109 protein-coding genes, 1 tRNA gene and 1 pseudogene (1 of these 111 only partly in view) are annotated in these 113,661 nt (G+C 65.9%); 53 read left to right on the top strand and 58 right to left on the bottom strand.

Going from position 1 to position 113,661, the window contains the following annotated elements; all coding sequences use genetic code 11:
* The 3 genes from BMX16_RS07400 to BMX16_RS07390 all read right to left on the bottom strand — a co-directional run.
* Nucleotides 1–141 carry the start of a hypothetical protein gene (locus BMX16_RS07400; protein WP_089901043.1) on the bottom strand. The gene continues 381 nt to the left of window position 1, outside the view, so 141 of the gene's 522 nt are visible here — the first part of the coding sequence; it begins with the start codon at nt 139–141; its stop codon lies off the left edge, out of view.
* Nucleotides 142–296: 155 nt separating this feature from the next.
* Nucleotides 297–1,334 carry a UDP-glucose 4-epimerase GalE gene (galE, locus tag BMX16_RS07395; RefSeq protein ID WP_089901040.1) on the bottom strand — a complete coding sequence of 346 codons (1,038 nt, stop codon included), beginning with the start codon at nt 1,332–1,334 and terminating at the stop codon, nt 297–299.
* 49 nt (nt 1,335–1,383) lie between these two features.
* On the bottom strand, nt 1,384–1,776 hold the full coding sequence (locus tag BMX16_RS07390; protein WP_089901037.1) for a rhodanese-like domain-containing protein: 393 nt from the start codon (nt 1,774–1,776) through the stop codon (nt 1,384–1,386).
* A 207-nt stretch (nt 1,777–1,983) separates the two neighbouring features.
* Between BMX16_RS07390 and BMX16_RS07385 the strand changes: the two genes are divergently transcribed.
* The 4 genes from BMX16_RS07385 to BMX16_RS07370 all read left to right on the top strand — a co-directional run bounded on the left by BMX16_RS07385 (nt 1,984) and on the right by BMX16_RS07370 (nt 7,962).
* On the top strand, nt 1,984–3,606 hold the full coding sequence (locus BMX16_RS07385) for an alpha-glucosidase (RefSeq protein WP_089901223.1): 1,623 nt from the start codon (nt 1,984–1,986) through the stop codon (nt 3,604–3,606).
* An 85-nt stretch (nt 3,607–3,691) separates the two neighbouring features.
* Nucleotides 3,692–4,546, top strand: coding sequence for a helix-turn-helix transcriptional regulator (locus BMX16_RS07380; RefSeq protein WP_177174601.1), 855 nt, complete (start codon nt 3,692–3,694; stop codon nt 4,544–4,546).
* A gap of 60 nt (nt 4,547–4,606) precedes the next feature.
* A complete protein-coding gene (deoC, locus tag BMX16_RS07375) occupies nt 4,607–5,590 on the top strand; it encodes a deoxyribose-phosphate aldolase (RefSeq protein WP_089901035.1) in 984 nt (327 codons plus the stop codon).
* 65 nt (nt 5,591–5,655) lie between these two features.
* Nucleotides 5,656–7,962 carry an aldehyde dehydrogenase family protein gene (locus BMX16_RS07370; protein ID WP_089901032.1) on the top strand — a complete coding sequence of 769 codons (2,307 nt, stop codon included), beginning with the start codon at nt 5,656–5,658 and terminating at the stop codon, nt 7,960–7,962.
* A gap of 69 nt (nt 7,963–8,031) precedes the next feature.
* Here BMX16_RS07370 and BMX16_RS07365 read toward each other — a convergent pair whose 3' ends face one another.
* Together BMX16_RS07365 and BMX16_RS07360 are read right to left on the bottom strand one after the other, a co-directional pair.
* On the bottom strand, nt 8,032–8,709 hold the full coding sequence (locus BMX16_RS07365; protein ID WP_089901029.1) for a DUF1523 family protein: 678 nt from the start codon (nt 8,707–8,709) through the stop codon (nt 8,032–8,034).
* Between the two features lie 47 nt (nt 8,710–8,756).
* Complete coding sequence (locus BMX16_RS07360) at nt 8,757–9,584, bottom strand: L,D-transpeptidase (protein WP_245731410.1); 828 nt, start codon at nt 9,582–9,584, stop codon at nt 8,757–8,759.
* Between the two features lie 240 nt (nt 9,585–9,824).
* Between BMX16_RS07360 and BMX16_RS07355 the strand changes: the two genes are divergently transcribed.
* The gene (locus BMX16_RS07355; RefSeq protein ID WP_089901026.1) at nt 9,825–10,295 is read left to right on the top strand and encodes a hypothetical protein; all 471 of its coding nucleotides are present in this window, start codon (nt 9,825–9,827) and stop codon (nt 10,293–10,295) included.
* Nucleotides 10,292–11,257: a P1 family peptidase gene (locus BMX16_RS07350; RefSeq protein ID WP_089901023.1), complete on the top strand. Its 966-nt coding sequence runs from the start codon at nt 10,292–10,294 to the stop codon at nt 11,255–11,257. Before BMX16_RS07355 ends, BMX16_RS07350 begins: the two co-directional genes overlap by 4 nt.
* Nucleotides 11,258–11,370: 113 nt before the next feature.
* Here the strand turns inward: BMX16_RS07350 and BMX16_RS07345 are convergent, their stop codons facing one another.
* Nucleotides 11,371–12,150: an alpha/beta hydrolase gene (locus tag BMX16_RS07345; RefSeq protein ID WP_089901020.1), complete on the bottom strand. Its 780-nt coding sequence runs from the start codon at nt 12,148–12,150 to the stop codon at nt 11,371–11,373.
* 68 nt (nt 12,151–12,218) lie between these two features.
* Here BMX16_RS07345 and BMX16_RS07340 point away from each other — a divergent pair, with 68 nt between their 5' ends.
* Both BMX16_RS07340 and BMX16_RS07335 read left to right on the top strand, forming a co-directional pair.
* Complete coding sequence (locus BMX16_RS07340) at nt 12,219–13,697, top strand: NAD-dependent succinate-semialdehyde dehydrogenase (protein WP_089901017.1); 1,479 nt, start codon at nt 12,219–12,221, stop codon at nt 13,695–13,697.
* A 134-nt stretch (nt 13,698–13,831) separates the two neighbouring features.
* A complete protein-coding gene (locus BMX16_RS07335; protein WP_089901014.1) occupies nt 13,832–14,941 on the top strand; it encodes a sensor histidine kinase in 1,110 nt (369 codons plus the stop codon).
* On the opposite strand, the gene BMX16_RS07330 is transcribed toward BMX16_RS07335, so the two are convergent.
* A complete protein-coding gene (locus BMX16_RS07330) occupies nt 14,938–15,534 on the bottom strand; it encodes a DUF1285 domain-containing protein (protein WP_089901011.1) in 597 nt (198 codons plus the stop codon). The genes BMX16_RS07335 and BMX16_RS07330 overlap by 4 nt on opposite strands.
* A gap of 60 nt (nt 15,535–15,594) precedes the next feature.
* Between BMX16_RS07330 and BMX16_RS07325 the strand changes: the two genes are divergently transcribed.
* From BMX16_RS07325 to BMX16_RS07310, 4 genes are all read left to right on the top strand, one after another.
* Complete coding sequence (locus tag BMX16_RS07325; protein WP_089901008.1) at nt 15,595–16,599, top strand: AAA family ATPase; 1,005 nt, start codon at nt 15,595–15,597, stop codon at nt 16,597–16,599.
* Nucleotides 16,596–17,468, top strand: a complete 873-nt coding sequence (locus BMX16_RS07320) for a DUF58 domain-containing protein (protein ID WP_089901006.1) — start codon at nt 16,596–16,598, stop codon at nt 17,466–17,468. Before BMX16_RS07325 ends, BMX16_RS07320 begins: the two co-directional genes overlap by 4 nt.
* A 130-nt stretch (nt 17,469–17,598) precedes the next feature.
* Nucleotides 17,599–20,379 (top strand): DUF4159 domain-containing protein, encoded by a 2,781-nt coding sequence (locus BMX16_RS07315; RefSeq protein ID WP_089901003.1) that lies wholly within the window; start codon nt 17,599–17,601, stop codon nt 20,377–20,379.
* Between the two features lie 112 nt (nt 20,380–20,491).
* Complete coding sequence (locus BMX16_RS07310; RefSeq protein WP_089901000.1) at nt 20,492–22,573, top strand: hypothetical protein; 2,082 nt, start codon at nt 20,492–20,494, stop codon at nt 22,571–22,573.
* Here BMX16_RS07310 and BMX16_RS07305 read toward each other — a convergent pair.
* On the bottom strand, nt 22,570–23,259 hold the full coding sequence (locus tag BMX16_RS07305; RefSeq protein WP_342707813.1) for a DUF599 domain-containing protein: 690 nt from the start codon (nt 23,257–23,259) through the stop codon (nt 22,570–22,572). The two genes, BMX16_RS07310 and BMX16_RS07305, sit on opposite strands and share 4 nt — an antisense overlap.
* A 93-nt stretch (nt 23,260–23,352) precedes the next feature.
* On the opposite strand from BMX16_RS07305, the pseudogene BMX16_RS07300 reads away from it, so the two are divergent.
* From BMX16_RS07300 to BMX16_RS07280, 5 genes and pseudogenes are all read left to right on the top strand, one after another.
* Nucleotides 23,353–24,777 (top strand): annotated as a pseudogene (locus BMX16_RS07300) (FAD-linked oxidase C-terminal domain-containing protein); the annotation flags it as partial.
* Nucleotides 24,778–24,878: 101 nt separating this feature from the next.
* Nucleotides 24,879–25,949, top strand: coding sequence for an FAD-binding protein (locus tag BMX16_RS07295; RefSeq protein WP_089900991.1), 1,071 nt, complete (start codon nt 24,879–24,881; stop codon nt 25,947–25,949).
* Nucleotides 25,949–27,364 (top strand): glycolate oxidase subunit GlcF, encoded by a 1,416-nt coding sequence (gene glcF / locus BMX16_RS07290; RefSeq protein ID WP_089900988.1) that lies wholly within the window; start codon nt 25,949–25,951, stop codon nt 27,362–27,364. The genes BMX16_RS07295 and glcF overlap by 1 nt, the downstream gene beginning before the upstream one ends.
* A gap of 42 nt (nt 27,365–27,406) precedes the next feature.
* The gene (locus tag BMX16_RS07285; RefSeq protein ID WP_089900985.1) at nt 27,407–28,201 is read left to right on the top strand and encodes a trypsin-like serine peptidase; all 795 of its coding nucleotides are present in this window, start codon (nt 27,407–27,409) and stop codon (nt 28,199–28,201) included.
* Between the two features lie 139 nt (nt 28,202–28,340).
* Nucleotides 28,341–28,808, top strand: coding sequence for an Hsp20 family protein (locus tag BMX16_RS07280; RefSeq protein ID WP_089900982.1), 468 nt, complete (start codon nt 28,341–28,343; stop codon nt 28,806–28,808).
* Nucleotides 28,809–28,874: 66 nt separating this feature from the next.
* Here the strand turns inward: BMX16_RS07280 and BMX16_RS07275 are convergent, their stop codons facing one another.
* The 4 genes from BMX16_RS07275 to BMX16_RS07260 all read right to left on the bottom strand — a co-directional run bounded on the left by BMX16_RS07275 (nt 28,875) and on the right by BMX16_RS07260 (nt 33,068).
* Entirely contained in the window at nt 28,875–29,357 is a 483-nt protein-coding gene (locus tag BMX16_RS07275) for a pyridoxamine 5'-phosphate oxidase family protein (protein ID WP_089900979.1), read from the bottom strand.
* Nucleotides 29,358–29,421: 64 nt separating this feature from the next.
* A complete protein-coding gene (gene polA, locus BMX16_RS07270; protein ID WP_089900976.1) occupies nt 29,422–32,226 on the bottom strand; it encodes a DNA polymerase I in 2,805 nt (934 codons plus the stop codon).
* A 42-nt stretch (nt 32,227–32,268) separates the two neighbouring features.
* A complete protein-coding gene (locus BMX16_RS07265) occupies nt 32,269–32,889 on the bottom strand; it encodes a TIGR02117 family protein (RefSeq protein WP_177174600.1) in 621 nt (206 codons plus the stop codon).
* Nucleotides 32,886–33,068, bottom strand: a complete 183-nt coding sequence (locus BMX16_RS07260) for a zinc-finger domain-containing protein (RefSeq protein WP_089901212.1) — start codon at nt 33,066–33,068, stop codon at nt 32,886–32,888. The genes BMX16_RS07265 and BMX16_RS07260 overlap by 4 nt, the downstream gene beginning before the upstream one ends.
* Nucleotides 33,069–33,173: 105 nt before the next feature.
* Between BMX16_RS07260 and BMX16_RS07255 the strand changes: the two genes are divergently transcribed.
* Complete coding sequence (locus tag BMX16_RS07255; protein WP_089900969.1) at nt 33,174–34,106, top strand: ABC transporter ATP-binding protein; 933 nt, start codon at nt 33,174–33,176, stop codon at nt 34,104–34,106.
* A gap of 62 nt (nt 34,107–34,168) precedes the next feature.
* On the opposite strand, the gene BMX16_RS07250 is transcribed toward BMX16_RS07255, so the two are convergent.
* Complete coding sequence (locus tag BMX16_RS07250; RefSeq protein ID WP_089900966.1) at nt 34,169–34,531, bottom strand: HIT domain-containing protein; 363 nt, start codon at nt 34,529–34,531, stop codon at nt 34,169–34,171.
* A gap of 12 nt (nt 34,532–34,543) precedes the next feature.
* The gene (locus BMX16_RS07245; RefSeq protein ID WP_089900961.1) at nt 34,544–36,121 is read right to left on the bottom strand and encodes a DUF5928 domain-containing protein; all 1,578 of its coding nucleotides are present in this window, start codon (nt 36,119–36,121) and stop codon (nt 34,544–34,546) included.
* Between the two features lie 154 nt (nt 36,122–36,275).
* Between BMX16_RS07245 and BMX16_RS07240 the strand changes: the two genes are divergently transcribed.
* Nucleotides 36,276–37,094, top strand: a complete 819-nt coding sequence (locus tag BMX16_RS07240; RefSeq protein WP_089900958.1) for a sulfotransferase family protein — start codon at nt 36,276–36,278, stop codon at nt 37,092–37,094.
* Nucleotides 37,091–37,786, top strand: coding sequence for a hypothetical protein (locus tag BMX16_RS07235; protein WP_089900955.1), 696 nt, complete (start codon nt 37,091–37,093; stop codon nt 37,784–37,786). Before BMX16_RS07240 ends, BMX16_RS07235 begins: the two co-directional genes overlap by 4 nt.
* Here the strand turns inward: BMX16_RS07235 and nth are convergent.
* Nucleotides 37,783–38,427, bottom strand: coding sequence for an endonuclease III (nth, locus tag BMX16_RS07230; RefSeq protein ID WP_089900953.1), 645 nt, complete (start codon nt 38,425–38,427; stop codon nt 37,783–37,785). The two genes, BMX16_RS07235 and nth, sit on opposite strands and share 4 nt — an antisense overlap.
* A gap of 78 nt (nt 38,428–38,505) precedes the next feature.
* Between nth and BMX16_RS07225 the strand changes: the two genes are divergently transcribed.
* Together BMX16_RS07225 and BMX16_RS07220 are read left to right on the top strand one after the other, a co-directional pair.
* The gene (locus BMX16_RS07225; RefSeq protein WP_089900950.1) at nt 38,506–39,360 is read left to right on the top strand and encodes a methylated-DNA--[protein]-cysteine S-methyltransferase; all 855 of its coding nucleotides are present in this window, start codon (nt 38,506–38,508) and stop codon (nt 39,358–39,360) included.
* A 128-nt stretch (nt 39,361–39,488) separates the two neighbouring features.
* Nucleotides 39,489–40,145 (top strand): YiaD family glycine zipper/OmpA-like lipoprotein, encoded by a 657-nt coding sequence (locus BMX16_RS07220; protein WP_089900946.1) that lies wholly within the window; start codon nt 39,489–39,491, stop codon nt 40,143–40,145.
* A gap of 160 nt (nt 40,146–40,305) precedes the next feature.
* Here BMX16_RS07220 and BMX16_RS07215 read toward each other — a convergent pair whose 3' ends face one another.
* The 5 genes from BMX16_RS07215 to BMX16_RS07195 all read right to left on the bottom strand — a co-directional run bounded on the left by BMX16_RS07215 (nt 40,306) and on the right by BMX16_RS07195 (nt 43,023).
* Nucleotides 40,306–40,863 (bottom strand): F0F1 ATP synthase subunit B, encoded by a 558-nt coding sequence (locus tag BMX16_RS07215; protein ID WP_089900943.1) that lies wholly within the window; start codon nt 40,861–40,863, stop codon nt 40,306–40,308.
* Nucleotides 40,864–40,866: 3 nt separating this feature from the next.
* Nucleotides 40,867–41,391 carry a F0F1 ATP synthase subunit B' gene (locus BMX16_RS07210; RefSeq protein ID WP_089900940.1) on the bottom strand — a complete coding sequence of 175 codons (525 nt, stop codon included), beginning with the start codon at nt 41,389–41,391 and terminating at the stop codon, nt 40,867–40,869.
* 88 nt (nt 41,392–41,479) lie between these two features.
* On the bottom strand, nt 41,480–41,716 hold the full coding sequence (locus tag BMX16_RS07205) for a F0F1 ATP synthase subunit C (protein ID WP_089900938.1): 237 nt from the start codon (nt 41,714–41,716) through the stop codon (nt 41,480–41,482).
* A gap of 55 nt (nt 41,717–41,771) precedes the next feature.
* The gene (locus BMX16_RS07200) at nt 41,772–42,650 is read right to left on the bottom strand and encodes a F0F1 ATP synthase subunit A (RefSeq protein WP_245731407.1); all 879 of its coding nucleotides are present in this window, start codon (nt 42,648–42,650) and stop codon (nt 41,772–41,774) included.
* A gap of 13 nt (nt 42,651–42,663) precedes the next feature.
* Entirely contained in the window at nt 42,664–43,023 is a 360-nt protein-coding gene (locus BMX16_RS07195) for an AtpZ/AtpI family protein (protein ID WP_089900935.1), read from the bottom strand.
* A 209-nt stretch (nt 43,024–43,232) separates the two neighbouring features.
* On the opposite strand from BMX16_RS07195, the gene BMX16_RS07190 reads away from it, so the two are divergent.
* Nucleotides 43,233–43,574, top strand: a complete 342-nt coding sequence (locus BMX16_RS07190; RefSeq protein WP_089900932.1) for an ArsR/SmtB family transcription factor — start codon at nt 43,233–43,235, stop codon at nt 43,572–43,574.
* A gap of 184 nt (nt 43,575–43,758) precedes the next feature.
* Here BMX16_RS07190 and BMX16_RS07185 read toward each other — a convergent pair whose 3' ends face one another.
* From BMX16_RS07185 to BMX16_RS07155, 7 genes are all read right to left on the bottom strand, one after another.
* Complete coding sequence (locus tag BMX16_RS07185) at nt 43,759–44,631, bottom strand: DMT family transporter (protein WP_089900929.1); 873 nt, start codon at nt 44,629–44,631, stop codon at nt 43,759–43,761.
* A gap of 65 nt (nt 44,632–44,696) precedes the next feature.
* Entirely contained in the window at nt 44,697–44,987 is a 291-nt protein-coding gene (locus BMX16_RS07180; protein ID WP_089900926.1) for an HU family DNA-binding protein, read from the bottom strand.
* A gap of 133 nt (nt 44,988–45,120) precedes the next feature.
* A complete protein-coding gene (locus BMX16_RS07175; RefSeq protein WP_089900923.1) occupies nt 45,121–46,584 on the bottom strand; it encodes an AMP nucleosidase in 1,464 nt (487 codons plus the stop codon).
* Nucleotides 46,581–48,380, bottom strand: coding sequence for an adenine deaminase (gene ade / locus BMX16_RS07170; RefSeq protein ID WP_089900920.1), 1,800 nt, complete (start codon nt 48,378–48,380; stop codon nt 46,581–46,583). The genes BMX16_RS07175 and ade overlap by 4 nt, the downstream gene beginning before the upstream one ends.
* 43 nt (nt 48,381–48,423) lie before the next feature.
* On the bottom strand, nt 48,424–48,912 hold the full coding sequence (tspO, locus tag BMX16_RS07165; protein ID WP_218139849.1) for a tryptophan-rich sensory protein TspO: 489 nt from the start codon (nt 48,910–48,912) through the stop codon (nt 48,424–48,426).
* A 36-nt stretch (nt 48,913–48,948) separates the two neighbouring features.
* Nucleotides 48,949–50,013 (bottom strand): 15-cis-phytoene synthase, encoded by a 1,065-nt coding sequence (gene crtB / locus BMX16_RS07160; protein WP_089900918.1) that lies wholly within the window; start codon nt 50,011–50,013, stop codon nt 48,949–48,951.
* Nucleotides 50,010–51,563, bottom strand: coding sequence for a phytoene desaturase (locus BMX16_RS07155; RefSeq protein WP_089900915.1), 1,554 nt, complete (start codon nt 51,561–51,563; stop codon nt 50,010–50,012). Before BMX16_RS07155 ends, crtB begins: the two co-directional genes overlap by 4 nt.
* Nucleotides 51,564–51,690: 127 nt before the next feature.
* Here BMX16_RS07155 and crtA point away from each other — a divergent pair, with 127 nt between their 5' ends.
* From crtA to bchO, 4 genes are read left to right on the top strand one after another with little or no spacing between them, the layout of a single operon-like run.
* Nucleotides 51,691–52,398, top strand: a complete 708-nt coding sequence (gene crtA / locus BMX16_RS07150) for a spheroidene monooxygenase (protein ID WP_089900913.1) — start codon at nt 51,691–51,693, stop codon at nt 52,396–52,398.
* Nucleotides 52,395–53,396, top strand: a complete 1,002-nt coding sequence (gene bchI, locus BMX16_RS07145; RefSeq protein WP_089900910.1) for a magnesium chelatase ATPase subunit I — start codon at nt 52,395–52,397, stop codon at nt 53,394–53,396. Before crtA ends, bchI begins: the two co-directional genes overlap by 4 nt.
* Nucleotides 53,389–55,035 (top strand): magnesium chelatase subunit D, encoded by a 1,647-nt coding sequence (locus tag BMX16_RS07140; RefSeq protein WP_089900907.1) that lies wholly within the window; start codon nt 53,389–53,391, stop codon nt 55,033–55,035. The genes bchI and BMX16_RS07140 overlap by 8 nt, the downstream gene beginning before the upstream one ends.
* Nucleotides 55,035–55,886, top strand: a complete 852-nt coding sequence (bchO, locus tag BMX16_RS07135; protein WP_089900904.1) for an alpha/beta fold hydrolase BchO — start codon at nt 55,035–55,037, stop codon at nt 55,884–55,886. The genes BMX16_RS07140 and bchO overlap by 1 nt, the downstream gene beginning before the upstream one ends.
* A gap of 55 nt (nt 55,887–55,941) precedes the next feature.
* Here bchO and BMX16_RS07130 read toward each other — a convergent pair whose 3' ends face one another.
* The 15 genes from BMX16_RS07130 to bchF all read right to left on the bottom strand — a co-directional run bounded on the left by BMX16_RS07130 (nt 55,942) and on the right by bchF (nt 72,156).
* Entirely contained in the window at nt 55,942–56,463 is a 522-nt protein-coding gene (locus BMX16_RS07130) for a c-type cytochrome (protein ID WP_089900901.1), read from the bottom strand.
* Nucleotides 56,464–56,565: 102 nt separating this feature from the next.
* The gene (gene hemA / locus BMX16_RS07125; protein ID WP_089900898.1) at nt 56,566–57,780 is read right to left on the bottom strand and encodes a 5-aminolevulinate synthase; all 1,215 of its coding nucleotides are present in this window, start codon (nt 57,778–57,780) and stop codon (nt 56,566–56,568) included.
* Nucleotides 57,770–58,576, bottom strand: coding sequence for a putative photosynthetic complex assembly protein PuhE (puhE, locus tag BMX16_RS07120; protein ID WP_089900895.1), 807 nt, complete (start codon nt 58,574–58,576; stop codon nt 57,770–57,772). The genes hemA and puhE overlap by 11 nt, the downstream gene beginning before the upstream one ends.
* A gap of 64 nt (nt 58,577–58,640) precedes the next feature.
* On the bottom strand, nt 58,641–59,759 hold the full coding sequence (acsF, locus tag BMX16_RS07115) for a magnesium-protoporphyrin IX monomethyl ester (oxidative) cyclase (RefSeq protein WP_089900892.1): 1,119 nt from the start codon (nt 59,757–59,759) through the stop codon (nt 58,641–58,643).
* Nucleotides 59,756–60,052 carry a hypothetical protein gene (locus BMX16_RS07110; RefSeq protein WP_089900890.1) on the bottom strand — a complete coding sequence of 99 codons (297 nt, stop codon included), beginning with the start codon at nt 60,050–60,052 and terminating at the stop codon, nt 59,756–59,758. The genes acsF and BMX16_RS07110 overlap by 4 nt, the downstream gene beginning before the upstream one ends.
* 62 nt (nt 60,053–60,114) lie before the next feature.
* Nucleotides 60,115–60,576 (bottom strand): photosynthetic complex assembly protein PuhC, encoded by a 462-nt coding sequence (gene puhC, locus BMX16_RS07105; protein ID WP_089900887.1) that lies wholly within the window; start codon nt 60,574–60,576, stop codon nt 60,115–60,117.
* A gap of 5 nt (nt 60,577–60,581) precedes the next feature.
* The gene (gene puhB, locus BMX16_RS07100; RefSeq protein WP_089900884.1) at nt 60,582–61,217 is read right to left on the bottom strand and encodes a photosynthetic complex putative assembly protein PuhB; all 636 of its coding nucleotides are present in this window, start codon (nt 61,215–61,217) and stop codon (nt 60,582–60,584) included.
* 57 nt (nt 61,218–61,274) lie between these two features.
* Nucleotides 61,275–62,057 (bottom strand): photosynthetic reaction center subunit H, encoded by a 783-nt coding sequence (gene puhA / locus BMX16_RS07095; RefSeq protein ID WP_089900881.1) that lies wholly within the window; start codon nt 62,055–62,057, stop codon nt 61,275–61,277.
* A gap of 13 nt (nt 62,058–62,070) precedes the next feature.
* The gene (locus BMX16_RS07090; RefSeq protein WP_089900878.1) at nt 62,071–63,501 is read right to left on the bottom strand and encodes a PucC family protein; all 1,431 of its coding nucleotides are present in this window, start codon (nt 63,499–63,501) and stop codon (nt 62,071–62,073) included.
* Complete coding sequence (gene bchM, locus BMX16_RS07085; protein WP_089900875.1) at nt 63,498–64,190, bottom strand: magnesium protoporphyrin IX methyltransferase; 693 nt, start codon at nt 64,188–64,190, stop codon at nt 63,498–63,500. The genes BMX16_RS07090 and bchM overlap by 4 nt, the downstream gene beginning before the upstream one ends.
* A complete protein-coding gene (bchL, locus tag BMX16_RS07080) occupies nt 64,190–65,086 on the bottom strand; it encodes a ferredoxin:protochlorophyllide reductase (ATP-dependent) iron-sulfur ATP-binding protein (RefSeq protein WP_089900870.1) in 897 nt (298 codons plus the stop codon). The genes bchM and bchL overlap by 1 nt, the downstream gene beginning before the upstream one ends.
* Nucleotides 65,087–65,216: 130 nt before the next feature.
* On the bottom strand, nt 65,217–68,756 hold the full coding sequence (locus BMX16_RS07075) for a magnesium chelatase subunit H (protein ID WP_089900865.1): 3,540 nt from the start codon (nt 68,754–68,756) through the stop codon (nt 65,217–65,219).
* Nucleotides 68,746–70,317, bottom strand: coding sequence for a ferredoxin:protochlorophyllide reductase (ATP-dependent) subunit B (gene bchB, locus BMX16_RS07070; RefSeq protein ID WP_089900862.1), 1,572 nt, complete (start codon nt 70,315–70,317; stop codon nt 68,746–68,748). Before bchB ends, BMX16_RS07075 begins: the two co-directional genes overlap by 11 nt.
* Before the next feature lie 61 nt (nt 70,318–70,378).
* Nucleotides 70,379–71,659 carry a ferredoxin:protochlorophyllide reductase (ATP-dependent) subunit N gene (locus BMX16_RS07065; protein ID WP_089900859.1) on the bottom strand — a complete coding sequence of 427 codons (1,281 nt, stop codon included), beginning with the start codon at nt 71,657–71,659 and terminating at the stop codon, nt 70,379–70,381.
* Nucleotides 71,656–72,156 carry a 2-vinyl bacteriochlorophyllide hydratase gene (gene bchF / locus BMX16_RS07060; RefSeq protein ID WP_245731405.1) on the bottom strand — a complete coding sequence of 167 codons (501 nt, stop codon included), beginning with the start codon at nt 72,154–72,156 and terminating at the stop codon, nt 71,656–71,658. Before bchF ends, BMX16_RS07065 begins: the two co-directional genes overlap by 4 nt.
* Nucleotides 72,157–72,424: 268 nt before the next feature.
* On the opposite strand from bchF, the gene BMX16_RS07055 reads away from it, so the two are divergent.
* The 16 genes from BMX16_RS07055 to BMX16_RS06980 all read left to right on the top strand — a co-directional run bounded on the left by BMX16_RS07055 (nt 72,425) and on the right by BMX16_RS06980 (nt 85,228).
* On the top strand, nt 72,425–73,165 hold the full coding sequence (locus BMX16_RS07055) for a cobalamin B12-binding domain-containing protein (protein ID WP_089900856.1): 741 nt from the start codon (nt 72,425–72,427) through the stop codon (nt 73,163–73,165).
* A 49-nt stretch (nt 73,166–73,214) separates the two neighbouring features.
* The gene (gene ppsR, locus BMX16_RS07050; RefSeq protein ID WP_089900853.1) at nt 73,215–74,627 is read left to right on the top strand and encodes a transcriptional regulator PpsR; all 1,413 of its coding nucleotides are present in this window, start codon (nt 73,215–73,217) and stop codon (nt 74,625–74,627) included.
* A 110-nt stretch (nt 74,628–74,737) separates the two neighbouring features.
* On the top strand, nt 74,738–75,568 hold the full coding sequence (locus BMX16_RS07045; protein WP_245731404.1) for an urease accessory protein UreD: 831 nt from the start codon (nt 74,738–74,740) through the stop codon (nt 75,566–75,568).
* A gap of 1 nt (nt 75,569) precedes the next feature.
* Nucleotides 75,570–75,872 (top strand): urease subunit gamma, encoded by a 303-nt coding sequence (locus BMX16_RS07040; RefSeq protein WP_089900850.1) that lies wholly within the window; start codon nt 75,570–75,572, stop codon nt 75,870–75,872.
* Nucleotides 75,873–75,914: 42 nt separating this feature from the next.
* A complete protein-coding gene (locus tag BMX16_RS07035; protein ID WP_089900847.1) occupies nt 75,915–76,220 on the top strand; it encodes an urease subunit beta in 306 nt (101 codons plus the stop codon).
* A gap of 1 nt (nt 76,221) precedes the next feature.
* Nucleotides 76,222–76,539 carry a hypothetical protein gene (locus tag BMX16_RS07030; protein WP_089900844.1) on the top strand — a complete coding sequence of 106 codons (318 nt, stop codon included), beginning with the start codon at nt 76,222–76,224 and terminating at the stop codon, nt 76,537–76,539.
* 4 nt (nt 76,540–76,543) lie between these two features.
* A complete protein-coding gene (gene ureC, locus BMX16_RS07025) occupies nt 76,544–78,253 on the top strand; it encodes an urease subunit alpha (protein WP_089900841.1) in 1,710 nt (569 codons plus the stop codon).
* Nucleotides 78,254–78,382: 129 nt separating this feature from the next.
* Nucleotides 78,383–78,607 carry a hypothetical protein gene (locus BMX16_RS07020; RefSeq protein ID WP_089900838.1) on the top strand — a complete coding sequence of 75 codons (225 nt, stop codon included), beginning with the start codon at nt 78,383–78,385 and terminating at the stop codon, nt 78,605–78,607.
* 28 nt (nt 78,608–78,635) lie between these two features.
* Nucleotides 78,636–79,112, top strand: coding sequence for an urease accessory protein UreE (locus BMX16_RS07015; protein WP_089900835.1), 477 nt, complete (start codon nt 78,636–78,638; stop codon nt 79,110–79,112).
* Complete coding sequence (locus tag BMX16_RS07010; protein ID WP_089900832.1) at nt 79,102–79,764, top strand: urease accessory protein UreF; 663 nt, start codon at nt 79,102–79,104, stop codon at nt 79,762–79,764. The genes BMX16_RS07015 and BMX16_RS07010 overlap by 11 nt, the downstream gene beginning before the upstream one ends.
* Nucleotides 79,761–80,381, top strand: a complete 621-nt coding sequence (gene ureG / locus BMX16_RS07005) for an urease accessory protein UreG (protein WP_089900829.1) — start codon at nt 79,761–79,763, stop codon at nt 80,379–80,381. The genes BMX16_RS07010 and ureG overlap by 4 nt, the downstream gene beginning before the upstream one ends.
* Nucleotides 80,382–80,449: 68 nt before the next feature.
* Nucleotides 80,450–81,226, top strand: coding sequence for a transglutaminase-like domain-containing protein (locus BMX16_RS07000; protein WP_218139848.1), 777 nt, complete (start codon nt 80,450–80,452; stop codon nt 81,224–81,226).
* 61 nt (nt 81,227–81,287) lie between these two features.
* Nucleotides 81,288–82,715, top strand: a complete 1,428-nt coding sequence (locus BMX16_RS06995; protein ID WP_089900826.1) for a circularly permuted type 2 ATP-grasp protein — start codon at nt 81,288–81,290, stop codon at nt 82,713–82,715.
* Nucleotides 82,716–82,717: 2 nt separating this feature from the next.
* Nucleotides 82,718–83,659, top strand: a complete 942-nt coding sequence (locus BMX16_RS06990) for an alpha-E domain-containing protein (protein WP_089900823.1) — start codon at nt 82,718–82,720, stop codon at nt 83,657–83,659.
* A 9-nt stretch (nt 83,660–83,668) separates the two neighbouring features.
* Nucleotides 83,669–84,466 carry a transglutaminase family protein gene (locus BMX16_RS06985; protein WP_089900818.1) on the top strand — a complete coding sequence of 266 codons (798 nt, stop codon included), beginning with the start codon at nt 83,669–83,671 and terminating at the stop codon, nt 84,464–84,466.
* Between the two features lie 30 nt (nt 84,467–84,496).
* A complete protein-coding gene (locus BMX16_RS06980; RefSeq protein ID WP_089900815.1) occupies nt 84,497–85,228 on the top strand; it encodes a proteasome-type protease in 732 nt (243 codons plus the stop codon).
* 16 nt (nt 85,229–85,244) lie between these two features.
* Here the strand turns inward: BMX16_RS06980 and BMX16_RS06975 are convergent, their stop codons facing one another.
* Nucleotides 85,245–85,766 carry a PAS domain-containing protein gene (locus tag BMX16_RS06975; protein WP_177174599.1) on the bottom strand — a complete coding sequence of 174 codons (522 nt, stop codon included), beginning with the start codon at nt 85,764–85,766 and terminating at the stop codon, nt 85,245–85,247.
* Nucleotides 85,767–85,845: 79 nt separating this feature from the next.
* Between BMX16_RS06975 and BMX16_RS06970 the strand changes: the two genes are divergently transcribed.
* Together BMX16_RS06970 and BMX16_RS06965 are read left to right on the top strand one after the other, a co-directional pair.
* Complete coding sequence (locus BMX16_RS06970; RefSeq protein WP_177174598.1) at nt 85,846–89,328, top strand: chemotaxis protein CheB; 3,483 nt, start codon at nt 85,846–85,848, stop codon at nt 89,326–89,328.
* Nucleotides 89,282–89,656, top strand: a complete 375-nt coding sequence (locus BMX16_RS06965) for a response regulator transcription factor (protein WP_089900805.1) — start codon at nt 89,282–89,284, stop codon at nt 89,654–89,656. Before BMX16_RS06970 ends, BMX16_RS06965 begins: the two co-directional genes overlap by 47 nt.
* A 5-nt stretch (nt 89,657–89,661) precedes the next feature.
* On the opposite strand, the gene BMX16_RS06960 is transcribed toward BMX16_RS06965, so the two are convergent.
* The 13 genes from BMX16_RS06960 to BMX16_RS06900 all read right to left on the bottom strand — a co-directional run bounded on the left by BMX16_RS06960 (nt 89,662) and on the right by BMX16_RS06900 (nt 105,562).
* On the bottom strand, nt 89,662–90,783 hold the full coding sequence (locus tag BMX16_RS06960; protein ID WP_089900802.1) for a Gfo/Idh/MocA family protein: 1,122 nt from the start codon (nt 90,781–90,783) through the stop codon (nt 89,662–89,664).
* A gap of 108 nt (nt 90,784–90,891) precedes the next feature.
* Nucleotides 90,892–91,944: a sugar phosphate isomerase/epimerase family protein gene (locus tag BMX16_RS06955; RefSeq protein WP_089900799.1), complete on the bottom strand. Its 1,053-nt coding sequence runs from the start codon at nt 91,942–91,944 to the stop codon at nt 90,892–90,894.
* 14 nt (nt 91,945–91,958) lie between these two features.
* The gene (xylA, locus tag BMX16_RS06950; RefSeq protein ID WP_089900795.1) at nt 91,959–93,254 is read right to left on the bottom strand and encodes a xylose isomerase; all 1,296 of its coding nucleotides are present in this window, start codon (nt 93,252–93,254) and stop codon (nt 91,959–91,961) included.
* The gene (locus BMX16_RS06945) at nt 93,251–94,276 is read right to left on the bottom strand and encodes a LacI family DNA-binding transcriptional regulator (protein ID WP_089900791.1); all 1,026 of its coding nucleotides are present in this window, start codon (nt 94,274–94,276) and stop codon (nt 93,251–93,253) included. Before BMX16_RS06945 ends, xylA begins: the two co-directional genes overlap by 4 nt.
* A gap of 44 nt (nt 94,277–94,320) precedes the next feature.
* On the bottom strand, nt 94,321–95,913 hold the full coding sequence (locus tag BMX16_RS06940; RefSeq protein WP_089900788.1) for a glycoside hydrolase family 43 protein: 1,593 nt from the start codon (nt 95,911–95,913) through the stop codon (nt 94,321–94,323).
* 3 nt (nt 95,914–95,916) lie between these two features.
* Nucleotides 95,917–96,960 carry an L-glyceraldehyde 3-phosphate reductase gene (mgrA, locus tag BMX16_RS06935; RefSeq protein WP_089900784.1) on the bottom strand — a complete coding sequence of 348 codons (1,044 nt, stop codon included), beginning with the start codon at nt 96,958–96,960 and terminating at the stop codon, nt 95,917–95,919.
* Nucleotides 96,957–98,099 carry a Gfo/Idh/MocA family protein gene (locus BMX16_RS06930; RefSeq protein ID WP_089900781.1) on the bottom strand — a complete coding sequence of 381 codons (1,143 nt, stop codon included), beginning with the start codon at nt 98,097–98,099 and terminating at the stop codon, nt 96,957–96,959. Before BMX16_RS06930 ends, mgrA begins: the two co-directional genes overlap by 4 nt.
* A 13-nt stretch (nt 98,100–98,112) precedes the next feature.
* On the bottom strand, nt 98,113–98,856 hold the full coding sequence (locus BMX16_RS06925; protein ID WP_089900777.1) for a sugar phosphate isomerase/epimerase family protein: 744 nt from the start codon (nt 98,854–98,856) through the stop codon (nt 98,113–98,115).
* A complete protein-coding gene (locus tag BMX16_RS06920; RefSeq protein ID WP_245731403.1) occupies nt 98,853–101,255 on the bottom strand; it encodes a beta-mannosidase in 2,403 nt (800 codons plus the stop codon). The genes BMX16_RS06925 and BMX16_RS06920 overlap by 4 nt, the downstream gene beginning before the upstream one ends.
* Nucleotides 101,252–102,334: an ABC transporter ATP-binding protein gene (locus BMX16_RS06915; protein WP_089901192.1), complete on the bottom strand. Its 1,083-nt coding sequence runs from the start codon at nt 102,332–102,334 to the stop codon at nt 101,252–101,254. Before BMX16_RS06915 ends, BMX16_RS06920 begins: the two co-directional genes overlap by 4 nt.
* Before the next feature lie 10 nt (nt 102,335–102,344).
* Nucleotides 102,345–103,289, bottom strand: coding sequence for a carbohydrate ABC transporter permease (locus BMX16_RS06910; RefSeq protein WP_089900774.1), 945 nt, complete (start codon nt 103,287–103,289; stop codon nt 102,345–102,347).
* Nucleotides 103,282–104,211, bottom strand: coding sequence for a carbohydrate ABC transporter permease (locus BMX16_RS06905; RefSeq protein ID WP_089900771.1), 930 nt, complete (start codon nt 104,209–104,211; stop codon nt 103,282–103,284). The genes BMX16_RS06910 and BMX16_RS06905 overlap by 8 nt, the downstream gene beginning before the upstream one ends.
* Nucleotides 104,212–104,332: 121 nt before the next feature.
* Nucleotides 104,333–105,562, bottom strand: a complete 1,230-nt coding sequence (locus BMX16_RS06900) for an ABC transporter substrate-binding protein (protein WP_218139847.1) — start codon at nt 105,560–105,562, stop codon at nt 104,333–104,335.
* 165 nt (nt 105,563–105,727) lie between these two features.
* Here BMX16_RS06900 and BMX16_RS06895 point away from each other — a divergent pair, with 165 nt between their 5' ends.
* The 4 genes from BMX16_RS06895 to BMX16_RS06880 all read left to right on the top strand — a co-directional run bounded on the left by BMX16_RS06895 (nt 105,728) and on the right by BMX16_RS06880 (nt 110,333).
* On the top strand, nt 105,728–106,744 hold the full coding sequence (locus BMX16_RS06895) for a LacI family transcriptional regulator (protein WP_089900768.1): 1,017 nt from the start codon (nt 105,728–105,730) through the stop codon (nt 106,742–106,744).
* Nucleotides 106,745–106,759: 15 nt separating this feature from the next.
* A complete protein-coding gene (locus tag BMX16_RS06890; RefSeq protein ID WP_342707814.1) occupies nt 106,760–107,266 on the top strand; it encodes a MaoC family dehydratase in 507 nt (168 codons plus the stop codon).
* On the top strand, nt 107,263–108,102 hold the full coding sequence (locus tag BMX16_RS06885; RefSeq protein WP_218139846.1) for an HpcH/HpaI aldolase/citrate lyase family protein: 840 nt from the start codon (nt 107,263–107,265) through the stop codon (nt 108,100–108,102). Before BMX16_RS06890 ends, BMX16_RS06885 begins: the two co-directional genes overlap by 4 nt.
* 89 nt (nt 108,103–108,191) lie before the next feature.
* Nucleotides 108,192–110,333 (top strand): putative bifunctional diguanylate cyclase/phosphodiesterase, encoded by a 2,142-nt coding sequence (locus BMX16_RS06880; RefSeq protein ID WP_089900762.1) that lies wholly within the window; start codon nt 108,192–108,194, stop codon nt 110,331–110,333.
* On the opposite strand, the gene BMX16_RS06875 is transcribed toward BMX16_RS06880, so the two are convergent.
* The gene (locus tag BMX16_RS06875; protein WP_089900759.1) at nt 110,285–111,307 is read right to left on the bottom strand and encodes a LacI family DNA-binding transcriptional regulator; all 1,023 of its coding nucleotides are present in this window, start codon (nt 111,305–111,307) and stop codon (nt 110,285–110,287) included. The genes BMX16_RS06880 and BMX16_RS06875 overlap by 49 nt on opposite strands.
* Nucleotides 111,308–111,423: 116 nt before the next feature.
* Here BMX16_RS06875 and BMX16_RS06870 point away from each other — a divergent pair.
* Nucleotides 111,424–111,500: transfer RNA gene (locus BMX16_RS06870), tRNA-Arg, on the top strand.
* 6 nt (nt 111,501–111,506) lie between these two features.
* Here BMX16_RS06870 and BMX16_RS06865 read toward each other — a convergent pair.
* Nucleotides 111,507–112,064: a TniQ family protein gene (locus tag BMX16_RS06865; protein ID WP_177174597.1), complete on the bottom strand. Its 558-nt coding sequence runs from the start codon at nt 112,062–112,064 to the stop codon at nt 111,507–111,509.
* Between the two features lie 313 nt (nt 112,065–112,377).
* Between BMX16_RS06865 and BMX16_RS06860 the strand changes: the two genes are divergently transcribed.
* The 3 genes from BMX16_RS06860 to BMX16_RS06850 form a co-directional block, all read left to right on the top strand.
* The gene (locus BMX16_RS06860) at nt 112,378–112,743 is read left to right on the top strand and encodes a hypothetical protein (RefSeq protein ID WP_089900754.1); all 366 of its coding nucleotides are present in this window, start codon (nt 112,378–112,380) and stop codon (nt 112,741–112,743) included.
* A gap of 147 nt (nt 112,744–112,890) precedes the next feature.
* On the top strand, nt 112,891–113,169 hold the full coding sequence (gene tnpB, locus BMX16_RS06855; protein WP_089900751.1) for an IS66 family insertion sequence element accessory protein TnpB: 279 nt from the start codon (nt 112,891–112,893) through the stop codon (nt 113,167–113,169).
* A 63-nt stretch (nt 113,170–113,232) separates the two neighbouring features.
* The coding region (locus BMX16_RS06850) for an IS66 family transposase (RefSeq protein WP_218139845.1) at nt 113,233–113,661 on the top strand (429 nt) is incomplete at its 3' end.

The raw sequence follows: 113,661 nt of genomic DNA, 5'->3' as shown, positions 1-113,661 counted from the left end.
CGTGTCCTTGGTCTCAGTGGCAACAGTCTTGGCCTGTGCCGTCACGTCATCGACGATGTGCTTTGCACGATTCTCGGCGTCATGGGCGGCATTTTCGACGTTGCGCTTGGCAGCATCCATGTTCTGATCGGAATAGGTCATCATCAATCCTCGAATGTGGCGGGGATCGGGGTCAGCGACCCGTCATCCACCGCACGTGTCTGATTGATGACAGAACATCGCAGGCCGGGTTTAGTTCCGCGCCAGTTCACAGCACCGTGTGGTTGTCAACACGGGACACACCCCGCATCACGCTGTTATGACGATGTGTCGCCATCCCCGGTGCGGGGTCCATAGCCGTCGGGATTGCCCGACTGCCACGCCCAGGTGCTGGCCGCCATGTCGTCCAGCGTATGGGTCGCCCGCCATCCCAGTTCGACCTGTGCGCGCCGCGAATCGGCCTGCATCGCGGCGATGTCGCCCGCCCGGCGCGGAGCCACGACGACAGGGATCGGCTGGTGCGAGGCGGCCCGGAACGCGGCCACCATCTGCTGCACGCTATAGGGTTGGCCCGTCCCGATGTTGAATGCCCGCGCGCCCGTATGGGTCGCGGCATAATCCAGCGCCGCCACATGCGCCCGCGCCAGATCGACCACGTGGATATAGTCGCGCTGCCCGGTGCCGTCGGGGGTGTCGTAATCGTCGCCAAAGACGTTCAGATGCGCCCGCTTGCCCACCGCCACCTGCGCGATGAACGGCATCAGGTTGTTGGGCACGTCCGCCGGGTCCTCGCCGAGCGTCGCACTCGCATGGGCGCCCACGGGGTTGAAGTAGCGCAGCAGCACGGCGGTGCCGCCACTGGCCTGCGCCCAGTCGGTCAGGATGTGTTCGGCCACCATCTTGGTGCGGCCATAGACGGACGTGGGGTTGAGGAGATGCGCCTCGTCATAGGGCAAATACACGGGCTCGCCATAGACGGTGGCCGAGGAGGAGAAGATGATCCGCCCGCACCCGGCCCGGTCCATCGCCCGCAACAGCGCGATCGTGCCGTTCACGTTCACGTCGTAATATCCCAGCGGATTGGTCATGCTGTCGCCCACGGCCTTGAGACCCGCGAAATGCACCACCGCCTCCGGCGCGAAATCCGCCATCACGGTGTTCAGCGTGTCGTCGTGGCGCACGTCGCCCTGCACCGCTGTCACCGTGCCGTTCGTCAACTTGCGCACACGGTCCAGCACCACGGGGCTGGAGTTGTCATAGGTGTCCAGCACGCAGACCTCGTGCGCCTGCCCCAGCAGTTCCACCAGCGTATGGCTGCCGATGTAGCCCGCCCCACCCGTCACCAGAACTCGCATCTGCCACCCTCCGTTTGCGCGTCCGTCCTAGCGCGTGAGCGGTGACACATCAATCGCGCGGCGGGGGCATGTCGACCGCACCGCCCTGCGCCACCCAGTCGGTGAAGCCGTGGCGCAGATGCATGGCTTTGAACCCCATGTCCTGCAAGGCCGCCACCGCCAGCGCCGACCGCCAGCCGCTGGCACAGTGGAACACGAAGCGTTTCGGTTCAGCGAAGACCGGCTTGTGATAGGGGCTGGCGGGGTCGACCCAGAACTCCAGCATGCCGCGCGGCGCATGGATGCTGCCGGGAATGAACCCCTTTTGCCGTTCGCGGATGTCGCGGATGTCGACGATCACCACATCGGGGTCGTCCGCCATCGCCATCAGCGTCGGTGTATCCACCTCCGCGATCCGCGCGCGGGCGTTGGCGACAAGGGTGCTGACGGGCGTGATCGGCATGGCTTTCCCTGTCGTGGTTCGGGCGCAGACTGACGACCTGACCGCCTGCGTCAAGGCCACATTGCGCGCCCGTCATGGCGCGGACTGCACAAAACTGTAGCTTTTGCCAGCATTTCAGGCCACCCCTCCGCGGAACGCCCAGCGACGCTTTCCCCGGATCGGGAGCGGCTGTTACGCTGAGGCATGGCAAAGACAGGAGGCGCCATGATGCGCGAATGGTGGCGGGACGCGGTGATCTATCAGATCTATCCGCGCTCCTTTCAGGACAGCACCGGCGACGGTGTGGGCGATCTGAACGGGATCACGCAGCGCCTGCCCTATGTGGCAAGCCTCGGGGTGGACTGCATCTGGCTGTCGCCGATCTTTACCAGCCCGCAGGCGGACATGGGCTATGACGTGTCCGATTATACCGACATCGACCCGCTGTTCGGCACGCTGGCCGACTTCGACCGGATGCTGGCCACCGCGCACGAGCTGGGGTTGAAAGTCATCACCGATCAGGTGTTGTCGCATACCTCTGACAAGCATCCGTGGTTCGTCGAAAGCCGCAAGGACCGCACCAATCCGAAGGCCGACTGGTACGTCTGGGCCGACCCGTTGGAGGATGGCAGCCCGCCCACCAACTGGCACAGCCACTTCGGCGGCCCCGCGTGGGAATTCGACGCGATGCGCGGGCAGTATTACCTGCACAATTTCCTGTCGCAGCAGCCGGACCTGAACTTTCATAACCCCGACGTTGTGGCAGCGATTCTGGACACGGCCAGGTTCTGGCTGGATCGGGGCCTCGACGGGTTCCGACTGGATACGGTGAACTACTATTTCCACGACAAGAAGCTGCGGTCGAACCCACCCGCCAAGCGGGCCGGACCGCAGGTGATGGCGACCGACCTCTATGGGATGCAGGACAACATCCACAACAAGAACCAGCCCGAAAACCTCGCCTTTCTCGAACAGTTGCGCAGCCTGTGCGACCAATACACCGACATCATGATGGTCGGCGAGGTCGGCGACATGGGCCAGCGGTCCATCGACCTGATGGCGCAATACACCGCCGGCAATGGGCGGCTGCACATGGCCTACAGCTTTGCGATGCTGGGGCCGGATTTCAGCCCGGAGCATTTCCGCCGCTGTATCGAAGGCTTCCAGAAGGGCGCCCCTGACGGCCAGCCGTCGTGGTCCTTCTCCAACCATGACGTCCCGCGCCACGTCACACGCTGGGCCAAGCATGCGGTGTCCGAAGACGCGATCGCCCGTCTGTCCTGCGCCATGCTGATGAGCTTTGAAGGGACCATCGGCGTCTATCAGGGCGAAGAACTGGGCCAGACCGAGACGGTCATGGAATACCACGAGCTGACAGACCTGCAGGCGATCCGGTTCTGGCCCGGGATCAAGGGCCGCGACGGTTGCCGCACGCCGATGGTCTGGGACAGCACAGCGCCAAATGCAGGCTTCACGACCGGCACGCCGTGGCTGCCGGTCAAGGGACCGCAGGTCGCCCATGCGGTCGATCTGGCCGAGGCGTCGAACGACGGCATCCTGCAGTTTTACCGCGACACGATCGGCTTTCGCAAAACGCATCCCTGCATGACGCAGGGCAAGACGGCGTGGATCAAGCTGCCCGACCCGCTGCTGGCCTTTACCCGGTCGGTGGACGACCGGCACCTGACCTGCGTGTTCAACCTGTCGGCCGAACCCGTCGTGCTGCACGTCGCAGGGTCCGGCACCCTGACCGGCCCGCAGAATGCGACGCTGGACGCGGACACGCTGACCCTGCCCGGTAACGGGTTCGCGTTCATCGATCACGCGGACAAGCTGAAGCTGAAGGTCTGAACGAGGCGGGCGGCAGGGGTCCGCCCGTTGTCGCCCGACACCCAAAAGGGTCGGCGTGTGGCGGAAGGTGTGCTAGGTTGATCCCATGATCGACCGCATCCTGCGCCACGCCGACATCCTGCCACCCGGCACAGCGATCCACATGACCCGCGCGGCGCTGACGCCCACGCGGCCACGCGCGTTGCACGGCCACGATTTCGTAGAGCTGTTCTGGGTACAGAACGGTCGCGTGCGCCACCACCTGCGCGGCGGCACCGCCACGCTGACCGAAGGGACGCTCGTGCTGCTGCGCCCCGGTCTAACCCATGCGCTGCAAGGCCGTGGCGACGCGGCGCTGGTCGTGTCATTGGCGCTGCATCCCGATCTGGTAGCCAGCCTCGACGCGCGGCTGCCGCCGGTCGCGTTCTGGCAGGCGCAGGACGGCCCTGCCGTGATCCGTCGCGACATCCGCCAGATGGCCGACCTGAACGCCGCAGCACGCCGTCTGGAACACAGCCGCCGTGACGCGCTGGCGGCCGAGGCGTTCATCCTGCCACTGCTGTCGGACCTGTCGCATCACGACACCGGGCTGCCGCCCGACGCCCCCGGATGGCTGACCGCCGCCTGTGCAGCTGCGCAGACGCCAGAGGTTTACCGCGACGGCGCGGCGGGCCTCGTCGCGCAGACGGGGCAGACCCACCCGCATGTGTCGCGCAGCCTGCGCCGCTGGCTGGGGCAGACGCCCACAGACTACGTCAACACCATCCGCATGACGCAGGCCGCCCGCGCCCTGACCACCGACAACGACCCCCTAGCCGTGGTGGCCGAGGGTGTGGGCCTTGCCAACCTGTCCCATTTCCACAAGCTGTTCCGCGCCCATCACGGCATGACGCCCCTGCAGTACCGCCAGCAGTTCCAACGTGACGTGGTGCAACCCGGCCTGCCGGAGCCCACCGATTAATTGACCGATTGGTCAAATTCTGCCACAAGACCGCCATTCCGCGCGCTAGGAGATCCGCCCATGACACCATCATCCGCCGCCAAAGGCGCCACGTCGGATCACCTGCCCCGCAATCCGGGGATGCCGCTGGACATGGATTGGGTGATGCGCGCGCAGGCCAACACGTCGGCCATCGAACGGCGGGTGGCCAGCCTGCCGGGGCGGCGCAGCGTCAAGAAGGATCATCAGGCGGCATGGCTGTGCAAGGCGGTCAGCCTGATCGACCTGACCACCCTGTCGGGAGACGACAGTGCCGGTCGCGTGCGCCGCTTGTGCGCCAAGGCCCGCCAGCCCGCGGAACCTGCGCTGCTGGAGGCACTGGGCATGACCGGGCTGACCACGGCGGCGGTCTGCGTCTATCACGACATGGTGGCCACCGCCGTGGATGCGTTGCAGGGCACCGGCATCCCCGTCGCCGCGGTGTCGACCGGCTTTCCCGCCGGTCTGTCGCCGTTCCACCTGCGCATCGCCGAGATTGGCGAGAGTGTGGCCGCAGGCGCCGCCGAGATCGACATCGTCATCAGCCGCCGCCACGTGCTGACCGGCGACTGGCAGGCGCTGTATGACGAGATGGCCGCGATGCGGGCCGCCTGCGGCGACGCGCATGTGAAGGCGATCCTCGCCACTGGCGAACTCGGCACGCTGCGTAACGTGGCGCGTGCCAGCCTCGTGTGCATGATGGCGGGCGCGGATTTCATCAAGACCTCGACCGGCAAGGAGGGCGTCAACGCCACCCTGCCCGTGACCCTGACCATGCTGCGCGCGATCCGCGACTATCATGACCGCACCGGTGTGCACGTCGGCTACAAGCCCGCAGGCGGCATCGCCAAGGCGAAGGATGCGCTGGTCTATCTGTCGCTGATCAAGGACGAGCTGGGGAACCGCTGGTTGCAGCCGGACCTGTTCCGCTTTGGTGCATCAAGCCTGCTGGGCGACATCGAACGGCAGCTCGAGCATCACGTGACCGGCAACTATTCCGCGGGCTGGCGCCACGCGATCGGCTGACGTCGATGATGGAAGATAGGTATTTTCGGCAAGATGATGATGACACCAGCGCGTGAGGCGAGGCTATGACCGTCAAGGAGATCTTCGAGACCATGGACTATGGCCCCGCCTCGGAAAGCAGCAAGGAGGCGCTGGCGTGGTTGGCGGCCAAGGGTGACTTCGGTCATTTCATCGGCGGTGCATGGACCGCCCCCGGCACGCTGTTCGCGGTGATGAACCCCGCGACCGATGCGCTTCTGGCGCAGGTGACGCAAGGCACGCAGGCCGACGTCGATGCCGCCGTGAAGGCCGCGCGCAAGGCGCAGCCCGCCTGGGCCAGGGACGGCCATGCGCGGGCCCGCGTCCTTTATGCGCTGGCGCGGCTGTTGCAGAAACAGTCGCGGTTGTTCGCGGTGCTCGAAACGCTGGACAACGGCAAGCCGATCCGGGAATCCCGCGACATCGACGTCCCGCAGGCAATCCGGCATTTCTACTATCACGCCGGCATGGCGCAGCTGATGGACGCGGAACTGGCCGACCGGCAGGCGCTGGGCGTCTGCGGTCAGGTGATCCCGTGGAATTTCCCGCTGCTGATGCTGGCGTGGAAGGTGGCCCCGGCGCTGGCGATGGGCAATACCGTGGTGCTGAAGCCCGCTGAATGGACGCCGCTGACGGCTCTGCTGTTCGCAGACATCTGCGGGCAGGCAGGCGTGCCGCCGGGGGTCGTGAACATCGTGACCGGCGACGGCACGGTGGGCGAGATGATCGTGACCGCCGACGTGGACAAGGTCGCCTTCACGGGCTCGACCACCGTCGGCCGGCGCATCCGCGAACTGACTGCCGGCAGCGGCAAGGCGCTCAGCCTCGAGCTGGGTGGCAAGGGTGCCTACATCGTGTTCGAGGATGCGGACATCGACAGCGCCGTCGAGGGTATCGTGGATGCGATCTGGTTCAATCAGGGGCAGGTCTGCTGCGCCGGGTCCCGCCTGCTGGTGCAGGAAGGGATCGCGGAGGCCTTCTATGCCAAGCTGCGTGCGCGCATGGACGGGCTACGCATCGGCGATCCGCTGGACAAGTGCATCGACATGGGCGCCATCGTGCATCCACGTCAGCGCGCCCGCATCGCCGACCTGCTTGCGGCTCATCCGGAGGGTGAATCCCACCAAACGCGAGCGCCTGACGGCTGCTATTTCCCGCCCACCCTCATCACCGGGCTGTCCGCTGCATCGCCGCTGATGCAACAGGAAATCTTCGGACCGGTGCTCGTCGCCACGACCTTCCGCACGCCGCACGAGGCGGTCGAGATCGCCAATTCCACCCGCTACGGCCTTGCCGCCTCGGTCTGGTCGGAAAACATCAACGTGGCCCTCGACGTGGCCCCGCAACTGGTTGCGGGCATCGTCTGGGTGAACGGCACCAACATGATGGACGCCGCCGCCGGGTTCGGCGGCGTGCGCGAAAGCGGCTTCGGCCGCGAAGGCGGCTGGGAAGGGCTTGCGGGCTACACCCGCCCCCGCGCCACGACGCCCGCCGCGAAACCCGTCGCTGCGTTCACAGGCGATGGCGGGGCCGGCGGCCTCGACCGGACGGCGAAGCTCTATGTCGGGGGCAAGCAGGCGCGGCCCGATGGTGGCTACTCCCGCGCGGTCCACGGGCCGAAGGGTGCGCTGCTGGGCCATGTCGGCCTTGCGAACCGCAAGGATCTGCGCAACGCGGTCGAGGCGTGCAATGCCGCGAAGGGCTGGGGCAAGACCACCGGCCACGCCCGCGCGCAGATCCTGTATTACATCGCCGAGAATCTATCCGCACGCGCCGATGAAATGGCCGCCCGCCTGACGGCCATGACCGGCACCGATGGGACGGCAGAGGTCGCATCCAGCATCAGCCGTCTTTTCAGCGCCGCCGCGTGGGCCGACAAGTACGACGGCCAGATCCACACCGTGCCGATCCGTGGCGTGGCGCTGGCGATGAAGGAACCCGTGGGCACCATCGGCATCCTGTGCCCGGATCAAGGACCGCTTCTCGGCCTCGTCAGCGTGATGGCGCCCGCCATCGCGATGGGCAACCGCGTGGTGCTGGCTGCGTCGCAGGCGTTCCCGCTGGCCGCGACGGACCTGTACCAGATCCTCGACACTTCCGATCTGCCGGGCGGTGTGGTGAACATCCTGACCGGCGATCATGCTGATCTGGCCGAACCGATGGCCCGCCACATGGACATCGATGCGGTCTGGTCGCTGGGCGACCCCGCCCTGACTGCCACGGTCGAAAAAGCTGCCGCAGGCAATCTGAAGCGGACGTGGTGTGGCAGCCTCGACTGGGCGCAGGACAATACCAAGGCCGTGCTGGCGCAGGCGACCGAGGTGAAGAACGTCTGGGTGCCCTACGGCGCCTGACCTTCTTCTGGTCTAAAATATCCCGGGGGGCGGCGCAGCCGGGGGGCTGGCCCCCCTTCGACGCTCGCGTCAGATGTGGTCGCCGGGGCCCTTGCCGCCGAACCACCGCCGCATGCGGGCGCGGCGCGCATCCATGCGCGCCTCGGCCAGATCCATACGGTCGCCGACCGCATCCAGCGTCGGATCGAACAGCCGCTCGCGCAATCTGACCCACGCGCTGCGGCCCAGGACGAAGGTGAGAAGGGCAAACACGAAGAAGGCGATGTTGAACCACGGCCAGATCACCGCATCGGGCCCGGCCACGGGTCGAATCGAGACGGCATTGGGATAGATCGACGCCAGATTGATCCGCCAGCCGTAATGCGTAATCGCATACCAGCCGTCGCTGCGGGCGGCGGCGGCTGCCTCGGCCTGCAGGTCGGCGCTGTCGAACTTGAAATAGGGCGGCCAGATCCAGCCGGTGTCCTCGTTGCGATAGACCATCGTCTCGGTCGTGTCGCGTTGGACGAACCCCAGCAGCCATGTCTGCTGCTTTTGCGTGCTGATCAGGCGCAGGTCGCGGCTGGCCTGCGCGGCGCTGCCCGCATCGCCGCGTGCATAGAAGAACTGGTTGATCGGCCCCAGATCGGTGCGGATCACCTCGGTCGACGTGACCCGCACGACATCGTGCTGCGGCAGGGCGTAATGCAGCACCAACCCGAACAGGATCAGCGGCAAGGCCCTGAACACGAACGCCAGAAATCGCATCACACCACCGCCATCATATCGACCGGTGGGGACAGCCCCACCCTGCTTCAGAAATTGCTTGCCAGTTGCGACAGGTCGGGTGCGCGATCGCTGGCGACCGCTTCCGAGTTCAGCAACTCGTCTGCGCTGATGATCGTCGGAGGCAGCTCGACGCCGCGATTGTAGTTTTCCGGATCGACCCGCAGCGATTCGACCTCCGAGCGGATGTTGATGGTCATCGGCAGATCGACGTTGTTGAACAGGTGGATGATATCCTGGTTGAACAGACGGATGCAGCCGGCAGACCCGGAATTGCCGATGCTCGGCAGATCGTTGGTGCCGTGGACACGGTAGTAGGTGTCGCGCCCGTTGCGGTGGATATAGAGCGCGCGTGCACCAAGCGGGCTGCGCAGGCCACCGGGCACGCCGTTCCGGAAACCGCCGTACACCTCCGGCTCGGTCCGCAGCATGTTCGCCGTCGGTGTCCAGCCCGGCCATGCCCGCTTGTCTTGGATGGTGGCCAGACCCGACAGGGTCCGCCCCTGCCGTCCGACACCGACGGGATACCGCGTCGCGGTTCCGTCAAGCTTCACGTGGTAGAGGAACTTGGCGTAGGGATCGACGTCGATGGACCCCGGAGGCGCTTCGCCCGTGTAGATGCCTTCCATCCGGCGGTTGATGCCCTGCGTAAACTGCAACGGGATCGCCGGCAGGTCGTAGCCGGCATCGCGCAGCGGTGCGTATTCGGGCAACCAGTCGGGTGCGACCGCCACCGGCGCGCTTTCCGGAACCTGCGGTGCGCAAGCGGCGGCCGACGTGGCAAGCAGAAGCGCACCGAACGACCGGCGCGTCAGATGGCCCGACGGGGCAAGAGAGGGAGTGGCAGGCATGTTCATCGGGCAGCACCATTCAAGAGTCATTGGCTACCTAGCAGCCTGACCGGAAATGACAATGCACGGGCCCGTCAGCAAGGCCGCGCACGTCCTGCCACGACCCTTGTGTTGCAGCGGTGCCCCCCTTGTGGCGCCGACCATCTTCCGCCTTCTCCCGACCTTTGTTCCGCCGCAACCCGCGTTCTACACTATCGCAAATGGTACCCCGAGCGGGTGCACCGCACACCGCGATGGGGAGAGACCATGAACCTGGTAGGGCTGATGAACCGTCTGTTGCGCTACGCGGCGCGACGCGGCCTGCGGGATGCACGACTGCTCATTCCATCCGAGAGCCTGCAGACCGATGATCCGCACGTGCCCGTGCGACAGGACGACGGATCGCTGCAACTCCATCTCTTCAGTGCGAACTTCGACGATCGCGCCGCCGCCGATGCCTTCTGCGCCGCGCCGCCGGGGACGGATCAGCCCAGCCGCCTGACACGGGAACTCGACGGCGCATTCATCGACGAAAGCGAGGTGGAGGTCATCCACGGCGACATTCTGGCACGCCTGCAGGAATTTCTGCCCCCGTCCGAGGCGGACGACATCCTGTTGCGCCTTGCCGGCGACGACACGCTGATCGTAGTGACCGAGAATGCCTTTCACGGCCTGTCCTACACCTTGGACGATACGGCGACGCTGACCTATCTCGGGCCCGTGACCGTCGCAGTATGACCGATGGCCCACTGATCACTGCCGTGCCCGGACTGATCGTCGGACACGCCCATGATGCGGCGCTGAAATCCGGCGTCACCGTGCTGACCGCCGATGCCCCCTTTGTCTGCGGCGTGCATGTGATGGGTGGCGCACCGGGCACGCGCGAAACCGACCTGCTGGCCCCCGACCGAATGGTCGACCGTGTCGATGCGCTCGTGCTTGCGGGCGGATCGGCCTTCGGCCTCGATGCGGCGTCCGGCGTCGCCGATGCCTTGCGCCTGCGGGGGCGCGGGTTCGCGGTGGGCGACCAACGCGTGCCGATCGTGCCGTCGGCGATCCTGTTCGACCTGCTCAACGGCGGCGACAAGGGGTGGACCGCCAACCCCTACGCCGCACTCGGTCGTGCGGCACTTGCTGCCGCGACCACCACCCCAACCGAAGGCAGCGTCGGCGCGGGATACGGGGCGACGACCGCGACCCTCAAGGGCGGCCTCGGCCATGCCGCCCTGCACCTGCCCGGCGGCGTCGTAGTTGCCGCCATGGTCGCCATCAATGCGCTGGGGTCGGCCACAGTCGGCGACGGGCCGCATTTCTGGGCCGCACCGTGGGAGGAGGATGGCGAGTATGGCGGTCACGGCACCGCCAGCGCCTATCCCACAAGCCGCCCCCCGATGAAGGGCGGCGCACACAACACCACCCTCGGCATCGTCGCCACCAACGCGCGTCTGTCCAAGGCTGACTGCACCCGTCTTGCCACCGCAGCCCACGACGGCTTTGCCCGGGCGCTGGTGCCCAGCCATACGCCCTTCGACGGCGACCTGATCTTCGCGCTGTCGCATGGCGATGCGGTCTGTGACGACCTTGCCTGGCTCGGCCACGCCGCGGCCACCTGCATGGCCCGCGCCATCGCCCGTGGCGTCTATCACGCGACGCCCGATCCGACCGACCTGCTGCCGACCTATCGCAGCCGTCACGGCTAGGCGCCCCGGCCCTTGTTCACGTTACTGGTATCCCCGGGCGGCGTCGGTTGGTTCGCCACTGGTCCGAGGACCGGCCGGCGGCGCCACGCCCACCGGTCCACGCATTGCGCGGATCAGTCGGCCCCGACGACCGCGCCGGTCAGATCCGAACCGGCATCCTCCAGCCCCGCGATGATATCGAAATGATGGCGCCCGGGGCGCACGACGACGGGGCAGCCCCACGCCTCGCCCAGCCACCGCGCCTGATCGAGGAACGCTGGCCGTTCCGCACCGCCGACCCAGACTGTGACGGGCACGTCCGGCACTGATTGATACAGCGGGCTTTCCGCACGCGCGGCTGCCGCATCCAGCCCGAAATCAGCGTTCATGCTGGTCCGCAGGAACGGCTCCAAGTCCGACAACGGCGAAATCGGCACCACGCCCGTCACCCGCCCCAGCCACGCGCCCGCGACCGCAGGGTCCAGCATCCGCGCCACCAGATGCCCGCCAGCCGAATGCCCCGTCAGTCGCAGCGGGCCGGGACAGCGGTCCGCGATCACGCCTGTCGCCGCCGCGATCTGCTGCGTGATCTGCGGGATGCCCACGTCCGGGCACAGGTCGTAATCCACCACAGCCACACGCCAGCCGCGCGCCAGCGGACCCGCCGCCAGATGGGTCCACAGATCCTTGTCCGTGCTGCGCCAATAGCCGCCATGCACGAAAATCACCGTACCGCGTGTTGCACCCTGCGGCGCGAACAGGTCATAGACTTCGCGCGCGCGATCCCCATACCGTTCGTTCAGCGCCCCCGGCACCGCCGCCCGGAACGCGGCCGCCTTTGTCCGCCACATCGGTGCAAAGCCGTCGGCCCCGGGAATATGCGGCCCGTTCGCATAGGCATCGTCCAGATCCATCCGGTTTCCCTTTCACACACCCGCCATATATACCGCCCCAGACTTAGCCCCGAACACCGGAGATCGCCATGCTCGACCAGACCACGGACCTTGCCAGCCAGCTCTCTCGCCCCGACCTGCTGTGCCAACAGGCCTATGTCGGCGGCAAATGGGTCGACGCGGCGTCGGGCAAGACCATCGACGTGGTGAACCCGGCACGCGGCGACGTGATCGCCACCGTCCCGGACCTGAGCCGCGCGGAGATCCGCGACGCCATCGCCGTGGCCGACACCACCCGCAAGGCGTGGGCCGCGCAGACCGGCAAGGCGCGCGCGCAGGTCATGCGCAAATGGTTCGACCTGATGATGCAGCATCAGGAGGATCTGGCGATCATCATGACCGCCGAGCAGGGCAAGCCCCTGACCGAAAGCCGTGGCGAGGTTGCCTATGGTGCCAGCTTCATCGAATGGTTCGGCGAAGAGGCCAAGCGCGTCTATGGCGAGACGATCCCCGGCCACGGCCCGGACAAGCGCATCATGGTCATCAAGCAGCCCATCGGCGTCGCCGCGGCCATCACGCCGTGGAACTTTCCCAACGCCATGATCGCCCGCAAGGTGGCACCCGCGCTGGCCGTCGGCTGCGGCTTCGTCGCGCGGCCTGCGTCACTGACGCCGCTGTCGGCGCTTGCCATGGGCAAGCTGGCGGAAGAGGCCGGCGTGCCCCCCGGCGTGTTCTCGGTCGTCACCTCGTCGTCTGCATCGGAGGCAGGCAAGGAGTTCTGCGAGAACCCGGTCGTGCGCAAGCTGACCTTCACCGGCAGCACCGAGGTCGGTCGCATCCTGCTGCGGCAAGCCGCCGATCAGGTGATGAAATGCAGCATGGAACTGGGCGGCAACGCACCCTTCATCGTGTTCGACGACGCCGACATCGACGCGGCGGTCGAAGGGGCCATCGCCTGCAAGTTCCGCAACAACGGCCAGACCTGCGTGTGCGCAAACCGCATCTATGTGCAGAAGGGCGTCTACGACGCCTTCGCCGCCAAACTGAAGGTCGCGGTCGAAAAGCTGACCGTAGGCGACGGCCTGACCGCAGGCACCGACCTTGGCCCGCTGATCGAACCCGCGGCGATGGACAAGGTGCGCGATCATTTGTCCGACGCCCTGTCCAAGGGTGCCAAGTTGCTCTCGGGCGGCGAGGCGCACGCGCTGGGCGGGCAGTTCTTTCAGCCCACCATCGTCACCGGTGCCACGCAGGACATGAAGGTGGCGAAAGAGGAAACCTTCGGTCCCTTCGCGCCGCTCTTCATGTTCGAGGATGAGGACGAGGTGATCGCGATGGCGAACGACACGATCTTCGGTCTCGCCGCCTACTTCTATGCCAGCGACCTCAAGCGGGTCTACAAGGTGCAGGAGGCGCTGGAATACGGCATCGTCGGCGTGAACACGGGATTGATCAGCACCGAGGTCGCCCCCTTCGGCGGCGTCAAGCAATCCGGTCTGGGCCGCGAAGGCAGCCACCACGGCATCGACGACTATACCGAGATGAAATACATCTGCACCAGCGTCTGACGCCATACGACAGGGCGACAACCGGTCCGTATCCGCCAGCGGTGCGGGCGGTGTTGCCGTTGCGGCATTGCAACAGCCTATGTCGGATGACATAGAGGACACCGCCGACATCATCGGCACTTGGAACGGAACCCATGCGCGCGTCACATCACCCGTTGGAACCCGAACGCCTGCAGACGCTGGCGGATTACGCCGCGCCGGACGCTGCGGCGGAGTCGGACTTCGACGACATCGCCGCCCTTGCGGCCAGCATCTGCGAGACGCGCTTTGCCCTCGTGACGCTGATCGACGAGACGCAGCAGCGGTTCCTCGCGTCCGAAGGGACGGCGCTGACGTCCAACGCGCGCGATCTGGCGATCTGCGCCCATGCCCTGCTGCAGAACGACCTGCTGGAAATTCCCGACACCCATCTGGATGACCGCACCGCCGACAACGAGGTGGTCGTGATCGGCCTCGGCGTGCGGTTCTATGCGGGCGTCCAGTTGCGCGCGCCCAACGGCATGCCCATCGGCACCCTGTGCGTGCTCGACGACAAGCCGCGCACCCTGAACGAGCTGCAGCGCCAGACCCTGCGCACGCTGGCCCGTCAGGTGATGACGCAGCTCGAATTGCGCCGCACCCTGCGCAATCAGGACATCCTGCGCGGCGAAATGGATCACAGGGTCAAGAACTCGCTCCAAACCGTGCAGTCGGTCCTGCGGCTCTATGCCAGCAAGATCAAGGATCCCGACGCGCTGACCGCCTTTGCCGCGATCGAACGGCGGGTGACGGCGATCGTGGCGCTGCACAAGGAACTGCACCAGTCCAGCAGCATCGCGCAGGTGAACATGAAACCCTTCATGGGCGGGGTGCTGCAGCATCTGGCTGCGACCTGCCCGGACCACATCAAGGTGCGCACCGACATCGCGGCCTTCGAACTCGCGTCACCAGAGGCGACGGCGCTGGCCGTGGTCGCTTCCGAATGCGTGGCGAACGCGATCAAGCACGCCTTTCCCGATGACCGCCCCGGCGAGATCACGGTGTCGCTCGCCTATACTCCGCTGGGCGAAGTGCAGATGGTCTGCCGTGACAACGGCATCGGCACGGCACACGCTGGTGCGGCCCGCGATCCGCTCACCAGCCTCGGCCTGCGGATCATGGATGCCTCGGCCCAGCAGATCGGTGCGCAGGTCGAACGCGACAGCACGCCGGACGGCTACGTGGTGACGATGACGTTCAAACCCCTGCAACCGGGGATGATCTAGGTCGGATCCGTCAGATCCGCCGTCGGGATCAGGGCAAAGAACGCACCGCCGGACCGCACACCGAACCAGTCCGCGCCGTCCACCCCTGCCGTCTCGCCCATCTCGACTAGGCGGTAGAACGTCTTGCGGTCGATCAGCGCCTCCAGCCGGTCGCGGACCAGCACATAGGGCGATGGCTCACCGGTGGCATCGTCCGTGCTGACGCGGATCGGATGATCCGGCCCGGCCGTCACAGTGTCGCCGACGTTCGTCGCGAACACTAGACCGTCGCCCTGTTGCGTCACATCGACGGCAACGAAGGGCGCGTCATCGACGACGATGTCCACCTTCTCGACGGGCGTCACCAGCACATAGCCGTTGCCGTCGCGCCGAAGGATGGTCGAGAACAGCCGCACCATCGCGGGCCGGTTGATCGGCGACCCTTCGTGATACCACGTGCCGTCCCGTGCGATCCGCATGTGGCTGTCGCCGCAATGGGGCGGATTCCAGTCATGCACCGGCGGCAATCCGCGCGCCCCGTCGCCGGGCGTTACATCCGCCAGTCCCGCCGGACCGGGGGTCACGTTCTTTTGTGGGTCGCGTGCTTTTGCCATTGGGGCCAATCGGAATAAATGCTGCTATACGGCAAACCTAGTGTTGCAGGAGGCCTTGTCATGTCCGACCCTACCGATCTGGTGCAAGAGATCGAGGCCCTCGCCCACAAGCTGGGACAGGCCCGCACGTCCATCGCCAGCCGTTTCCTCGGTCAGGACCGTGTCGTCGACCTGACACTGACCGCGCTGATCTGCGGCGGCCATGCGGTGCTGATCGGCCTCCCCGGTCTGGGCAAGACGCGCCTCGTGGACACGCTGTCTACCGTGATGGGCCTGCAGGGCAACCGAATCCAGTTCACGCCGGACCTGATGCCCGCCGACATTCTGGGATCCGAAGTGCTTGACAGCCTCGCGGACGGCACCCGCGCATTTCGCTTCCTCGAAGGCCCGATCTTCTGCCAGCTCCTGATGGCGGACGAGATCAACCGCGCCTCACCCCGCACGCAGTCCGCATTGCTGCAGGCGATGCAGGAAAAGGAAGTGACCATCGCGGGCCAGCACCGCCCCTTGGGTCGCCCGTTCCACGTGCTGGCAACGCAGAACCCGATCGAGCAGGAAGGCACCTATCCCCTGCCCGAGGCGCAGCTCGACCGTTTCCTCGTGCAGATCGACGTGCCCTATCCCGACCGCGCGACGGAACGCGACATCCTGATCGCCACCACCGGCGCGGTCGAGGCGCAGGCAACCCCCGTCTTCACCACCGACGAACTCCTTGCGGCGCAGACCCTGCTGCGCCGGATGCCCGTGGGCGACGGCATCGTCGAGATGATCCTCGATCTGGTGCGCGCCTGCCGTCCTGATGCGGATGCGCCGGCCAGCATCCGCAACGCCGTCAGCTGGGGGCCCGGCCCCCGTGCCGCACAGGCCCTGATGCTCTGCGTGCGTGCGCAGGCCCTGTTGGAAGGGCGTCTCGCCCCCACCCCCGACGACGTGCGCACCATGGCCGGTCCGGTGCTGAAGCACCGCATGGCCCTGTCCTTTGCCGCCCGCGCGCGGGGCGAGGATCTGGATGCGATCATCGACGGGCTGGCCGCCGACATCACGCGGACGACCCGCGCCGCATGACCGACCCCCTCGCCCTGCGGGCCGCCGCCGAACGGCAGGCCAGCACGCTGCCGCCCCTGCTGGCGGCAGCGACGCATCTGGCCAGCACCGTCATCCTCGGCGATCACGGACGCAGGCGGGCGGGGACCGGCGACACCTTCTGGCAATACCGCCCAGCGCAGGTGACGGACCACGCCCGCAGCATCGACTGGCGGCGTTCGGCCCGGTCGGATGCCAACTTCGTGCAGGACAAGGAATGGCAGATCGCACAGTCTGTCGCGCTCTGGATCGACCGGGGCGCCTCGATGCGCTTCGCCTCCTCCGACAAGCTGCCGCAAAAGGCGACCGTCGCCCGCACCCTCGCGCTCGCCTGCGCCATCCTGCTGATCCGGGGCGGAGAGCGTGTGGGCCTGACAGGAACCGACCTGCCGCCACGTCGCGGCACCGCGCAGATCGGCCAGATGGCGACCCTGCTTGCCGCCGACGACGACGCCGACTATGCGCCCCCCGACACCCGCGGGCTGCTGCCGCAATCCCGCGCGGTCTTCATCTCCGACTTCCTCGGTGACATCGCCCCCGTCGAACATGCGCTGACCCGCGCCGCGGATGCCGGGATCGGCGGCGCGTTGGTGCAGATCCTCGACCCGCAGGAAGAGGCGTTTCCCTTCGATGGGCGCACCGTGTTCGAATCCATGACAGGTGCCCTTCGGCACGAGACGCTGAAGGCGGGCGACCTGCGCCAGCGCTATCTCGACCGCCTCGCCGCCCGCAAGGACCGCCTGACCACGCTGGCCCGCACCACCGGCTGGCAGTTCAGCACGCACCACACCGACGCACCCGCCACGGTGGCGCTACTCTGGCTCTACCAATCGCTCGCCCAACCGGCATGACGACCGACCCCAGGTCCCCCGTTCTTCTGGTTGAAAATATCCCGGGGGTCGCCGTTGTTGCGCCATTGGTCCAAGTGACAATGGCGACGGCAGCGCCCCGAGACTTTGCCCACATGACAAGGCCCGCCTGATGTTCACCCTCGGCCCCCTCGCCTTCATGGCCCCGGCCCTTCTGCTGGGCCTGATCGCCCTGCCGGTCCTGTGGATCCTGTTGCGCGCCGTCCCGCCCGCACCGGTCCGTCGCCGCTTTCCGGGTGTGGCGCTGCTGTTGGGCCTGACGGATGCCGAAAGCCAGTCGGACCGCACGCCGTGGTGGCTGCTGCTGTTGCGGCTGGCCGCCGTCGCCGCCGTCATCATCGGCTTCGCCGGTCCCGTGCTGAACCCGCAGGCGGCGCGTCCGGGCACCGGCCCACTCCTCATCATCGCCGACGGCACATGGGCCGACGCCCGCGATTGGGAGGCGCGTATCGACCGCATCGACGCCCTGCTGATCGAGGCCGCCCGCACCGACAGGTCCACCGCCGTCGTCACCCTGACCGATCCGCCCGTGGACGGCCCGCAGTTCCAGCCAGCGACCGCCACCGCACAGGGTCTGCCCAACCTGATCCATGCCGCTTGGGAACCCGACGCCGCCCAGCTTGAAGCCTTCGCCGACACGTTGACGGGCGATTTCGACACCCTCTGGCTGTCGGACGGCCTCGCCCGCGACAGTCGTGCCCCCCTGCTGGCAGCGCTGGAAGCGCGCGGCACGGTGACCGTGTTCCAGACCCCGCGCAGCACGCTCGCCCTGCGTCCCGCCCGGTTCGAGGAGGGCAACATCCTGCTGTCCGCCGCCCGCACGCCCACCGGGTCTGCGCTGAGTGTACCGGTGCAGGCCATCGGCCTCGACCCAAGCGGGGCGGAGCGGGTGCTGGCCTCCGTCGATCTGGCGTTTGCGGCAGGCGACGCAGTGGCAGAGGTCGCACTGTCGCTGCCGCCGGAATTGCGCAACCGCGTCAGCCGCTTTGCCATCGCCGCGACCCTGTCCGCCGGGGCGATCAGCCTGACCGACGATGCCCTCCGGCGGCGCGAAGTCGCCCTGATCGCCGGTGGCGGCGATGCCGAGGGCCTCGACCTGCTGTCGCCGCTCTATTACCTGCGCGAGGCGCTGGCCCCGACCGCCGACCTGATCGACGGCACGATCGCCGATGTGCTGCTGGCCAACCCCGACGTGATCGTGCTGGCCGACGTCGCCACATTGTCGGAGGCCGAAACCGAGGGCGTCCTGTCTTGGGTCGAAGGCGGCGGGTTGCTGTTGCGCTTTGCCGGGCCACGGCTGGCCGCGTCCGACACCGGGCGCATGGCCGAGGATCCGCTGCTGCCCGTGCGCCTGCGTGCCGGTGGCCGCAGCGTCGGCGGCACGCTCAGCTGGGGCGAGCCGAAGGCGCTGGCGCCCTTCGCCGATACGTCGCCGTTCTTTGGACTGATCGTGCCGGACGATGTCACCGTCAGCAGTCAGGTCGTGGCCCAACCGGACCCGACGCTGGCCGAAAGGTCCATCGCGGAACTGGCCGACGGCACGCCGCTGGTCACGCGCCGGATCATCGGTCAGGGGCAGGTCGTGCTGATGCACGTCACCGCCAATGCCGAATGGTCCACTCTGCCGCTGTCGGGTCTGTTCGTGCAGATGCTGGAACGCCTGGCCGTGTCGTCGCGCACCGCCACCACCGAAGAGACTGCGCTGGACGGCACCACATGGCTGCCGCAGGCGCAACTCGACGCCTTCGGCACCTTGACCGACGCCACGTCGGAAGCCGGGATCGCCGGCGAGGTGCTGGCGGCGGGCACGATCGGCCCGGACCTGCCACCCGGCCTCTATGCCAGCGAGGACGCCAGCATCGCGGTGAACGTGGCCGGACCCGACACGGTGCTGACGACCGCACAGTGGCCAGCCGGCATCACCGTCGAAGGCGTGGAAACGGCGGCGGAGACGCCGTTGAAGGGCTGGCTGTTGACCGCCGCCCTCGCGCTGCTGGCCATCGACGTGCTGGCCTCGCTCGCCGTAGGGGGCCGGTTGCGCGGGCCGCGCGCCGACGTGGCGGCGGCACTGCTGGTGGCCCTGCTGCTGGGCCTGTCGCCGCAGCCGGTCGCGGCGCAGACCGGGTCGCCTGCCGCCGATGATTTTGCCCTCGCCGCGACCAGTGCCGTCGTGCTGGCCTATGTCGCCACCGGCGAAGCCGCCACCGACGAGGTGTCCGAGGCGGGCCTGCGCGGTCTGTCCGACGTGCTGTTCCGGCGCACCGCGATCGAACCCGCAGCCCCGATGGGGATCGACCTCGATACGGACGAGCTCGCATTCTTTCCCTTCATCTATTGGCCCGTGGTCGCGAACGCGCCCCTGCCCAGCCGAGAGGCCTATGCCAAGCTGAACCGCTACCTCGCATCCGGCGGCATGATCCTGTTCGACACGCGCGACGCGGACACCGCACGGTTCGGGTCCGGCAGCCCGGAAGGGCGGCAGTTGCAGGCCATCGCCCGCACGCTGGACATTCCGCCGCTGGAACCGATCCCGCAGGACCATGTCCTGACGCGGACCTTCTATCTCTTGCAGGACTTTCCGGGTCGCACCGACAGCCGCGACGTGTGGGTCGAAGCCTCTGCCGTCGATGCGGAGCAGGCCGACGGGATGCCGTTCCGCAACCTCAACGACGGTGTGACGCCGGTGGTGATCGGCGGCAACGACTGGGCCCGCGCCTGGGCCACGGGACAGAACGGCGCGCCGCTGTTCCCCGTGGGTCGCGGTCAGGCCGGCGAGATCCAGCGCGAGTATGCTTACCGCTTTGGCGTGAACCTGATCATGCATGTGCTGACCGGCAACTACAAATCCGATCAGGTCCATGTGCCGGACCTGCTGGAAAGGCTGGGACAATGATCGGCTGGTGTGGGTGGGGTGATCTTCGTCTGCCTCTAAGGCGCATACACGCTGTCGCGTGTATCGCCGAGGCGGGGATATTTTTGACCAGAAGAAACCGGAAGGGCACCGCATGACCGGAACTCTGATCCTTGATCCGCTACTCCCATGGGTCGCCATCGCGATCGTCGGCGCGCTGACGCTGCTGGGTGTGGCGCTGGCCGTCTGGCGGCGACTGCCGGGGTGGTGGCTGCGCGGGCTTGCGGGTGCGGCGCTTCTGGCGGCCCTGCTGAACCCCGCCGTCCAGACCGAAGACCGCGAGGCATTGTCGGACATCGTCGTGCTGGTGGTGGACGAATCGTCCAGCCAGGGGATCGGCACGCGTCCGGCCCAGACCGAAGCGGCGATCGCCAACGTCACCGCCGAGGTGGCGGCGCTGGACAACACCGAGTTGCGCGTCGTGACCCTTGGCGATGGCGAGGGTGACAGCGGCACCCAACTGATGACCGGCCTGTCCGAGGCGCTGGCCGAAGAGCCGCAGGGCCGCATCGCTGGTGTCATCCTGCTGACCGATGGCCGTCTGCACGATCTGGAACGCACCCCGTCCCTGCCAGCCCCCCTACATGCGCTGCTGACAGGCCAGCCCGAGGATTGGGACCGCCGGCTGGTGGTCACGAACGCCCCCGCCTTCGCCATTCTGGGAGAGCCGGTGTCGCTGACGCTGCGGATCGAGGATCAGGGGGCCGCCCCCACCGACGCCGCCTTCGTACCGCTGACCATCAGCATCGACGGCGGCGAACCCCTGCCGTTCGAGGTGCCCATCGGGCAGGACATCGAACTGCCCGTCGATCTGCCGCATGGCGGCATGAACGTCCTGCAATTCACCACGCCTGCCGTCGACGGCGAGCTGACCCCCCGCAACAATGCCGCCGTCGTGCAGATCAACGGCGTCCGCGACCGCCTGCGCGTCCTGCTGGTGAGCGGGGAGCCGCATGCGGGCGAGCGCACATGGCGCAATCTGCTGAAGGCGGATGCCGCCGTTGATCTGGTGCACTTCACCATCCTGCGCCCGCCCGAAAAGCAGGACGGCGTGCCCGTGGACGAACTCTCGCTCATCGCGTTTCCGACGCGCGAGTTGTTCATGGAGAAGATCGAGGATTTCGACCTGATCATCTTCGACCGCTATCGCAGGCGTGGTATTCTGCCCGAGGCATATCTGGAGAATACCGCCAACTACGTCCGCAACGGCGGGGCCGTGCTGGTGTCGTCGGGGCCGGAATATGGCAGCGCCGACAGCATCTTCCGTTCGCCGCTGGAAGCGGTGCTGCCGGCTGCCCCCACTGCACGGGTGTTCGATGGCGGCTTCGTGCCGCAGATCAGCGATCTGGGCGAACGGCATCCGGTGACGACCGGCCTCGCCGATCTGTCGCCACCGGCCGCGGAAGGCGACGGTCCCGGCTGGGGCCGCTGGTTCCGGCTGATCGACACCACCGTCACCGACACCGCAGAGGTGCTTATGACCGGGTACGACGACCGCCCCCTTTTGGTGCTGGACCGCGTGGGCGAAGGCCGCGTGGCGCTGCTGACCTCGGATCAGAGCTGGCTCTGGGATCGCGGTTACGAGGGCGGCGGCCCGCAGGCGGAATTGTTGCGCCGTCTGGCCCACTGGATGATGAAGGAGCCGGAGCTGGAGGAGGAGGCCCTATGGGTCGAACCCGCCGGCCAGACCATGCGCATCATCCGCCGCACGCTGGAAGACGAGAGCGCCGACGTGACCGTGACCGGCCCCGACGGGTCCGAGGTCATCCTTCCGTTGGAGGAGGTCAGCCCCGGCCGGTTCGAAACAGTGTACGACGCACCCGAGGTGGGGCTCTATCGTCTGACCGACGGCACGCTGGACAGCGTGATCGCCCTCGGGCCATCGGCCCCGCGCGAGTTCGAGCAGACCATCGCCAGTGCAGAGGTGTTGCAACCTGTGATCGATGCCACAAATGGCGGCGTTGCCAGCGTATCGGACGGCGACATCGACCTGCGGGCGGTGCGCGAAGGGCGGCCCGCCGCCGGGCGCGGCTGGCTGGGCGTGACGCCGCGCGACGCCTATCGCACGGCATCCATCAGCGTGGCGCCGGTCCTGCCCGCGTGGGCGTTCCTGCTGATAGCAGGCCTGCTGACCGTAGGCGCGTGGCTGCGCGAAGGGCGCGGCGCGCGGCGCTAGACGATATCGCCCAGCAGGATGCGGCGGGGGACGGACCGGAACTCCCGGCTCCAGATTGTCCAGCCGACCGTCAGCGCGGACAGGATCATGGCATAGGGGCTGATCAGCCACGCCAGCGCGCCGAGCGCGAAATACATCGCCCGCAGGCCGCGGTTGAAGTTCATCGCGGCCCGCACGTTCAACTCGCCCGCCTGCGCCGCAAGGGGGTAGGCTGTGGGGTCGCCGGGATCGTCCGGCACGCTGGCCATGACGACCGAGCAATACCCGAACACGCGGTTGGACCAGACGAATTTCAGGAACGACACGACGGTAAACAGCAGGACGAGAGACAGTTTGGCCTGCCAGATCAGGATCGGCGTGTCGGTTTGCAGGATCTCTGCCGCGACGCCGGACAGGGGGGCGGGATTGGCCATCAGCGCCAGCACGCCACCGATGGCAAAGATGCTCGTCGAGGCGAAGAAGGCGGTCCCCTGCCGCAGACTGCTGACGATCTGACTGTCGAAGATGCGCGGATTGCGCGTCACAAAAACGGTCATCCAGTCGCGCCGCCGCTGCGCCATCAGCACCGTGACCGATGGCCGCGCCGACGTCGGATGCTCAATCACCCAGCCCAGCCCGATCCACAGGCCCAGCATCAGCGCCAGCGCGATCAGGTCGGCGGTGCCCAGCGTCGCAAAGTGGTCCATCGGTGTCATGCCTCAGGTGTAACACGCTGCAGGCCGCTTGCCATATACCCGGATCGGTTATCTTATCGCCGAGAGGTCTTGGGAGGGACGCCGATGCAGATGCCGATACCCGACGCCCGTGTTCTGGCACTGAAGGCCGATCTGGCCGCGCGTCTGCGCAGCGTGATGCCTGCGGATGCCGTCATCGCGGACCCGAGCGAGACGCGGGCCTATGAATGCGACGGGTTGTCCGCCTATCGCTGTCCGCCGCTTTTGGCGGTGCTGCCATCCACCACGCAAGAGGTGTCTGACGTCCTGCGCATCTGCCATGCGATGGGCGTGCCCGTGGTGCCGCGTGGGTCCGGCACGTCGCTGGCGGGCGGTGCGATGCCCACGGCGGATTGCGTGATCCTTGGCGTCGCGCGTCTGAACGCGGTGCTGGAGGTGGATTACGCCGACCGCATCATCCGGGTGCAGTCGGGCCGCACGAACCTGAGCGTCACGGGCGCGGTGGAGGCGGAGGGTTTCTTCTACGCCCCCGACCCGTCGAGCCAGCTCGCCTGTGCCATCGCGGGCAACATCGCGATGAACAGCGGCGGGGCGCACTGCCTGAAATACGGCGTCACGACGAACAACCTGCTGGGCGTCACTATGGTCCTGATGGACGGCACGGTGATCGAGGTCGGCGGCGCGCATCTGGATGCGCCGGGCCTCGACCTGCTCGGGGTGATCTGCGGGTCGGAAGGGCAGTTGGGCGTCGTGACGGAAGCGACCTTGCGCATCCTGCGCAAACCCGAAGGCGCACGACCCGTGATGATCGGCTTCGACGACAATGCCGTGGCGGGCGCCTGCGTGTCTGACATCATCCGCGCGGGTGTGCTGCCCGTCGCGATCGAGTTCATGGACCGCCCCTGCATCCGCGCCTGCGAGGCGTTCGCCAAGGCGGGATATCCCGATTGCGAGGCGTTGCTGATCATCGAGGTCGAAGGGTCGGAGGCCGAGATCACGCATCAGTTGTCGCTGATCGCCGCCATCGCCGCGCGCCATGACCCGGTCGAGGTGCGCGAGGCACGCGACGCCGATCAGGCCGCGCGCATCTGGCTGGGGCGCAAGTCGGCCTTTGGCGCGATGGGGCAGATCAACGACTACATGTGCCTTGATGGCACGATCCCGGTGACGGAACTGCCGCATGTGCTGGACCGCATCCGGCAGATGTCGGCGGAATACGGTTTGGACGTGGCGAACGTGTTCCACGCAGGCGACGGCAACATGCATCCGCTGATCCTCTATAACGCCAACACCCCCGGCGAATTGGAGAAGTGCGAGGCGCTGGGGGCCGCGATCCTGACGCTGTGCGTCGAGGTCGGCGGCTGCCTGACCGGAGAGCATGGCGTGGGCATCGAAAAGCGCGATCTGATGCATGTGCAGTTCAATACCGCCGATCTGGCAGCGCAGATGGCGGTCAAGGACGTGTTCGATCCGGGATGGCTGTTAAACCCGGCCAAGGTGTTCCCGCTGGATGTCAGCGAGGAACGGCGGCGTGGCGGGGGCCAGCCCGCGCCGGCTGGTCCTCGGACCAGTGGCGAACCAACCGGCGCCCTCCGGGATACTTCCGACCAGAAGAAGGGGCTGGCCGCCGCATGACACCTGCGTCGGAGGATGAACTTGCCGAAGTCATCGGGGGCGCGCAGGGGCCGTTTGCGGTGCGTGGCGGCGGCACGCGTGGCGTGTCCTGCGATGGCATTGCCCTTTCGACGGTGGGGCTGTCGGGCATCACACTCTACGAGCCCGGCGCGCTGACGCTGGTGGTGCGGGCGGGCACGCCGCTGGCCGAGGTGGAGCGACTGTTGGCGGCGGAAGGGCAGCGGTTAGCGTTCGAGCCTTGTGACATGCGGCGGTTGCTGGGAACTTGCGGAGCGTCGACCATCGGCGGTGTCGTGGCGACCAACGCCAGCGGGCCGCGACGCATTCAGGTGGGGGCCTGCCGCGATCATCTGTTGGGCGTGCGGTTCGTCGACGGCATGGGGCAGGTCGTCAAGAACGGAGGCCGCGTGATGAAGAATGTCACCGGCTACGATCTGGTCAAGCTGATGGCGGGCGCGCATGGCACGCTGGGCGTGCTGACCGAGGTCAGCCTGAAGGTGCTGCCGCGCCCGGAAGCGGTTGCGACGCTGGTGCTGGACGAGCCCGATGCGGCACGCGCAGCAACTGCGATGGCGGCGGCGCTGGGATCCCCCTTCGACGTGACGGGGGCGGCGTGGGTCGCGGGCCGTGTGCTGATCCGGCTGGAAGGGTTCGCCGCATCGGTCGATGACCGCGCGGCACGGCTGGGGGCCGCCTTGGGCGCGGACCGGGCGGAGGTGGACTGGGACGCGGTGCGCGACGCGCATGTCTTCGCGGACCGACCCGGCGACGTGTGGCGCGTGTCGGTCAGACCATCGGCGCTGGCAGCGACGGTGGGCGCCCTGCAGGCAGGCGGCGCTGTCGAAGTGGCGGCGGATTGGGGCGGCGGGCTGATCTGGGTGTTGTGCGCCGCGGACCGCGACCTGCGGCGCGATCTGGCGCAGGGGCATGCGACGCGGGTGCGGGGGGCTGCGCTGCCGGACGTGCCGCGCTTCCAACCGGAAGCGGCACAGATCGCCGCGATCAGCGCGGGCCTGCGACAGCGGTTCGACCCGCGCGGCATCCTGAACCAAGGGGTCATGGGCTGATGCAGACGACGTTCACGGCCGACCAGTTGCGCGATCCTGACACCGCGCACAGCAACAGGATCCTGCGGGCCTGCGTGCATTGCGGGTTCTGCACCGCGACCTGTCCGACCTATCAGGTGCTGGGCGACGAGCTCGACAGTCCGCGGGGTCGCATCTACCTGATCAAGGACATGCTGGAGAATGCCCGCGTGCCGGACGCCAGGACGGTGCTGCACGTGGACCGCTGCCTATCGTGTCTGGCCTGCATGACGACCTGTCCATCCGGCGTGAACTACATGCACCTTGTCGATCACGCGCGGACCTATATCGCGCAGAACTATCGCCGACCGTTGGGCGAGCGGGCATTGCGCTGGCTGCTGGCGCGGGTGCTGCCCCATCCGGGGCGGTTCCGGCTGGCGCTGCTGGGGGCAAAGGTCGCCCGACCCTTCGCGCGCTTGATTCCCGACCCCCGATTGCAGGCGATGATCCGCATGGCACCGAAGGTCATTCTTCCGGTCAGTCGCAACGACGCGCCGCAGACGTTTCCCGTGGCGGCCCCCAAGATGCGCGTCGCGCTGATGACCGGCTGCGCCCAGCGCGCATTGAACACCGACATCAACGACGCCACGATCCGCCTGCTGACCCGCCTGGGGGCCGAGGTCGTCATTCCCGCAGGCCAAGGCTGCTGCGGCGCGCTGACCCACCACATGGGAGAGACGGCGCAGGCCCATGCCAGTGCCGCGCGCAACATCCGCGCATGGTGCACGCAGATGGATGCGGGGGGGCTCGATGCCATCGTCATCAACACATCTGGCTGCGGCACGACGGTCAAGGATTACGGCCACATGTTCCGCGACACCGATCTGGCGGCGGATGCGGCGCGGGTGTCCGCCATCGCCCGCGACGTCACGGAGGTGCTGTCGGACCTGATGCCGGATGGCTGCCCGCACATCGACCTGAACGTGGCACAGGGCGGCATCGCCGGCACGCAGGCGCTGCGCCTGCCGTCGGAACCTGCGGCCATAGGCACGGGGCTGCGCGTCGCCTATCACGCCGCCTGTTCGTTGCAGCACGGACAGCGGGTCAAGGCGGCACCCAAGGATCTGTTGAAGCGCGCGGGGTTCACCGTGCTGGAACCCGCCGACAGCCACCTGTGCTGCGGATCGGCCGGCACCTACAACCTGATGCAGCCCGTCATTTCGGGTCAGTTGAAGGCGCGCAAGGTGGCGACGCTGACCGCCTTGCGGCCACAGGTGATCGCTGCGGGCAACATCGGCTGCATGATGCAGATCGGCGATGCGGCGGGGGTGCCCGTCGTCCATACGGTCGAACTGCTGGACTGGGCGACCGGCGGGCCACAGCCACCCGCCTTTTCGCGCGACATCGCCACGCCCCCCGTGCCGCGCCTGCGCACCCCTGCCATAGAGATGCCGTAGTCGCCCGTCAGACGCGGGCTGCGACGCAACCCGGGGCCGTTGATGCGACTGATCCTATTGCTTCTGTTCCTTGCGACCGCCGCCAAGGCGCAGGACACCGACCTGCGGACGTTGGACACCGGCGACGTCAGCCGCGGCTGGGAGGCGGTCGGGCGGTTGGACATCGACCGCAGCGGGTTCTGCACGGCGTCGCTGATCTCTGATACGTTGATCCTGACGGCGGCGCATTGCGTGTACGAGGATAGCGGTGCCGCCATTCCCGCCGCGCAATTCACGTTCCTTGCAGGCCTGCGTGACGGTCGTGCGGCGGCGACGCGGGCAGTGATCCGGGTCACGCCGCATCCATCCTACGTCCACAACGGCGCCAAGGCGGACAACGACGCGGTCGCCGTCGATCTGGCGGTGCTCGAACTCGACCGCCCGGTGCGCCTGCCCAGCCTTGCGCCCTACCCCACCGGGGCCGCCCCCGGACGCGGGGCGTCGCTGTCCGTCGTGTCCTATGCGCGCGAACGGGCCAATGCGGCCAGCCTGCAGCGCACCTGCCACGTGATCGACGCGCTGCGCGGCGTCGTGATGATGACCTGCGCCGCAGATTTCGGGGCCAGCGGTGCGCCAGTGTTCATGCGCGCGGGCGGGCGCGACCGGATCGTGGCGGTGGTATCGGCCAAGGGCACATCGGCCGACGGCCCGGTGTCGCTGGCGGCCAGTCTGGATGCGCAGATCGACGGGCTGCTGCAGGCGCACAGGAACGGCCAGATCCCACCGGTTGCACCTGCGCCGCGCTTTACCACCAGCGGCAGCCGCAACGACACCGGGGCGAAATTCGTCCGCCCCTGAGGGGACGTGCGGGTCTTGAAACCGGGTCGACCGATCCCCAGATTTTTCATCAGGACGGTGCCATGACGGGCCGTCCCCACCTGCGGCCTGTCCCGAACGGGAAGGCCACCTCGTTGTCGCTTTGAAAAGGATGACCACCATGCGTACGTTCGACCTGACACCGCTCTACCGTGCCACCGTCGGCTTTGACCAGATTGCCGATCTGATGGATCGCGCTCTGGCCGCCGACGTCGGCCAGTCCACCTACCCGCCCTACAACATCGAAAAGACCGAGGATGACGCCTGGCGCATCTCGATCGCCGTCGCCGGATTTTCCGACGCCGATCTGGGGATCGAGGTCAACGACCGCGCCCTGATCGTGACGGGCCGCAAGGCCGAGGATGAAGGCACCCGCAAGTATCTGCACCGCGGCATCGCCACACGCGCGTTCGAGCGTCGGTTCCATCTGGCCGACCACGTGCGTGTGACGGGCGCCAGCCATGCGGACGGGATGCTGCACATCGACCTGTGCCGCGAGGTGCCGGAGGCGCTGAAGCCGCGCCGCATCGCCATCGAAAAGGCCGGCACAAGCCGCGCCGACGTGCTGGATGCCAAAGCCGTTAATTAAGTCTGTCAGAGACGCGAAAGGCGGGCCGTTTGGCCCGCCTTTTTCATATCGTGTGCGCCAAACCGATCAGAACGTCAGGTCGGCCTTATAGCCTGTGTCGGGCTCTGCATCCGTCAGGTTGGCCTTGGCGATCTCGTAAAAGAACTTGACGCCGCTGGTCGTCGTGAACCACGTCGGCGCGTTGCGCGGGGTCAGGCACAGCAGACGGATATCGGCATCGTCCTTGTCGTCCTCGAACCAGGCAGAGGCGACGGCGTTCCAGATCTCGTCCAGGACGGCCTTGTCCTCCACATGGGCGAGCGAGCCTTCGATGTTGGAGTAGAGGCCCGATTTCGCATCGGCGATCACGAAACGGGCGTCCTGTGCGCCGGCCGAGACGGCGTTCACGATATCCTCGCCGGCGGCGGCGATGAACCAGATCTTGCCGTCGCGGTCCTTGCGCAGGTTGGGCGACATCGGTACCAGCTTGGTGTTGCTGGTCACACCGAGCATCCCGGCCTGCACGTCGTCCACGCGGTCCCAGAAATCGGCTTTTGCATCCTTGGTCATGGTGTCGTCCTTTGGTGAAAGTTTCACCTGACGAACCCCAGTCCCACCGATCTTGTTCCGCGCCTCAGTGTGCTGCGGCCCAATTTGCGCCCTGCCCCGCCTCGACCGCGAGCCGCACGTCCAGCTTCACCGCCGGGTCGGCGGCGTTTTCCATCACGTCGCGGGCGGTGGCGATCAGGGTGTCCTGCGCGCCGTCATCGACCTCGAACAACAGCTCGTCGTGGACCTGCAGCAGCATCCTGGCGGGCTGGCCCGCGATGGCGGCAGGCATGCGGATCATCGCGCGGCGGATGACGTCGGCGGCGGTGCCCTGAATCGGCGCATTGATCGCGGCGCGTTTTGCGAACCCCGCCTGCGGACCCTTGGCGTTGATTTCCGGCGTGTTGATCTTGCGGCCGAACAGGGTCTGGACATAGCCGTGATCCTTCGCGAACCGCACGGTGTCGTCCATGTACGCGCGGATGCCGGGGAAACGTTCGAAGTAGCGGTCGATGAACCCCTGCGCCACGTCGCGCGGGATGCGCAGATTGCGTGCAAGGCCGAAGCCGCTGATGCCATAGATCACGCCGAAGTTGATCGCCTTGGCCTGACGGCGGATGTCGGACGTCATCTGGTCCAGCGGCACGTCGAACATCTCGCTCGCCGTCAGCGCGTGGATGTCCACGCCGTCGCGGAACGCCTGCTTCAACTCTTCGATCCCCGCCACATGGGCGAGGATGCGCAATTCGATCTGGGAATAGTCAAGGCTGACCAGCACCTTGCCATCGTCGGCGATAAAGGCTTCGCGGATGCGCCGCCCTTCTTCTGACCGGACGGGAATGTTCTGCAGGTTAGGATCGGTGGACGCGAGGCGCCCGGTCACAGCGCCCGCGATGGAATAGGACGTGTGCACCCGCCCCGTGTCGCGGTCGATGTGATCCTGCAGCGCATCGGTATAGGTCGATTTCAGCTTGGCCAGCTGCCGCCAGTCCAGGATGCGGCGCGGCAGGTCGTGGATCGTCGCCAGATCCTCCAGCACGTCGGCGCCGGTGGAATAGGCGCCTGTCTTGCCCGTGGACGGCTTCTTGCCGTCGGGCATCGCAAGGCTCAATTCATCGAACAGGATTTCCCCCAACTGCTTGGGGGAGCCCACATTGAACTTGCGCCCCGCCAGCGTCTGGATCTCGTCCTCCAGTCCCGCCATCTTCTGTGCAAAGGCGTTGGACATGCGGGACAGGGTGTCGCGGTCGACCTTGATGCCGGTCATCTCCATCCGCGCCAGCACGGGCACCAACGGGCGTTCCAGCGTCTCGTAGACCGTCGTGACCTGTTTGACATGCAGTTGCGGTTTCAGCAGCTGCCACAGGCGCAGGGTGATGTCCGCATCCTCTGCCGCATAGGCCACCGCATCGTCGATCGGCACCCGGTCGAAAGTGATGGCGGATTTGCCGGACCCCAGCAGCGGTTTGATCGGGATCGGCTGATGTTTCAGATAGGTTTCCGACAGCGTGTCCATGCCGTGCCCGTGCAGACCCGCATGAAGGGCGTAGGACAGCAGCATCGTGTCGTCGATCGGGGCCACGGCGATGTCCAGCAGGGCAAAGACCTTGGCATCGTATTTCATGTTCTGCCCGATCTTGAGGATGCTCGCATCCTCCAGCACGGGCTTTAGCGCGGCCAGACAGGTGGCCATGTCCATCTGCCCCTCGGCGCGCGCGTCGGACCCGAACAGGTCGTCCTGCTTGGCCGCCTTGTGCGCCAGCGGGATGTAGCAGGCGGTGCCCGCATCGACGCAGAGCGAGATGCCGACAAGCTCCGCCTGCATCTCGTTCAGGGATGTCGTCTCGGTGTCGACGGCGACGTAACCGCGCTCTCTGATCCGGTCGATCCAGACTTGCAACTGGTCCATCGTCCGCACGCAGTCATACCCGCCAAAGGGTTTCGCATCCTCTACGGGCACGTCGGGCGCGGGGACCGCCTCGATCACCGGGGCCTTGGCGCCCAGCCGGTCGGCGATGCGTTTGGTGATGGTGCGGAACTCCATCTCGGCCAGAAAGCCCAGCAGAACCTCCGGGTCGGGGTCGCGGATTTCCAGATCGTCGATGGTGAAGGGCAGCTCCATGTCGCAGTCGAGCTGCACCAGACGCTTGGACAATTCGATCTGCGCGCGGTGGTCGATCAGGGTCTGGCGGCGCTTGGGCTGGGTGATCTCGGACGCGCGGTCCAGCAGGCTTTCCAGATCGCCGAACTCGTTGATCAGCAGCGCCGCGGTCTTGATCCCGATGCCCGGTGCGCCCGGCACGTTGTCGACGCTGTCGCCCGCCAGCGCCTGCACGTCGACGACGCGTTCCGGACCGACACCGAACTTTTCGATGACGCCGTCGCGGTCGATGCGCTTGTTCTTGATCGGGTCCAGCATGTCCACGCCGTCGCCGACGAGTTGCATCATGTCCTTGTCCGAACTCAGGATCGTGACGCGGCCACCGGCACGGCGGGCCTGATGGGACAGGGTGGCGATGATGTCGTCGGCCTCGAACCCCTGCAATTCCTCGCAGGCGATGTTGAAGGCGCGGGTGGCCTGACGGGTCAGCGGGATCTGTGGGCGCAGATCCTCGGGCATCGCTTCGCGGTTGGCCTTGTACTGGTCGTACATGTCGTTGCGGAACGTGTGGCTGCCCTTGTCAAAGATCACCGCCACATGGGTCGCGGCATCAGGTCCGCTGTTCCCCTCGATATACCGCTGAAGCATGTTGACGAAGCCGGACACCGCGCCCACCGGCAGGCCGTCGGACGCCCGCGTCAGCGGCGGCAGCGCGTGATAGGCGCGAAAGATGAAGGCCGAACCGTCGATCAGGTGCAGGTGGCAGCCTTGGCCGAATTGCGTCGTCATGTGCCCATCCTTCGTCAGCGTTACGCTGGTTCTGGCATACCGTCAGACTAGCGTCCATGTGAATGGGGTCCAGATTCCGACCCGCGCGCCCGCCTGCCGCAGCACGTTGCCGACCCAGACGTTGCAGGTCCGCAGCAGATTGAATCGCCCGTGCGCCGGATAGAACGCATCAAACGCGTTGAAGCCCGGCCCCGCCAGCGGCACCGTGTCGGCAAAGCTGTCGCGGATCGTGCCCACCAGCCGGGTGAACTGCGCAGCCGTCAGCGGCACCTGCGCCAGTTGCGACGTATCCCACTCGGTGCCACCGGTTTCGACGCGGATCACCGCACTGTCACCGGCGATGGCCCGCATCACCGGACCTATCGCCAGATCGCTTGCCGTCGCGGTGCGCATGTAGAAATCACGCGCGCCCCAGCCGATCACGATCCACCGGATCGCCGGATCGTCCATCGCCATGCCGGACGCTTTCAGAAACGCGAACGACCGTCGCACCTCTGGCGTGACCGGCAGGACGATATCAGTGTGGATGGGGCCGTGCAGCAAAAGCACCGCGGCGTCAGGCGGATCGGCCACCTCACCAATCCGGATCGCGCCACCCAGCGTGCCTGCCAGCAGATAAAGCACCGGCGCCAGCAGGACCGCCAGCGCCAGACGACGGATCAATCGTGCTGTTCCGCGAAATCCGCATGGACGAACTTCGCATCGCAATAGCCGCATTCGACCCAGCCGGTGTCGTGCGGGATCGCCAGCCAGACCCGCGGATGGCCCAGACCGGGGCCGCTGCCGTCGCAGGCGACTTTCCATGTGTCGACGATCTTGGTTTCCGGTGCCGGACGTGTCATGCGCATGCCTGTCTGTTGTCGCGGGATGCACCCGCCATAGATCAGTGCCGACACTATCGCAGCGGCAGGGCCGGTGCCAGCCCCGCAAGTCCACGGAAAGCCCCCATGACCGACAACGCCATCGAGATCGCAGGCCTGAAGAAGACCTATGCCGCCACCGGCAAGTCCCCCGCCAAGGAGGCGCTGAAGGGCATCGACCTGAACATTCCGCGCGGGTCGATCTTTGGCCTGCTGGGACCGAACGGGGCCGGCAAATCGACGCTCATCAACGTGCTGGCCGGTCTGGTGCTGAAATCCGCGGGCAGCGTGCGCATCTGGGGCTTCGATCAGGACGTGAACCCGCGTCAAAGCCGCGCCGCCATCGGGATCATGCCGCAGGAACCGAACCTCGACCCGTTCTTTACGCCGCGCGGATCGCTGGACGTGCAGGCGGGGCTGTATGGCGTGCCAAAGGCGCAGCGGCGCACCGATGCGATCCTCGACCTGATCGGTCTGTCGGACAAGGCGGACGCCTATGCCCGGTCCCTGTCGGGCGGCATGCGACGGCGGCTCTTGCTTGGCAAGGCGCTGGTGCACTCGCCCCAGATCCTCGTCCTCGACGAACCCACCGCCGGTGTGGACATCGAATTGCGCAACATGCTGTGGCAGAACGTGCGGCAGTTGAACGACGACGGCATGACCATCATCCTGACGACCCATTACCTCGAAGAAGCCGAGGCGATGTGCGACGAGATCGCGATCATCAACCACGGCGAGATGATCGTGCGCGACACCACGGCCAACCTGTTGGGCACGCTGGATCGCAAGACGCTGGTGATCCGCCCCGATGCGGAACATGCCGAACTGCCCCCCCTGCCCCACGGCATATCCGGGCAACGGCGCGACGACGGCTCCTTTGCCCTGACCTACAGGTCGAGCGAGATTCCCGCAGGTCGGGTCATCGACGCGGTGCAGGCCGCAGGCATCACCATCCGCGACGTCACCAGCGAACAGCCCGACCTCGAAGAGGTGTTCCTGTCGCTGACCTCCGGTCGGTAACGACAGGCACAGAGAGGCGCGTGGGGTGAGCGTCGGCCCGGTGGGCCAACCGGTGCCGTGCCTCAGGCGGGCAACATCCGGCCCAGCCGCGTCCCGCCCAGGATGTGCAGGTGGAAATGCGGCACGTCTTGCACGCCGTGGCTGCGGGTGTTGGCGATGGCGCGGAACCCCTCGTCCACGCCGCTGATCCGGCAGACCTCTGCCACCGCCTGAAAGAAACCGACCTGCTCGTCGGCACTGGCGGCGGCGGCAAAGTGATCGAGGCTGACATACGGCCCCTTGGGGATCACAAGCACATGCACCGGGGCCTGCGGGGCGATATCCTTGAAGGCCAAGGCATGGTCGTTCTCGAACACGGTGCTGTTCGGGATCTCGCCGCGCAGGATGCGGGCAAAGATGTTCCGGTCGTCATAGTCGAATGTCATGGTCGGCACTCCTCAATCGGCAAACAGGTAGGGGGTCTGGGCGATGCTGCCGGCCGTTTCCGGCGGCACGTTCAGGAATGCGGCAATCGCCGTCGCATTCTCGGCGGGGCCGGCACTTTCGCGGATCCGCACGTGGTTGGCAAAGCCCGCATCGCGGATGCGGTCAGCCTCCGACAGGATGTCGAACCGGACGGTCGGCAGGATCTGCGCCAAGGCATCGGACGACGTCTGCTCTCCGGCCAGTCCCGTCCGTCGCGCATGGCCGATCAGATAGTCGTCGGTCATCGCGCACTCGATCTCCAGCAGACGGGTGATGGACCGGTCCGAGAAGAAATCCTGCATCAGGTCCAGACTGGACGTGTCGAGGCAGATCACCATCCGCTCCGTCGCGTAATAGTCGAACAACATCCGCATCAACGCCCGCCGGTGCCGCGTCCGTTTGCCAAGGCTCGCGGCGATCCCGCCAAGGTCCGGCATGTCGGTGCGTTCCTCGTTGAACAGATAGTCGATGGCCGGAACGGTCGTCTGATCGCGGATCGCCGCCACCAGTCGCTTTGCGACGTGCCATTTCTTGCATGTCACGATCAACAACTCGCGCTCGCGGCCCAGACTGCTTTCGGTTTCCCAGAACCGTGGCGCGAACCGCCGCCCGATCCGGCCACGCCCCGTCAGGAAGGTGAACAGGTTGCGCCCTTCGTTCGAAATCCTGAAATCCTGCCGCTCGGAGGCATAGAGCGCGCCCAGCCGCGCCTTCAGCTCCTTCGCCTCGGCGCTGATCTTGCGGGCGAACAGGGCATCCTGCGCCAGCAGCAGGTCGTAGTGGTCGTTGAAGAACGTCACGGGCATTCCATAGTCGGTGAACATCAGGAACGTCATCGTGCGCGTCTCGATCTCCTTCCCCGGGATCAGGTGGCGCACGACGGTCTGAAAGAACGTCTCGTCGGGGATCCACGTCGTGCGAAAGAACCGCATCACGTCGCGCCGGGTGCGCGTGAAATCGAGGACCGCCTCGATCGTGCGGCGGCGCAGGCACCACCACTGGCTGCCGATCATCACCTGCAGGTCGGCAGGCACCTGTCGTGTGATCCCGAAGCGGCGCTGCGCCCAGAAACTCCAGTAGAAGCGCCGCTTCTGCGTGCGCTCGTTGAACCAGTGCCAATAGATCAGGCGTTCTTCCTTGAAGCCGGTCTTGATCCAGTCGCTGTCGAAGAAATCGAAGCTTTCGATGTAGTCCTTGTCATGGCGGTCCAGAAAATCATGCGCAAAGCTGGCCGATTTGATCGCCATGCAGTCGCCGGACACCATGTAGAAATGCGTGGCGCGCGGGAACGCGGCCACCGCCGCCTCGACCGCATAGAGCGTCGCCTGCACCAGGCTCCATTCGCCCCAGCCGCATCGGATGCGACGGCTGGCAAAGGCGACGTTCGGGTCGTCGGCCAATGCCGTCTGGATGCGGTCATAGGCCTCTCGCGGTGCGCGGGCATCGAAGTGGATCGCGATGCAGTCGCCCACGGCGGTCAACTGTCGCGCCTGCTGAATGATCGCGTCCGGATCCTTGTGGCACAGCAGGATAAACGCGATTTTCGCCATAAAAGGGCCGTCTTGATCCCGTTGAACCTCGTGCAGGGTCGTCATAGCGTGAATGGCCATCCGACATACAGGGTTTCTTTGCGAATCCCGGTCCACTAAGACACGACAAGGGTTGCCTGCGGCGTGACCCGACCGCAGCGAAAGGGTTGCAGCGATGGGGTTTCCCGGCACTTGGATGACAACCAGCGAAAGCATGGTGTACCGCGTCGTGCCCAAATGCGCCTGCTCGACCATCGGGCAGATCATGTATTATTCCGACAACGGCAGCTTCTTTGACGGTGACATCCACGACGCGCAGGGCGGGATGCACAAATGGGCCATCGACGCCAGCCAGCCGCTGATCGAGGCGAACGTGAATGCCCATCGCAGCTATGCCTTTACCTGCGTGCGCAATCCCTACACCCGGATCCTGTCGTCCTTCTTCGACAAGATCTGCGGCATCCAGCGCAACGGCCGCCGCTATCGCGGTAACCTCGTGCCGCTTCTGGTGCAGAAATACGGGATCGAAGTGGGCGAGCCGGAGACGGGGTTCGAGTTCGACCAGATCAAGTCGTTCCGCCGCTTTCTGCTGTTTGCGCGCGACACCATCCGCTGGCGGCGCCCGATGGAGCCCGACATCCACTGGTCCGCCATGTCGGGGCACATCTCGACCTTCATCGTGAACGGCGGCACCTACGACAAGATCTTCTGGACGGAGGACTTCAACGACGGCATGCGCGAGGTGCTGCAGGCCATCGACACACCCCACAAGGTCGATCTGGCTACCATCCCCCGCTTCAACGAAAGCGAAGGGCACGGGCCGAAACGCCTACACAAGGTGTCGGACTATTTCGACGACCTGTCGATGCATCTGATGTTCGAGATCTACAAGAAGGATTTCCAGCTGTTCCGCTACGACTTTGACAACCCGGACAACAAGATGCCCACGGGCCAGATCGACCTGGCCGAGGTTCACGCCAAGCTGGGGGAATGACCCGCGTCCTGATCATCGGGTCCGGTCCCAACGCGGTGCAGGCCCGGCCCTGGTCGCGCGACGCGTTCGACGTGATCGTGACGATCAACAACGCGTGGCGGGTGCGCGACGACTGGGATGTGCTGATCCACCCATCGGACTTTCCCGCCGACCGGATGCCGCCCGTGCTGTCCGGCGCGCAGCGGATCGTGACGGCGGACGACTACGTCCCGGTGCAGAACGACTACGGCGGTTTCGTCTATGCCGGGGGCACCATGGCCTTTACTGCGGGATATTGGGCACTGGGGGCGTTGCGTCCCAGCGTGATGGCGTTCATCGGCTGCGACATGGTCTATCCGGCAGCGGGGGCCACGCATTTCTATGGCACCGGCACGGCGGACCCGCTGCGCGCCGACGTCACGTTGCGGTCCCTGTTCGCCAAATCCGCGCGGTTGCAGGCCTTGGCGGCGGCACAGGGCTGCGCCTGCGTAAATCTGTCGGCGGACGACAGCCGGCTGGTGTTCCCCCGCGCCACGCCCGACACGCTGCCGACGACAGGCGCCACACCGGACGCGGCGCGCATGGCGGCAGCGCAGGCCGAGGAGGCGCGGCTGGCCTATTACGTGCCCAGCGGTAAATATTGGAAGGAAGAGGCGCGCTTTGATCCCGCCGCCATCGACGCGCTGGATGCGCTTTGGTTGGCGACAGCCTAGACCGTCTTGTCCGCGAACCCGCAGAGGTCGACGATCAGACACTCCGCGCACTTCGGCTTGCGCGCCACGCAGGTATAGCGGCCATGCAGGATCAGCCAATGATGCGCGTGGTTCTGGTAATCGACGGGGATGTGATCCTCGATCCGGCGTTCCACCGCATCGACATCGCGACCAGGTGCTATGCCGGTGCGGTTGCCGACCCGGAATACGTGGGTGTCCACCGCCTGCGCCGGATAGCCCCACCACATGTTCAGCACCACGTTGGCCGTCTTGCGCCCCACCCCCGGCAGCGATTGCAGCGCGGCACGCGAATTGGGCACCTGACCGCCATACTGATCGACAAGGATCTGGCTGAGGCGGATGACGTTCCGCGCCTTGTTGCGGAACAGGCCGATGGTGCGGATGTGTTCTGTGACACCCTCCAGCCCCAAAGCCAGCATCTTCTCGGGCGTGTCGGCCACGGCGAACAGGCCGCGCGTCGCCTTGTTCACGCCCTTGTCCGTCGCCTGCGCCGACAGGGCGACGGCCACGACCAGCGTATAGGCGTTCACATGCTCCAGCTCGCCCTGCGGTTCGGGGTCGGCCGCATGAAAGCGGTCGAAGATCTGCCGGATCGTCGCGTAGTCGAGCTGTGGTGTCATGCGCCCTTGTGCCCCGGCACAGGCGGGATGCGCAAGATCCGGGTCGCCGCAGGGATGTCCGCACGGTAGGGTCGGCGCATGGAACAGCCGTCTTATCATTACGCCGTCATGGCCCGCGCCATCGCCATCATCGACGCCCACGGCGGCCAGCCGCTGCCCCTGTCCGATCTGGCGCATGCCATCGGCATGAGCGAGGCACATGTCCAGCGCGTCTTTACCACGTGGGTCGGCGTGTCGCCGAAACGCTATCAGCAGTTCCTGACCCTGACCCACGCCCGCGATCTGCTACGGGACCGTCACACCACTCTGGACGCCGCACAGGCGGTGGGTCTGTCCGGCAGCAGCCGCCTGCACGACCTGTTCCTGCGGTGGGAGGCGATGACACCCGGCGATTATGCGAAACACGGGGCGGGGCTGACGATCCGTGCGAGTTGGTTCCCCAGCGCCTTCGGTGACGTGCTGGCGATGGCCACGGACCGGGGTCTGTGCGGTCTGGCCTTTGCGGCAGATACGGGGCGCGATGCCGCATGGGCCGATCTGGCGGGACGGTGGCCGCAGGCAAGCTTCGTGATGGACGCAGACGCCATCGCGCCATGGACACAGGCCGCCTTGGCAGGCATCGGCGAGACGCGCCTGCACATGATGGGCACACCCCTCCAGATCAAGGTGTGGGAGGCGCTGTTGCGCATTCCCAGCGGTCATGTGGCGACCTATTCCGACATCGCCACATCCATCGGCCATGACCGCGCCGTCAGGGCAGTGGGCACGGCGGTCGGGCGCAATCCGGTCAGCTTGCTGATTCCCTGCCACCGCGCGTTGCGGAAATCCGGTGCGCTGGGCGGGTATCATTGGGGTCTACCGGTGAAACGCACCCTTCTGGCGTGGGAAAGCGCCCGCGTAGCGGCTGACAGCGCCATTGCGCCGATGCCTTGACCTCACGACGGCGTGATATTGCGTGGAACTTGCGGTAGCATTGCGGCGTTATTGCATATCATTCCACGTTTCGGCAGATGGGCATCAGACGTCCGGTTCTGCCGGGCCCATCCAAGAAAGAGTCAAACATGATCACCCTGTCCCGCACGAACCTGACGCTGGCCATCGCAGCGCTGGCCCTGACCACGGCCTGCGCCGGCACCGGCGGCCCGAACGACAACCGCATGGCAGGTCAAGGCGCCGCCCTGGGTGCCGGCCTCGGCGCGCTGGCCGGTGCTGCAACCGGCGACGACCGGTCCGAGCGGATCCGCAACGGCCTGATCGGCGCGTCCCTTGGTGCCGCGACCGGTGCCACCGTCGGCAGCGCGCTGGACCGTCAGGAACAGGAACTGCGCAACCAGCTGGGCGGCAACGTCGGCGTCGTGAACAACGGTCAGAACCTGGTCGTGTCGCTGCCGCAGGACATCCTGTTCGCCACGAATTCGACCACCGTGTCGGGTGCCGCAGCCGGAAACCTGTCCACGCTGGCCCGTTCGCTGCAGCAGTACCCAAACTCGACCGTCAACGTGATCGGTCACACCGATGACGTGGGTGCCGCCGCCTTCAACGCCGACCTGTCCCAGCGCCGCGCGCAGGCCGTGTCGTCGGTCCTCGTCAGCAACGGTGTGGCTGCGAACCGCATCCAGTCGATCGGCCGTGGCGAAGACCAGCCCATCGCGACCAACCTGACGCCCGAGGGTCGTCAGCAGAACCGTCGCGTGGACATCGTCATCACACCGAACTGACCCCCCGCATAGGGCACACCATGGGGGGCTGTCCGCAAGGGCAGCCCCTTTTGCATGAGCGATAGCTACCGCGCCTGATCGTCTCCTTGGCTCACGACGGAAAAAGGCCCCGCCGCTATCCGCGGCGGGGCCTTTTCGGTTGCCGTACGAAATGCGGCTGTCAGTGAATCTTGTCTTTCACGGTCGCGATCGACTCATCGATCAGTGCGCTTGCACGCCCCGCATCCATCTGACGCGCAATCACGTCCTTCGCGGCGGCAACGGCGACGGTCACGGCGCGGTTCTGCACGTCCTTGACGGCTGCGGCACGGGCGCTTTCCAGCTGCTCTTCGGCACCGGCAAGACGACGGGCGATGGACGCAGCGATTTCGTCCTTGGATGTTTGTGCAGCCCGCTCGGCGTCAGCGCGCGCATTGGTGACGATGCGGTCGGCCTGTTCAAGCATCTCGCGCTGCTTGCGCTCGTAAGAGGCCAGAAGCGTCTGCGCTTCTTCGCGCAACGACCGGGCTTCGTCCAGATCCGCGCGGATGCTGTCGGCACGCGCGTCCAGCATGGCACCGATCTTGGACGGCACCTTCATGTACATCAGGATGCCGACGAAGACGATGAACGCCAGCGTCACGATGAAGTTCGTATTCGCCAAGGAGATGAACGGGCCGGTCGCGGCAAGGGCAGGCGACGCGGTCAGCAGAAACAGCGGGATCGACAGATAACGCATGGCTTACCCTTTCATCCGGTCGGTGACGGCGGCGTCGATCATGGACTGATCGGCAGTCGCACCCATGGCTGTGACCAGCGCCTGTGCCACATCCTTGGCGACGATGGCCACGTTGTCGGCGGCACTCGCGCGGATTTCGGCGATGCTCGCTTCGGCCTTTGCGGTCTGCGCGGCGATGGTGCGGTCGGCGTCGGCAATGGCCGCGTCGAGGTCGGCTTGCGCCGCCACGCGGGCCTGTTCGCCGATGCGGTTCGATTCGGTGCGCGCGTCGGCCAGCGCCTTTTCATAGGCGACCTCTGCGGCGGTGGCGCGCAGCTTCATCTCTTCGGCTGCGGCTAGATCGTTGGAAATGGTGCCAGCACGTTCCGCCAGCACGCCGCTGATGCGCGGCAGGGCGATACGGGACAGGACGAGGTAGATCGCGACAAGCGCGACCAGCAGCCAGAAGATCTGGTTCGGAAATGACGATAAATCGAGTTGCGGAATTCCGCCTGACGCTTCTTGTCCGGCAACGGTTTCGGTAGCCATTTCTGCTCCTCGGTTCGCTTGTGGTGCAACCCTCCGATGCGGACATCAAGCCCGCATCGGAAAGTCGTAAGGATGTTGTGGCTGCGACTTAGGCCGCGAACATCAGCAGCAGGGCGATGAGGAACGAGAAGATCCCCAGTGCTTCTGCGAATGCGAGGCCGATGAACAGCGTGGCGGTCTGGGATGCGGCAGCCGAGGGGTTGCGCAGCGCGCCGGCCAGATACGTGGCGGCCACGTTGCCGACGCCCAGTGCTGCGAGGCCCGTGCCGACAGCTGCGAGGCCGGCACCGAGGAACTGGCCCATGCTTGCGATATCGCCTTCCATGATCTTTTCTCCTTACAATGGAATTGCGGTGGTGGTTCGTGATCGGACCTGCGCCCTAGTGGGCGGGGTGAAGCGCGTCCTTGAGGTACACGCAGGTCAGAATGGCAAAGACGTAGGCCTGAATGGCGCAGACGAGCACCTCAAGTCCATAGATCGCGGTGATCGCGAGGACCGATACGGGGCTGACCACCGCTATCGCGCCGAATGTGGCGAACACCTTCATCACGGCGTGACCGGCGGTGATGTTGCCCGCCAGACGCACGGAGTGGCTGACAGGCCGCACAAAATACGAGATCAGCTCGATCACGGCAATGATCGGCCGCAACATCAGCGGCGCTTCGGTCATCCAGAACAGTTTCAGGAACTTCGGGCCGTTCAGCACGAAACCCAGAACGGTGATCCCTGCGAACACCCCAAAGCCAAGCACGCCAGTGACGGCAATGTGGCTGGTGGTGGCGAACGACATGGGCAACAGGCCCAGGAAGTTGGCGAACAGAATGAACATGAACAGCGTCATTACGTAGGGGAAATAACGCAGTCCCTCCTTGCCGCAGATGTCCTCGACCATCTTGTAGGTAAAGCCGTAGAACAGCTCTCCTATGGATTGGGTGCGGCTTGGGATCGTGGCGCGGCCACGGCTGCCGACGACGAACAAGAGCGTGATGGACAGAACAGCGAGGGCAAGCCACAGCGTCACATTGGTCGGTGTGTACCAATGAATCTCTGGAACGGGGGACGCCGGATCGAACACGCCGCCCGGGCCAAAAATCGGACGCACGATGAACTGATCGAGCGGATAGAACGACAAACCGCCCGCATCGGCCGCCGCGTCGTAGGGCGCCGCAGCAGAATGGACGACGTCGCCACCCTCGGTGACGACGGTACCATCAGGGATTGCCATCACATCGGGCGTGGCGTCGGTGGCTTGCGCCAACAGCTGGGTCGTTTCAGTCGCCACGTGTGTCACCCTCGTTCCTGGTTGCAGTCCCCATCTGGTCTGCAAGTTGTCTTTTCTGCACTTCTTCGGCCGACCGGATGACCGTCTTGATCCCCGCCACGAAACCCAGCAGGACGAAAATCACCATAAAGATCGGAAGCGTCCCGAACAGACGATCCAGACCGTAACCGATGCCGAAACCGATCCCCAGACCGGCCACCAGTTCGATCACCATCCGCCAGGCCAGCTGACCCTGATAGTGACCGCCCTGCAGAACCTCGCCTTGTGTCGTCTTGCGCCGTGCCGCCAGCTTCTCCTCCAGCGCCTTGAGGCGCTGGGCGGGATCGTCTGGCTCGGGGCGGTCTGTCACGCAGGCTGGGTCCCGTCAAATTACTGTGTGCGGTCTATGCGGCAGCATGGTCCGAGTCAACCCGGCCCGATATCAAGACAAATTGTTGATTCTAAATGGTTTTGACCCCATCCGGCCAACACGTGCCCTGCGCCAGACCCTTGAAAACAAGGGCCGTGTCATTCAACCATCCGGTTGACGTTCGTCATCCATTCGCAGCAGATGAGGGTATGCCGGTCAGCCTCGACACCACATTCGCCGCTTTGTCCGACCAGACCCGGCGCACGATCCTGTCGATGCTGCTGGAGGACGACATGGCCGTCACCGACGTGGCCGAACCATTCGCGATGTCACTTGCCGCAATTTCCAAGCATCTGGGCGTGTTGATGGCGGCGGGCCTGATCACGCAGGAAAAGCGAGGGCGCGTGAAATGGTGCAAGCTGGAGCCCGATGCCCTGCGCGGTGCAGCCGTGTGGATGCAGGCGTTCGGACAGATCGACGGGATCGACCTCGATGCATTCGAGGCGTTTCTCGATCATGAGCGGATCGGGACGACACAGCCCGAGTCGTAAAAAAGCCGCCGGACCCGGGGGGCGCGGCGGCGAAAACTCGTCAAAGGCTCGTGTTCAGCGCAGTCCGAGGATGCTGAGAACTAACAGCACGACGACGACGAGGCCGATGATGTAGATGATGTTGCGCATGATTTATCCCTCTCTCATTCACGGACGCAACACGCCGCCGTGAACAAAGTTCCCGTCACGCCGTCGCTGGCTGCTTGCTGATCTGCACCGCAAGGATGCCGCCCGCGATGATGATGACGCCCAGCACGTCCAGCGGTCCGATCCGCTCGCCCAGAAAACCGGCGGCGATCAGGACGCCAAGGAACGGGTTGAGGAAATGGAACGTGCTGGCCCGCACGGTCCCGATCCGGCCGACCAGCATGAACCACACCCATGTCGCCGCCAGCCCCGGCACCAGCGTGGTATAAAGAAAGGCCGCGATCAGCGTGGAGTTCCAGTCCACCACGAAAGGCTCGAACAGCAGCGCCGGGATGGCGGTCAGCGCAGACCCCACCAACAGTTGCAGGCCCACGATCGCCATGACGTTGCCGCCGGACGACGCGCCCAGCACCGCCAGCGTGGCCACGGTCAGCGACACCACGCCCACCACCAACAGGGCGAGCCCGCCGATGTCCGTGCCCCCCGACAGCTGGGCCCCCATGATCAGGACGACGCCGACCACCCCCGCCAGCAACCCGGCGATGCCCAACGGGCGCACCCGGGTGCCGAACACGACCCAACCCGCGAGCGCCACCAACAAAGGCATGGTGGATGCGATGATCGCGGCCAATGAGGCCTGCACCGTCTGCATCGCGACGAAGTTCAGACCGAGATAGAGCGCGTTCTGGCACAGGCCGAACACCAGCACGCCGATCCATTGCCGGCGCGTCAGGCGGAACGACTGGCCCAGCGCCCATGCGATGGCGCAGCCCAGCAGGCCGGAAATCAGGAACCGCAGCGACAGCGCCGTCAGGGGCGGTGCATACTGCACGATGATCCGGGCCGAGGTGAAGGCCGACGACCACATCGCCGCGAAAGCGAAGCCCATGAACAAGGCCTTGAAATCCATGTCGCCTCACGCAAAAGGGCCGCCCGATGGGGCGACCCTTTCCTGTATCCCGGTGGGATGCAAGATCAGCCGTTCACGCTGTCCTTCAGCGCCTTGGCGATGGTCATCTTGACGACCTTGTCGGCGTCCTTCTTCATCTGCTCGCCGGTGGCGGGGTTGCGCACCATCCGCTCAGGGCGCTCGCGGCAATAGATCTTGCCGACGCCGGGCAGGGTCACGGCACCGCCGCCGGACACCTCGGACGTGATGATCTCGGTCACCGCGTCCAGCGCCGCGCCTGCGGATTTCTTGTCCATGCCGGTCTTGTCGGCCAGCGCCGTGACGAGGGCGGCTTTGGTCATCGGTTTGGTTGCCATCGGTCGTATCTCCCTGAAGATGCCCCCCCAGGGGGACGAATGGGTTTAAGTAAACGGTATGTCATGGGACACCACAACGCTTTGTGATGCAGCGCAAGGCCAAAAGGCCATATTTCGCCTGTTTCAACAGGATTTACAGGAATGCCGTCTCTTCAAAGCTGCGCAACTTGCGACTGTGGATACGTTCCAGCGGCATCTCGCGCAATGCCTCCATCGCGCGAATCCCGATCATCAGGTGGCGGGCCACTTGGCGGCGATAGAAATCGGACGCCATGCCCGGCAATTTCAGCTCTCCATGCAGGGGTTTGTCGCTGACGCACAGCAGGGTGCCGTAGGGCACGCGGAACCGGAATCCGTTGGCGGCGATGGTCGCACTTTCCATGTCCAGCGCCACGGCGCGGGACTGGGACAGGCGCTGCACGGGGCCGGAGTGATCGCGCAATTCCCAGTTGCGGTTGTCGATGGTGGCGACGGTGCCGGTGCGCATGATCCGCTTCAGCTCGAACCCGTCGAGCTGCGTCACCTCGCGTACCGCATCGGACAGGGCGATCTGGATTTCCGCCAGCGCCGGGATCGGCACCCAGACGGGCAGGTCGTCGTCCAGCACGTGATCCTCTCGCAGATAGGCGTGGGCGAGCACGAAGTCCCCGAGCCGCTGCGAATTGCGCAGGCCCGCGCAATGCCCGACCATCAGCCATGCATGCGGGCGCAGGACAGCGATGTGGTCGGTCGCCGTCTTGGCGTTGCTGGGGCCGACGCCGATGTTGACCAAGGTAATGCCATCGCCCTTGGCCCGTTTCAGGTGATAGGTCGGCATCTGGGGCAGCTTGGCGGGTGGCGGCAGCGGCGTGTCGGGATCAGTGATGACCTGATTGCCCGGCCCGACGAAGGCAGTGTAGCCACTGTCCGGATCGGCCAGCATCAGGCGGGCAAAGGATTCGAACTCTTCGATATAGAACTGATAATTGGTGAACAGCACGTGGTTCTGAAAGTGCTCGGCATCCGTCGCGGTGTAATGCTGCAGCCGCGCCAGCGAATAATCGACCCGCTGTGCTGTGAACGGGGCCAAGGGTGCCGCCCCGTCGGGATACACGAACCCATGCCCGTTCACGATGGCATCGTGGGTCGTGGACAGGTCCGGCACGTCGAAGATGTCGCGCAGATGGAACTCTGCCGCCCCCTCTTGCGGGATGGTCGCCTGTCCCGAAACCGCGAAGTGCACCGGCATCGGCGTGGTGGACACGCGAATCGTGACGGGCACCCGGTGGTTCTGCATCAGCAGTCCGATCTGCTGCGTCAGGTAGTGGCGGAACAGGTCAGGCCGCGTGACCGTGGTGGCATAGGTGCCGGGCTGCGGCACATGGCCGAACGACAGGCGGCTGTCGATGGGCGCATAGCTTGTCGTGGTCAGGCGGATCTCGGGATAGAAGGCGCGATAGCTGACGTCGCTGCGCCCGTCGCGCAGCACGGCGCGGAAATTCTCGGTCAGGAACGCGGTCGCCGCGTCATAGAGCTCACACAGGCGGGCGACGGCGGCGCCGGCGTCGTCGAACTGGGCAGCGTCGGGCACGGTGGGGGTCAGGCGGTCACGGGTCATGCGGGCGTCTCGAACAGGGGGGTCAGCTGGAACGTCGTGACGTCGACCAGCCCCAGGTCGCTGATCCGCAATTCGGGGATGACCACCAACGCCAGCAACGAGTGTTGCATGTAGGCGTTGTTCAGCGTGCAGCCGCAGTCCGCCATCGCCGCCACCATCGCCTGCGCCTGTGCGGCGACCGTGGCCGCAGGCGCATCCGACATCAGCCCCGCGATGGGCAGCGGCACGAGGGCGATTTCCGCCCCGTCCTGCCAGACGGTGATGCCGCCACCGATGTCGCCCAGCCGGTTGGCGGCCAGCGCCATGCAGCCCGCATCGGTGCCGACCACGATCATGTGGTGGCTGTCATGCGCCACGGTGGATGCGATCGCCATGCGCCCGGTATAGCCGAACCCGCTGACGAAACCGTTGACCACGCCGCCCGTGCCGCGATGCCGTTCCACCAGCGCGATCTGGCAGACCTCGCCGGTCGCCTGCACACGCCCTTCGGTCACCGGCAGCTCGAACGTCAGCGCCTTGGTCGGGGCCTGATTTTCCACCACGCCGATGACGCGGGCGCTGACGGCATTGGCCCCCTGCGGTGCGGGAATGGCAAAGTCGTCCGCCACCAGCGCCTTGCCCAGATACACGGTCCGACGCGTGGACGCGGGCCAGTCGTAATGCGGGCAGTCCACCGTGATCGTGCCGTCCTTCGCCACCAGCCGCCCCCGAGCGAAGACCTGTTCGATGGGCAGTGTGACCAAATCGGATGTCAGGATCATGTCGGCCCGCCGCCCCGGCGCGATCGACCCCAACTCACGCTCCAGCCCGAAGTGCGTGGCGGTGTTGATCGTGGCCATCTGCAAGGCCACCACCGGATCGCAGCCGCAGGCGATGGCGTGATGCACCACGCGGTTCATGTGCCCGTCGTTCACCAGCGTCCCCGCCATGCAGTCGTCGGTACACAGGATGAAGTTCCGCGGATCAAGGCCGCGTTGCGTCACTGCCGTGATCTGGCTTTCCACGTCATACCACGCAGACCCCAGCCGCATCATGCTGCGCATCCCTTGCCGCACGCGGGCGATGGCGTCGGATTCCGCCGTGCCCTCGTGATCATCGGCGGCACCCCCGGCGGCATAGGCGTGGAACGCGATGCCCTTGTCGGGGCTGGCGTAATGGCCGCCCACGGTCTTGCCCGCGCGCATGGTTGCGGCCATTTCCGCCAGCATCTGCGCGTCGCCTTGGATGACGCCCGGAAAGTTCATCATCTCGCCCAGACCCACGATTCCGGGCCATGCCATCGCCTCTGCCACGTCGTCGGCAGTGATGGCGAACCCCGTCGTCTCCAGCCCCGGGGCGGAGGGGGCGCAGGACGGCATCTGGGTGAATATGTTGACGGGCTGCATCAGCGCCTCGTCATGCATCATCCGCACACCGGCAAGGCCAAGGACGTTGGCGATCTCGTGCGGGTCGGCGAACATGGACGTGGTGCCATGCGGGATCACGGCGGCGGCGAATTCCGCCGGGGTCAGCATCCCGCTTTCGATGTGCATGTGCCCGTCGCACAGACCGGGGATCAGGTAGCGGCCCTGCCCGTCGATCACCTCGGTCCCGTCGCCGATGCAATGGTTGGCATCGGGCCCGACATAGGCGAACCGCCCGTCGGCCACCGCGACCTGCCAGCCGTCCAGCACCTCTCGACTTTGGACGTTCACGAGGCGGGTGTTGCGGATCACCAGATCGGCGGGGCTGCGCCCGGCGGCCACGGCGACGAGGCGGGGGGCGCAGTCGGCCCATGTTGGGATGTCGTAGGTCATATGCCGACGTGACACCAAAGCCCGGCGCGGGACAAGACCCCGATCAGGGCAGATTGGCGATGTCGAGGGGGCGTTCATCGGGATTGAGGCGCATCACCGTGTAATTCAGCGCGCCCGCCACCGTGACCCACAGCAGGTAGGGCACGAAGGCGAGGCCCGCCCAAAAATCCAGCTGAAAATGCGTGACCGTGGCCCCGGCGACCGCCAGCCACAGCGCCGCCATGATGGGAAGCGACCCCTTCAACCGTCGCAGGCCGAAGAACACCGGCGTCCACAGCGCGTTCAACGCAATCTGAAGCGCCCAGAACCCCATCGCAAACGCGTTGCCCGGCAGCAGCGCCAACCGCGCGCCCGCATACGCGATCAGCAGATAGATAGTGGTCCACATCACCGGAAACGCCCAGTTGGGCGGTGTCCAGGCGGGCTTGTTCAGGCGCTTGTACCACTCTCCGGTGGGGAACAGCGCACCCGTGGCCCCGGCGGCGAAGGTCGCCGCCAGAAACAGAAGGAACAGGGTGATGGACACGGACATGGGCTTGCCTCTCGGGCTGGAAGACGTGCGGCCTTCTCAGGCCGATCGTCGCACCAATACCGGTCCGCCCTCGAAATGTCCCGTATCGAAATGGCCGCTCTCGCGGCGCGACAGGGCCGCGAGCGTGTCGAGCACCGCGACCGACCGCGCAGGCGTCCGCGTCTGACGTCCCGCCGCATCCACAAGGAACGCCACCTCCGGCAGCGGGGCGGCATACATCACCGCAGGCCGCGGCATGACAAAGGTGGCCACGGTCAGGCCCGCCGCCTGCCCCATCCACGCCAGTTTCTGCACGCGGCTGGTCCGCGCCCGCCGCGTGATCGAATCGTAGCCCTGCCGCCGGACCTGACGCCCGATGCCGTCATAGATCAGCCGTGCCGCCCAGATGCCCAGACGGGCAGACGCGGGCAGACCGGCGATCCCGGCCTCGGACCGACGATAGAGGGTGTCCGCCTCGGTCAGCAGGCGGCGCACCATGCGGCACTGCACCGGGCCGGGGCGCGGGTCCGACAGGAACGCGGACTCTGTCATGCCAGCATCGGCCAGCCAGTCGGTCGGCAGGTACAGGCGGCCTTCGCGGGCATCCTCGCCCACGTCGCGGGCGATGTTGGTCAGCTGCATGGCGACGCCCAGATCGCAGGCCCGCGCGATGGTGTCGGCGCAGCGCACCTGCATCAGCACGCACATCATGGCGCCGACGGCGGCCGCCACGCGAGCAGCATACCCGCGCACGTCGGACAGTGTGGCATAGCGGCGATCCTGCGCGTCCCAGGCCAACCCCTCCAGCAACGCATCGGGCAGGGCACGCGGCATGTCGTAGGCGGCGATGATGGCGGCAAACGCCCGATCCTCGGCCGCGTTCAGCGGACGGCCCGCATAGGCCAGATCAAGGCGGTCGCGCAGACGCAGGACGGCAGCGGTCTTGTCGCGGCCCTCGTCCACCTCGTCATCCGCAACGCGGCAAAAGGCATAGAGCGCCAGCGCCGGATCGCGCACGCGCCCCGGCAGCAGGCGGCTGGCCGCATGGAACGACAGCGACCCGGTGCGGATCACGTCGCGGCAATGCGCAAGATCGGCGGGACTGATGCCGTGCGCAGTCATTCGGCGGCCATCGGCAGGACGGGCGCCGTGCGCACCACGGGGGCATCGGGGACCAGATGGCCCAGCACCTCGGCACTCGACACCACGCCCGGCACGCCAGCACCGGGATGGGTGCCGGCACCCACCAGGAACAGACCCTTGGCCTCTTCGCTGATGTTGTGAGGCCGGAACCATGCGGATTGCAGGATCCGCGGCTCCAGCGAGAATCCCGATCCGTGCGGCGACAGATAGCGGTCCCGGAAATCCTCTGGCGTATAGATCAAGTCGGTCGTGAGGTGGTCGCGGAAACCGGGGATCAGGGTGTCGAGCACCTTTGCCACCTTGTCGCGGTAGCGCAGCTTTTCCGCCTGCCAGTCCACAGGGTTGGCGAATCCCAGATGCGGCACGGGCGACAGCGCATAGAAGGTATCGCCACCGGCAGGCGCCACGGTCGGGTCGGTGACGGACGGGCGGTGGACATAGAGCGACATGTCGTCCGCCAGCTTGCCCTTGTGAAAGATGTCGCGCAGCAGACCGTCGTAACGCGGCCCGGCCATGATCGTGTGGTGGCCCACGTCGGCCCATTTGTCGCGCGTGCCCTGCGTGCCGAAGTACCAGACGAACAGACCCATCGACCAGCGGCGGTTCTTCAGCTTGGCATCGGTCCAGCGCTTGCGCGGCGCGTCCCGCATCAACGTGCCATAGGTATGGCCCGCGTCGGCGTTGCTGATCACCAGCGGTGCGGCCAGCATCTGGCCGTCCTTCAACGCGACACCCTGCGCCGCCCCGTCCGCCACCGCGATCCGGTCGACCTGCGTGTTCAGCCTGATCGTGCCGCCCTGCGCGCGCACCACGTCGGCCATCGCGTCGGCGATCGCCTGCACGCCGCCCATGGCGTAATGGACGCCGAATTCCTTTTCCAGATAGCTCACCAGCGCATAGATCGACGTGACCTTGCGCGGGTCGCCACCGATGAACAACGGGTGGAACGACAGCGCCATGCGCAGGCGGTCATCCTTGACCCGGCTCTTCGCCAGCCCGAGGATCGACTTGTCCGCCCGCAGCCGCACGAAATGCGGCAGCACCTTCACGGTTTCCCAGATGCGGTGCATGGGACGGTCGATCATCCCCTCGAACCCGATGCGGTAGCGCTCCTGACTGTCGCGCAGGAACCGCCGATACCCCGCCACGTCGCCGGGCGACAGCCGCGCGACCTCTGCCGCCATCTCCTCGGTGTCGCCTGTCACGCGCAGGCAGGACTGGTCCGGCCAGCGGATCTCGTAGAATGGTGTCAGGGGGCGCAGGTCCACGTCCGCGTGGAAATCGCGCCCGCAAGCGGCCCAGAGTTTCTCGTAGACCTGCGGCACCGTGACGATGGTGGGGCCAAGGTCGAATCGGTGGCCGCCTTGGGTCACCGAACTGCCGCGTCCGCCGACGCGGTCGAGCTTGTCGATCACCGTGACGGCGTACCCCTTGGCCCCAAGGCGCATGGCGGCGGACAAACCGCCAAGGCCTGCGCCGATCACGATGGCGCGGGGGTCGGCGGCGGGGTCTGTCGGGGTATGTGTCATGACTCAAGGCTAAATGTGTCAGGTCAAGTTGACAATACTCAAGTTGTCGCACCGCATCACTTTGCATGCAGGCTTGCGGTTCGGTGAAAATGTGTCACGGTAGATTGACACATCACACCGGACCCCGATGACCCAGACCGTGACCATCAGCCTGTACCGCTTCAGTGGCTGGCGTGCCCGTGCCTGGGCGCTGTCGATGATGGCGCGTGCACGCGGGCCGTTGGCGCACACGCCCGACATCGGGTTCCACAAGCTTTGCGGTGCCGGGCGCGGTCACGGGTTCACGCCGACGATCAATCCCGCCGTCATCGCGATTCTGGCGGTCTGGCCCGATGCGACGACGGCGCGGGCGCGCACGACGGACGGAATCTTTGCCCGCTATGCCGGTAACGCCGACGAGGCGTGGACGGTCCTGCTGTCACCCACATCCGCCAAAGGGTTGTGGTCGGGACAGGCCCCCTTCACGGCGCAGGGCCCGGCCCCGACCGGCCCGCTCGCCGCACTGACCCGCGCCACGATCAAACCGCGCATCCTGCGCCGGTTCTGGGACCGTGTGCCGCGCATCTCCGACATGATCGGCAGCGATCCCGACGTCACGTTCAAGATCGGCATCGGCGAGGTGCCGATGCTGCATCAGGTGACATTCTCGGTCTGGCCGGATCAGGCGGCGATGGACGCCTTTGCGCGCACCGGCCCGCATGCCGACGCGATCCGCGCCGTCCGCCGCGAAGGCTGGTTCGCAGAGGAACTCTATGCCCGTTTCACGGTGGTCTCGGACCACGGCACATGGGGCGGACGCTCCCCTCTTTCGACACTGACCAAGGAGGCCGCATGACCGCGCCATTCCCGTTTTCCGCCATCGTCGCGCAGGAAGAAATGAAGCTGGCGATGATCCTGACCGCCATCGACCCGACCATCGGCGGCGTGCTGGTGTTCGGCGACCGCGGCACCGGCAAATCGACCGCCGTCCGGGCGCTGGCGGCCCTGCTGCCGCCGATCACCGTCGTGCAGGGCTGTCCCGTGAACTCGGCCCGCACAGCCGACGTGCCCGACTGGGCCACCGCCACCACCACGCTGACCGAGGTGCCGACCCCCGTGATCGACCTGCCGCTGGGCGCGTCGGAGGATCGCGTGACCGGCGCCCTCGACATCGAACGCGCATTGGCGCGTGGCGAAAAGGCGTTCCAGGCCGGCCTGTTGGCGCGGGCGAACCGCGGGTATCTATACATCGACGAGGTCAACCTGCTGGAGGATCACATCGTCGATCTGCTGCTGGACGTGGCGCAATCCGGCGTCAACGTGGTGGAACGCGACGGGCTGTCGGTGCGCCATGCCGCGCGATTCGTCCTCGTGGGCTCCGGCAACCCGGAGGAAGGCGAACTGCGTCCGCAACTGCTGGACCGCTTCGGCCTGTCGGTGGACGTGGCCAGCCCCCGCGACATCGACACGCGGATCGAGGTGATCCGTCGCCGCGACGATTACGAGAACGACACCACCGCCTTCATGCTGCGCTGGCAGGCCGAGGACGCAGCGATCCGCGACCGCATCCTGACCGCACGCACGGCGCTGAAGGATCTGACGACGTCGGAGGCCGACCTGCGCGACGTGGCGGCGCTGTGTCTGGCGCTCGGCTCTGACGGTCTGCGGGGCGAATTGACGCTGCTGAAGGCTGCCCGCGCCTATGCGGCGTGGCTCGACGACACCGCCCTAACCCGCAGCCACATCCGCGCGACGGCAACCATGGCCCTGCGCCACCGCCTGCGCCGCGACCCGTTGGACGAGGCGGGCAGCGGCGCGCGCGTCGGTCGCATTCTGGCCGAAACCCTTGGCTGACGTCGCAACGCCAGATCCGTGGGGCAACGCCCTGCTGGCGCTGCGCCTGCTGGCAATCGACCCCGGCCTGGGCGGGCTATGCATCCGCGCACGCTCCGGCCCGGTGCGCGACGCTCTGCCGCTGCCCGAAGCCGTGCGCCTGCATCCCGCGATGGGGGACGACGCGCTGTTCGGCGGCCTCGACCTGACGGCGACGCTTGCGGCGGGACGGGTCGTGCAGCGCGGCGGCCTGCTGGACCGCGACGGGCCGCTGCTGCTGAGCATGGCGGAACGCTGTGCGCGCGACATGGCGGCAAAACTGGCGCTGCATCTGGACGGCACGCGCCGTGCCCTGATCCTGCTGGACGAAGGGACCGAGGATCAGGCGCCACCCGCGACGCTGACCGAACGGCTCGCTTTCCACGTCGACCTGACCGACGTGGCGATGGCCGTGGCAGTCGTCCCGCCCCCTGCCCCGCTGCCGACGGTGGCAAACATCACCACCGCCCCCGGCCGCATCGCGCAGATCGTGGCGGCGACCGAAGCGTTCGGCATCGACAGCGCACGCGCGCCGACGTTCGCCCTGCGGGCCGCCCGCGCCCATGCGGCGCTGATGGGCCGCGCCGCCGTGACCGATGACGACATATCCGTGGCCTGCGCCCTGACGCTGGCGCACCGCGCCACGCGCATCCCGGCCCCGCCGGAGCCGGAGGTGGAAGAGCAGCCCGACGACGCACCGCCGCCCGATCAGGACGGCGCCGACGACAACACCACGCCAGAGAACGACAGCCTGCAGATCCCGGACGAGCTGCTGCTGGAGGCGGTCCGCGCCCTGATTCCCGACGACCTGCTGGCAAGGCTAGCGGCGCAGAAGGCCCGCAGCGGCAAGGGCGACGGCACCGGTGCGGCGCGGTTGGGCAACCGGCGCGGGCGGCCGCTGCCGTCGCGTGCCGGTCGGTTGCAGGACGGGGCCCGCATCGACATCGCCGCCACCCTGCGCACCGCCGCCCCGTGGCAGACGATCCGCCGGGCCGAGACCGGGCGCATTGGCCTGCACATCCGCACAGGCGACATCCAGATCAGGCGATTCGCCGAAACCTCCGACCGTGTGCTGATCTTCGCCGTGGATGCCTCCGGCTCTGCCGCCCTTGCACGGCTGGCCGAGGCGAAGGGCGCGGTCGAGATACTGCTCACGCAAGCCTATGCCCGGCGCGATCATGTGGCGCTGATCGCCTTTCGCGGGACCGACGCCGAAACGCTGCTGCCGCCCACCCGCAGCCTGGTGCAGACCAAGCGCCGTCTGGCCGCCCTGCCCGGTGGCGGCGGCACGCCACTGGCCGCCGGGCTGGATGCGGCGCTGGCGCTGGGCGTGCAGGCAAAGCGGCGCGGCATGACGCCGACCCTGTGCCTGCTGACCGACGGACGCGCCAACATCGCCCGCGACGGCCAGCCAGACCGCGCCCGCGCGGCGACGGATGCGCAGGCGGCCGCGCGCCTGATCCGCGCCAGCGGCATGGACGCGCTGGTGATCGACACCGGCAACAGGCCCAGCGATGCCCTGCGGCAACTCGCCTCGACCCTCGCCGCCCCTTATCTGCCGATGCCCCGCGCCGATGCGGCGCGACTGTCGCAGGCTGTCGGCGCGGCATTGGTGCCCTGATGAAATGGCCACCGCCCGCCGACTGGCCGATGCGTGACGCCTCGCGCCACATCATGTGCAAACCCCACCGCTGGCACGTGCAGGACGCAGGGGACGGCCCCCTGATCCTGCTGCTGCACGGCGCGGGCGGCGCCACGCACAGCTGGCGCGGGCTGTTTCCCCTGCTGACCCCGGACCACCGCGTGATTGCCGTCGATCAGCCGGGACAGGGGTTCACCCGCGCGGGCACCCGCGGTCGTCGCAGTCTGGCCGACACCGCCACCGACCTGATCGCGCTGTGCAGGCAGGAGGGCTGGGTGCCGGACCTGATCGTGGGCCATTCCGCCGGGGCGGCGCTGGCATTGCAGATGGCGCGCGCCGGCCTGTCCCCGCGCCACGGCGTCGTTGGCATCAACGCGGCACTGGCCCCGTTCGGCGGGGCGGCGGGGCTGCTGTTTCCACTGATGGCGCGGGCGATGGCGGCGGCCCCCCTGACCGCGCGGCTGTTCGCCGCGACGACCACGGCGCAACGCATCGACAGGCTTTTGTCTGGGACCGGGTCGGTGGTGCCACCCGAAGGGCGGCGCGATTACCTCGCGCTCGCGTCCGACACGGATCATGTGGACGGCACGCTGTCGATGATGGCGCAGTGGGCGCTGGACGATCTGGCAGACCACCTGTCGGAGGTCGCGGTGCCTGTCCTGCTGCTGACCGCCAGCAACGACCGCGCCGTGCCGCCCGCCACCAGCATCGCCGCCGCAAACCGGATGCCGCAGGGACATCACCGCGACATCGGACCGCTCGGGCACCTTGCGCACGAGATGGACCCGACGCTGCTCGCATCCTTGATCCGCGAGCGCCTTATTGCATAGAAAAGGCCGCTGCACCTGCGTGCAGCGGACCTTTATCTTGCGATCCGGTGTCGGATCAGTTCGTCGCGGCAGGCTCTGCTGCGGCGGCATCGCCACCGAAGGTCGCGAGGTAGGCATAGAGGTCGTAGGCCTGTGCTTCGTCACGGACCTGATAGGCCATCTTGCCACGGGCGCGGTTGTTGTCGAGCGTCTCGCGCAGGAAGCCGGTCGGATCCTGGACGTAGGCGACGAAGTTCGCCTCTTCCCAGACGGCACCCGTTTCGCCGTATTCGGTGATGCCGTCGCCATAGGCGTAGCCTTCGACGGAACCGGCGACGCGGCCAGCCACGCCATAGAGGTTCGGACCGACCTGTGCGTTGCGGCCGGCCAGCACTTCGTCAGTGGCCGGGTCCTGCACGACGTGGCAGGCGACGCACTGACGGCCGAACTGCTCTTCGCCGGCAGCGGCATCGCCCTGCAGCGCGGCGGTTTCGGTGGCCGCCGGTGCGGTTGCGTCTGCCGCCGGTGCCGCTGCATCCTGCGCATAGGCCGGCGCGGTCAGCGCCGCGAATGCGATTGCGAGTGTTGTGATCTTCATCGGGTCTCTCCCAAAAATTTCTATCGACCGTTTGCCCCAGTCGTCGCTCAACCTAACGCATGGCGTGCTAACGTCCAGTGTTCGCGTAAACCACAGGCAGCGTCATGCCACCGCATGCGCCAGTGCACATTGCCGCCACAGGCTGCGCAGGGCGACCACCAGATGATCGATGTCCGCATCCGTATGCAGCGGCGACGGCGTGAACCGCAGCCGTTCCGTCCCCTTGGGCACGGTGGGATAGTTGATGGGCTGCACGTAGATGTCCCATTCCTGCATCAGATAATCGGCCAGCATCCGGGTCTTGACCGGATCCTTGATCATGACGGGCACGATGTGGCTCTCGTTCGCCATGTGCGGGATGCCCGCCCGGTCCAGCGCATCGCGCAGCCGTGCGACCTGACGGCGCTGCTGCATCCGTTCGGTCTGCGACGTCTTGAGATGCGCGATCGAGGTGCGCGCCGCCGCCGCCACCGCAGGCGGCAGGGCCGTGGTAAAGATGAAGCCGCTGGCAAAGCTGCGGATGAAATCGCACAGCGCCGCGGACCCGGTGATGTAGCCACCGACGACGCCGTATGCCTTGCCCAGCGTGCCTTCGATCAGGTCGATGCGGTGGGCCACGCCCTCCTGCTCGCTGATGCCGCCCCCGCGCGCGCCGTAAAGGCCGACGGCGTGGACTTCGTCCAGGTAGGTCATGGCGCCGTATTTCTCGGCCACCTCGACGATGGCGCGGATCGGGGCCACGTCGCCGTCCATGGAATAGACCGATTCGAAGGCGACGATCTTGGGCACGTCGGCGGGCAATGCGGCCAGCTTCGCCTCCAGATCCTTCACGTCATTGTGGCGCCAGATCACCTTGGTCGCGCGCGACTGGCGGATGCCTTCGATCATGCTGGCGTGGTTGCCGGCATCCGACAGGATCACGCAATCCTTCAGCCGCGCGCCCAGCGTCGTCAGCGCGGCCCAGTTCGACACGTAGCCGCTGGTGAACAGCAGCGCCGCTTCCTTGCCATGCAGGTCGGCCAGCTCCGCCTCCAGCAGCAGGTGGTCGTGGTTGGTGCCGCTGATGTTGCGCGTGCCGCCCGCGCCCGTGCCGGTGCGCTGCACCGCCTCGCACATGGCGGCGATCACCGCCGGGTGCTGGCCCATGCCCAGATAGTCGTTGGAACACCACACGGTCACGTCGCGGACTTCGCCATCGACATGGTTGCCCGCATGGGGGAACTTGCCGGCCTTGCGCTCCAGCTCGGCGAAGTAGCGGTAGTTTCCGTCACGCTTCAGCTGGTCGATCTGATCGGTGAACAGGGCATCAAAATCCATGGGTCGTCTCGCTTTCTGCGTCGGTGTTGGGTCGCGGCAGCATCCACCGCCAGAGTTTCGCATCCGGCAATGGCACGACCATCAGCCAGTGTTCGAGAAGGGCCAGCCCCGCCAGCGCGGTCAGCAGGGCAAAGCCGGTGGCCGTCGCGGGCACGTCCGTGGTCCACAGCCGTTCCGCGCAGACGGCGAACAGCACGGTCAGCACCGTGATCGCCAGCGGGAACGCAGCCGTGACGGGGCCGCGCCGGAAATAGGTCGTCAGGTGCCGCAGACGTGCGGGCACGAATTCGGTGTTGATGCGCGGCACGCCGAAGAACAGGTTCAGCTTGGCGCAGATCCGCGCCAGAAACAGCACCATGTAGGTCGCCAGCGCGACCCGGTTGACGGCCCCGTCGGACGCCAGCACCAGCGTCAGCAGCCCCAGCACCAGCGCCAGTTCGTGCCACGCCACGGTGCCGAAGGCCCGCTCGAACCGTGCCCAACCGGTCAGACCCGGCGTGCAGTCGTCGCGCATGGGTCCGGTCACCATGCCGGTCAGGAACGCAAGCTCGATCCAGCCCCAGATCGCCAGCGCACCGACGAAGGCCGCATAGACGCCCGCCGTCGTGTGGGTGTCGAGGCTGGTCATGACCAGTGCTGCGCCACCGATCAGCAGCGGCAGCCCCGCCAACGTCGCCCACAGATGCGCGCGCGCCCCGACCCGGTCCGCCAGCCGCACGACCAGCAGGATCGCGCCGGTGGAGAACCACCAGATGAACACGGCCGACACGGCGGCGATCCAGGGCGCATCGCTCATGCGGCGTCCCGTCCGACGTGGCCGGGGGCAGTGCCCCCGGCAAGGTGTGCGTCACATCGCGCCATCAGTAAGCAGGCTCCAGCCGGGGGCTGTCGGGCACGGCGTTGCGCTGCACGGGAATGGTCAGCAACGCGACAAAGTTCGCGCCCGCCTTGATCCGTCCGCCCAGCGCCTTCAGCTTGCCGGCCACACCGCCCTGACGTTCGCCCGCAACGATCTGCACGTTCGCGGCCTGAATGCGGTTCAGGGTCGGCTGCCAGCGCGGATGGTCGATGTCCAGCGTCATCGGGAACACCTGACGGCTGATCTCTGACGTGACGCGGTAGACTTCCTGCCCGTACCACGCCGGATCGACGCCAAGGGCCGCGTGGAACGCGGGCCGCTGGTGGTCGCGCACCCACATGGTTGCGAACACGGCGGTCAGAAAGAACTTGATCCACAGCCGGTTCTGCAGGCTTTCGGTCAGCTTGGGGTCGGTCTTCATCAGCAGGGCGAACGCCTCGCCATGGGAAAACTCGTCGTTGCACCATTCGCGGAACCACTTGAAGATCGGATGGAACCGGTATTCCGGATGCGCCTCGAGGTGGCGATAGATCGTGATGTAGCGGGCGTAGCCGATCTTCTCGCTCAGGTAGGTGGCGTAGTAGATGAACTTGGGCCGGAAATAGGTGTATTTCTTGGACTGCGTCAGAAAGCCGAGGTTGACGGCGATCCCCGCCTCGCGCAGCGCGTCGTTGATGAAGCCGGCATGACGCGCCTCGTCGCGGGCCATCAACTGGAACAGCGTCGTGATGTCCTCGTTCGATCCGCGGCGCTTCATCTCCTTGTACAGCACGCAGCCGGAAAACTCCGCGGTGCAGGACGAGATCAGGAAGTCGATGAACTCCGCCTTCAGCTTGGGCTCCATCCCGTCCCAGTCGACGTGATCCCAGTCGGCGGTCTTCTTGAAGTGGCCCTTGTTGGGGTCGCTCTTCATCTGCGCGATTAGGCGGTCCCAGTCAGCACGCACGGGTGTCACGTCGATGGCGTCCATCTCGGCGAAGTCGGTGGTGTAGAACCGCGGCGTCAGCAGCGTGTTCTGCATCGCCACACGGGTCGCGTCCTCGTTCGTCAGGGGCGGTAGCGCCTCTTGCGCTGCGATGGCTTCTTCGGCGGTGGCGGCGTCGGACGAATGCATGTTCATGACAGCGCCTCCTGGCTGAAGGAAAACTCGCACAGTTCCATCACCTCGAAATCGCCCGTGGCGCGTGTCCAGAGCTGTTCCAGCGTGCTGGCGCGCAGGATGACGGCGGTCCGTTTCTCCTCGACCAGCGCGCCGAAGGGCGCCATGATCTCGGGTCCCTGAACCTGAACCTCGTCGCCGGGGTTGATGGTGGTCCCGTCGTCAAAGCGGACGTGGGCGGACAACTCCTCGAACCGGTGACTGATCGTCACGGTGCAGGGGGCGGTCTCGCGGACTTTGGTGAAGAATCCCATGTGCGTTCCCTTTCACATATCGCCCGGGCGGGTGGCTGACCCGTGGGCGTGGTATTGCCAATCTAGTCGAACAGCCGCGCGAATGCAGCAAGGTTGTCCACCCCGTAGCCGGTCAGCGATATATCCATTCCCGTGGACGCATCGACGATCGACAGGGTGCCGTTGTCGTGTTTCTGCAAGGTGACCGGGTCGGCGACGGGCAGCCCGGAGGACACGCGTTTGCGTTCCACCACACGGCCCACGACGCCGATGAACCCGGCCTTGTCCTGATCCGACACCGCGATGACGGTGCCGTCATAGGCCAGCACCTGATAGGCCCCGCTGCGGCTGCCGATCAGGGCGATCTCCATCGTCTCTACGACAGGTGAGGCCGGGATCACACCCGCATGGGGCGCGTCGGTCAGTTGCGACACGGTGGCCAGCGTCAGCGTGCCCAGCATCAGCGCGAACATCGCGACGACGAGGGCGCGGGGCACCATTTCCTCCGACCGCGAATTGTGGATGCGGGTCTGTGCGGTGGTCATGACGGTCACTCCGCTGCGACGGCGTGCGGCAGCGAAGCCACGCGTCGTTCGATGGTGGGTGCGCTCAACCGTGTTTCGGCGGCGTCGGCGAACAGACGCGCGACGGCCTGAGCGTCCGGGATGCACCGCAGCGCGGCCTGCGTCCGGTTGATGTGACCGGGCCGCACGTGGGGCCACGTCATCAGGTAGGACAGCCGCGTGTCAAGCGGGAGCAGGAACGCCAGCGTGCCCGTGCCACCCTTGCGCAGATCCAGTTGCGCCGCCTCGATCTGGGGATAGGGCAGGTTCAGCGTCATGGTCAGGGCCGCACCGATGCGCATGCCGACCCGTTTGTTCGTCAGCGTATAGACCGTGGCGCGCGACTGGATGTACGCGAGGCCATAGAGCACGGTCAGCACCACGGCGCCCGCGATCAGGAACGGTGTCGCCAGCACGGCGGACTGCGCCAGTGAGGCGTCCGCGCTGGATACGCCGAACCGCCACAGGGCCAGCACCGCGAAATATCCCGCGATCCAGCGCGCCTTGAACGCCTCGATCCACAGGCGGCGGGCGTTCGGGCTGCCCTGCCAGATGATGTGTTCGTCGCGGGGCAGGGCCTCTGGCAGGCCACGGACCGGTTCGAATTTGAAATCGTCGTGCATGTCGTCTTCCCCTCTTGGTGGTGGCAGGCCCCGGTGGCTGACCGGGGCCGCCTGCGTTTAAAGCTTGGTGTTGGTCCGCGCTTCGGAGGCGTAGAGCGTGCCACCGGCGACGTAGGCCATGATCTTCTCTTCCTCGAGCAAGGTGATCTGATCGCCCGCCTTGATCGTGGGGATGCCGGCCCAGTTATGCGCATAAAGGGCGCGGACGCGGACGCGGTTCGACATGATGCGCGCCATCGTCATCGGGATCAGGCGCGTCTGACCAGACCCTTCCGGGTTCAGATCCACGGTCAGGTAACGGATCAGCTGTTCCGGCACGTCGATCCAAAGGTCGATCACGCGACCCACGACTTCGCCGTCGCCGCCGACGACCGGCAGACCGCGGGGGTCACGACCCATCGAGATGTGGAATTCGGGCAGCTGCGACATCGGCTTCAGCTTCAGGTGACCATGGGCATCCAGTTCGGGAATGTCGCGGCGGGGCGCCCAGGATGCGGGACCGACGCCATCCACCATCGGATCGCCGGTCGGGATCCACGGGCTGCCGCTGGCGGCAGATGACGGGGCCAGCGCCAGATCGGTGCGCATGTGCGCCGCCTCGAACGCGAGGCTCGGCACGGTGACTTCGCCACGGCCGTCGCGCAGCAGGAAGGTCTTGGGCGTGGGCAGCGACCAGAGACTCTCGTTCGCCGGGATGCCGTCCTTGTCGTCGCGCAGGGGATAGCCTTCGCGCATGTTTTCGCGCTGAAGGTAGATCACCAGCCCCGCGAAGAAGATCCAGAACATGTAGAGTGCGACCTGTGCCAGGTCGACGTTGCCGAAGAATGTGACGCCAAGCATCGGGATGGTCCTTTCAGGTGGGGAAGTCGGACAGCTGCAGACTGCCGCGACCTTCCGATGTCATCGCCCGGACCCGCACCAGCGGGCCAAGGACGATGAGGGTGATGAACAACAAGGCGACTTCGGTGTGATAGACGACCGAATAGCCGGTGGCAGGCGTTGTCAGGGCCTGAGAGAGCATACCGTTCCCGGCGGCATGATTGACGAGGTCGCGGATCGCGCCCCCGAAGAATATCGAAAGACCGGCACCCGTCGCCTGTGCGGCGCCCCAGGCGCCCAGCGCCAGACCGCGCCCGGCGGCCCCGGTGGCGGGCATGGTCATGGCGGCGGTCAGGGTGGCGATGCCGAACAACCCGCCGCCGAACCCGATCAGCACGGCACCCGCATAGAACAGCGCATGCGACGCCATCGGTGCGGCAAAGATCACGCAGGTGAACGCCACGAGGCCAGCAAGCACGCCCCGCGCGGCCATCCGCATCGGATCCAGGCCCCCGTCCAGCCAGCGCGCGGCCAGCGCAAAGCCCGCAAGCGCGCCCAGCGCCCAACCGGCGGTCAGCAGCGTGGTGGCCGATACCGACAGGCCCAGGATTTCGCCGCCGTAGGGTTCCAGCAGCACGTCCTGCATGTTGAACGCCAGCGTGCCCACGAACACTACGGCCAGCAGACGGCCCGCATCACCACCGCGCGTCAGATCGCCCCACGCATCGCGAAAGGTCGGCCCGGGGGCGCTGCGTTCGGCGCGGGTCATGGGGGCCACGCGCTCCTGCTTCCACAACGCAGTGACGTTCAGCAGCAACGTGACGACGGCGGTGCCCTGCACCACCTGCACCAGCCGCAGGGCGGAGTAATCCTTCAGCAATGCGCCGATGATGACGGACGAGATCGCCATGCCCACCAGCAGCATGAGATACAGCAGGGCCACGACCTTGGGCCGCGTCTCTTCGGTCGCACGGTCGGCGGCCAGCGCCAGACCGGCGGTCTGCGTCATGTGCATGCCGAGACCGGTCATCAGGAACGCCAGACCGGCCCCGACATAGCCCGCCCAGTCCACGTCCAGCGCCCGGTCGCCCGCCAGCACCAGCAGCGCCATCGGCATGATCGCCAGCCCGCCGAACTGCCACAGGGTACCGAACCACAGATAGGGGATGCGCTTCCACCCGATGGCAGAGCGGTAGGTGTCGGACTTGAACCCCAGCAACGCGCGGAACGGGGCCAGCAGCACGGGAATGGCGATCATCAGGGCGACCAGCATCGCCGGTATGCCCAATTCGACGATCATCACCCGGTTGAGCGTGCCGAGCAGCATCACGCTGGCCATCCCGACCGAGATCTGGAACAGACTCAGCCGCAGCAGTTGCCGCAGCGGCAGGTCGGGACTGGCCGCATCGGCAAACGGCAGTGCCTTGAGCGACAGGTTCTTCAGGGCGCTGGCCTTGACGATCATTTTGCGGAACCCTCGAAGACATAGGCGGTCGAGATGTAGAAGCCCGATGTCACACGCTCGATCTCGCGCAGAGCACCCGGCACCCTGGCCGCACGCAGGGCGCTGGCAATGTCCGCGGCGGCGTGCGGCACCATCTGCGGGCTGCGGTCGGCGCGGGGGAACAGCTTGCCCACGCGGAACATCGCCATCAGCAGCGGCGTGCGCGGTGCGAGGGTGAAGGCAAAGCGTCCGGTGATCCGCGGCCCGGCCCGGCTCAGCACCTGCGCGATGTCGGCGGCGGTGTAATAGATCATCGAATCCATCGCGATGGCGTGGTCGAACGTGCCGTCCACATCGTCCAGCATGTCGCCCGCGACCCAGGTGATCCGGTCCGCCAGATGCGCGGGCATCCGGCGCGCCGCGATGTCGATCAGCGCGGGCGAGATATCGACGCCCACCACGGTCGCACCGCGTTCTGCCAGCGCCACGGACGCGGCACCCGTGCCACAACCCGCATCCAGCACGCGGCATCCGGTCAGGTCGGCGGGCAGTTGCGCCAGTAGCAGGTCGCGCATCCGGTCGCGGCCCGCACGCACGGTGGCGCGGATGCCGCTGACCGGTGCGTCCGACGTCAGCCGCGCCCAGACCTGTGTGGCGGAGCGGTCGAAGTAATCCTCGACCTGGTCGCGTGTGGCGGCATAGTCGGCCATCAATCGAACCCCAGCAGCTCAAAAATCTCCCGGTCGGGCAGGCAGGCGGGCGCCATCGGCAGCGTGCCGTTCCACAGCGTCTCGGCCAGACGCATGTATTCCTTGCGCACCATGACCACGTCCTGATCGTCGGGCATCTCGAACAGCGTCTTCTTCTTCAGACGGCTCCTGCGGATGGCATCCAGATCGGGCATGTGCGCCAGCCGGTTGAAGCCCACGGTGCGGCAATAGCGGTCCACCTCGTCGGTGTCCTTGCTGCGGTTGGCGACGCAACCGGCCAGCCGCACCTTGTAGTTGCTGGACTTGGCTTGCACCGCCGCGATGATCCGGTTCATCGCATAGATGCTGTCGAAATCGTTGGCCGTGACGATCAGCGCACGGTCGGCGTGCTGCAGCGGGGCCGCAAAGCCACCGCATACCACATCGCCCAGCACGTCGAAGATCACCACGTCGGTGTCCTCCAGCAGGTGGTGCTGCTTCAGCAGCTTCACCGTCTGGCCCACCACATAACCGCCGCAACCGGTGCCGGCAGGCGGCCCGCCCGCCTCGACGCACTTCACGCCGTTGTAGCCGGTGAACACGAAATCCTCCGGACGCAGTTCCTCGGCATGGAAATCGACGTCCTTGAGGATGTCGATCACCGTCGGCACCAGCGTGCCTGTCAGCGTGAACGTGCTGTCGTGCTTGGGGTCGCAGCCGATCTGCAGAACCCGCTTGCCAAGGTGCGAAAAGGCCGCCGACAGGTTCGAGCTGGTCGTCGATTTGCCGATCCCGCCCTTACCATAGACCGCAAAGACCTTGGCCCCCTCGATCTTCATGTCGTCGTCCTGATGCACCTGGACGGAGCCTTCGCCGTCCATGCCGCGCAGGTTCGGGATTTCATCTCTGGGGCTCATGAGGGCCTCCTTTCCATCGGGGCACGGGGCCCCTGCTTCTTCTGGTCGAAAATATCCCGGGGGGAATCCGCAGGATGGGGGGCTGGCCCCCCTGCCCCCTTCCGGCGTGGCACATGGTCAGCGATCAGGCTCATTCCGCCGCGATCCCTTCCATCCGGTCCTCGATCGCGTCAGCCGCATCCTGCAGCGCCGCCAGCGTGGCTGCGTCCGGTGTCCAATAGGCGCGGTCGGACGCTTCCAGCAGACGATTCGCCATCCGCATCGACGCCTGCGGGTTCAGCGCCGCCAGCCGTTCGCGCATCTCGGTATCCAGCACGAAGGTCTCGCTGAGCCGCTGATAGACCCACGGCTCCACCGCGCCGGTCGTGGCCGACCAGCCCATGGTGTTGGTGATTTGCGCCTCGATCTGGCGCACGCCCTCGTGCCCATGCTTCAGCAGCCCCTCGTAGAACTTCGGGTTCAGGCTGCGCGACCGGGTTTCCAGAGCGACCTGATCCTTCAGCGTGCGCACCTTGTTGCCGCCGCGCGTCTGGTCGCCGATGTAAACCGGCGTATCGACGCCGCCCTTGGCCCGCTTCACCGCCCGCGCGATGCCGCCCAGCGTGTCGAAATAGTGATCGACCGTCGTGACGCCCAGTTCCACCGACTCAAGGTTCTGGTAGGCCAGATCCACATGCGCCAGCGTGCTTTGCAACAGGTCGGCGTGCTTCGTGGCCTTGCCGTTCACCCCATAGGCGAAACTCTTGCGGTTCTCGTACGCATCCGCCAGCTCGTCCTCGTCGCCGAAGGCGGAGCTGTCGATCAGCTGGTTCACGTTCGACCCGTAGGCACCCTCGGCGTTCGAAAACACCCGCAGCGCGGCTTCTTCGATGCTGCAGCCGGTCTTGGCCATGTGCGCAAGGACGTGGACCCGGATGAAGTTCAGATGCGCGGGCTCGTCCGCCTGCGCGCACTTCAGCGCCGCCTCGGCCAGCAGTTTGGTCTGCAACGGCAGCAGGTCGCGGAAGATCCCCGACAGCGTCATCACCACATCGATGCGCGGCCGGCCCAGTTCGGCCAGCGGCACCAGATCGGCACCGGACAAACGGCCATAGCTGTCGAAGCGGGGCTTGGCCCCCATCAGCGCCAGCGCCTGCGCCAGCGGTCCGCCGTCGGACTTGATGTTGTCGGACCCCCAGAGCACCAGCGCCACGGTGCGCGGCATCGTCGGATGGGTCCGCAGCAGCACCTCGGCCTGCTTTGCGCCATCGGCCATCGCGAAAGCCGTCGGCATCCGGAACGGATCGAAGGCATGGATATTGCGCCCGGTCGGCAGGATCGCCGGATTGCGCATCAGATCGCCGCCCGGGACCGGCGCGATGTACCGCCCGGACAACGCACGCATCAGCGCCGGCAGTTCGTGGTCTTCCATCAGGTGTTGCGCCGCTTCGCGGGCCGCATCGGTGTTCCCCATCAGCGCGATCATGTCGGCGCGGGCGGCGTCGGTCATGACGCGGCCGACGATGTGCAGCCCGTCGGGGATCAGCGATCCTTCGGTTTCCAGCACGGTCAGCCACAGGCGGTTCAGGTCGGCGGCGTTCAGGTCGAGGCCTTCCGCCTGTTCGACGATCATCGCTTCCAGATCGCGGCGCTGCGGGTCATTCGACCCCATGCCGCGCCAGCGCGTCAGGCTGTCCTTCAGATCCAGCAGACCCTTGTAAAGGCCCGCCTGCGCCAGTGGCGGCGTCAGATGCGTGATCGTCACCGCGTTGCTGCGGCGCTTGGCCAGCGTCGCCTCGGACGGGTTGTTGGCGGCATAGAGGTAGACGTTCGGCATCTCGCCGATCAGCCGGTCCGGCCAGTCACGCGCGCCAAGGCCCGCCTGCTTGCCCGGCATGAATTCCAGTGCGCCGTGCATCCCGAAGTGCAGGACGACGTCGGCGCGGTAGGTGTTGCGCAGCCACATGTAGAACTGGGTAAAGGCATGGGTCGGCGCGAAGCCGCGCTCGAACAGCAGGCGCATCGGGTCGCCCTCGTAGCCGAAGGTCGGCTGGACCCCCACGAAGACCTTGCCGAAGTGGCAGCCGAGGATGAACACCCCGCGTCCGTCGGACTGGATCTTGCCGGGGGCCGGGCCCCAGACGGCTTCGATGACCTTCAGCGGCGGCGTATTTGCGACGATGTGGTCGGCGGTGACGTGATCGGCAACGTTGGCCTCCTGGCCGAACTGTGCCGCATTGCCCTTCAGGACCATCGCCCGCAGGGTGTCCAGATCGGCGGGCACGTCGACGCCGTAACCCTCTGCCTTCATCCGGGTCAGCGTGTTGAACAGGCTCTCGAAGACGCTGAGGTAGGCTGCGGTGCCCACGGCGCCCGCGTTGGGCGGAAAGCCGAACAGGACGATGGCGACATTCTTGTCCGCGTTGCGCTTGCGCCGCAGTGTCGCCAGCCGCAGGGTCTTTTCCGCCAGCGACGTGATCCGCTCCGGGCAGGGCGCCATCGACTTGTCGCCGGGCTTGCCGCTGCAGGCGTTATGGCAGCCCGTGCAGGCCTCGGTTCCGTGACGGCCCGCAAAGACCGTGGGCGATGTCGCCCCGTCGATTTCCGGCAGCGCCACCAGCATCGTGGTTTCCACCGGGCCGAGACCTTGGGCACTGGCCCCCCACTGCGCCAGCGTCTGGAATTCCAGCGGCTGGGCGGCGATATAGGGGACGTCCAGCGCGGACAGCAGGGCAATCGCGGCAGGGCTGTCGTTATAGGCGGGGCCGCCGACGAGGCTGAAGCCCGTCAGGGATACCATTGCATCGACCTTGCCCTGGAAATAGCGTTGGATCGCAGGTGTCGCATCAAGGCCACCGGCAAAGGCAGGTATGACGGCCATGCCCTTCGCCTCGAACGCGCGCACAACGGCATCGTAGTGGGCGGTGTCCGATGACAGGATGTAGGACCGCAGCATCAGGATGCCGATGGTGGCCACGGGCGCGGCGGGACGCGGCAGATCGGTTGCGTCCTCGCTGATGTGGGTGCCGGGCAGGTCCGGGTGATAGACGCCGCAGTCGGGGTAATCGATCGGCGGCAGGGCCTTCACGGACTCCCACCCACGGTCCCGGCTGTAACGACCGACCAGCATGCGGATCATCTGCTCGATGTTCTCGTCCGACCCGCCCAGCCAGTACTGCATCGACAGGAACCAGTTGCGCAGGTCCTGTGCCTTGCCGGGGATCAGCCGCAGGATCTTGGGCAGGCGGCGCAGGGTCTTCATCTGGGACTGGCCAGAGGTGCTGGCCTTGGCTTGAGGCTTGAGCTTCTTCATCAGCACCATCATGCCGGTGGCGGGGCGCTGCATGTCCAGATCGCCCATCTTGGTCAGCTTGACGATCTCGCTGTCGGCGATGACGTTGATCATCGCGGCACAGCCGTCGCGTCGCGCGATCAGCGACGGCAGGATCGCGGCGGTATGCTCCTCGAGGAACAGCAGGTTGGTGACGATGATGTCGCCTTGCGCCACGGCGGCCTGCGCATCGGCCAGCGCCGCAGGGTTCTCGCTCCATTCGGCAGCGGCGTGGATGCTGATTTCAAGCCCCGGAAAGTCAGCCACCAGCCGGTCGCGCACCCGCGCGGCAGGCCCCGCCGTGTGGCTGTCCAGCGTCACGATGACGAAACGAAACGGTTGCGTGCCACTATCGCGCATAATGTGCCTTTGCCTCGTACAGCGTCTCGATGCTGATGTGCTGGATGCCTTTTTGTGCCGCAAAGGCTTCGGTATTGCGCCGCGCCTTGCCGCGGACGAAGAACGGGATCTTCTTCAGTTCCCGCTCCGCATCCGACAGCCAGACGACGTTGTCGGTATCGGCCGTGATCGTGGCGACCTCGACCAGCGCAGGCTCCACAATCGCTTTTTCTGCAGTACTCCCGCCGGAGGCTCCGACGGCCGCCGTGGGCGCTGCCCCACCGTGATGGCTCGGCCCGGCCGCGTCGTTGAACTCGAAATCGTCGCGGAACATGGTCAGCAGATGCTCTTCCAGCCCCATGACCAGCGGATGGATCAGCGTGTCGAAGATGACGTTGGCACCCTCGAACCCCATGACCGGGGAATAGCGGGCGGAATAGTCCTGCACGTGGACGGGGGCCGAGATCACGGCGCAGGGGATGCCCAGCCGCTTGCCGATGTGCCGCTCCATCTGGGTGCCCATGATCATCTCGGGCGAGGCGGCGGCAATGGCCGCCTCCACGTCGAGGTAATCATCGGTGATCAGCGCCTCGAGGCCGAGCGACTTGGCCATCGCGCGGACGGGCCGCGCCTGTTCGCGGTTGTAGCACCCGATGCCCACCACCTCGAACCCCATCTCGTCGCGGGCCATGCGGGCCATCGCGCAGACGTGGCTGCCATCACCGAACAGGAACACGCGCTTGCCGGTCAGGTAAGTGCTGTCGACCGAAGAGGTCCACCACGGCAGACGCAGGCGGGACTCATCCGCCGCACAGGCGAGGCCGGTGATCGCCGCGATCTCCGCGATGAAGTCGCGGGTCGCGCCGACGCCGATCGGGACGACCTTGGTGAACGGCTGACCGTGCGTCTTTTCCAGCCAGCGGGCGGCGGCCTCTCCGGTTTCTGGGTACAGCAGCACGTTGAAATGGGCGGCGGGCAGGCGGGCGATGTCGGCGGGTGTGGCATTCAGCGGCGCCGTCACGTTCACGTCGATGCCAAGGTCGGACAGCAGGCCGGTGATCTCTTCGACATCGTCGCGGTTGCGGAACCCGAGGGCGGTGGGCCCGAGGATGTTGCAGGTGATCCGCGCGGTGCGGTCCTGCGGCTGGGCCAGCGCACGGACGATCTGATAGAACGTCTCGTCCGCGCCGAAGTTTTCCTTGCGGGAATAGCTGGGCAGTTCCAGCGGGATCACGGGAATCGTCAGACCCATCGTCTCGGACAGGCCGGCGGGATCGTCCTGGATCAATTCCGCCGTGCAGGACGCGCCGACGATGATCGCCTGCGGCTTGAACCGGTCCACCGCGTCCTGACAGGCGGTCTTGAACAGCGTCGCCGTATCGGACCCCAGATCGCGGGCCTGGAAGGTGGTATAGGTGACGGGCGGGCGGTGGTTGCGCCGCTCGATCATGGTGAACAGCAGGTCCGCATAGGTATCGCCCTGCGGCGCGTGCAGGACGTAATGCAGCCCTTGCATCGCTGTGGCGACGCGCATGGCACCGACATGCGGCGGGCCTTCGTATGTCCAGACGGTCAGTTTCATGTGTGTGCCTTGGGGCGCTGCCCCAAACCCCGGAGTATTTTGGAAAAAGCGAGGATCTGATTCATTCCGCAGCCTCCAGCCTAAGCAGGGACTTGCGGCGCATCGGCCGGCTGAACAGGCCTGCGAGGTCGCCCGCCTGTTCGTAGAAATGCACCGGCGTGAAGACGAGCTCGATGGCCCATTTGGTGGTCAGACCTTCGGCTTCCAGCGGATTGGCAAGGCCCAGGCCGCAGATCGTCAGATCGGGCCGGGCGGCGCGAGCGCGGTCGAGCTGCAGGTCCACGTCCTGCCCTTCGCTGATCTGGGGACCAGCGGCGAGCAGGTCGAGGTCGGGTCCGTGCAGGGTGTCGTGGATGTAGGGGCTGCCCACCTCGATCGCGGTCATGCCGCATTCGCGGGTCAGGAACCGGGCGAGCGGGATTTCCAGCTGGCTGTCGGGAAAGAAGAACACCGACTTGCCCGCCAGATGCTCCGACGCCTGCGCGATGGCGCGGCGGGCGCGGTCGCGGGGTGCATCGGTGGCAGCGGCAAAGACCTCGGCGCTGACGCCGAACTCGGTGGCGATGGCCTGCAGCCACCGGGTCGTGCCATCCTCGCCGAACGGGAACGGCGCCGCGATATGGCGCGCGCCGCGGCGCATCAGGGCGGCGTGGGTTTCGCCCAGGAACGGCTGCGTCAGGGCGAACACGGTGTTCGGCCCCACGGCGGTGGTGTCGTCGATGCGGCGGGCGGGCAGCAGGCGGATGTTGTCGATGCCAATCGCGCCCAGCAGCGCCAGCATCTGATCCTCGACCACGTCGGGAAGTGCTCCGACCAGAAGCAGCTCGCGCGCGGTCGTGTCCTTCAGCACCGGGACCATGGAGGCAAGGCAGGCGTCCTCGCCTTCGGTGAAGGTCGTCTCGATGCCGGAGCCGGAATAGTTCAGCACCCGCACGTGGGGCGCATGGATCTGGGTCAGCCGTTCGGCGGCACGGGCGAGGTCGATCTTGATGACCTCGGACGGGCAGGAGCCCACCAGGAACAGCTGCCGGATGTCGGGGCGGCGGGCTAGCAGGCGGGCCACCTCGCGGTCGAGTTCGGTATGCGCGTCCTTCATGCCCGCCAAATCCTGCTCTTCCAGGATGGCGGTGCCGAAACGGGGTTCCGCGAAGATCATCACGCCCGCCGCAGATTGCAGCAGGTGGGCGCAGGTGCGGCTGCCCACCACAAGGAAGAAGGCGTCCTGCATCTTGCGGTGCAGCCAGATGATTCCCGTCAGGCCGCAGAACACCTCGCGCTGGCCGCGCTGTTTCAGCACCGGGGCCGTGCGGCAGCCGCCGCCCAAGGGGGTCAGGTCGTTCATGCGGACACTCCGGCATCGAGGCGGGCGCGCCGCAGTTTCAGGACGAATTGTCCGGCGTTGATGACGTAGGTGGTGTAGGCTGCCAGCGTCACGATCATCAGGGTGCGCGGGTCCATCGATCCGGTGGCCAGCCCCCAGACATAGGCCGCGTGCAGCGCGATGACGGCGAAGCTCACGACATCTTCCCAGAAGAAGGACGGTGCGAAGAGGTACTGGCCGAAGACGACTTTTTCCCAGATCGCGCCGGTCACCATGATGACCGCGAGGCAAACCGTCTTGACGATGATCGAAACCGTAGCGGCCATGTAGCCATCGCCGGTCGCGAGATAGCGCAGCACAAGGGCGAGCGAGATCAGGAACACCAAGAACTGCACCGGGGCCAGCAGCCCCTGCACCAGCGTCCAGCGGGTCGCATCGCGGCGGATGCGCTCTTGCGGGGTATAGAGGGGGCGATGCGCGGAAGACTGGCGCACGGTCGTTTGCATCGTCGCTGACATGTCTCGCCTCCCTTACATCTCGCAGTGTCAGATTAAGTGAGATTCCCGGCATGTGTCAACTACACGTTACACATTTTATCTGCGACATTGCGCTTGTCGAGCGCAGCGGGAACCCCAAAATATCAAGTCATATCAGAGGACTGACAAACTCCCTCGATCACCGTAATCCAAAGTGTCAATTTTCTTTGACATCTTGCCCGGATTTTTCGAGTATGCGGAACAGGTCAGTCGGTTGGGCGGACCTGGATGTGGGAAAGGATCGCACGCGATGAGCCGGCAGTTGTCCCACGACCTCTCGCACGACGTCATCTCGCGGACGCGGGGTCTGACCCGCAGCGTGGACGACATCACCCTGGCGCTGCGGTCGGCCGCCCTGTCCTGCGACCTGCATGCGTGCGTCGACGTTCTGGCGCGGGCGCGGCTGGCGGAGCTGAACGACGGATTCTTTGCGGATGTCTGCATCCCGCAGGCCGCGCGCCTGCTGGGCGAGGATTGGGTCAGCGATGCGCTGAGCTTTGCCGAAGTGTCGATTGCCACCGCACGCCTGCAGGGGCTGCTGCGGCACATGGGCGCCGACTGGCAAAGCGATCAGGCGGCCCCGGCAGATGCACCGACGGTGCTGGTCGTGGTGCCCGAACCCGTGCAGCACACCCTGGGCCCCAGCGTGCTGGTGTCGCAACTGCGGCGGCGCGGGCTGTCGGTCGGTCTGCTGCTGCGCGCGACGCGCAGTGACGTCGGGGCATTTTTGCGCCGAACGCCGCCGGGTGCGGTTTTCGTGTCGGTCTCTTGCGTAAAACGACTTGTACTTGCCCGTCCCCTCGTGACACAGGTGCGACAATCCGCGCCAGGTATACCGGTGGTGATCGGCGGACCGGCGACCGTGACCTGCGGTGACGCCTGCGCCATCACCGGTGCGGACTACGCGACGTCGGACGCCAGCGAGGCGCTCGTGCTGTGCGGGTTGATGGATTTACCGCGTGGCACGATGCGCGCAGAAACGATGATCTAATGTCACCTCTCTTGCGTGATCAGGGCCTGCATCGACCGGTCGGTCGGCCATGACGGCACGCGGCCTGAAATTCTGGAACGCGGGCGACGTGCCGCTGATCGCGCCGGACATCCTCGGCGACATCCTGACGGCCGTGGCCGATGTGGGACTGGTGATCGCGGATGACGGAACGGTGCTGTCGGTGCTGCTGAACCCGGCCTTCGCCGACGGCAGCCGGTTCGAAGGGGTCGACGGCACGGACATCGCCGACATGCTGACCCCCGAAAGCCGGATCAAGTTCACCAAGCGGCTGGCTGCATTCCTGACCGACACGGGCGACGTGCGCCCGGTCGAGGTGAACCATCCGGCAAAGACCGGGCGGCGCGAACTGCCGATCCGCTACAGCTTCCACCGGATCGGGACTCCGGGTGCGCTTCTGCTTCTGGGGCGCGACCTGCGGCCCGTCGCGGACATGCAGCAACAGCTGGTGTCGGCGCAGATGGCGCTGGAGCGGGATTACGAGGCGCACCGCGACTACGAGATGCGCTTTCGCGTATTGCTGGACAGCACGACCGATGGGGTGCTGATGGCCACGATGCAGACCGGCCTCGTGTCGGAAGCGAACATCGCGGCCGCCGAAACCTTCGGCAAGACGCGCGACGCGATCCTTGGCCAGCCGCTGACCAGTCTGTTCGACACGCGGCAAGCCGCCAACATGATCGACCGCCTGACGACGCAAGCCTTGTCGGGCGCACCGGCACCGGTGGAGGTCGCGCTGAAGGGCGGCGACCGTACCGTACTGCTGCGACCCACGATCTTTCGCGCGGCGGGCGAGCGGATCCTGCTATGCCACATCATCACGCAGGGCGCTACGGCGGCATCTGCCGATACGTTGGATCAGAGCCTGCGGGGGGTCTACACCCACGGGCCCGACAGCATGGTCTTTGCCGGCGCGGACGCAGCGATCCTGTCGGCGAACGACAGCTTTCTGAACCTGATCGGCGCGGCCCATGACATGAGCGTGCGCGGCCAGCCCCTGACCGACCTGCTGCAGCGGGGCACCGTTGATTTCAAGGTGATGACCGAGAATGCGGCCCAGTCGGGGCGTCTGCGCGCCTATGCGACCAAGATCGCCGGCGACTACGGCAGCCCCCGCGACGTCGAGATCGCCGTGACGCGGTTCCATGCGGGGGCCGTGCCCGTCTTCGCCTTCGTCATCAGAGAGGTCGGCCCCGCCGATGCTCCGCGCGGAGAGCCCGGCGACGATGGCCTGTCGTCGGTCAAGGAGCTGGTCGGCAGTTCGACCCTCAAGGACATCGTGGCGGAAACGACGAACGTGGTCGAACGCATGTGCATCGAGACGGCCATCGCGCTGACGATGAACAACCGCGTCGCCGCCGCCGAAATGCTGGGCCTGTCGCGTCAGTCGCTGTACGTGAAACTGCGCAAGTTCGGGCTGATCGACCGCGACACGACCATCTGAGCGGACGGCACCCGCCCGATTCCACGGGACTGCACAATCTTTGGGCAATGATCACGGGCCGTCGGCCCGGCGTGTTGCCACCGGCCCGCAACCTTGTGCAAGGTTCCGGCATGAACACTGCAACCACCCAGATCCTGACCGACGACCCCCATCGTTTCACGCCCCGCGCCGTGGGTGGGCTACGGATCGGTGCGCGTGATGGCAACAGGCTGGGCACGTTGCGCCAGTCGGGGGCGTCCAAGGCGTTCTTTCCACGCCATGCCGGGTCCGACCTGCTGGCTGTGACGCTGAACACCGCGGGCGGCGTGACGGGCGGCGACCGCTTCGATCTGGTGGCGGATGTCGCGGCAGGCAGCGCCCTGACGCTGACGACCCAGACGGCAGAGCGGATCTACAAGGCACAGCCGGGCCAGACGGCCCGCATGACGGCGCAACTGACCATAGGTGCAGGCGCGCGCATCGACTGGCTGCCGCAAGAGACGATCCTGTTCGACCGTTGCAGCCTGCGCCGCAGGCTGGACGTGACGATGGCGCCGGATGCCCGGTTTCTGGGCGTCGAGACGCTGGTGCTGGGCCGTGCGCTGATGGGCGAACGGATCGGGACGGGGTTCCTGAAGGACGACGTGCGCGTGACGCGGGACGGCGCGCTGGTGTTCGCCGACGCCATCGCGCTGACGGGCGCGGTGTCCGACCGGATGGCGGCACCGTGGTGCGGCGGCCCGGCGAACTGCATCGCCAGCGTCACCCTGATCGCACCAGAGGCCGAGACATACCTGACGACCCTGCGCGCCCTGATGCCTGCCACCGGCGGCGTCAGTCTGATCAGCTGTGGCGTGCTGTTCGCGCGCCTGCTGGCCGCCGACAGCCACGCGATGCGCAAAGCGCTGATCCCCGTGCTGACCGCGCTGCGCGGCCCCCTGCCCCCGACCTGGACCCTGTGACATGCAACTGACACCGCGCGAAAAAGACAAACTGCTGATCGCCATGGCCGCCGAGGTCGCGCGCAAGCGCCTCGCCCGTGGGGTGAAGCTGAATTATCCGGAGGCGATCGCCCTGATCACCGACACGGTGGTGGAAGGCGCGCGCGACGGGCGCAGCGTGGCCGACATGATGGAGGCCGGCGCGTATGTCGTGACCCGCGACCAGTGCATGGAGGGGATCAGCGAGATGCTGCCGGAGGTGCAGGTCGAGGCGACGTTTCCGGACGGCACCAAGCTGGTGACCGTGCACCAGCCGATCCGTTGACAAGATGAAGGTGAGTATTTTGGAAAAAGCGAGGACAGGGGCGTGATCCCCGGTGAGGTTTTCCCGGCAGCGGGCGAGATCGAGCTGAACGTCGGTGCCACCGTCGTCACGCTGATGGTCGGCAATACCGGCGACAGGCCGGTGCAGGTCGGCAGCCATTATCACTTTGCGGAAACGAACCCGGCGCTGGATTTCGACCGGGCGGTGGCGCGGGGCATGCGGCTGGACATTCCGCCGGGGTCCGCCGTGCGGTTCGAACCGGGCCAGCGGCGCGAGGTCAGGCTGATCGCAATCGGCGGGCGGCGGCATATCTATGGCTTCAACGCAGAGATCATGGGAGCCCTGTAAGATGGCACGCAATGCGACACCGTTCGAGCTGTTCCGGATGAACGTGCAGATCGGTCAGATGATGTTCGAGGCGCAGTCGGTCATCCTGATGCGGATGATGGGCTGGGGCGGGCTGTGGTCCGTCACGGCGGGCGAGAACGACCGCATGGTCAGCGAAAAGACCGAGGCGGTGACCCGGTCCATGCAGAACGCCACGCTGGCCGCGATGACCGGCAAGCGCCCCGACCAGATCGTGAACGCCGCGGTGAAGCCGCTGCGCCAGAAGACCCGCGCCAACGCCCAGCGGTTGGGCAAGCGCGGCCCCAGCCTGATGAAGTGAGCCCATGCCAGCCCTGATGTCCCGCGCGAACTATGCCGCCACCTTCGGCCCCACCACGGGCGACCGGGTGCGGTTGGCCGACACCGACCTGATCATCGAGGTAGAACGCGACCTGACCACCTATGGCGAGGAGGTGAAGTTCGGCGGCGGCAAGGTGATCCGCGACGGCATGGGGCAATCCCAGGTCACGCGGGCGAACGGGGCGGTGGACACCGTGATCACCAACGCGCTGATCGTGGATCATGCGGGCATCTGGAAGGCCGACGTGGCGATCCACAACGGCCGCATCCACGCCATCGGCAAGGCGGGCAATCCCGACACGCAGTCGGGCGTGGACATCATCATCGGGCCGGGGACGGAAATCATCGCAGGCGAAGGCCGCATCCTGACGGCGGGCGGGTTCGATTCGCACATCCACTTCATCGCGCCGCAGCAGATGGAGGATTCGCTGCACTCCGGCGTCACAACATGCTTCGGCGGCGGCACCGGGCCTGCGCACGGCACGCTGGCGACGACCTGCACCCCCGGCAGCTGGCATATAGGACGGATGCTGCAAGCCTTCGACGGCATTCCCATGAACATCGGGCTGGCGGGCAAGGGCAACGCGAGCCAACCGGGTGCCTTGGTCGAGATGGTCATGGCCGGTGCCTGTTCGCTGAAGCTGCACGAGGACTGGGGCACCACGCCCGCCGCCATCGACTGCTGCCTGAGCGTGGCCGACGACATGGACGTGCAAGTGATGATCCACACCGACACGCTGAACGAGAGCGGCTTCGTCGAACATACGGTCAAGGCGATGAAGGGGCGCACCATCCATGCGTTCCATACCGAAGGCGCCGGTGGCGGGCACGCGCCGGACATCATCAAGATCTGCGGCGAGGCGCATGTGCTGCCGTCGTCCACCAACCCCACCCGCCCCTTCACCGTGAACACGATCGAAGAACATCTCGACATGCTGATGGTGTGCCATCACCTCGACAAGTCGATCCCCGAGGATGTGGCCTTTGCCGAAAGCCGCATCCGGCGCGAGACGATCGCAGCCGAGGACATCCTGCACGACATGGGCGCGTTTTCGATCATCGCAAGCGACAGTCAGGCGATGGGCCGCGTGGGCGAGGTGCTGATCCGCACCTGGCAGACCGCCGACAAGATGAAGAAACAGCGTGGCCGTCTGGCCGAGGAGACCGGCGACAACGACAACTTTCGCGTGCGCCGCTATATGGCGAAATACACGATCAATCCTGCCATTGCACATGGGGTAAGCCACGAAGTCGGGTCCATCGCGGTGGGCAAGCGCGCCGATCTGGTGCTGTGGAACCCCGCCTTCTTTGGCGTGAAACCCGAGATGGTACTGCTGGGGGGCACCATCGTGGTGGCGCAGATGGGCGATCCCAACGCGTCCATCCCCACGCCGCAGCCGGTCTACTCGCGGCCCATGTTCGGCGCGTTCGGCACGGCACTGCGCCACGGCAGCGTCAGCTTTGTCTCCGGTGCGGCACAGGACGCGGGCATCCGCGACACGCTGGGGCTGGCCAAGCAGACGGTCGCCGTGCGCAACACGCGCAACATCGGCAAGCGCGACCTGATCCTGAACGATGCCCTGCCGCAGATCGAGGTCGATCCCGAAACCTACGAGGTGCGGGCCGATGGCGTGCTGCTGACGTGTCAACCTGCGGAAGTGCTGCCGATGGCGCAGCGCTACTTCCTGTTCTGAGGGTGGCGCAGGTGGGCAGCGGGGTTGCAGGAAACGCAGTTGTGGTCGGCACCGCCGACGCTATTTTCAATACCAAGGGGGGAGGCCTGATGCAATCGACAGCGGCACGGGCCGCAGACAAGGTTTCCAATGACGACGCAGACCCACGATACACCCACCGACTTTGCCATCCGCGCCCAGATCGACGCGTTCTTCGCGACGATCGGGCAGGGTTTCAACGCCTACATGGTCCGTGCCTCGCGCGTGGATCGGATCAAGGCGCTGGAAGCGCTGAGCGACGCGGAACTGGCGCACAAGGGCATCGCCCGCGACCGGATCGTGCACCATGTCTTCCGCGACCTGATGGCCGTCTGACGGCACGGACCAGTGCCGGGGGTGCGGCATGACGCACCCCACCGCACGGCATCTGGTGCAGCACCACGATCATGGCGACGGGCACAGGCATCACCATGCCCCCGAGCCGTTCGACACCTGCACGTTGACCTATGACGCGCGTCTGTTGCGGCGCAAGATGCTGACCACGGACGGCGGGACGGATGTTCTTGTCGATCTGGAACACACCACCTCGTTGAACGATGGCGACCTGCTGGCCTTGGACGACGGGCGCACGGTCGGCATCCGGGCGGCGGACGAGCCGCTGTACCGTGTCACCGGTGATCTGGCGCGGCTGGCGTGGCACATCGGGAACCGGCACATGCCGTGCCAGTTCGCGGACGATCACCTGCTGATCCTGCGCGACCCGGTGATCGGTCACATGCTGGCCGACCATCTGGGGGCCACGGTCACCGTGGTCGAGGCGCCCTTCCGTCCGGAAGGCGGCGCCTACGGTCACGGGCGCACCCTGCCCCATGCACATTGACCGCCACCTGCCGGTGACACCCGACGACGGCCTGCTGACGCTGATGCAGTGGCTGTCGCCGGGCTTTCCGCTGGGAACCTTCGGCTATTCGCATGGGCTGGAACAGGCCATCGCCGACCACAACATCCGACATGCGGATGATCTGGGCGACTGGCTGCACACGGTCATGACAGACGGCACCGGACGCACCGACGCGATCCTGCTGGCCGAGGCGTATCGCCACGACGATCCCGCCTGCATCGACGCACTGGCCCGCGCCCTGTCGCCCGCGCGCGAACGGTTGCTGGAAACCAGTGCGCAGGGCGAAGCGTTTTGCCAGACGGTGAATGCGGTGTGGGGCACCACCCTGCCGCCCCTGTGCCTGCCGGTGGCTGTCGGTGCCGCCGCGCGGATGCAGGGCATCGCGCTAACCCCCACCTTGCAGACCTATCTCTTTGCCTTTGCCGCGGGCCTCGTGTCGGCGGCGCAGCGGGCGATGCCGCTGGGGCAGACCCGCGCGCAGGCGCTGCTGTTGCGGGTCGCGCCGACCTGCCGCACACTGGCGGCCGGTGCCGTCGATTGGACGCTGGACGACATCGGCACCAGCGCCTTCATGGCCGAAATCGCGGCCATGCGTCACGAAACCCTGCAACCGAGGATTTTCCGCTCATGACTTCCCCCCACGGCCCGCTGCGCATCGGGATCGGCGGCCCGGTGGGCGCCGGCAAGACGACGCTGACGGCGAAGCTGGCGCTCCGCTTCCGCGACCAGCTGTCCATCGGCGTCATCACAAACGACATCTATACGCAGGAGGATGCCGAGGCGCTCATGCGCATGCAGATCCTGCCGTCCGACCGGATCATCGGCGTGGAAACCGGCGGTTGCCCGCATACCGCGATCCGCGAGGATGCCAGCATCAACCTTGCTGCCGTGGCCGAGATGCGCAGCCGTCACCCGGATCTGGACGTGGTGCTGATCGAGAGCGGCGGCGACAACCTGTCTGCCACCTTCAGCCCCGAACTGGCGGATCTGACGATCTACGTCATCGACGTGGCGGCGGGAGAGGAAATTCCCCGCAAGGGCGGCCCCGCGATCACCCGGTCCGACATCCTCGTCATCAACAAGACCGATCTGGCCCCGCATGTGGGTGCCTCGCTCGAGGTGATGGCGCGGGATGCAGCACGGATGCGGGGGGCGGGAACCGTGTGTTTTACGGCACTCCGCCACGATCAGGGCCTTGATCCGGTGGTGGCGCGGATCGCGGGTCTTGGCGGCCTTGCGGTGGTATGACATAGCGGCTGTGCGCCAGTCCCCCGCCGGTCCGGCATCGTCATCAACCTCCTGACGGGATATCGACCTTGGACAGCCAGATCACTGTGCGACTGAACTATGGCGTACCGCAGCCGTGCACCGTGCTGCTGCAGATCCGGGCGATGACAGACGCCTTTCAGGTCGTGACGTGGGAAAACACGGAAATCGCGGCCTACAAGTCGTTCCGCGACATGCCCGCCGAGGAGGGCATCGGCAACCGCATCTGGCTGGAAACGAACGGCGACCTGATCCTGACCTATTCGGCGCAGATCACCGTGAACCGTCCCGTGGCCCGGATGAAATATCTGTCGGAAACGCCGCTCTATCAGTTGAACGCGCCGACGGTGAAATACCTGATGCCAAGCCGCTACTGCACCGCTGACGGGTTCACGGAGTTTCTGCAGGAGACGTTCGGCCACCTGGCCGGCGGGCGCAAGGTCAAGGCGATGGCGCAGTGGATCACCGACAACCTGACCTATGACAACGACAGCAGCGACGGCGATACCACGGCGCAGGACACGTTCGACGCGCGGCGCGGCGTCTGCCGTGATTTTGCGCATCTGCTGATCGCCTTTTGCCGGTCCTGCGCCATCCCCGCGCGGATCGTCAGCGTCTACAGCCCGGATGTGACCCCGCCGGATTTCCACGCCGTGACCGAAGTCTATCTGAACGGTGGCTGGCACTTGATCGACCCGACCGGCATGACCACGCCGGACCGCATGATCGTGGTCGGCGTCGGTCGCGATGCGGCCGACGTCGCTTTTCTGACCGCATTCGGATCGGCCATGCTGAACGAACAGACGGTTTCGGTCACGGCAGAATAGGAAATCGTCCGCTCTGCCCGATTTGTTTGCAGTTCATCCAGAAAGCACTAACATTTCAATCATGAGCACAAAACCAGATCACTTCGACGAGATGCGCGTGGGCGACGACGGTGTCCGCGCCCCCTATGACGGTTACAAGGCGTGGTACGACGAACAGCCCCCCGGCCGGTTCGCACGCAAGTCGAAAGAGGCCGAGGCTTTTTTCCGCAGGACGGGCATCACGTTCAACGTGTATGGTCAGGTCGCGGCGCAGGAACGGCTGATCCCGTTCGATCTGGTGCCGCGCATCATTTCCAGCCGCGAATGGACGAAGCTGTCGAAGGGCATCGAACAGCGCGTGCGGGCGATCAACGCGTTCCTGCACGACATCTACAACCGTCAGGAAATCCTGCGCGCAGGCCGCATCCCGATCGATCTGATCGCACGCAATGCCGCGTTCCTGCCGCAGATGATGGGCTTTTCGCCGCCGGGCGACGTCTACACCCACATCGTTGGCACCGACATCGTCCGCACCGGTGAAGACGACTTCTTCGTGCTCGAGGATAATGCCCGCACACCGTCCGGCGTCAGCTACATGCTCGAAAACCGCGAGACGATGCTGCAGATGTTCCCGGAGCTCTTCAGCCGCATCAAGGTGCAGCCGGTCAGCGACTATCCCAAGAACCTGCGCCGGTCGCTGGCGGCGTCCGCACCGAAGTCCTGCGGCGGCAAGCCGGTGATCGCCGTGCTGACGCCGGGCATCTACAATTCGGCGTATTACGAACACTCGTTCCTTGCCGACCAGATGGGCGCGGAACTGGTCGAGGGGCACGATCTGCGCGTGGTGGACGGCCATATCGCCATGCGCACGACGCGCGGCTACAAGCAGATCGACGTGCTCTATCGCCGGGTGGACGACGAATACCTCGACCCGCTGACGTTCAATCCGAAATCCATGCTGGGCGTGCCCGGCATCATGGACGTCTACCGCGCGGGCAACATCACCATCGCCAACGCGCCCGGCACAGGCGTGTCGGACGACAAGGCGATCTACAGCTACATGCCCGACATCGTGCAGTTCTATACCGGCGAAAAGGCGATCCTGAAGAATGTCGAGACGTTCCGCTGCGGCGAACCGGACAGCCTGAAATACGTCCTCGACAACCTCGCCGACCTCGTCGTCAAGGAAGTGCACGGGTCCGGCGGTTACGGCATGCTGGTCGGTCCCGCCGCCAGCAAGAAGGAGCTGGCCGATTTCGCCGACAAGCTCCGCGCACGTCCCGGCAACTACATCGCGCAGCCCACGCTGTCGCTGTCCACCGTGCCGATCTTCGTCAAGAAGGGGCTGGCGCCGCGCCACGTCGACCTTCGCCCCTATGTGCTGGTCAGCCCGGAGGGGATCAACATCACGCCCGGCGGCCTGACCCGCGTCGCCCTGACGGAAGGGTCGCTCGTCGTGAATTCCAGCCAAGGAGGCGGCACCAAGGATACCTGGGTGCTGGAGGACTGAACATGCTGGGAAAAACCGCAGGCGGACTGTTCTGGATGTTCCGCTTCCTCGAACGCGCCGAAAACACCGCACGACTGGTCGAGGCCGGATTCCGTATCGCGCTGACACGTTCGCAGGATACGTCCAGCGAATGGGAAAGCGTGGTGACGACCGCCGGTGTCTGCGACGACTACAGCCGCAAGCACACGGACCACAACGCCGCCAACACCATCGACTTCCTGCTGCGCGACAAGGACAATCCGTCGTCGGTGTATTCGGTCATCAAGGCGGCCCGCGACAATGCCCGTCTGGTCCGCACCGCCCTGACGGTCGAGGTCTGGACCGCGGTGAATGACCACTGGATGACCATGCAGGAGCTGCTGAAGAAGCCGATCCGCGAAACCGACCTGCCCCGCGTTCTGGACGTGATCCGGTCGCAGTCGTCGCTGGTGCGCGGCGCGCTGCATGGCACGATGCTGCGCAACGACATCTACGACTTCGCCCGCATCGGCACCTTCATCGAGCGCGCCGACAACGTGGCGCGGATCATCGACGTGAAATATTACACGCTGCTGCCTTCGGTCAGCCTCGTGGGATCGTCGCTGGACAACGTGCAGTGGGAAACCATCCTGCGCAGCGTGTCCGCACACCGCGCCTTCCGCTGGCTGGACGAAGAGGACATGACGGCCGCCAGCGTGGCGCAGTTCCTGATCCTCGATCCGCGCCTGCCCCGCAGTCTGATGTTCTCGATGAAGGGACTGGTCGAGAACATGAATCATCTGGCCGAGGAGTACGGCACGCGGCACGCCTGCCATGACCATGCGGACCAGATGTTGCAGGGCTTGCGGAAACGCACCATCGCGTCGATTTTCGACGAGGGGCTGCACGAGTTCATCACCGCCTTCATTCAGGACAACAATGCGCTCGGTCTGCTGATCGAACGCGACTACCAGTTCTACGGATAGGGACGGATCATGGACCTGCGCATCACCCACACGACACGCTACGACTATGACCAGCCGGTCGGCTATGCCCTGCAACGGCTGCGGCTGCGGCCCCCGTCGAACGGGATGCAGACGGTGCAGGACTGGACCGTGACCGTGACGGGTGGCGTGATCGAGCTGACCTGCGCTGACCACCATGGCAACGTCATGGATCTGGTGAATACCACCCGCGGATCTTCCGATCTTGTCATCACCGCCAGCGGCACCGTCACGACCCACGACAAGGCGGGTGTGCTGGGCAAGGTCTATGGCGCGGCGCCGCTGTGGCATTTCGAGCAGGCCTCGCCCCTGACCGAACCCAGCCGTGGCATCCGCACTCTGGCGAAGCCGTTGAAGGTATCGACCAACCTGCTGGCCGATCTGCACACGCTGTCCGCCACCATCCTGTCCGCCGTGCCCTATGCGACGGGCCAGACCTATATGGAGACCACGGCGGAAGAGGCGTTGGCTGGTGCCGTCGGCGTGTGCCAGGACCATGCCCATATCATGATCGCCACGGCGCGTGTGGCGGGTCTGCCGGCGCGCTATGTCTCGGGCTATCTGATGATGGACGACCGTGTGGATCAAGACGCCAGCCACGCCTGGGCCGAGGTTCATCTGCCGACGCTGGGCTGGGTCGGGTTCGACGTCAGCAACGGGATCAGCCCGGATACGCGCTATGTGCGTCTGGCGGTGGGACGCGACGCCCGCGATGCCGCCCCCGTCCAGGGCCTGCGCATGGGTCCGGGGGATGAATCGCTGATTGTGACTTTGCAGGTGCAGCAGTAGGGTCGCATTGACCTAAAGCAGAGATTTCCCATGACCTATTGCGTCGGCCTGCGCCTGAACCGCGGCCTCGTCTTCATGTCGGACACCCGCACGAACGCGGGCGTCGACAACTTCTCCATGACCCGCAAGATGTTCACCTGGGAGGCGCCGGGCGAGCGCGTCATTACGATCATGACCGCCGGCAATCTGGCCACCACCCAGTCGCTGATTTCCTTACTGGAAGAACGCAGCAAGTCCGCTGCGGAACGCGATCCGAGCATCATGCGCGAACCGACGATGTTCCAGGTCGCCCGTCTGGTCGGCGCGACCCTGCAGGAAGTCATCGCCTATTCGTCCCCCATGGGTGACACGTCGGGTGCGCATTTCCGCGCCACGGTGATCGTCGGCGGCCAGATCAAGGGCGGCATTCCCACCGTGTTCATGGTCTATCCCGAAGGCAACTTCGTCGAAGTGACCGACGAAACCCCGTTCTTCCAGATCGGCGAAACGAAGTACGGCAAACCGATCCTCGTGCGTGCCTACGATCCCGAGATGACGTTCGAGGACACGGTCAAACTGCTGCTGGTGTCGTTCGATTCCACCATCAAGTCGAACCTGTCGGTCGGCCTGCCGTTCGACATCATGCTGTACGAAAAAGACACCTACGAGATCTTCAACCGCACGCGGGTCGAGGCGGACGATCCGGTGTTCCACCAGATCTCGGCGGGTTGGGGCAATGCGTTGCGCGAGGCTTTCGTGTCGTTGCCGACCTATAAGCTGTAGTCGGACAAGCTGTCGATCAGCGGTCGAGCCACAGCCGCACGGTTGCGGCCATCGACCGCGCCAGCGCCTGCCGCGACGTGGCCCGCAACCGGTCGTTCAGCGCCAGCAGCTTGTCGATCTCGTGCACGACCTTGAGGCCGTGTTCGGCCGCCATCGCCGGGCGCGTGGTGCGGTCCATCACGAACTGCGCACCCACCACATAGGCCAGCGCACCGGCGCGGTCGTGCAGCGGTTCGAGGATCAGCAGGTTGTTGAATTCGGACCCGTCGCGCCGCCTGTTGCGGAACACCGCCTGTGCGCCGGTGCCCTTGTCCAGCGCCTCCCTCACGATGTGGCGCGGGTCTTCGTTGTCCAGATCCGCCTGCAGGAACCGGCAGTTGCGACCGATCATGTCGGACGCATCGTATCCCGTGACCGCGCAGAACGCCGGATTGACATAGACCAACGGCATGTCGGACACCGCAGCGTCCGCGATCGACATCGAAACCGTCGCCTTGTCCAGCCGCTGGGCGACCTCTTCGATGTTCAATGTCGCCACCGCGTATCCCTCCGACACTCGACCAGTCGCCTCAATGCATTATTTGATACCTAAGCGTTTTGTACCGCCGGAGCCACCCATGACCGACCCCATCGACCCGCCGTCCCAGCTGATCATCGTGGGCATCGGCGCGTCCGCCGGCGGGCTCGAGGCGATCCAGGGCTTTCTCGAACGCCTGCCGGGCCAGCAGCGGATGACCTTCGTCATCGTCCAGCACCTCGACCCGGACCACGACAGTCTGATGCAGGAACTGCTTGACCGACGCACGGACAGCCCCGTGGTGGTCGCCACCGATGGTGGCCCGGTAGAGCCGGGCCACATCTATCTGATCGCCCCCGGAGAGATGCTGACAATCGTTGAGGACCGCTTTCATACGGAGAAGTTCGCCCAGCCGCGCGGTGTCCGGCGACCCATCGACGTGTTCCTGACCTCTCTTGCGCAAAATTCCGGCGTGAGTGCCGTCGGCGTCATCCTGTCCGGCACCGGCAGCGACGGCAGTCAGGGCGTGCGCGACATCAAGAACCACGGCGGCCTCGTGCTGGTGCAAAAGCCGGAAGAGGCCAAGCACGACGGCATGCCCCGCAGCGCCATCGCCACGGGGGCCTGCGATCTGGTGGTGCCGGTGGGCGAAATCGTGCCCGTCCTCGAGGATTTCTTCGACCACATCGGCAACATGACCACCGGCGCCATGACCGATGGCGAGCTGATCCAGCGTGTCGCCCGCCACCTGCGCAACCGCACCGGCCACGATTTTTCGGAATACAAGCCGGGTACCCTGCTGCGCCGGATCGCGGTGCGGATGTCGATCCTCGGGATCGCGACGTCGCAGGACTATCTGCGCCACCTGATCGACGCCCCTGCCGAGGCGGATCTGCTGTTCAGCAGCATCCTCATCAACGTGACCAGCTTCTTTCGCGATGCGGACGTGTTCCAGACCCTGCGCGAAACGGTGATCCCGGACCTCGTCACGCAGGTCGGCGCGCAGGCGACCCTGCGGATCTGGGTGGCTGGCTGCTCGACGGGAGAAGAGGCATACAGTGTGGCCATCGTGCTGCACGACACGATGGAACGCCTGAACATCTGGCCCAGCGTATCGATCTTTGCCACCGACATCGACGAAGACGCACTGCGGGTGGCCCGGCGTGGCGAATACGGCAACGACATCGCCGACCAGATGCCGGTCAGTATCCTGCAACGCCACTTTCGCCCGCGCGCCGACGGCTATGTCGTCAACGATACCTTGCGCAACATGATCCGGTTTTCGAACCAGAGCCTGATCAAGGATCCGCCGTTCTCGCAACTCGACATGGTGACCTGCCGCAACGTGCTGATCTATCTGGAGAAGCCGTTGCAACGCGCCGTCATCAGCGCCTTTCACTATGGCCTGCGCGAAAATGGCCTCCTTGTCCTTGGCAACAGCGAGGCCATCAATAACGGCAAGTCCCTGTTCACCGACGTGTCGCGCAGCGCCCGCGTCTTTTCCCGCCTGCCAGGACCCCCGGCCCGGCTGGACCTGCGACCGTCCGACCGTCCGGTGACCAGACCCACGGCGCAAGCCGCCGATGCCAACATCGAACCGACGCACCCCTATGGCGCCGATATCATGGCGCATTTTGCGCCGCCGTACATGGTGCTCAGCGATACCAGCGACCTCGTCTATGCTTCGACCACCGCGACGCAATTCCTGCAGGTCAAGGCCGGACGCCCGCAGACATCGGTGCTGAAACTGATCCGCCCGGAACTGGAATCCACGCTGGGGCGGTTGCTGCGCCTCGATTACAAGATGGATACGGTGCAGACGATCCTGTTCGACGGCGACATCGGCGGTCAACGGCGGCGGTTGAGGATCGGCGGCCATGTGATCGCGGATGCCCAGATCCTCGTGGTGTTCGAGGAACAGACGATCGACACGACTGCGCCGCAGCACGCAAGCAATGTCGCCGATACCGACAGCCACACCTATCTACGAGAGCTTGAGGCAGAGCTGGACATGGCGCGCGCCCGCCTACGCGCAACGATGGAAGACCTCGAGACATCCAACGAAGAGCTGAAAAGCTCGAACGAAGAGATGATGTCGATGAACGAGGAATTGCAGTCGGCCAACGAGGAATTGACGACGACCAACGACGAGTTGAACACGAAGATCGCCGAAATCCGCGACGCGAATGCGGATATGGCCAACCTCATCGAAAGCAACAAGGTCAGCACGATCTTTCTCGACGCCGACCTGCGCCTGCGCCGGTTCACACCGGAGGCACGCAATCAGTTCCGTTTCGTCACCGCCGATCTGGGACGTCCGCTGGACGACATCGGCTCGGACCTCGACGTGCCGACGATCCTGAAGGACTGCCGCGCCGTGATCGCCCGGCGCGAGATGGTCGAGACGGAATACCAGGGACGCGACGGTGGCACCTATCGGGCCCGGATCGTTCCGTTCGAAGGCGACGGCAACCTGGGCGACGGCGGTGTCGTGCTGTCGCTGTTCGACGTCACGCAACTGCACCAACTGGCGCAAGAGGCAGACGCACAGCGCACTCTCTCTGAACAGCGCCTGACAGAGATCGAGGATCTCTACAACGTCAGCCCGCAGGCCATGGGCATGCTGGACCGCAACCTGACCTATGTGCGCGTAAACCAGCGGCTGGCCGATCTTGCCGGCCTTTCGATGGATGAGCTGATCGGAAAGCCGCTCGGCTTGCTGTCGCCGGCGATGCGCGATCAGATGGCATCTCTGTCCCGACAGGTGCTGGACGCCGATGCACGGTTCGAGAACCGTCAGTTCCAGGGGGCCGTGCGCGGCGATCCGGATGCCGACCGGATCTGGGAGACCGACTGGTATCCGGTCCTGCATGACGAAGAGGTAGCGGGAGTCGGCCTGAACATCCGCGACGTAACCGAGCGGATCCAGATGCAGCACGAATTGCGCAGGATCATGCAAGAGCTGCAGCACCGGGTGAAAAACATGCTGGCTAACGTGCTGGCCCTCGTCAGTCGTGCCAGCCGCGATGCCACCGTGGATCGCGCGGTGTTCGTCGCCCTGTCGCGGCGGATCCAGGCCCTTGCCCAGACCCACAAGCTCCTCACGCAATCCAACTGGGCGTCCGCAAGCCTCAGCCAGATCCTGGAACCGGAACTGACATCGATCTATGGCACCGACCGGGTCGAGCTGAAGGGTCCCGAGATCGTCGTGAACGCCCGCGCGGCCCTGTCGCTGGGCATGGCGGTTCACGAACTGGCGACCAACGCCGCCAAATACGGCGCGTTCCAGCAGGCTGGTGGCAAGGTGCGCCTGTCGTGGGTCCGGCAGGACGATGGAGAGCGCGATCTCTATATCTTCCGCTGGACGGAAACGGGTGGGCCGGTGCCGCAGGATACCGGCGACAACGGCTTCGGAACCAAACTGATCCGGTCCACCATCGTCGGCAGTCTGGACGGAACCGTCGAATTTCTGTGGGAACCCAGCGGCCTGACATGCGTTATGACGATACCTGTCGCCGCGCTGATCGAGATACCGCATGATTCCATCTTCAATTCCGCTGAACTCCAGCCTTCTCTACGTTGAAGACGAGGTGATCGTCGCACTCGATGTCTATGACGGATTGAAGGACGATCTGGGCTTCGACGTGGAGATGGCGCACAACCTCAAATCCGCGATGGAGAAGTGCGAGACGCGCAGTTTCGATTATGCCTTGCTCGACATGAACCTCGGGAACGGCGAAAACAGTCTTGAACTGGGAATGCGGCTGGCGCGCCGCGGCACGCATGTCGTGTTCGCGTCCGGTTACAACCGCAACGAGATCGCGCAGATCGACCAGTTTCAGCTGATCGAAAAGCCGTTTCAGCTGGCGGATATCGCCGCCGCCTTTGCGGCGACGGCCCCTGCGGCCTAGTTGGTCTAGACCGTCACCCATGCGGCGTTGCTGGCCGACGACCGAACGCAGGCATCGACGAACACGACCCCCGCCAGACCGTCCTGCACCGTCGGATAAAGTGCAGCTGATGTCTCGCCCTTGGCATGTGCCGCAATGGCGTCGGCTGCCGCGGAATAGATATTGGCGAACCCTTCCAGATACCCCTCCGGATGACCGGCGGGAATGCGCACGCCGTCGCTGGCGCCGGATGCGCCGTTGCGCGTCAGGATCTGTGTCGGTGCGCCGAAGGGCGTGTACTCCATGACGTTCGGGTTCTCTTGCCCCCACGACAGGCCGCCTTTGTCGCCATAGATGCGCAGGGTCAGGCGGTTTTCATTGCCGGGGGCAACTTGCGAGCACCACAACATGCCACGCGCACCGCCCTGAAACCGCAGCAGGACATGGCCATTGTCGTCCACGCGCCGCCCCGGCACGAAGGATTGCAGATCGGCCGCAAGGCTGTCCAGCGTCAGCCCGGTGACGAAACACGCAAGGTTGTAGGCATGCGTGCCGATGTCGCCGGTGGATCCGCCAGCGCCCGAACGCGCCGGGTCGGTGCGCCAGTCGGCCTGCTTGTTGTCCGGGTCCGCGTCGGTCGTCAGCCAGTCCTGCGCATATTCGACCTGCACCACGCGGATCGTGCCCAGCTTGTCATCCGCCACCATCTGCCGCGCGTGCCGCATCAGCGGATAGCCTGTGTAGTTGTGGGTCAGCACGAAAAGCGCATCCGACGCCTCTGCCACTTTTACCAGCGCGTGCGCCTCCTCCAGTGTAGCGGTCAGCGGCTTGTCGCAGATCACGTGGATGCCGCGCTGCAGGAACGCCTTGGCGGCGGACGCATGCATGTGGTTCGGCGTCACGATGGCGACGGCCTGAATGCCGTCGTCGCGTGCGGCCTCCGCCTCGGCCATCGCCTCGAAATCCGCATAGATGCGGTCCTCGGCCAGCCCCAGATCCTGCCCCGATGCCAAGGCCTTCTCGGGCGTGGACGACAGCGCCCCCGCCACCAGCTCAAAACGGTCGTCCAGCCGCGCCGCATAGCGATGCACCGCCCCGATGAACGCCCCGCGCCCGCCGCCGACCATGCCCAGTCTGATCCGTGTCATCTCGTCTTCCCTTTCATCTGGCCGGATTAACTCCGGGGTCGCCCATTGGTGCGCCATTGGTCCAAGCCCAATGGGCGACGGCTGGCCCCGGTCCAACGGCCGCCCGGATCACAACCCAAGCATCTTCCGGTTCATTGCATCGTCGGTGCCACCCGCCGCGAAGTCGTCGAAGGCATGCGGCGTGACGCGGATGATGTGGTCACGCACGAACGCGGCACCCTCGCGGGCCCCATCCTCCGGATGCTTCAGCGCGCACTCCCATTCGACCACGGCCCATCCATCGAAGTCGTTGGCCGCCATCTTGGAAAACACCGCACCGAAATCGACCTGACCGTCGCCCAACGACCGGAATCGTCCGGCACGGTTCACCCAAGACTGGTAGCCGCCATATACACCTTGCCGACCCGTCGGATTGAACTCCGCGTCCTTGACGTGGAACATGCCGATCACGTCCTTGTAGATGTCGATGTTGTCCAGATAATCCAGACACTGCAGGACGTAGTGCGACGGATCGTACAGCATCTTGGCCCGCGCGTGGTTTCCGGTCCGTTCGAGGAACATCTCGAACGTCACGCCGTCATGCAGGTCCTCGCCGGGATGGATCTCGTAGCACAGATCGACACCGCGGCTGTCCGCGTGGTCCAGTATGGGACGCCAGCGCTTTGCCAGATCGTCGAAGGCCGCCTCGACCAGGCCCGCCGGGCGCTGCGGCCACGGATAGACGTAAGGCCACGCCAGCGCGCCGGAAAACGTCGCCTGTGCGGTCAGGCCGAGGTGGGCCGAGGCATCCAGCGCCTTTTTCACCTGATCCACCGCCCATGCCTGCCGCGCCTTGGGATCGCCATGCACGCTTGCATCGGCGAACCCGTCGAAGGCCAGATCATAGGCCGGATGGACCGCGACCAGCTGACCCTGCAGGTGGGTGGACAGTTCGGTGACGGTGATCCCGTTATCCACCGCCTGCCCCTTCCAGTCGTCGCACCAGCCCTTGCTGGCCGCTGCCTGATCCAGATCGAACAGCCGCTTGTCCCAGGTCGGCACCTGCACCCCGTCGTAGCCCATCTCCTTGGCCCACTTCGTGATGCCGTCCCATGTGTCGAAGGGGGCCTGATCCCCAGCGAACTGCGCCAGAAACAGCGCTGGTCCCTTGATGGTCTTCATGGTCGCGTCCTCCCTCAGACGTAGCGGTTGACGATGTTTTCCAGCTTCTCCTGCTGGCCCGACCGCGGCTGCGGATCGAGGCCCTCGGCCTTTGCCGCGATGCCGTCCAACGTCTGACCTTCGGCCAGATAATCCGACGTCTCCCACCCGGCGTAACGGGCGCGACGCGGGGCCTCCAGCGCGTCGTCCTCCAGCATCTTGGCCGCAGCCTTCAGCCCGCGCGCGCAGATGTCCATGCCGCCGATGTGGGCCGCGATCAGGTCTTCGGCATCCAGCGATTGGCGCCGCAGCTTGCTGTCGAAGTTCGTCCCCCCGGTGGTGAACCCGCCCGCCTTCAGCACCTCGTAATAGGCAAGGGCCGCTTCCGGTGCGTTGTTGGGGAACTGGTCGGTGTCCCAGCCGGACTGATAGTCGTTGCGGTTCATGTCGATGCTGCCGAACAGACCCAGCGTGCGGGCCATCGCCAGCTCATGTTCGAACGAATGGCCTGCGAGGATCGCGTGACCCTGCTCGACGTTCACCTTCACCTCGTTCTCCAGACCGAACCGCTTGAGGAAGCCGTACACCGTCGCCACGTCGTAGTCGTACTGATGCTTTGTCGGCTCCTGCGGTTTGGGTTCGATCAGGATCGCGCCCTTGAAGCCGATCTTGTGCTTGTATTCGACGACCATCTGCAGGAACCGCCCCATCTGGTTCAGCTCGCGGTCCAGATCGGTGTTCAGCAGCGTCTCATAGCCTTCGCGACCGCCCCACAGCACGTAGTTCTCGCCGCCCAGGCGATGGGTCACATCCATGCAGGCCTTCACCGTGGCCGCGCAATAGGCGAACACCTCCGGGTCGGGGTTGGTGCTGGCGCCGCTCATATAGCGGCGATGAGAAAACAGGTTCGCCGTGCCCCATAGCAGCTTCGGCCCGCCGTCTGCCATCTTCGTCTCGAAATGGTCGGCGATGACGTTCAGCCGGTCGCGGCTTTCGGCCAGCGTTGCGCCTTCGGGGCGTACGTCGTGGTCGTGGAAGCAGTAATAGGGCGTGCCGAGGATGCGGAACATGTCGAACGCCGCGTCGGCGCGCTGTTTTGCCAGTTCCATCGTGTCGGCGGGGAACCACGGGCGCTGGAACGTCTGCCCGCCGAAGGGATCGCCACCTTCCCACACGAAGCTGTGCCAATAGGCCACGGCAAAGCGCAGGTGATCCTCCATCCGCTTGCCCATCACGACCTCGTCCGGGTTGTAGTGGCGGAAGGCCAGCGGATTGGTGCTGTCGGGACCCTCGAACGTGACGGGTGCGATGTTGGCGAAGAAGTCGGTCATTGGATGTTCTCTTTGATGATGATGGACAATGGGATATTGCCGCGATCCGGGCTGACGGTTTGCCCGTCGGCCAGATCGCGCATGATGGAAAGCGCACGGGTCACGGCGCGGCCCGGGTCCTGGTCGATGACCAGATCGAACAGGTCGGATTGCAGGCCCGTGCGGGTGGTGCCGGTCAGCTCGTGCAGGATGGTGACCGGACGCAAGGTGCCGGGCGCCTCCGACAGCGCCTCCAGCAGACCGGCGTTGCCTGCCCCGATGGCATAGATGCCCAGCAACGGCACGTCCGCCATCGCCTGCAGCGCGATGCCTGCGATGCGGTCGGCGTCGTCCAACCCCTCGGCCACCGGCAGCACGGTCAGGGCGGGGTATTCCGCCTGCAACACCTGCCGGAACCCCAGCAGGCGTTGCGCATGGTCGCGGGCGGCCAGCGACCCGGCGATGACCAGAACCGGACCGGCGGGTTTGCGCACGAACCGTCCCATGAAGCGGCCAGCCATGCGACCCGCCACCTCGTTGTCGGGGCCGACATAGACGGCGCGCGCGGCAGCGCCCACGTCCGACACCAGAGTCAGAATATGCACGCCAGCGGCCCGCAGACGCAACAGTTCCGCCCGCACCGCGGGCACATCCGTCACCATGACGGCAAGGCAATCGGTCTGCGCAGGCGCGATGGCCCGCAGGGCGGCGACCTGTGCCGCGGAATCGAAGGTGGGTGAGGAACGCACCTCAACCTCGACCCGATCCTTGCGATAGCGCAGCGCCTGATCCGCGATGGCAGCGGTCAGATTCCGGACAAAGGACGATACCGGCGCGGGCAACAGAAAGACAAAGCGAAAGCCACGGCCGCGCGACAGGTTCGCTGCGAACTGGTCGCGGACATAGCCGGTCTTTTCGACGGCAAAATGCACCTTTTCAACGGACTTCGCCGCCACGCCGCCGCGATTGTTCAACACCCTGTCCACGGTGGCAAGGCTGACACGCGCCTCTCGGGCGACATCGTGGATCGTCGGTCGCTGCATGGTCTCTCCCTGCCGCAGACCCTAGCAGTCAGAAATGAGGAACGTCAATCATCCAGTTCGCGCGGCGCATAGCCAAAGGCGGAAAACCGCGCCTCGGCACTTTGCCCGGTCACGTCGTAGGCCATCATGCCGACGAAAGCCCCGGTGAAGGACGCGTGTTCGCCCTGTGCCCCTTCGTCGGACACGTGGAACGCCCCTCGCGCCGGGCCAAGCGGTTCCGCGCCGTTGCCTGCATCCCAATAGAACTGCTGCGTGGCCCCGCGCACCGCGACCCACAGGGTGATCGGGCCGTCCGGCACCGGCACGGGGGCGATGGGGTGATCCAGCTGCCCGGCAGGCCAGTCGCCGTTGCAAGAGATCAGCGTCAGGCACCGCTGTCTGCCTTCCTGCGTCAGGAAGGCCCCATGGAAATTGTGGCGATTGTAATAGGTGATCAGCCCCGCACCCTGTTGATATGACTGCGGTGCGAAGTTGAGCGTGGTGTGCGCGTCATAAGCCGCATCTTCCTGCCGCCGCGCGACCAGGGACTGGTCGAACCAGCTGCCGATGCTCTCGCGGCCCGTCAGGACCAATGCGCCGTCTTCGATGCGGAACAACCGGTCCGGCTGCGGCGTGCGCAGCCACTGAAACTCGGGTGGCAGCGCGTCAAAGCGGTCATGCTTGGTCGCCTGTCGCGGGGCCGTGGCAACGGGGTGCGGCACCTCGAGCGGCGGCAGCAGACCGCCCCCCTCGAGATAGAGCCAGTCGTCGCGCCAGACGACGCGGGCGATGCCCGTTTCCCGCCCGGTGGCGCAGAACGGTTTACCGTCGTGCAACAGAGGGCGACCCATCAGGTAGGTGTGCCAGCCGGTGCCGTCGGGCGCCTCGACGTATTGTCCGTGACCTGCGCGCTGCACCGGATGATCAGGTGCGCCCTTGGTGGTGATGACGTGCTTGTCGGGGTGATCCTCATACGGTCCGGTGATCGCCCGCGACCGCGCCAGCGTCACCGCATGGTCGTAACCGGTCCCGCCTTCGGCCGTGGTCAGGTAGTACCAGCCGTTGCGTTTGAACAGGTGCGGTGCTTCGGTCAGGCCGCGATCGGTGCCGGAATAGATGTTGGTGACTAGGCCGGTGAGGCCGCCGTCTGGCGACCATTCCTGCAACAGGATGCCGTCGAACCGGTCGTTGGCGGGGTTCACGCCGGACCCCGGACCGCGGTGGTTCCACTGCATGTTCACGAACCATTTGCGCCCGTCGTCGTCGTGGAACAGCGACGGGTCGAACCCGCTGCTGTTCACGTACCACGGGTCCGACCAGTCGCCGTCGATGGTCTCGCAGGTGGTGATGTAGTTGTGGGCGTCCTTCCACGCCCCTTCCAGCCGCTTCACGTCCGTGTACACCAGCCAGAATTTGCCGTCCGCATGGGACAGGCAGGGCGCCCAGATGCCGCCGCTGTCGGGATTGCCGCGCATGTCGAGCAATGCGGCGCGGTTCAGGGGCCGCGCCACAAGTGTCCAGTTCGCAAGGTCGCGCGAATGGTGAATCTGGACGCCGGGATACCACTCGAAGGTGGACGTCGCGATGTAGTAGTCCTCTCCCACCCGGCAGATGGACGGGTCCGGGTTGAAACCGGGCAGGATCGGATTGCGGATCATGACTTACTCCGGTGCGTTGTCGGACAGGCTGGATTTGGCCCACAGGTTGATCGCCTGATCGCCGGCCAGCGCGTCGATGCGGGCCAACTCGTCGGCGGTAAAGTCGAGGTTGTTGATGGCCCCGGCGCAGTCGGTGATCTGGCTGGGCTTGCTGGCCCCGATCAGCGCCGTGGTGATGCCGCCGTCGCGCAGCACCCAGGCGATGGCCATCTGTGCCAGGGTCTGGCCACGTTCCTCTGCAATCGCGTTCAGCCCCTTGATCGCGTCGATCGCCTGCGGGGTGATCAGCGACTTGTCCAAGGATTTGTCCTGTGCCGCGCGGCTGTCCGTGGGGATGCCGTTCAGGTATTTCGTCGACAGCATGCCCTGCGCCAGCGGCGTGAAGGCGATGGACCCCACGCCCAGATCGAGCAAGGCGTCCTTCAGCCCGTCGGTTTCCACCCAGCGGTTGAACATGTTGTAGCTGGGCTGGTGGATCAGCATGGGCACGCCCATCTCGTCCAGTATCGCGACCGCTTCGCGCGTCTTTTCGGTGTTGTAGCTGCTGATCCCGGCATAGAGCGCGCGGCCAGACGATACGATGTCGGCCAGCGCCCCCATCGTCTCCTCCAACGGGGTGTCGGGGTCGAAGCGGTGCGAATAGAAGATGTCGACGTAGTCCAGCCCCATGCGCTTCAGCGACGCATCGCAGGACGCCATCAGATACTTGCGGCTGCCCCATTCGCCGTAGGGGCCGTTCCACATGTGATAGCCCGCCTTGGAGCTGATGATCAGCTCGTCCCGGTAGCCATCGAGGTCCGTGCGCAGGATCTCTCCGAACGCCTCCTCTGCGCTGCCGGGGGGCGGGCCGTAGTTGTTGGCCAGATCGAAGTGCGTGATGCCCAGATCGAACGCCGTGCGGCACATGGCACGCTTGTTCTCGTGGTTGCTGTCGCCGCCGAAGTTGTGCCACAGCCCCAGCGACACGGCGGGGAGTTTCACCCCCGACGCGCCGCAGCGGCGGTAAACCATGCTGTCGTAACGGGTATCCGAGGGTCGATAGGTCATGCAGTCTCTTTCAACAGGGCGCGGGCCGCATCGGGGCCAAGGGCCGCGGGGCGGTCGCAGGTGGTGGTCATGTCCACGAACTGGCCCAATTCCCCGGATTTCAAGATGCTGGTCATCACGTCGGTGACGTGCACGGCAAGGTCGAGCGCGCAGCGGTGCGGACGATCCTCGACGATACCCTGCGCCATGTCTGCAAGTCCTGCCGTACGATAGTTGGCGCGGGGAATGGCCTTTTGCAGGTCCCAGTTGATGACGTTGAAGGGATGCTCCCACTCGGGCACCTCGGTCACCGTGCCTTCGGCATCGGATTGCCGCAGCACCCCGCCGAAATGGTTGGGGTCCGGCACGAACAGGACGCCGTTCGTGCCGTAAAGCTCCATGTTGTTGTGTTCGTGCGCCTTCACGTCCCAGCTGACGTTCAGGGTGACCGTGGCGCCACTCTCGAACGCCAGAAGCGCGTGGATCGTGGTGGCGACCTGCACGGGGATCGTCTCGCCCGCGCGGGGCTGCGACGTGATCGTGCGTTCGGTCTGCGCGGCGGAGGAGATCGCGGCGACCCGCTTTACCGGGCCCAGCAGTTGCACGAGGTTCGTGATGTAGTAGGGCCCCATGTCCAACACCGGACCGCCGCCGGGCTTGAAGAAGAAGTCGGGGTTGGGATGCCACATCTCCATCCCCGGCCCCATGAAATGCGCGGTGCCGGAGGTGACGGTGCCGATCCCGCCATCGTCGACGATGTGGCGCGCCTGCTGGTGCGCACCGCCAAGAAACGTGTCGGGTGCAGAGCCGATGCGCAGTCCCTTGGCCGCCGCGAGGTCGGCCAGCGACTTGGCCTGCTTCAGCGTCAGCACCAGCGGCTTTTCCGTATAGGCGTGCTTGCCCGCGTCGAGGATGCGTTTCGTCACGTCGTAATGCGCATCGGGGATCGTGAGGTTCACGATGATGTCGATGTCGTCGGAGGCGAGGAGGTCGCTGACAGTCCGCGCCTTCAGCCCGAACTCCTTGGCTTTCGCAAGCGCCCCCTCCTCGTTCATATCGGCCACGGCGATGAACTGGATGTTACGGTATTTGGGGGCCAGCGTCAGATAGGCGGTCGAGATGTTGCCGCAGCCGATCAGGCCGACGTTCAGAATGGTCATGGTCGCGACTTTCTTACAGGGTGTTCATGTAGGCGAGCGCACGGCTGGCGAAACGGTGGTCGTCCACGGGCTTGTCGTGTTCCATCACGAACAGATCGCCGCCCGCAGCCTTGAGCGCCGCGAAGTGACCGGGCCAGTCCAGCGTGCCGTGGCCCGCGTCCGCCCAGCCGTCCTGATCGGCGTTCTCGCCCTGCGGCGCACGGTCCTTGACGTGGGCGGCGATGATGCGTGAGCCGTATTGCGCGATCACATCGGCCGGGTCGTGGCCCGCGACGGCGGCCCAGGCCACGTCGAATTCGAAATCCACGCCGTCATGCGCCAGGATCAGGTCGATGGGCAGCTCTCCGGTGGGCAGGGCCTTGAATTCGAATTCGTGGTTGTGCCAGCCGAACTGCAGGCCCGCATCGCGGATCGGCTGTCCCGCCGCCGCCAGACGCTTGCCGAAGGCTGTCCAGCCGTCCGCGTCGGTCGGACGCTGGTCGGGCATGATGAAGGGCACGATCACCTTTTGGATGCCCAGCGCACGGGCGATGGTCAGCGTGCCGGTGGCGTCGCCTGCCACCTGATCCATCGAAAAGTGGCCCGACGGCATGGTCAGCCCGGTTTCGTCCAGCGCGGCCTTGGTCGCGTCCAGATCCGCATAGACGGGGCCGTAACCCTCCACATGGGCATAACCGAGGGCGGCCAGCATCCCCAGCGTCTCGGACAGGGGGCCCGCATCGCGCGAGCTGTAGAGTTGGTAGGAGAAATCGGTCATGTGTTCGGTCCTTGGGTCGGGTGGGTCGCGCTGTAGAGGTCGCGCAACAGGAATGTGGGTGTGGCGTTTGCGTCCGTGGGCACGAACCGCAGGGTCGCCGTATGGTCCGGGCCGAGGTGGATGGCGTTGCGGTCGAACCGCCCCGGAACCGATGCCTCTGCGTTGACATAGAACGCCATCGCCTGTGCCGTGATCTGCAGCACATAGGCGTCGCCGTCGCGGCCGACGGTCAGGTCCAGTTGCGGCGGCAGCAGGTCATAGGCCTTGTAGGGGCGGGGTGCGAAGACGTCGCCGCCCTTGGCCCCGTTGCTGGCGGTCCATCCGAACGACAGCATCTCTTGCGACCGGATCGCACTGGCGGGCACACGCAGCAGTTCCACGGCGCTGTCGGTCACGTGACCTTTGCCCTGTACCAGATCGCGCGTCGTGCCGTCCATCGCGCAGGCCCATGCGGTCACCGTCACATCCACGCCGTCGCGGTGATCGTTCACTGCGCGCAGCACCAGGTCGTCGCCGTCCGGCATCACGACCACGGTGACGGGGGCGTAGAAATCGCGGCTCAGATGATGCAGCACCTTCCACCCGCCGCCGTAATCCAGCGACGCCCACGAACACACCGGCCACGTGTCGTTCAATTGCCAGATCAGCGTGCCCATGCAATGCGGCTTTAGCCCGCGCCACTGGGTGACGGCGGTCTTGATGGCCAGCGCCTGCTGCACCTGACTGACATAGACGAAATTCTCGAAATCCACCGGAAAGCGGAAATAGCGAAACATGGTCTCGGCGATGCGGGCGTTGCCGCCGGCGTTCTTCTGGTGCGCCTCCATCACCGGGGCGGCGATGTTGAAGTCAGTTGGGTCGGCGAACTGGCGGACGATGTCCATCGATGGATAGCTCTGGAATCCGAACTCCGAACAGAACCTCGGGGCGACGTCGCGGTAGTGGTCGAAATCGCGCCCCTCATGCCAGACCGACCAGAAGTGCATGTCGCCAGACGAGTCGTCATGCCACGCGTCGCCGAAGGACAGCGGCCCGGTGGACGGACTGGACGGCCACCAGTTGGCGGTCGGATCGGTGTCGCGCAACGCGACCTCTACGCAGCGGTTCAGGCGATCGTAGTTCACCAGATAACGGTCGCGGTCGGCGCGGCTCACGTCATACCACGTGAGCGCGCCCACCAGCTCGTTGTCGCCGCACCACAGCGCCAGACAGGCGTGGTGGTGCATCCGGGCGACGTTGTCGTGCACCTCTGCCGTGACCTCACTCAGATAAGCGGGGTCGGACGGATAGAGGTTGCAGGCGAACATGAAGTCCTGCCACACGAGCAGGCCAAGTTCGTCGCAAGCGTCATAGAAGCTGTCGGGTTCATACCGCCCGCCGCCCCAGATGCGCACCATGTTCATATTCGCGTCCACGGCGGATTGCAGCAGGTCGCGTGTCTTGGCGTCCGTAATGCGGCCCGGCAGGGCGTCGGCGGGGATCCAGTTCGCCCCCTTGCAGAACACGTCATGCCCGTTCACCCGGATCTTGAAACCAAGGCCGGCAGCGTCCTTTTCCGCCACAAGTTCCATCGTCCGCAGTCCGATGCGTCGCGTAGCGGTGGCGGTGCCGGCAGTCACGGTCAGGTCGTGCAGCGTTTGATCGCCAAGGCCCACGGGCCACCACAGCGCAGGCGCGGTCAGCGTGAACGACAAGGTGCAGCGCCCGTCACGCGCCTCGGCCGTGGCGGATTGTCCGGCAAGCGTCGCGGTCACGGGGCCGTCGTGGTGCGCGGTGTGCGCCGTCACGGTGACTGTCACGCTGTCGCCGTCATGGGCCTGCGCGATGGCCAGCCGGTCGATCCGCGCGGCCTGCGACGGCTCTAGCCGCAGGGCGCCATAGCTGCCGGAGGTCGCCAGCGCGATGTTCCAGTCCCAGCCGAAATCGCAGGCGGGCTTGCGCAGGAAATTGCCATAGGGGATGGGGCAGTTGTGCGACCATGGCACGGGAAACGGATGCGCGTCGGACAGGGCCTTGCCCGCCGCCACCGGGGAATGGAACGTGATGCGGATGCTGTTGCGCCCCACCCGCGCCGCGTCGCCCAGCGCCACGCGGTAGGTGCGGAACGCATTGGCCGCCTGCAGCACGACCACATCGTTCACCGCGACGGTCGCCACGGTGTCGAGTTCAGACATCACCAGATCAACTTGCGGATCCGTCAGATCGAAGTCCCGTGTCACGATCCAGTCGCCTTCGCAGATCCAGCGCAGGTCATATTCGTTCTGCCCCGCATACGGGTCCGGAATCAGCGCCGCATCGTGCAGGGCGGTGATAATGTCGCCGGGCAGCGTCATCGGGGCGGTCATGGTGCCGTCGGCGGACTGCAGCGTCCACGCGCCGGTCAGGTCGAGCGATGTCACAGGCGGTCCTCGGTGGTCTTGTCGAACAGGGATGCGGTTGCGGGGTCGATGCCGATCGTCAGCCGGTCGCCCGGTTTCACCTGCGCCTGACCGTCCATCCGGATGCGGAAGGTCTGGCCGCCGAATTCGCAATAGACGAGCGTGTCGGACCCCATCGGTTCCACCAGATCGACGGTCACGTCGGTCGTATAGGGGGCCGACCGCAGGGTGTCGCCGGTCATCACATGCTCTGGCCGGATGCCGATGATCGCTGGCGTGCCGGGCGCAGGCTGCGATTTGAACGCATAGGCGCCCAGCGGCAGATCGTGGCCCGGGATGCGCATGGTCTGGCCCTCGACCGTGCCGTGCATGAACGTCATCGACGGCGACCCGATGAAATCCGCGACATAGAGGTTCTGCGGACGGCCATAGATCTCTGCGGGCGTGCCCAGCTGCATGATCTTGCCGCCGCGCATGATGGCGATGCGGTCGGCCAGCGTCATCGCCTCCACCTGATCGTGGGTAACGTAGATCATCGTGTTCTTCAGGCTGTTGTGCAGACGCTTCAACTCCACCCGCAGGTCGGCACGCAGTTTCGCATCGAGGTTCGACAGCGGCTCGTCGAACAGGAACACCTCCACGTCACGCACCAGGGCGCGTCCGATGGCGACCCGCTGGCGCTGACCGCCCGACAGGGCACCGGGCTTGCGTTTCAGCAGCGGCCCGATCTGCAGCACCTCTGCGGCGCGGGCCACGCGTTTGTCGATCTCGGCCTTGGGCACCTTTGCGTTCTTCAGACCGAAGCTCAGGTTCCCCTCTACCGTCATCTGGGGGTAGAGGGCGTAGCTCTGGAACACCATGCCGATGCCGCGCTCGCTCGGCTCTGCCCAAGTGACGTTGCGGCCCTTGATCCAGATCTGCCCGTCGGTCGGTTCCAGCAGACCTGCGATCACGTTCAGCAGCGTGGACTTGCCGCAGCCGGAGGAGCCCAGCAGCACCAGAAACTCGCCGTTGCCGATGTCGAGGTTGAGGTCCTGCAGCACCTTCACCGCACCGAACGACAGGTCCAGATGCTGGATCGAGACGGAGGTATCTTGCATGTTCACGGGATTATCCTTTCACCGCGCCGGCGGCGATGCCGCGGACAAAGAGCTTGCCGGAGGCAAAGTAGATGGCGAGGGGAACGAGGCCGGTCAGCAGGGTCGCGGCCATATTGACGTTGTATTCCTTCACCCCCTGCACCGAGTTGACGATGTTGTTCAGCTGCACGGTCATCGGATAGGCGTCGGGCGACGAAATGTAGGTGACCCCGAACAGGAAGTCGTTCCAGATCCCCGTGACCTGGATGATCAGGGCCACGACGAAGATCGGCAGCGACATGGGCATGATGATCTTGAAGAAGATCGCCCAGAACCCAGCGCCGTCCACACGCGCCGCCTTGAACAGCTCCTCCGGGATGCTGGAGAAGTAATTGCGGAACAGCAACGTGTTGATCGGCATGCCGAAGGCGACGTGCACCAGCACCAGCCCGGTCAGCGAGCCATAGAGACCCGCCTCTCGCAGCAGGATCACGATGGGATAGAGCATGATCTGGTAGGGGATGAAGGCGCCGATCATCAGGATGGTGAAGAACACCTCCGACCCGCGGAATTTCCACATCGACAGGGCGTAACCGTTCACCGACGCGATGGCGACCGACAGGATGACCGACGGGATCAGGATGGTGACGCTGTTCCAGAACCCGCGCGACAGCCCGTCGCAGTTGATGCCCGTGCAGGCCTCTGACCACGCCTTGACCCAGGGCTGGAACGTGACCTCCAGCGGCGGGGCAAAGATGTTGCCCATGCGGACTTCCGGCATTCCCTTTAGCGAGGTGACGATCATCACGTAAAGCGGCAGCGCGTAATACATCGCGAACACGAACAGCGTGCCATAGACGATGATGTTGCCGCGGCTCAGCTTCTTCTTGGGCTTGGCGCCGCGGGGGCCGTCCAGCAGGGTGTGGATGGGGTGTTGCGCCGCCTTTGTGGCCGCAAGGATACCGACATCAGCCATTCTTCTTGCCTCCGAATTCGAGGTAGGCCCAGGGGATCAGGATGATGACGACCATCACCAGCATCATCGTGGATGCGGCAAAGCCCTGACCCAGGTTCTGCCCGCCGAACATGGTGTTCATCACGTATTTCGCAGGCACTTCGGAACTAATGCCCGGCCCGCCGGAGGTCTGCGCCACAACCAGATCATACAGCTTCACGATACCCGCCGCGATCAGCACCAGCGCCGTCACGAAGACCGGGCGCATCATGGGGATTATGATGCGGACATAGGTCTTGACGGTGCCGATGCCGTCCACGCGGGCGGCCTTCCAGATGTCCTCGTCGATGCCGCGCAGACCGGCCAGCATGATGCACATGATCAGGCCGGTGCCCTGCCACAGACCCGCGATCAGCAGGCCGTACATGACGATCGACGGGTTGTTCAGCGGATCGAAGGTGAACGTGGACCAGCCCAACTCGCGCACGACCGACTGCAGACCGAACTCGGGGTTCAGGATCCACTGCCAGACAAGGCCCGTGACGATGAACGACAACGCAAAGGGATAGAGGAAGATCGACCGGAACACCGCTTCGCCCCTGATCTTGCGGTCCAGCAGCGCCGCAAGGATGAAGCCGATCACCAGCGTCCCGATGAGCGAGAAGAAACCGAACAACGCGAGGTTCTGGATCGACACGATCCATTTGCGCGTGCCCCACAGTCGCTCGTACTGCTCCAGCCCCACCCATTCCAGCCGTGGCAGCAGACCAGAGCCCGTAAAGGAATAGAGCACCGTCCATAGCGTTCCGCCAAGAAAGATCACGACGGCAGTAAAGATCAGCGGCAGCATCGCCACCTTGGCGGACATGTTGCGGAACAGGCGCGACGGCCTGCGCACGGCTCCGCCCTGCCCCTCGCCGGGGCGTGTTTGTGTGATTGTCATGGGCTCCCCCCTTGATGCCGGCCCCCGTGATCCGGTCGGGCCATCCGGTGTTCCCGCACCGGGTGCAACGGGCCCCCGACCAGTCGGCGGGGGCCCGTCATGTTCGCATCATCGCTGTCCGTCAGTCGGCGTCGGCGATGATCGCGGCATACCGCTCTTGCGCTTCGGCAGGTGTCATGGCCGGCGTCGACCAGAACTCCGTGATCAGGTCGTTGGCCTGCGTGGTGGTGTCCGGCGACAGCAGCTGCGTGCCTGCGGGCACCGTGGCCCCGGCCGCCAGCAGGTCGAGACCCTTCTGCGTGCACTCGTTCACGGTCGTCAGGTCGACGTCCGGGCGCACCGGCAACGATCCCTTGGCCGAGTTGAAGGCCACCTGCACCTCGGGGGACAGCAGGAGTGCCGCCAGTTCCTTCTGCGCGGCCTGAACCTCGGGATCGTCGATCACCGGAAAGAAGAACGCATCGCCGCCCGTATCCAGCAGGGCCACGTCGCCCAGGCCCGGCAGGCAGGAATAGTCCGTGCCGGCCACTTCGCCGGCCAGTGCGAATTCGCCCTGCGCCCAGTCACCCATGATCTGTGCTGCGGCCGTATCCTCGATCACCGCGGCAGTCGCCTGGTTCCAGTCCTGCACGCTCAGGCCGTTCGACAGCTCGCGTGCCTCGCCGAAGGCCTCGAACACGGCGGTATATTCCGGCCCCATCACGATTTCGGAGTTCTTGTCCACGTTGACGGCGCGCCACGCTTCCTCACCGGCCAGCGCCAGCGCCATCACGCCGAATGCGCCGTTCTGCTGCCACGGCTGACCACCCATCGCCAGCGGCACGATGCCGGCTTCGCGGATCGCAGGTGCGGTTTCCATGAACTCGGCCCAGTTGGTGGGCACAGGTACGCCAGCCGTTTCATAGGCGGCGTTCGACAGCCACATCCACTGCCAGGAATGGATGTTGACCGGCACGCAGAATACGCGCCCGTCATAGGTGCAGCTGTCCATCAGGGACGTTGGCGACACGATATCGGCCCAGCCCTCGGCCTCGGCCACATCGGTGATGTCGAGGATCAGGCCCGCCTCGATCAGTTCCTCGGCCTGACGGCCATGGTTGAACTGGAACGCAGCGGGTGGATCGCCACCGATGATCCGGGACACCATGATCGGACGCGCCGTGTCACCGCCGCCAGCGATGGCACCATCAACCCATGTGTTGCCGGTCGCAGTCCAGGCGTCCGCAAACTTCGTGACGGCGGCGGCCTCCCCCCCGGATGTCCACCAGTGCATCACCTCCAGATCGACTGCGCCCGCGCTCCCCGCCGCGCAGATCGCCGTCGCTGACAGCAGTTTTGTGCTGAGTTTCACGATTCTAACCTCCCTGATCTAAATCGTTGTAGGAACGCTACTCCGAACCTGTTTGCGCAAACAAGACTGTTTTTTTCGTCGCTTGAAATTTAGGCTACGACATCGGGACGGCTTGCTGACCGGGCTGATTTCGTCGATGCGGCAGCGAACAGAGAAGGACGATCCGTGGACACGCCACAGCCCGACACCGCACGCAAACCCACGCTCAAGACGATCGCGGGGCTGACGGGGCTTGCCGTGCCGACCGTGTCCCGCGCCCTGTCGGGGGCGGTGGACATCAGCCTCGACACCCGCGCCAGGGTGCGCGCGGTGGCCGACCAGATCGGCTATGTCCCCAACCGTGCGGGCGTCCGCCTGCGCACCGGGCGGACCAATGTGATCTCGCTCGTGCTGTCCACGGAACACGACGTGATGAACCACACGGCCAAGCTGATCGCCGCCGTCGCGGGCGGGTTGCGCAACACGCCGTTCCACCTGAACATTACGCCCTATTTCAAGGACGAGGACCCGATGAAGCCGATCCGCTATCTGGCAGAAACCGAATCAGCGGATGCGGTGATCTTCAACCAGATCCTGCCGCAGGACCCGCGCGTGCGGTATCTGCTGGACCGCGGATTCCCCTTTGCCACGCACGGGCGCAGCATCTGGTCCGACGAACACGCGTGGTTCGACTTCGACAACCGTGCCTATGGCGCCCTGGGCGTACGATCGCTGGCCGGGCGGGGTCGGCGACGGATCCTGCTGATCGCCCCGCCGCAGGGGCAATCCTATGCCGCCGCGATGATCGACGGCTGCCGGACGGCAGCCCATGCCGCCGGCGTCGATCTGACGATCCTCGACGGGCTGACCAGTGACGCACCAATGGACGACGTCGAGGCGCGGATGCTGGATGCCCTGCACGGGCCCGATGCCCCTGACGGCGTTATTGCCGCGTCGCCCAACGCCGCGCTTGCGACCATCGCCGCCTGCAATGGCCGCGGTCGCCGCCTTGGTGAGGATATCGACATCTTCGCCAAGGAGGCCATCCGGTTCCTGCGGCGGATCCATCCGCAGGTCATCGCGGTGTCGGAGGACACGGGCGCGGCCGGTGATTTCCTGTGCCGCGCGGCCATGGCCCGCGTCCGCACCCCCGATGCGCCGCCTCTGCAGTATCTGGACACGCCGCCCGACTGCATGCCCTGACCCGCATGGGCTGGCATCCGCGCGCGGCCCGCGTCAGGATGGCGGCAGCTGCCAAGGGGGGATCAGCACATGGCCGGATTGTGGTTCGAGGATTTCACCGTCGGGATGCGGTTCGACCATCCGTGGACACGGACGGTGACGGAAACCGACAACCGTTGGTTTTCGCTGCTGACGATGAACCCCCAGCCCCTGCACATCGACGCCCATGCGGCGGCGCAGACGGAATTCGGCCGACCACTGGTGAATTCGCTGTTCACGCTGGGCTGCCTCGTCGGCATGACCGTGAACGATACCACGCTGGGCACGACGGTCGCCAACCTCGGCATGACCGACGTGACCTTTCCCCACCCCCTGTTCGAGGGCGATACGATCCATGTCACGACCGAGGTGATGGCCTTGCGGCCCAGCGCCTCGCGCCCCGGTCAGGGGATCGTCACGTTCAGGCATCGCTGTTTCAACCAGACCGACGATCTGGTCGCGGTCTGCGACCGGGCCGCCCTGATGAAGGGGCGCCCCGCATGACCCTGTGGCACCGGTCGTTCCTGTTCGTCCCCGGCGACAGCGCCCACAAGCAGGACAAGGCGCGCGGCAGCGGTGCCGATGCGCTGATCCTCGATCTGGAGGATTCGGTCGCAGCAGACGCCAAGGACGCCGCCCGCACCCAGACCGCCCGCTGGCTGGAGGAGGGCGCGCCGATGGCGCGGCTGGTGCGAGTCAACGCCCTTTCTACGGGCCGCACCGCCGACGACGTGGCACAGACGGCCCCCGGTCGCCCCGATGGCTATGTCCTGCCCAAGTGCGAAGGTGTGACCGACATCGCGGCCCTTGCTGCCATGATCGCGCAGGCGGGGCTGGACGTGCCGATCCTCGTCATCGCGACGGAAACCGTCCGCGCCGTGCGCCGCCTGATGTCGCAGGACTGGGCGCATCCGGCGCTGGGCGGCGTGACCTGGGGGGCCGAGGATCTGGCCGCCGATCTGGGCGCGCTGGCGAACCGCGACGCGCATGGCGACTGGTTGCCGCCGTTCGCGCTGGCCCGGACATTGGCGCTGCTGGCGGCCAAGGATTCGGGCGTCGCGGCGATCGACGGGCCGTTTACCGGCCTTGGCGACACGATGGGACTGCAGGCCGCGTCCCGCGCGGCGTTCACCATGGGGTTCGACGGCAAGCTGGCGATCCACCCCGCACAGGTGCCCACGATCAACCGCGCCTTTACCCCGTCGGACGACCAGATCGCCCATGCCCGCCGTGTCGTGGATGCCATGTCCGGCACCGGTGTCGCAGCGCTGGACGGCCAGATGCTGGACCAGCCGCACCTGCGACAGGCGGAAAGGATCCTTGCACGCACCGACCGCTGACCTGCGGGTCGGTGGCCAAGATCCCGTCGGAGTTCATGCCTTGTTCACGCCCATGACCTAAAAGAGGCAAGCTACCGCATGAGGGCACGATGCAGATTGATCCCGACCAGACCGCGGACCTGATGGCGATCCAGCAGGTTATCGACCGCAACGTCCTGCTGCCGTTGTTCGAACATGCGGCGCGGGAAATCCTCGTGCTGGATGCGGGCGATCTGCATGTTTTGGCCGCGAACGATCAGGCGCGCCGAACGCTGGGCCGCCCGATGCGCCACCTGCGGCAGATGACCCTGTCCGCGATCCTGCCGGATCTGGCGCCGGATCGGTTGGACCGATTTCTTGCGCGGTTCATGCGGTCGCACCGGCGGCGGGTCCGCTGCCGGCTGCGTCATGGGGCATCCGTGTATGATGTCGATCTGATGATGTTGCCGGGCCGGCAGCAGACCCTCGTCGTGCAGGCGCAGAATGTCACCGACACCCTGGATGCGCTGCGACAGGCCGATGCGGCAGAGGCGCGCTTGCTGACCGCCATCGACGCCCTGTCGGACGGCTTTGCGTTGTTCGATGGCGACGACCGGCTCGTGATCTGCAACGAAACCTATCGCCTGCTGTATCCGGATACCGCACCGGTGATTCAGCCCGGCACCGCCTTTGTCGACATCCTGCGCTATGGGCTGGCGCGGGGGCAGGTCATCGACGGCATCGGACGAGAGGAGGCGTGGCTACGCGAAAGGCTGGATCAGCACCGCCGGATGCCCGGCCCGATCGAGCAGAAGCTGACGAACGGACGCTGGCTGCGGATCGTGGAACGCGAAACATCCGACGGGGGGCGCGTCGGACTTCACGTGGACATCACCACGCTGAAGGAACAGCAATACGCACTGCGTCGGCTGGCCATCACCGACGAACTGACCGGCCTGCGCAACCGCCGCAATCTGCTGGAGGATATCGCCCTGCTGGCCGATGACCTGCGCGACGGACAGTGCGTGGTCGTGTTTCACATGGACCTCGACCGGTTCAAGTCCGTAAACGACGTCTATGGCCATGCGGCGGGCGACCATGTGCTGAAACATTGTGCCGCCCTGCTGGAAGGGGCGGTGATGCCCGGCGACATCACCGCACGGGTCGGCGGCGACGAATACATCGTCGTCCGCCGCATGGCCCGCGACACCGTTGCGGTGACAGCGTTTGCCGATCAGATCATCGCGCGCATGATGGAACCCATCGGATATGCCGGTCAGTATATGCACATCGGCGCCTCTGTCGGGATCGCCGTGCTGGACCCCGATACCGTCGCATCCCTGCGCGGCACCGTGCTGAGCGCTGCCGACCTCGCGCTGTGCGAGGCCAAGAAGACCGGATGTTGCGCCGTCATCTTCGAGGCGGCGATGCGCGAACAGGTTCTGTCGACCAGTGCGCTGGCCCGCGATCTGCAACTGGCCATGAAACGGCAGGAATTCGTGGCCCATTTCCAGCCGCAGATCGACGCCGGCCGTGGCTGCTGCGTTGGGTTCGAGGCGTTGTTGCGCTGGCGCCATCCCCGTGACGGCATCGTCGCGGCGGGTGCGTTCCTTGACGTGGCGCAGCGGGCGGGTCTGACCGAATCGCTCGATGCCCTGATGCTGGATGCGGCCTGCCATGCCCTGCGGTGGCTGGCGGATCACGGCTGGCCGCATGTCAGCGTCAGCATCAACATGTCGAAGGCACAGTTGAGCGATCCTCGCCTCCTGTCACGGTTGATCGACAGTCTGAGCCGCCACGGCGTCTCACGGCACCTGCTGCGCATCGAGTTGCTGGAATCGACGCTGCTGGACGAACGCGCCGGTCATTTCGTGGACAACGTCAAGGCGATGGTCGCCGCGGGGTTCGTGGTGGAACTGGACGATTTCGGCACCGGCCACGCCGCCATCGCCGCCCTGCGCAAGTTTCAGGTTTCGCAGATCAAGATCGACCGCAGCTTCGTGCGAGACATCGACACCGATACCGAACTGCAAAAGCTGACGGGCGCCATCGTCGGCATGGCCCACAGCCTCGACATTGACGTCCTTGCCGAAGGGGTCGAGACGCAGGCGGAGCGTGACTGGCTCTCGTCCGCTGGCTGCACCCTGATGCAGGGATGGTTCTACGGCAAGGCCGTCCCATTGCCAGAGGTGGCGACCCTGCTTGCCCGCTGGCCCGCCACGGGTCAGCCGCGGATCAACGTATCGCCAAAGTCGATGCGCGGCGTCAGTTGAACGACATCGCCGTCACCCTCGCGGCCGGCGACCCGATCCGCGATGATCCGGGCCGCCCTGTGACCGATCTCGAACCGGCAGGCATCCATGGTGGCCAGGCGGCGCGGCAGTCCGGCCAGCAATTCGACACCGTTGAACCCGGCCAGCCCGATCTGCCCGGGAATGTCGATCCCGCGATCCAGCAGGTACATCAATCCGCCGGCACCGATCATGTCGTTGGAGTAATACAGGAAATCGAGGTCGGGATGCCGGTTCAGCATGGCCTGCGTCATCTCTCGTCCCTTGATCAGGGCCGACCCGCCCGCATAGAAATCGCGGTCGGCGATTTCGATGCCGGACCGCGCCAGCGTGTGCGTAAAACCCTCGAAACGCTTGCGCGCCCGGTGATCGAGGGGCATCTGCGTGCCCATGAACCCGATCCGGCGATATCCTGCGGCGATGATCGCCTCGGCCATTTCGCGCCCGGCCCTGCGGTGCGAGATGCCGACGCAGGCATCGATCGGATCGCCGTCCGTGTCCATGATCTCGACGACGGGGACATCTGCCTGCGCCAGCATGGCGCGCGACGGGTCGGAATGTTCGAGGCCCGCGATGATGATGCCTGCGGGCCGCCACGACAGCATCTCGAACAGCACCTGCTCCTCCTTGTCGGGGCGGTACTCCGTCACGCCGAACACGGGCTGCAGTTCGGTGGCGTCGAGCGCGTCCGAAATCCCAGACAGAACCTCGGGAAAGACCATGTTCTTGAGCGACGGGATGATGACCGCCACCAGATTGACATGACTGGACGCCAGAGACCCCGCGATGCGGTTCGGCACATAGCCCAGACGCTTCGCTGCTGCCTGGACCTTGGTCCGGGTCGCCGGACTGACGTCGCCCTTGTTGCGCAGCACGCGGCTGACGGTCATCTCGCTGACGCCTGACGCCTCCGAGACATCGCGCAGCGTCATGGGGCGGCGGGGCGGTTTCTTCATGATGGCGATCCTGCAGACGGGCGGTGCGTCGATCCTATCCACAGGTGCTGCACCTGTCCAAGGCTCAGCAGCGTGACGTTGACCCGCCGTGCCATTCCGGGCAATGAAGACGCGATGGTCCCGTGGCTCAACTGGATAGAGCAGCCCCCTCCTAAGGGGCAGGTTACAGGTTCGAATCCTGTCGGGATCACCAAAACACCTATAAAATATAGTTGTCGAAGGCAGAGGGTGCGATCACAGCCCCAGTGAGTTGGCCATCGATGATCGTAGGGAACACCTTCGCCAGTTGCGCCTGCACGTCATCGCGAACCGACGGACGCGTGACTGACCAGAGCGGCACGAGCATCTTGCCATGCAGAAGGCAGACGTGACAGTGCCTCAACAGCCAATGACCGCGCATCGCCATGGCGGTGAGGGGTTCCAGTGCGCCCTTGGCGTCCCGCCGAAGGCAATCGGGACATCCGCGAACTTCCGGATTTCTGATGGCCCGCGAGACGATCTGCTCTCCCCGATAGGCCATCCGCACGCCCTCCTGCGGCAGTCCAGTCCATGTGACCAGTTCTTTAACCTGCGCCTGGTTCAAATCGGCCAGTTGGGCAATTGCGTCGACGACATCCCCGTGCAGTGCGAAGAACCCGTTCTTTGGCAGACCGAAGTCGTTCAGGAAATCCTGCAGGCTGACGCCGTTGACCGCAGCCAAGCGGCCCACGAAGGCGTAATACGTCTCGCGCGGCTGTGGGTCAGTGCGGAGGGCCAAGGCAGATGACAAGTCTCAGCCCCCAACAACACAGTGCTTACCGGCGGCCGTCTGGAACCTCTCTGTCCAGTGAGAACTTCGGCAACTGATACAATTGGCAGAGCATGGCATCCGGGGGATGAACCATTCGATCGGATCGCTGTCAATATCCTCCCGCTTCGCGAGATCACGTCGACCTTCGCGGGTAGGCCTGTCGTTCTGCAATGCCACAATCTGGAAATTTTGACGCTTGAGAAATATCGATTGGTCATCGATAATCGGGCTACGGCACACCACATCTTTTCTGTCTATCCCCCCTGTGGAGCAGGCTGCGATGGAATACCTCGACCTGTTGTGGCTTCTTCCCGCTGCGTCGATCGCATATGTCACAGCGCGCATAGCGGCCGGAAATCGACGGTTCAAGCGAGAGCTTGAGGATGAAGGATTGGCAGCTTTTCACGACATGGCGGCCGCGTGGCGCGAGTCCAGATCGCAAGACGCCGCTGGACTCGATGCACGGACAGAACAGCAGGGCCCCGCAGGCGCTCGATCGGCATCAGATCTCGAACGCGACCTCAATCGCGCTCAGGCGTCTCTCCCACGAAAGTCGGCGGACGATACCGCTGCACAACGGGAGGTGAGACTGGCGACGGCCGCCATGTTGTCCGCGCTGAAAGCGCATCCCGACATTTTCAAGTAGGCCTATGGTCGGGGAGTTTGAGCAGGCCTCAACGATCGGCCTTCAACCTCATCATGAGCAGGACTGCGTCCGCCGAGCGCGCAGCACCTGCTCTGTCCGGTCGCGGAGCGGTCAGATGATGGGTATCGATGCGCTTGATGATCCGCGCTGGCACTGATTGTGCAGACCGAGCTGAAGCTGGATCCGCATTCCGGGGTGACGATCGTGTTCCGTTCGAAACGCGGCGACAGATTGAAGATTTTGGTTTGGGACGGAACAGGTCTCGTGATGGTCTACAAAGTTTTGGAACAAGGCAACTTTGCCTGGCCGAAGGTTCAGGACGGGACAATGCGGCTGTCGCGGGCCCAGTATGAGGCTTTGTTCGAAGGTCTGGACTGGCGCCGGATCGTTGCGCATCGGGTCGCTCCACCCAGTGCAGCGGGATGATTTAATCAGCTGTTCTGGCGTTGTTTTATTGGCCTTTCCTGTGCGGATCGGCTATGAATCTGCATGTCGCAGCCCTTCGATCTCAGCCAGTTTCCAGACCTTCCACCTGAGGTGATGAAGGCTTTTGCCGCGCAGTCCGCGGCACTGGATGCAGCACGGCTTGAAGCCTCTGTCGAGCGTGCGGCCCGCCTGCATGAGCAGGCTGTGGGCGCTGAGAAGGACGCCTTCATCACCGAACTGACGGCACTGATCGAAAAGCTGGAAGGTCAGGTCGGACAATACCGACATGCGAAGTTCGGGCCGAAATCGGAAAAGCTGGACCCCGCGCAACTCGAGCTGGCGCTGGAGGATCTGGAAGCCGCCATCGCGGAAACCCAGGAACAGATTGCCGCGGTCGAGGAGAAGATCGCGGCCAGCGAGACCGATCCCGAGAAGAAGGCGCCGCGCAAGAAGCGCAAGGCGCGCGCCTTGCCGGAACACCTGACGCGCGTC

It is taken from the genome of Loktanella fryxellensis (assembly GCF_900110065.1).
Classification (GTDB): domain Bacteria; phylum Pseudomonadota; class Alphaproteobacteria; order Rhodobacterales; family Rhodobacteraceae; genus Loktanella; species Loktanella fryxellensis.
Note: the sequence above shows the minus strand (reverse complement) of the source record. Positions and strands in the feature narration are given on the sequence as shown.

Coding starts and splice junctions, on each gene's coding strand:
- BMX16_RS06925 (WP_089900777.1), bottom strand. CDS start 98,856: ATGACCGATTTCTCCTACCAACTCTACAGCTCGCGCGATGCGGGCCCC.
- BMX16_RS07275 (WP_089900979.1), bottom strand. CDS start 29,357: ATGACCAAGGATGCAAAAGCCGATTTCTGGGACCGCGTGGACGACGTG.
- BMX16_RS07020 (WP_089900838.1), top strand. CDS start 78,383: ATGACGACGCAGACCCACGATACACCCACCGACTTTGCCATCCGCGCC.
- BMX16_RS06940 (WP_089900788.1), bottom strand. CDS start 95,913: ATGATCCGCAATCCGATCCTGCCCGGTTTCAACCCGGACCCGTCCATC.
- BMX16_RS07205 (WP_089900938.1), bottom strand. CDS start 41,716: ATGGAAGGCGATATCGCAAGCATGGGCCAGTTCCTCGGTGCCGGCCTC.
- BMX16_RS07315 (WP_089901003.1), top strand. CDS start 17,599: ATGTTCACCCTCGGCCCCCTCGCCTTCATGGCCCCGGCCCTTCTGCTG.
- BMX16_RS06910 (WP_089900774.1), bottom strand. CDS start 103,289: ATGGCTGATGTCGGTATCCTTGCGGCCACAAAGGCGGCGCAACACCCC.
- BMX16_RS07090 (WP_089900878.1), bottom strand. CDS start 63,501: ATGATCGTCAAGGCCAGCGCCCTGAAGAACCTGTCGCTCAAGGCACTG.
- BMX16_RS07235 (WP_089900955.1), top strand. CDS start 37,091: ATGACCCGCGTCCTGATCATCGGGTCCGGTCCCAACGCGGTGCAGGCC.
- BMX16_RS07345 (WP_089901020.1), bottom strand. CDS start 12,150: ATGGATCTGGACGATGCCTATGCGAACGGGCCGCATATTCCCGGGGCC.
- puhB (WP_089900884.1), bottom strand. CDS start 61,217: ATGCACGACGATTTCAAATTCGAACCGGTCCGTGGCCTGCCAGAGGCC.
- BMX16_RS06965 (WP_089900805.1), top strand. CDS start 89,282: ATGATTCCATCTTCAATTCCGCTGAACTCCAGCCTTCTCTACGTTGAA.
- BMX16_RS07190 (WP_089900932.1), top strand. CDS start 43,233: ATGCCGGTCAGCCTCGACACCACATTCGCCGCTTTGTCCGACCAGACC.
- mgrA (WP_089900784.1), bottom strand. CDS start 96,960: ATGACCTATCGACCCTCGGATACCCGTTACGACAGCATGGTTTACCGC.
- BMX16_RS07245 (WP_089900961.1), bottom strand. CDS start 36,121: ATGGCGAAAATCGCGTTTATCCTGCTGTGCCACAAGGATCCGGACGCG.
- BMX16_RS06970 (WP_177174598.1), top strand. CDS start 85,846: ATGACCGACCCCATCGACCCGCCGTCCCAGCTGATCATCGTGGGCATC.
- polA (WP_089900976.1), bottom strand. CDS start 32,226: ATGACGACGCAATTCGGCCAAGGCTGCCACCTGCACCTGATCGACGGT.
- BMX16_RS07310 (WP_089901000.1), top strand. CDS start 20,492: ATGACCGGAACTCTGATCCTTGATCCGCTACTCCCATGGGTCGCCATC.
- BMX16_RS07130 (WP_089900901.1), bottom strand. CDS start 56,463: ATGAAGATCACAACACTCGCAATCGCATTCGCGGCGCTGACCGCGCCG.
- BMX16_RS07320 (WP_089901006.1), top strand. CDS start 16,596: ATGACCGACCCCCTCGCCCTGCGGGCCGCCGCCGAACGGCAGGCCAGC.
- nth (WP_089900953.1), bottom strand. CDS start 38,427: ATGACACCACAGCTCGACTACGCGACGATCCGGCAGATCTTCGACCGC.
- BMX16_RS06980 (WP_089900815.1), top strand. CDS start 84,497: ATGACCTATTGCGTCGGCCTGCGCCTGAACCGCGGCCTCGTCTTCATG.
- BMX16_RS06995 (WP_089900826.1), top strand. CDS start 81,288: ATGAGCACAAAACCAGATCACTTCGACGAGATGCGCGTGGGCGACGAC.
- bchL (WP_089900870.1), bottom strand. CDS start 65,086: ATGAGCCCCAGAGATGAAATCCCGAACCTGCGCGGCATGGACGGCGAA.
- bchB (WP_089900862.1), bottom strand. CDS start 70,317: ATGAAACTGACCGTCTGGACATACGAAGGCCCGCCGCATGTCGGTGCC.
- BMX16_RS07210 (WP_089900940.1), bottom strand. CDS start 41,391: ATGGCTACCGAAACCGTTGCCGGACAAGAAGCGTCAGGCGGAATTCCG.
- BMX16_RS07390 (WP_089901037.1), bottom strand. CDS start 1,776: ATGCCGATCACGCCCGTCAGCACCCTTGTCGCCAACGCCCGCGCGCGG.
- BMX16_RS06945 (WP_089900791.1), bottom strand. CDS start 94,276: ATGCAGCGACCGACGATCCACGATGTCGCCCGAGAGGCGCGTGTCAGC.
- bchF (WP_245731405.1), bottom strand. CDS start 72,156: ATGTCAGCGACGATGCAAACGACCGTGCGCCAGTCTTCCGCGCATCGC.
- BMX16_RS07220 (WP_089900946.1), top strand. CDS start 39,489: ATGATCACCCTGTCCCGCACGAACCTGACGCTGGCCATCGCAGCGCTG.
- BMX16_RS07255 (WP_089900969.1), top strand. CDS start 33,174: ATGACCGACAACGCCATCGAGATCGCAGGCCTGAAGAAGACCTATGCC.
- BMX16_RS07225 (WP_089900950.1), top strand. CDS start 38,506: ATGGAACAGCCGTCTTATCATTACGCCGTCATGGCCCGCGCCATCGCC.
- ppsR (WP_089900853.1), top strand. CDS start 73,215: ATGACGGCACGCGGCCTGAAATTCTGGAACGCGGGCGACGTGCCGCTG.
- BMX16_RS07365 (WP_089901029.1), bottom strand. CDS start 8,709: ATGCGATTTCTGGCGTTCGTGTTCAGGGCCTTGCCGCTGATCCTGTTC.
- BMX16_RS07155 (WP_089900915.1), bottom strand. CDS start 51,563: ATGACACATACCCCGACAGACCCCGCCGCCGACCCCCGCGCCATCGTG.
- BMX16_RS07015 (WP_089900835.1), top strand. CDS start 78,636: ATGACGCACCCCACCGCACGGCATCTGGTGCAGCACCACGATCATGGC.
- acsF (WP_089900892.1), bottom strand. CDS start 59,759: ATGAACATGCATTCGTCCGACGCCGCCACCGCCGAAGAAGCCATCGCA.
- BMX16_RS06985 (WP_089900818.1), top strand. CDS start 83,669: ATGGACCTGCGCATCACCCACACGACACGCTACGACTATGACCAGCCG.
- BMX16_RS07040 (WP_089900850.1), top strand. CDS start 75,570: ATGCAACTGACACCGCGCGAAAAAGACAAACTGCTGATCGCCATGGCC.
- ureG (WP_089900829.1), top strand. CDS start 79,761: ATGACTTCCCCCCACGGCCCGCTGCGCATCGGGATCGGCGGCCCGGTG.
- BMX16_RS07240 (WP_089900958.1), top strand. CDS start 36,276: ATGGGGTTTCCCGGCACTTGGATGACAACCAGCGAAAGCATGGTGTAC.
- BMX16_RS07045 (WP_245731404.1), top strand. CDS start 74,738: ATGAACACTGCAACCACCCAGATCCTGACCGACGACCCCCATCGTTTC.
- ureC (WP_089900841.1), top strand. CDS start 76,544: ATGCCAGCCCTGATGTCCCGCGCGAACTATGCCGCCACCTTCGGCCCC.
- BMX16_RS07355 (WP_089901026.1), top strand. CDS start 9,825: ATGAACCTGGTAGGGCTGATGAACCGTCTGTTGCGCTACGCGGCGCGA.
- puhE (WP_089900895.1), bottom strand. CDS start 58,576: ATGAGCGATGCGCCCTGGATCGCCGCCGTGTCGGCCGTGTTCATCTGG.
- BMX16_RS07180 (WP_089900926.1), bottom strand. CDS start 44,987: ATGGCAACCAAACCGATGACCAAAGCCGCCCTCGTCACGGCGCTGGCC.
- BMX16_RS06955 (WP_089900799.1), bottom strand. CDS start 91,944: ATGAAGACCATCAAGGGACCAGCGCTGTTTCTGGCGCAGTTCGCTGGG.
- BMX16_RS07330 (WP_089901011.1), bottom strand. CDS start 15,534: ATGGCAAAAGCACGCGACCCACAAAAGAACGTGACCCCCGGTCCGGCG.
- BMX16_RS07295 (WP_089900991.1), top strand. CDS start 24,879: ATGACACCTGCGTCGGAGGATGAACTTGCCGAAGTCATCGGGGGCGCG.
- BMX16_RS07010 (WP_089900832.1), top strand. CDS start 79,102: ATGCACATTGACCGCCACCTGCCGGTGACACCCGACGACGGCCTGCTG.
- tspO (WP_218139849.1), bottom strand. CDS start 48,912: ATGTCCGTGTCCATCACCCTGTTCCTTCTGTTTCTGGCGGCGACCTTC.
- BMX16_RS06875 (WP_089900759.1), bottom strand. CDS start 111,307: ATGAAGAAACCGCCCCGCCGCCCCATGACGCTGCGCGATGTCTCGGAG.
- BMX16_RS06915 (WP_089901192.1), bottom strand. CDS start 102,334: ATGCAAGATACCTCCGTCTCGATCCAGCATCTGGACCTGTCGTTCGGT.
- BMX16_RS06885 (WP_218139846.1), top strand. CDS start 107,263: ATGACCCTGTGGCACCGGTCGTTCCTGTTCGTCCCCGGCGACAGCGCC.
- BMX16_RS07385 (WP_089901223.1), top strand. CDS start 1,984: ATGCGCGAATGGTGGCGGGACGCGGTGATCTATCAGATCTATCCGCGC.
- BMX16_RS06880 (WP_089900762.1), top strand. CDS start 108,192: ATGCAGATTGATCCCGACCAGACCGCGGACCTGATGGCGATCCAGCAG.
- BMX16_RS07030 (WP_089900844.1), top strand. CDS start 76,222: ATGGCACGCAATGCGACACCGTTCGAGCTGTTCCGGATGAACGTGCAG.
- BMX16_RS07340 (WP_089901017.1), top strand. CDS start 12,219: ATGCTCGACCAGACCACGGACCTTGCCAGCCAGCTCTCTCGCCCCGAC.
- BMX16_RS07380 (WP_177174601.1), top strand. CDS start 3,692: ATGATCGACCGCATCCTGCGCCACGCCGACATCCTGCCACCCGGCACA.
- BMX16_RS07370 (WP_089901032.1), top strand. CDS start 5,656: ATGACCGTCAAGGAGATCTTCGAGACCATGGACTATGGCCCCGCCTCG.
- deoC (WP_089901035.1), top strand. CDS start 4,607: ATGACACCATCATCCGCCGCCAAAGGCGCCACGTCGGATCACCTGCCC.
- xylA (WP_089900795.1), bottom strand. CDS start 93,254: ATGACCGACTTCTTCGCCAACATCGCACCCGTCACGTTCGAGGGTCCC.
- BMX16_RS07335 (WP_089901014.1), top strand. CDS start 13,832: ATGCGCGCGTCACATCACCCGTTGGAACCCGAACGCCTGCAGACGCTG.
- puhA (WP_089900881.1), bottom strand. CDS start 62,057: ATGCTTGGCGTCACATTCTTCGGCAACGTCGACCTGGCACAGGTCGCA.
- BMX16_RS07260 (WP_089901212.1), bottom strand. CDS start 33,068: ATGACACGTCCGGCACCGGAAACCAAGATCGTCGACACATGGAAAGTC.
- BMX16_RS07065 (WP_089900859.1), bottom strand. CDS start 71,659: ATGAACGACCTGACCCCCTTGGGCGGCGGCTGCCGCACGGCCCCGGTG.
- BMX16_RS07285 (WP_089900985.1), top strand. CDS start 27,407: ATGCGACTGATCCTATTGCTTCTGTTCCTTGCGACCGCCGCCAAGGCG.
- BMX16_RS07325 (WP_089901008.1), top strand. CDS start 15,595: ATGTCCGACCCTACCGATCTGGTGCAAGAGATCGAGGCCCTCGCCCAC.
- bchM (WP_089900875.1), bottom strand. CDS start 64,190: ATGGCCGACTATGCCGCCACACGCGACCAGGTCGAGGATTACTTCGAC.
- BMX16_RS07185 (WP_089900929.1), bottom strand. CDS start 44,631: ATGGATTTCAAGGCCTTGTTCATGGGCTTCGCTTTCGCGGCGATGTGG.
- crtA (WP_089900913.1), top strand. CDS start 51,691: ATGACCCAGACCGTGACCATCAGCCTGTACCGCTTCAGTGGCTGGCGT.
- crtB (WP_089900918.1), bottom strand. CDS start 50,013: ATGACTGCGCACGGCATCAGTCCCGCCGATCTTGCGCATTGCCGCGAC.
- BMX16_RS07250 (WP_089900966.1), bottom strand. CDS start 34,531: ATGACATTCGACTATGACGACCGGAACATCTTTGCCCGCATCCTGCGC.
- BMX16_RS06905 (WP_089900771.1), bottom strand. CDS start 104,211: ATGACAATCACACAAACACGCCCCGGCGAGGGGCAGGGCGGAGCCGTG.
- BMX16_RS07350 (WP_089901023.1), top strand. CDS start 10,292: ATGACCGATGGCCCACTGATCACTGCCGTGCCCGGACTGATCGTCGGA.
- puhC (WP_089900887.1), bottom strand. CDS start 60,576: ATGACCACCGCACAGACCCGCATCCACAATTCGCGGTCGGAGGAAATG.
- BMX16_RS07360 (WP_245731410.1), bottom strand. CDS start 9,584: ATGAACATGCCTGCCACTCCCTCTCTTGCCCCGTCGGGCCATCTGACG.
- ade (WP_089900920.1), bottom strand. CDS start 48,380: ATGACCTACGACATCCCAACATGGGCCGACTGCGCCCCCCGCCTCGTC.
- BMX16_RS06860 (WP_089900754.1), top strand. CDS start 112,378: ATGGAATACCTCGACCTGTTGTGGCTTCTTCCCGCTGCGTCGATCGCA.
- BMX16_RS07305 (WP_342707813.1), bottom strand. CDS start 23,259: ATGGACCACTTTGCGACGCTGGGCACCGCCGACCTGATCGCGCTGGCG.
- BMX16_RS06930 (WP_089900781.1), bottom strand. CDS start 98,099: ATGACCATTCTGAACGTCGGCCTGATCGGCTGCGGCAACATCTCGACC.
- galE (WP_089901040.1), bottom strand. CDS start 1,334: ATGCGAGTTCTGGTGACGGGTGGGGCGGGCTACATCGGCAGCCATACG.
- bchI (WP_089900910.1), top strand. CDS start 52,395: ATGACCGCGCCATTCCCGTTTTCCGCCATCGTCGCGCAGGAAGAAATG.
- BMX16_RS07055 (WP_089900856.1), top strand. CDS start 72,425: ATGAGCCGGCAGTTGTCCCACGACCTCTCGCACGACGTCATCTCGCGG.
- BMX16_RS07075 (WP_089900865.1), bottom strand. CDS start 68,756: ATGCGCGATAGTGGCACGCAACCGTTTCGTTTCGTCATCGTGACGCTG.
- BMX16_RS07215 (WP_089900943.1), bottom strand. CDS start 40,863: ATGCGTTATCTGTCGATCCCGCTGTTTCTGCTGACCGCGTCGCCTGCC.
- glcF (WP_089900988.1), top strand. CDS start 25,949: ATGCAGACGACGTTCACGGCCGACCAGTTGCGCGATCCTGACACCGCG.
- BMX16_RS06990 (WP_089900823.1), top strand. CDS start 82,718: ATGCTGGGAAAAACCGCAGGCGGACTGTTCTGGATGTTCCGCTTCCTC.
- BMX16_RS07175 (WP_089900923.1), bottom strand. CDS start 46,584: ATGACCCGTGACCGCCTGACCCCCACCGTGCCCGACGCTGCCCAGTTC.
- BMX16_RS07280 (WP_089900982.1), top strand. CDS start 28,341: ATGCGTACGTTCGACCTGACACCGCTCTACCGTGCCACCGTCGGCTTT.
- BMX16_RS06960 (WP_089900802.1), bottom strand. CDS start 90,783: ATGACACGGATCAGACTGGGCATGGTCGGCGGCGGGCGCGGGGCGTTC.
- BMX16_RS07110 (WP_089900890.1), bottom strand. CDS start 60,052: ATGGGATTCTTCACCAAAGTCCGCGAGACCGCCCCCTGCACCGTGACG.
- bchO (WP_089900904.1), top strand. CDS start 55,035: ATGAAATGGCCACCGCCCGCCGACTGGCCGATGCGTGACGCCTCGCGC.
- hemA (WP_089900898.1), bottom strand. CDS start 57,780: ATGGATTTTGATGCCCTGTTCACCGATCAGATCGACCAGCTGAAGCGT.